The organism is Bacillus sp. MYb209 (genome assembly GCF_002975175.1).
In the GTDB taxonomy this organism is placed as follows: domain Bacteria; phylum Bacillota; class Bacilli; order Bacillales; family Bacillaceae_G; genus Bacillus_A.
Genome location: NZ_PCNZ01000002.1, coordinates 390,893 through 505,434 on the forward strand (window position 1 = coordinate 390,893; position 114,542 = coordinate 505,434).

The 114,542-nt window shown below is 35.1% G+C and carries 128 protein-coding genes, 3 pseudogenes and 3 riboswitches (2 of these 134 running past the window's edge); of the genes and pseudogenes, 84 read left to right on the plus strand and 47 right to left on the minus strand.

Going from position 1 to position 114,542, the window contains the following annotated elements; translation table 11 throughout:
- On the minus strand, window positions 1–182 hold the 5' portion of the coding sequence (locus CQZ94_RS30840) for a CDGSH iron-sulfur domain-containing protein (RefSeq protein WP_001151582.1). 25 nt of this gene lie to the left of the window's left edge; only the first 182 of its 207 coding nucleotides appear in the window; the start codon lies at window positions 180–182; its stop codon lies off the left edge, out of view.
- Between the two features lie 139 nt (window positions 183–321).
- Between CQZ94_RS30840 and CQZ94_RS05705 the strand changes: the two genes are divergently transcribed.
- On the plus strand, window positions 322–567 hold the full coding sequence (locus CQZ94_RS05705; RefSeq protein ID WP_098776611.1) for a DUF2552 family protein: 246 nt from the start codon (window positions 322–324) through the stop codon (window positions 565–567).
- Between the two features lie 10 nt (window positions 568–577).
- Here CQZ94_RS05705 and CQZ94_RS05710 read toward each other — a convergent pair whose 3' ends face one another.
- Window positions 578–1,501, minus strand: coding sequence for an alpha/beta hydrolase (locus CQZ94_RS05710; protein ID WP_105584605.1), 924 nt, complete (start codon window positions 1,499–1,501; stop codon window positions 578–580).
- 82 nt (window positions 1,502–1,583) lie between these two features.
- On the opposite strand from CQZ94_RS05710, the gene CQZ94_RS05715 reads away from it, so the two are divergent.
- Window positions 1,584–2,060: a GNAT family N-acetyltransferase gene (locus CQZ94_RS05715; protein ID WP_105584606.1), complete on the plus strand. Its 477-nt coding sequence runs from the start codon at window positions 1,584–1,586 to the stop codon at window positions 2,058–2,060.
- 114 nt (window positions 2,061–2,174) lie between these two features.
- Complete coding sequence (locus tag CQZ94_RS05720; protein WP_105584607.1) at window positions 2,175–3,101, plus strand: LacI family DNA-binding transcriptional regulator; 927 nt, start codon at window positions 2,175–2,177, stop codon at window positions 3,099–3,101.
- Window positions 3,102–3,126: 25 nt separating this feature from the next.
- Here CQZ94_RS05720 and CQZ94_RS05725 read toward each other — a convergent pair whose 3' ends face one another.
- Both CQZ94_RS05725 and CQZ94_RS05730 read right to left on the minus strand, forming a co-directional pair.
- A complete protein-coding gene (locus tag CQZ94_RS05725; RefSeq protein WP_105584608.1) occupies window positions 3,127–4,446 on the minus strand; it encodes a Na+/H+ antiporter family protein in 1,320 nt (439 codons plus the stop codon).
- Window positions 4,447–4,565: 119 nt separating this feature from the next.
- Complete coding sequence (locus tag CQZ94_RS05730) at window positions 4,566–5,564, minus strand: alpha/beta fold hydrolase (protein ID WP_105584609.1); 999 nt, start codon at window positions 5,562–5,564, stop codon at window positions 4,566–4,568.
- A 131-nt stretch (window positions 5,565–5,695) separates the two neighbouring features.
- On the opposite strand from CQZ94_RS05730, the gene CQZ94_RS05735 reads away from it, so the two are divergent.
- Window positions 5,696–6,172, plus strand: coding sequence for a ribbon-helix-helix domain-containing protein (locus CQZ94_RS05735; protein ID WP_105584610.1), 477 nt, complete (start codon window positions 5,696–5,698; stop codon window positions 6,170–6,172).
- A gap of 54 nt (window positions 6,173–6,226) precedes the next feature.
- Here CQZ94_RS05735 and CQZ94_RS05740 read toward each other — a convergent pair whose 3' ends face one another.
- Window positions 6,227–6,673 (minus strand): ferritin-like domain-containing protein, encoded by a 447-nt coding sequence (locus CQZ94_RS05740; RefSeq protein ID WP_105584611.1) that lies wholly within the window; start codon window positions 6,671–6,673, stop codon window positions 6,227–6,229.
- A 169-nt stretch (window positions 6,674–6,842) separates the two neighbouring features.
- Window positions 6,843–8,432 (minus strand): bifunctional metallophosphatase/5'-nucleotidase, encoded by a 1,590-nt coding sequence (locus CQZ94_RS05745; protein ID WP_105584612.1) that lies wholly within the window; start codon window positions 8,430–8,432, stop codon window positions 6,843–6,845.
- A 211-nt stretch (window positions 8,433–8,643) separates the two neighbouring features.
- On the opposite strand from CQZ94_RS05745, the gene CQZ94_RS05750 reads away from it, so the two are divergent.
- The 3 genes from CQZ94_RS05750 to CQZ94_RS05760 all read left to right on the plus strand — a co-directional run bounded on the left by CQZ94_RS05750 (window position 8,644) and on the right by CQZ94_RS05760 (window position 10,460).
- Window positions 8,644–8,907, plus strand: a complete 264-nt coding sequence (locus tag CQZ94_RS05750) for a YqkE family protein (RefSeq protein ID WP_105584613.1) — start codon at window positions 8,644–8,646, stop codon at window positions 8,905–8,907.
- A 68-nt stretch (window positions 8,908–8,975) separates the two neighbouring features.
- A complete protein-coding gene (locus CQZ94_RS05755; RefSeq protein ID WP_105584614.1) occupies window positions 8,976–9,500 on the plus strand; it encodes a GrpB family protein in 525 nt (174 codons plus the stop codon).
- A gap of 132 nt (window positions 9,501–9,632) precedes the next feature.
- Window positions 9,633–10,460, plus strand: coding sequence for an aldo/keto reductase (locus CQZ94_RS05760; protein WP_105584615.1), 828 nt, complete (start codon window positions 9,633–9,635; stop codon window positions 10,458–10,460).
- A gap of 260 nt (window positions 10,461–10,720) precedes the next feature.
- On the opposite strand, the gene CQZ94_RS05765 is transcribed toward CQZ94_RS05760, so the two are convergent.
- Together CQZ94_RS05765 and mciZ are read right to left on the minus strand one after the other, a co-directional pair.
- Entirely contained in the window at window positions 10,721–11,635 is a 915-nt protein-coding gene (locus tag CQZ94_RS05765) for an aldo/keto reductase (RefSeq protein ID WP_105584616.1), read from the minus strand.
- Between the two features lie 82 nt (window positions 11,636–11,717).
- Window positions 11,718–11,852, minus strand: a complete 135-nt coding sequence (gene mciZ, locus CQZ94_RS05770; protein ID WP_000870297.1) for a Z-ring formation inhibitor MciZ — start codon at window positions 11,850–11,852, stop codon at window positions 11,718–11,720.
- A 74-nt stretch (window positions 11,853–11,926) separates the two neighbouring features.
- Here mciZ and CQZ94_RS05775 point away from each other — a divergent pair, with 74 nt between their 5' ends.
- On the plus strand, window positions 11,927–12,466 hold the full coding sequence (locus CQZ94_RS05775; RefSeq protein WP_002014941.1) for an NUDIX domain-containing protein: 540 nt from the start codon (window positions 11,927–11,929) through the stop codon (window positions 12,464–12,466).
- Window positions 12,467–12,489: 23 nt separating this feature from the next.
- On the opposite strand, the gene CQZ94_RS05780 is transcribed toward CQZ94_RS05775, so the two are convergent.
- Complete coding sequence (locus CQZ94_RS05780; RefSeq protein ID WP_105584617.1) at window positions 12,490–13,041, minus strand: GNAT family N-acetyltransferase; 552 nt, start codon at window positions 13,039–13,041, stop codon at window positions 12,490–12,492.
- Window positions 13,042–13,167: 126 nt separating this feature from the next.
- Here CQZ94_RS05780 and spoIIM point away from each other — a divergent pair, with 126 nt between their 5' ends.
- The 9 genes from spoIIM to corA all read left to right on the plus strand — a co-directional run bounded on the left by spoIIM (window position 13,168) and on the right by corA (window position 21,342).
- Window positions 13,168–13,815: a stage II sporulation protein M gene (gene spoIIM, locus CQZ94_RS05785; protein ID WP_002111637.1), complete on the plus strand. Its 648-nt coding sequence runs from the start codon at window positions 13,168–13,170 to the stop codon at window positions 13,813–13,815.
- Window positions 13,816–13,921: 106 nt separating this feature from the next.
- A complete protein-coding gene (gene fur / locus CQZ94_RS05790) occupies window positions 13,922–14,377 on the plus strand; it encodes a ferric iron uptake transcriptional regulator (RefSeq protein WP_000392654.1) in 456 nt (151 codons plus the stop codon).
- Between the two features lie 103 nt (window positions 14,378–14,480).
- On the plus strand, window positions 14,481–14,711 hold the full coding sequence (locus CQZ94_RS05795; RefSeq protein WP_002088473.1) for a YqzK family protein: 231 nt from the start codon (window positions 14,481–14,483) through the stop codon (window positions 14,709–14,711).
- 6 nt (window positions 14,712–14,717) lie between these two features.
- Window positions 14,718–15,608: a site-specific tyrosine recombinase XerD gene (xerD, locus tag CQZ94_RS05800; protein ID WP_105584618.1), complete on the plus strand. Its 891-nt coding sequence runs from the start codon at window positions 14,718–14,720 to the stop codon at window positions 15,606–15,608.
- Window positions 15,609–15,751: 143 nt separating this feature from the next.
- On the plus strand, window positions 15,752–16,480 hold the full coding sequence (locus CQZ94_RS05805; RefSeq protein WP_142395758.1) for a FixH family protein: 729 nt from the start codon (window positions 15,752–15,754) through the stop codon (window positions 16,478–16,480).
- Window positions 16,481–16,838: 358 nt separating this feature from the next.
- Complete coding sequence (gene deoB, locus CQZ94_RS05810) at window positions 16,839–18,023, plus strand: phosphopentomutase (RefSeq protein WP_105584620.1); 1,185 nt, start codon at window positions 16,839–16,841, stop codon at window positions 18,021–18,023.
- 12 nt (window positions 18,024–18,035) lie between these two features.
- A complete protein-coding gene (locus CQZ94_RS05815; RefSeq protein ID WP_001078443.1) occupies window positions 18,036–18,857 on the plus strand; it encodes a purine-nucleoside phosphorylase in 822 nt (273 codons plus the stop codon).
- 7 nt (window positions 18,858–18,864) lie between these two features.
- The gene (locus tag CQZ94_RS05820) at window positions 18,865–20,169 is read left to right on the plus strand and encodes a pyrimidine-nucleoside phosphorylase (RefSeq protein WP_105584621.1); all 1,305 of its coding nucleotides are present in this window, start codon (window positions 18,865–18,867) and stop codon (window positions 20,167–20,169) included.
- A 210-nt stretch (window positions 20,170–20,379) separates the two neighbouring features.
- On the plus strand, window positions 20,380–21,342 hold the full coding sequence (gene corA / locus CQZ94_RS05830) for a magnesium/cobalt transporter CorA (RefSeq protein WP_142395759.1): 963 nt from the start codon (window positions 20,380–20,382) through the stop codon (window positions 21,340–21,342).
- Window positions 21,343–21,374: 32 nt separating this feature from the next.
- Here the strand turns inward: corA and CQZ94_RS05835 are convergent, their stop codons facing one another.
- Window positions 21,375–22,664, minus strand: coding sequence for an NCS2 family permease (locus CQZ94_RS05835; protein WP_105584624.1), 1,290 nt, complete (start codon window positions 22,662–22,664; stop codon window positions 21,375–21,377).
- Between the two features lie 134 nt (window positions 22,665–22,798).
- Window positions 22,799–23,470, minus strand: a complete 672-nt coding sequence (locus CQZ94_RS05840; protein WP_071746969.1) for an SIMPL domain-containing protein — start codon at window positions 23,468–23,470, stop codon at window positions 22,799–22,801.
- 160 nt (window positions 23,471–23,630) lie between these two features.
- Here CQZ94_RS05840 and CQZ94_RS05845 point away from each other — a divergent pair, with 160 nt between their 5' ends.
- Together CQZ94_RS05845 and CQZ94_RS05850 are read left to right on the plus strand one after the other, a co-directional pair.
- Window positions 23,631–24,050 (plus strand): MarR family winged helix-turn-helix transcriptional regulator, encoded by a 420-nt coding sequence (locus CQZ94_RS05845; RefSeq protein ID WP_002088468.1) that lies wholly within the window; start codon window positions 23,631–23,633, stop codon window positions 24,048–24,050.
- A 100-nt stretch (window positions 24,051–24,150) separates the two neighbouring features.
- Window positions 24,151–24,696, plus strand: coding sequence for a hypothetical protein (locus CQZ94_RS05850; RefSeq protein ID WP_105584625.1), 546 nt, complete (start codon window positions 24,151–24,153; stop codon window positions 24,694–24,696).
- Window positions 24,697–24,714: 18 nt separating this feature from the next.
- On the opposite strand, the gene CQZ94_RS05855 is transcribed toward CQZ94_RS05850, so the two are convergent.
- From CQZ94_RS05855 to CQZ94_RS05875, 5 genes are read right to left on the minus strand one after another with little or no spacing between them, the layout of a single operon-like run.
- Complete coding sequence (locus CQZ94_RS05855; RefSeq protein ID WP_105584626.1) at window positions 24,715–25,764, minus strand: ABC transporter permease; 1,050 nt, start codon at window positions 25,762–25,764, stop codon at window positions 24,715–24,717.
- A gap of 38 nt (window positions 25,765–25,802) precedes the next feature.
- Window positions 25,803–26,867, minus strand: coding sequence for an ABC transporter permease subunit (locus tag CQZ94_RS05860; RefSeq protein WP_105584627.1), 1,065 nt, complete (start codon window positions 26,865–26,867; stop codon window positions 25,803–25,805).
- Between the two features lie 12 nt (window positions 26,868–26,879).
- The gene (locus CQZ94_RS05865; RefSeq protein ID WP_105584628.1) at window positions 26,880–27,941 is read right to left on the minus strand and encodes an ABC-2 transporter permease; all 1,062 of its coding nucleotides are present in this window, start codon (window positions 27,939–27,941) and stop codon (window positions 26,880–26,882) included.
- Window positions 27,931–28,812, minus strand: a complete 882-nt coding sequence (locus tag CQZ94_RS05870) for an ABC transporter ATP-binding protein (RefSeq protein ID WP_105584629.1) — start codon at window positions 28,810–28,812, stop codon at window positions 27,931–27,933. The genes CQZ94_RS05865 and CQZ94_RS05870 overlap by 11 nt, the downstream gene beginning before the upstream one ends.
- Window positions 28,778–29,197 carry a GntR family transcriptional regulator gene (locus tag CQZ94_RS05875; RefSeq protein ID WP_002145907.1) on the minus strand — a complete coding sequence of 140 codons (420 nt, stop codon included), beginning with the start codon at window positions 29,195–29,197 and terminating at the stop codon, window positions 28,778–28,780. Before CQZ94_RS05875 ends, CQZ94_RS05870 begins: the two co-directional genes overlap by 35 nt.
- Window positions 29,198–29,363: 166 nt before the next feature.
- On the opposite strand from CQZ94_RS05875, the gene dacF reads away from it, so the two are divergent.
- From dacF to CQZ94_RS05950, 14 genes are all read left to right on the plus strand, one after another.
- The gene (gene dacF, locus CQZ94_RS05885) at window positions 29,364–30,554 is read left to right on the plus strand and encodes a serine-type D-Ala-D-Ala carboxypeptidase DacF (protein ID WP_105584630.1); all 1,191 of its coding nucleotides are present in this window, start codon (window positions 29,364–29,366) and stop codon (window positions 30,552–30,554) included.
- Window positions 30,555–30,719: 165 nt separating this feature from the next.
- On the plus strand, window positions 30,720–31,070 hold the full coding sequence (gene spoIIAA, locus CQZ94_RS05890; protein ID WP_105584631.1) for an anti-sigma F factor antagonist: 351 nt from the start codon (window positions 30,720–30,722) through the stop codon (window positions 31,068–31,070).
- Window positions 31,071–31,511 (plus strand): anti-sigma F factor, encoded by a 441-nt coding sequence (spoIIAB, locus tag CQZ94_RS05895; RefSeq protein WP_001243400.1) that lies wholly within the window; start codon window positions 31,071–31,073, stop codon window positions 31,509–31,511. It begins immediately after the preceding gene.
- Window positions 31,512–31,523: 12 nt separating this feature from the next.
- Complete coding sequence (sigF, locus tag CQZ94_RS05900; protein ID WP_002111619.1) at window positions 31,524–32,282, plus strand: RNA polymerase sporulation sigma factor SigF; 759 nt, start codon at window positions 31,524–31,526, stop codon at window positions 32,280–32,282.
- 137 nt (window positions 32,283–32,419) lie between these two features.
- A complete protein-coding gene (locus tag CQZ94_RS05905) occupies window positions 32,420–33,946 on the plus strand; it encodes a sodium-dependent transporter (protein ID WP_105584632.1) in 1,527 nt (508 codons plus the stop codon).
- A complete protein-coding gene (locus CQZ94_RS05910) occupies window positions 33,946–34,044 on the plus strand; it encodes a methionine/alanine import family NSS transporter small subunit (RefSeq protein WP_105584633.1) in 99 nt (32 codons plus the stop codon). Before CQZ94_RS05905 ends, CQZ94_RS05910 begins: the two co-directional genes overlap by 1 nt.
- Window positions 34,045–34,160: 116 nt before the next feature.
- Window positions 34,161–34,781, plus strand: a complete 621-nt coding sequence (locus tag CQZ94_RS05915; RefSeq protein ID WP_105584634.1) for a stage V sporulation protein AA — start codon at window positions 34,161–34,163, stop codon at window positions 34,779–34,781.
- Window positions 34,774–35,190: a stage V sporulation protein AB gene (locus CQZ94_RS05920; RefSeq protein WP_105584635.1), complete on the plus strand. Its 417-nt coding sequence runs from the start codon at window positions 34,774–34,776 to the stop codon at window positions 35,188–35,190. Before CQZ94_RS05915 ends, CQZ94_RS05920 begins: the two co-directional genes overlap by 8 nt.
- 12 nt (window positions 35,191–35,202) lie before the next feature.
- Window positions 35,203–35,661 (plus strand): stage V sporulation protein AC, encoded by a 459-nt coding sequence (spoVAC, locus tag CQZ94_RS05925; RefSeq protein WP_002067042.1) that lies wholly within the window; start codon window positions 35,203–35,205, stop codon window positions 35,659–35,661.
- Window positions 35,662–35,674: 13 nt separating this feature from the next.
- The gene (spoVAD, locus tag CQZ94_RS05930; protein WP_105584636.1) at window positions 35,675–36,691 is read left to right on the plus strand and encodes a stage V sporulation protein AD; all 1,017 of its coding nucleotides are present in this window, start codon (window positions 35,675–35,677) and stop codon (window positions 36,689–36,691) included.
- Between the two features lie 3 nt (window positions 36,692–36,694).
- Entirely contained in the window at window positions 36,695–37,045 is a 351-nt protein-coding gene (spoVAE, locus tag CQZ94_RS05935) for a stage V sporulation protein AE (RefSeq protein WP_002192610.1), read from the plus strand.
- Window positions 37,046–37,050: 5 nt separating this feature from the next.
- A complete protein-coding gene (gene spoVAEA / locus CQZ94_RS05940) occupies window positions 37,051–37,620 on the plus strand; it encodes a stage V sporulation protein SpoVABEA (RefSeq protein WP_105584637.1) in 570 nt (189 codons plus the stop codon).
- On the plus strand, window positions 37,607–39,079 hold the full coding sequence (spoVAF, locus tag CQZ94_RS05945) for a spore germination protein SpoVAF (protein WP_105584638.1): 1,473 nt from the start codon (window positions 37,607–37,609) through the stop codon (window positions 39,077–39,079). The genes spoVAEA and spoVAF overlap by 14 nt, the downstream gene beginning before the upstream one ends.
- Before the next feature lie 96 nt (window positions 39,080–39,175).
- Entirely contained in the window at window positions 39,176–39,979 is an 804-nt protein-coding gene (locus tag CQZ94_RS05950) for a Cof-type HAD-IIB family hydrolase (RefSeq protein ID WP_142395760.1), read from the plus strand.
- Between the two features lie 31 nt (window positions 39,980–40,010).
- Here CQZ94_RS05950 and CQZ94_RS05955 read toward each other — a convergent pair whose 3' ends face one another.
- A complete protein-coding gene (locus CQZ94_RS05955) occupies window positions 40,011–40,877 on the minus strand; it encodes a DUF1002 domain-containing protein (protein ID WP_002111608.1) in 867 nt (288 codons plus the stop codon).
- A 187-nt stretch (window positions 40,878–41,064) separates the two neighbouring features.
- Here CQZ94_RS05955 and CQZ94_RS05960 point away from each other — a divergent pair, with 187 nt between their 5' ends.
- Together CQZ94_RS05960 and ribT are read left to right on the plus strand one after the other, a co-directional pair.
- Window positions 41,065–41,502 carry a peptidylprolyl isomerase gene (locus tag CQZ94_RS05960; protein WP_000853785.1) on the plus strand — a complete coding sequence of 146 codons (438 nt, stop codon included), beginning with the start codon at window positions 41,065–41,067 and terminating at the stop codon, window positions 41,500–41,502.
- A 484-nt stretch (window positions 41,503–41,986) separates the two neighbouring features.
- Window positions 41,987–42,355, plus strand: a complete 369-nt coding sequence (gene ribT, locus CQZ94_RS05965) for a GNAT family N-acetyltransferase RibT (protein ID WP_000908403.1) — start codon at window positions 41,987–41,989, stop codon at window positions 42,353–42,355.
- A 20-nt stretch (window positions 42,356–42,375) separates the two neighbouring features.
- Here ribT and CQZ94_RS05970 read toward each other — a convergent pair whose 3' ends face one another.
- Window positions 42,376–42,894, minus strand: a complete 519-nt coding sequence (locus tag CQZ94_RS05970; protein ID WP_105584640.1) for a DUF309 domain-containing protein — start codon at window positions 42,892–42,894, stop codon at window positions 42,376–42,378.
- Window positions 42,895–42,993: 99 nt separating this feature from the next.
- Window positions 42,994–43,089: a YjcZ family sporulation protein gene (locus tag CQZ94_RS05975; protein WP_000510194.1), complete on the minus strand. Its 96-nt coding sequence runs from the start codon at window positions 43,087–43,089 to the stop codon at window positions 42,994–42,996.
- Window positions 43,090–43,258: 169 nt separating this feature from the next.
- On the opposite strand from CQZ94_RS05975, the gene CQZ94_RS05980 reads away from it, so the two are divergent.
- The 6 genes from CQZ94_RS05980 to phnF all read left to right on the plus strand — a co-directional run bounded on the left by CQZ94_RS05980 (window position 43,259) and on the right by phnF (window position 48,513).
- Window positions 43,259–44,002, plus strand: coding sequence for a segregation/condensation protein A (locus CQZ94_RS05980; RefSeq protein WP_002088436.1), 744 nt, complete (start codon window positions 43,259–43,261; stop codon window positions 44,000–44,002).
- A gap of 157 nt (window positions 44,003–44,159) precedes the next feature.
- Window positions 44,160–44,732: an SMC-Scp complex subunit ScpB gene (gene scpB, locus CQZ94_RS05990; RefSeq protein ID WP_105584641.1), complete on the plus strand. Its 573-nt coding sequence runs from the start codon at window positions 44,160–44,162 to the stop codon at window positions 44,730–44,732.
- A gap of 78 nt (window positions 44,733–44,810) precedes the next feature.
- Window positions 44,811–45,713 (plus strand): ComEC/Rec2 family competence protein, encoded by a 903-nt coding sequence (locus tag CQZ94_RS05995; RefSeq protein WP_105584642.1) that lies wholly within the window; start codon window positions 44,811–44,813, stop codon window positions 45,711–45,713.
- 203 nt (window positions 45,714–45,916) lie between these two features.
- Window positions 45,917–47,059 (plus strand): N-acetylglucosamine-6-phosphate deacetylase, encoded by a 1,143-nt coding sequence (nagA, locus tag CQZ94_RS06000; RefSeq protein WP_105584765.1) that lies wholly within the window; start codon window positions 45,917–45,919, stop codon window positions 47,057–47,059.
- Window positions 47,060–47,063: 4 nt separating this feature from the next.
- Window positions 47,064–47,852 carry a glucosamine-6-phosphate deaminase gene (nagB, locus tag CQZ94_RS06005; protein WP_002033913.1) on the plus strand — a complete coding sequence of 263 codons (789 nt, stop codon included), beginning with the start codon at window positions 47,064–47,066 and terminating at the stop codon, window positions 47,850–47,852.
- Entirely contained in the window at window positions 47,782–48,513 is a 732-nt protein-coding gene (phnF, locus tag CQZ94_RS06010) for a phosphonate metabolism transcriptional regulator PhnF (RefSeq protein ID WP_078172874.1), read from the plus strand. Before nagB ends, phnF begins: the two co-directional genes overlap by 71 nt.
- A 73-nt stretch (window positions 48,514–48,586) precedes the next feature.
- Here phnF and CQZ94_RS06015 read toward each other — a convergent pair whose 3' ends face one another.
- Entirely contained in the window at window positions 48,587–49,405 is an 819-nt protein-coding gene (locus tag CQZ94_RS06015) for an HAD family hydrolase (RefSeq protein WP_105584643.1), read from the minus strand.
- A gap of 165 nt (window positions 49,406–49,570) precedes the next feature.
- On the opposite strand from CQZ94_RS06015, the gene glcT reads away from it, so the two are divergent.
- The 4 genes from glcT to ptsP all read left to right on the plus strand — a co-directional run bounded on the left by glcT (window position 49,571) and on the right by ptsP (window position 54,934).
- Window positions 49,571–50,419 carry a glucose PTS transporter transcription antiterminator GlcT gene (gene glcT / locus CQZ94_RS06020; protein WP_105584644.1) on the plus strand — a complete coding sequence of 283 codons (849 nt, stop codon included), beginning with the start codon at window positions 49,571–49,573 and terminating at the stop codon, window positions 50,417–50,419.
- A gap of 340 nt (window positions 50,420–50,759) precedes the next feature.
- Entirely contained in the window at window positions 50,760–52,823 is a 2,064-nt protein-coding gene (gene ptsG / locus CQZ94_RS06025) for a PTS glucose transporter subunit IIABC (RefSeq protein WP_105584645.1), read from the plus strand.
- A 135-nt stretch (window positions 52,824–52,958) separates the two neighbouring features.
- Entirely contained in the window at window positions 52,959–53,222 is a 264-nt protein-coding gene (ptsH, locus tag CQZ94_RS06030) for a phosphocarrier protein HPr (RefSeq protein ID WP_002033915.1), read from the plus strand.
- Window positions 53,222–54,934 (plus strand): phosphoenolpyruvate--protein phosphotransferase, encoded by a 1,713-nt coding sequence (ptsP, locus tag CQZ94_RS06035; RefSeq protein WP_105584646.1) that lies wholly within the window; start codon window positions 53,222–53,224, stop codon window positions 54,932–54,934. Before ptsH ends, ptsP begins: the two co-directional genes overlap by 1 nt.
- A gap of 102 nt (window positions 54,935–55,036) precedes the next feature.
- Here ptsP and CQZ94_RS06040 read toward each other — a convergent pair whose 3' ends face one another.
- The 3 genes from CQZ94_RS06040 to CQZ94_RS06050 form a co-directional block, all read right to left on the minus strand.
- Window positions 55,037–55,348, minus strand: coding sequence for a DUF3915 family protein (locus CQZ94_RS06040; protein WP_105584647.1), 312 nt, complete (start codon window positions 55,346–55,348; stop codon window positions 55,037–55,039).
- A 196-nt stretch (window positions 55,349–55,544) separates the two neighbouring features.
- Window positions 55,545–55,763, minus strand: coding sequence for a hypothetical protein (locus CQZ94_RS06045; protein ID WP_002088422.1), 219 nt, complete (start codon window positions 55,761–55,763; stop codon window positions 55,545–55,547).
- Window positions 55,764–55,999: 236 nt separating this feature from the next.
- Complete coding sequence (locus CQZ94_RS06050; protein ID WP_105584648.1) at window positions 56,000–56,617, minus strand: nitroreductase family protein; 618 nt, start codon at window positions 56,615–56,617, stop codon at window positions 56,000–56,002.
- A gap of 330 nt (window positions 56,618–56,947) precedes the next feature.
- On the opposite strand from CQZ94_RS06050, the gene CQZ94_RS06055 reads away from it, so the two are divergent.
- The 4 genes from CQZ94_RS06055 (at window position 56,948) to CQZ94_RS06070 (ending at window position 60,689) form a co-directional block, all read left to right on the plus strand.
- Window positions 56,948–58,240: a sensor domain-containing diguanylate cyclase gene (locus CQZ94_RS06055; protein WP_142395761.1), complete on the plus strand. Its 1,293-nt coding sequence runs from the start codon at window positions 56,948–56,950 to the stop codon at window positions 58,238–58,240.
- Between the two features lie 91 nt (window positions 58,241–58,331).
- Window positions 58,332–59,468, plus strand: a complete 1,137-nt coding sequence (locus CQZ94_RS06060; protein ID WP_105584650.1) for a serine hydrolase — start codon at window positions 58,332–58,334, stop codon at window positions 59,466–59,468.
- Between the two features lie 4 nt (window positions 59,469–59,472).
- On the plus strand, window positions 59,473–60,351 hold the full coding sequence (locus CQZ94_RS06065) for an NAD(P)-dependent oxidoreductase (protein WP_105584651.1): 879 nt from the start codon (window positions 59,473–59,475) through the stop codon (window positions 60,349–60,351).
- 5 nt (window positions 60,352–60,356) lie between these two features.
- On the plus strand, window positions 60,357–60,689 hold the full coding sequence (locus CQZ94_RS06070) for a DUF3909 family protein (protein WP_105584652.1): 333 nt from the start codon (window positions 60,357–60,359) through the stop codon (window positions 60,687–60,689).
- A 56-nt stretch (window positions 60,690–60,745) separates the two neighbouring features.
- Here CQZ94_RS06070 and CQZ94_RS06075 read toward each other — a convergent pair whose 3' ends face one another.
- The 6 genes from CQZ94_RS06075 to CQZ94_RS06100 all read right to left on the minus strand — a co-directional run bounded on the left by CQZ94_RS06075 (window position 60,746) and on the right by CQZ94_RS06100 (window position 65,778).
- Window positions 60,746–61,021: a hypothetical protein gene (locus CQZ94_RS06075; RefSeq protein WP_105584653.1), complete on the minus strand. Its 276-nt coding sequence runs from the start codon at window positions 61,019–61,021 to the stop codon at window positions 60,746–60,748.
- Window positions 61,022–61,339: 318 nt separating this feature from the next.
- Complete coding sequence (locus CQZ94_RS06080; protein WP_105584654.1) at window positions 61,340–61,852, minus strand: 1,2-dihydroxy-3-keto-5-methylthiopentene dioxygenase; 513 nt, start codon at window positions 61,850–61,852, stop codon at window positions 61,340–61,342.
- Window positions 61,830–62,468, minus strand: coding sequence for a methylthioribulose 1-phosphate dehydratase (locus CQZ94_RS06085; RefSeq protein ID WP_002111581.1), 639 nt, complete (start codon window positions 62,466–62,468; stop codon window positions 61,830–61,832). Before CQZ94_RS06085 ends, CQZ94_RS06080 begins: the two co-directional genes overlap by 23 nt.
- On the minus strand, window positions 62,465–63,124 hold the full coding sequence (locus CQZ94_RS06090) for a 2-hydroxy-3-keto-5-methylthiopentenyl-1-phosphate phosphatase (RefSeq protein WP_105584655.1): 660 nt from the start codon (window positions 63,122–63,124) through the stop codon (window positions 62,465–62,467). Before CQZ94_RS06090 ends, CQZ94_RS06085 begins: the two co-directional genes overlap by 4 nt.
- Complete coding sequence (gene mtnW, locus CQZ94_RS06095; RefSeq protein WP_105584656.1) at window positions 63,121–64,365, minus strand: 2,3-diketo-5-methylthiopentyl-1-phosphate enolase; 1,245 nt, start codon at window positions 64,363–64,365, stop codon at window positions 63,121–63,123. Before mtnW ends, CQZ94_RS06090 begins: the two co-directional genes overlap by 4 nt.
- 64 nt (window positions 64,366–64,429) lie before the next feature.
- A riboswitch (SAM riboswitch) is annotated at window positions 64,430–64,535 on the minus strand.
- 52 nt (window positions 64,536–64,587) lie between these two features.
- Window positions 64,588–65,778 carry a pyridoxal phosphate-dependent aminotransferase gene (locus CQZ94_RS06100; RefSeq protein ID WP_105584657.1) on the minus strand — a complete coding sequence of 397 codons (1,191 nt, stop codon included), beginning with the start codon at window positions 65,776–65,778 and terminating at the stop codon, window positions 64,588–64,590.
- A 14-nt stretch (window positions 65,779–65,792) separates the two neighbouring features.
- Here CQZ94_RS06100 and CQZ94_RS06105 point away from each other — a divergent pair, with 14 nt between their 5' ends.
- From CQZ94_RS06105 to CQZ94_RS32345, 4 genes and pseudogenes are all read left to right on the plus strand, one after another.
- Entirely contained in the window at window positions 65,793–66,656 is an 864-nt protein-coding gene (locus CQZ94_RS06105) for a carbon-nitrogen family hydrolase (protein WP_142395769.1), read from the plus strand.
- A 72-nt stretch (window positions 66,657–66,728) separates the two neighbouring features.
- Window positions 66,729–66,869, plus strand: a riboswitch (SAM riboswitch).
- Between the two features lie 88 nt (window positions 66,870–66,957).
- A complete protein-coding gene (gene mtnK / locus CQZ94_RS06110) occupies window positions 66,958–68,139 on the plus strand; it encodes an S-methyl-5-thioribose kinase (protein ID WP_105584658.1) in 1,182 nt (393 codons plus the stop codon).
- On the plus strand, window positions 68,136–69,191 hold the full coding sequence (gene mtnA / locus CQZ94_RS06115; protein WP_105584659.1) for an S-methyl-5-thioribose-1-phosphate isomerase: 1,056 nt from the start codon (window positions 68,136–68,138) through the stop codon (window positions 69,189–69,191). The genes mtnK and mtnA overlap by 4 nt, the downstream gene beginning before the upstream one ends.
- A gap of 43 nt (window positions 69,192–69,234) precedes the next feature.
- Window positions 69,235–69,327: pseudogene (locus tag CQZ94_RS32345) on the plus strand (YvrJ family protein); the annotation flags it as partial.
- Window positions 69,328–69,362: 35 nt separating this feature from the next.
- Here CQZ94_RS32345 and CQZ94_RS06120 read toward each other — a convergent pair.
- Window positions 69,363–70,139: a 3-hydroxybutyrate dehydrogenase gene (locus CQZ94_RS06120; protein ID WP_105584660.1), complete on the minus strand. Its 777-nt coding sequence runs from the start codon at window positions 70,137–70,139 to the stop codon at window positions 69,363–69,365.
- Between the two features lie 196 nt (window positions 70,140–70,335).
- Here CQZ94_RS06120 and CQZ94_RS06125 point away from each other — a divergent pair, with 196 nt between their 5' ends.
- From CQZ94_RS06125 to CQZ94_RS06140, 4 genes and pseudogenes are all read left to right on the plus strand, one after another.
- Window positions 70,336–70,668: a PadR family transcriptional regulator gene (locus CQZ94_RS06125; RefSeq protein WP_105584661.1), complete on the plus strand. Its 333-nt coding sequence runs from the start codon at window positions 70,336–70,338 to the stop codon at window positions 70,666–70,668.
- Window positions 70,668–71,435 (plus strand): annotated as a pseudogene (locus tag CQZ94_RS06130) (DUF1129 domain-containing protein). The gene CQZ94_RS06125 and the pseudogene CQZ94_RS06130 overlap by 1 nt, the downstream one beginning before the upstream one ends.
- Window positions 71,436–71,448: 13 nt before the next feature.
- A pseudogene (locus tag CQZ94_RS06135) lies at window positions 71,449–72,214 on the plus strand (DUF1129 domain-containing protein).
- Window positions 72,215–72,218: 4 nt separating this feature from the next.
- Entirely contained in the window at window positions 72,219–72,434 is a 216-nt protein-coding gene (locus CQZ94_RS06140) for a DNA-binding protein (protein WP_105584662.1), read from the plus strand.
- A gap of 15 nt (window positions 72,435–72,449) precedes the next feature.
- On the opposite strand, the gene CQZ94_RS06145 is transcribed toward CQZ94_RS06140, so the two are convergent.
- Complete coding sequence (locus CQZ94_RS06145) at window positions 72,450–73,067, minus strand: ImmA/IrrE family metallo-endopeptidase (protein ID WP_105584663.1); 618 nt, start codon at window positions 73,065–73,067, stop codon at window positions 72,450–72,452.
- Window positions 73,068–73,243: 176 nt separating this feature from the next.
- Between CQZ94_RS06145 and CQZ94_RS06150 the strand changes: the two genes are divergently transcribed.
- The 3 genes from CQZ94_RS06150 to CQZ94_RS06165 all read left to right on the plus strand — a co-directional run bounded on the left by CQZ94_RS06150 (window position 73,244) and on the right by CQZ94_RS06165 (window position 75,562).
- On the plus strand, window positions 73,244–73,537 hold the full coding sequence (locus CQZ94_RS06150) for a DUF3928 family protein (RefSeq protein WP_105584664.1): 294 nt from the start codon (window positions 73,244–73,246) through the stop codon (window positions 73,535–73,537).
- Window positions 73,538–73,797: 260 nt separating this feature from the next.
- Window positions 73,798–74,247 carry an NUDIX hydrolase gene (locus CQZ94_RS06160; protein ID WP_002145954.1) on the plus strand — a complete coding sequence of 150 codons (450 nt, stop codon included), beginning with the start codon at window positions 73,798–73,800 and terminating at the stop codon, window positions 74,245–74,247.
- 139 nt (window positions 74,248–74,386) lie between these two features.
- Window positions 74,387–75,562 (plus strand): acetyl-CoA C-acetyltransferase, encoded by a 1,176-nt coding sequence (locus CQZ94_RS06165; RefSeq protein ID WP_105584666.1) that lies wholly within the window; start codon window positions 74,387–74,389, stop codon window positions 75,560–75,562.
- A gap of 29 nt (window positions 75,563–75,591) precedes the next feature.
- Here the strand turns inward: CQZ94_RS06165 and CQZ94_RS06170 are convergent, their stop codons facing one another.
- Both CQZ94_RS06170 and CQZ94_RS06175 read right to left on the minus strand, forming a co-directional pair.
- Window positions 75,592–76,344 (minus strand): AAA family ATPase, encoded by a 753-nt coding sequence (locus CQZ94_RS06170; RefSeq protein WP_105584667.1) that lies wholly within the window; start codon window positions 76,342–76,344, stop codon window positions 75,592–75,594.
- A 155-nt stretch (window positions 76,345–76,499) separates the two neighbouring features.
- Window positions 76,500–76,727 (minus strand): hypothetical protein, encoded by a 228-nt coding sequence (locus CQZ94_RS06175; protein WP_105584767.1) that lies wholly within the window; start codon window positions 76,725–76,727, stop codon window positions 76,500–76,502.
- Between the two features lie 147 nt (window positions 76,728–76,874).
- On the opposite strand from CQZ94_RS06175, the gene CQZ94_RS06180 reads away from it, so the two are divergent.
- Together CQZ94_RS06180 and CQZ94_RS06185 are read left to right on the plus strand one after the other, a co-directional pair.
- Window positions 76,875–77,603 (plus strand): DUF4184 family protein, encoded by a 729-nt coding sequence (locus CQZ94_RS06180; RefSeq protein WP_105584668.1) that lies wholly within the window; start codon window positions 76,875–76,877, stop codon window positions 77,601–77,603.
- A gap of 37 nt (window positions 77,604–77,640) precedes the next feature.
- On the plus strand, window positions 77,641–78,399 hold the full coding sequence (locus CQZ94_RS06185; RefSeq protein ID WP_105584669.1) for a hypothetical protein: 759 nt from the start codon (window positions 77,641–77,643) through the stop codon (window positions 78,397–78,399).
- 36 nt (window positions 78,400–78,435) lie between these two features.
- On the opposite strand, the gene CQZ94_RS06190 is transcribed toward CQZ94_RS06185, so the two are convergent.
- Window positions 78,436–78,867 carry a DUF3997 domain-containing protein gene (locus tag CQZ94_RS06190; RefSeq protein WP_105584670.1) on the minus strand — a complete coding sequence of 144 codons (432 nt, stop codon included), beginning with the start codon at window positions 78,865–78,867 and terminating at the stop codon, window positions 78,436–78,438.
- Between the two features lie 131 nt (window positions 78,868–78,998).
- Here CQZ94_RS06190 and CQZ94_RS06195 point away from each other — a divergent pair, with 131 nt between their 5' ends.
- The 3 genes from CQZ94_RS06195 to CQZ94_RS06205 all read left to right on the plus strand — a co-directional run bounded on the left by CQZ94_RS06195 (window position 78,999) and on the right by CQZ94_RS06205 (window position 80,430).
- Complete coding sequence (locus tag CQZ94_RS06195; RefSeq protein ID WP_105584671.1) at window positions 78,999–79,454, plus strand: RDD family protein; 456 nt, start codon at window positions 78,999–79,001, stop codon at window positions 79,452–79,454.
- 299 nt (window positions 79,455–79,753) lie between these two features.
- A complete protein-coding gene (locus CQZ94_RS06200) occupies window positions 79,754–79,855 on the plus strand; it encodes a flagellar motor protein (protein ID WP_105584672.1) in 102 nt (33 codons plus the stop codon).
- Between the two features lie 65 nt (window positions 79,856–79,920).
- Window positions 79,921–80,430: an SDR family NAD(P)-dependent oxidoreductase gene (locus tag CQZ94_RS06205; protein ID WP_105584673.1), complete on the plus strand. Its 510-nt coding sequence runs from the start codon at window positions 79,921–79,923 to the stop codon at window positions 80,428–80,430.
- Window positions 80,431–80,660: 230 nt separating this feature from the next.
- Here the strand turns inward: CQZ94_RS06205 and CQZ94_RS06210 are convergent, their stop codons facing one another.
- On the minus strand, window positions 80,661–81,761 hold the full coding sequence (locus CQZ94_RS06210) for an ABC transporter ATP-binding protein (RefSeq protein WP_105584674.1): 1,101 nt from the start codon (window positions 81,759–81,761) through the stop codon (window positions 80,661–80,663).
- A 270-nt stretch (window positions 81,762–82,031) separates the two neighbouring features.
- On the opposite strand from CQZ94_RS06210, the gene CQZ94_RS06215 reads away from it, so the two are divergent.
- The gene (locus CQZ94_RS06215; protein WP_105584675.1) at window positions 82,032–83,711 is read left to right on the plus strand and encodes a glycoside hydrolase family 13 protein; all 1,680 of its coding nucleotides are present in this window, start codon (window positions 82,032–82,034) and stop codon (window positions 83,709–83,711) included.
- Window positions 83,712–83,891: 180 nt separating this feature from the next.
- On the opposite strand, the gene CQZ94_RS06225 is transcribed toward CQZ94_RS06215, so the two are convergent.
- Complete coding sequence (locus tag CQZ94_RS06225) at window positions 83,892–85,652, minus strand: alpha-glycosidase (protein WP_105584676.1); 1,761 nt, start codon at window positions 85,650–85,652, stop codon at window positions 83,892–83,894.
- 324 nt (window positions 85,653–85,976) lie between these two features.
- On the opposite strand from CQZ94_RS06225, the gene CQZ94_RS06230 reads away from it, so the two are divergent.
- The 4 genes from CQZ94_RS06230 (at window position 85,977) to malR (ending at window position 90,774) form a co-directional block, all read left to right on the plus strand.
- Entirely contained in the window at window positions 85,977–87,236 is a 1,260-nt protein-coding gene (locus CQZ94_RS06230) for an extracellular solute-binding protein (protein WP_105584677.1), read from the plus strand.
- A gap of 77 nt (window positions 87,237–87,313) precedes the next feature.
- Complete coding sequence (malC, locus tag CQZ94_RS06235; RefSeq protein WP_105584678.1) at window positions 87,314–88,615, plus strand: maltosaccharide ABC transporter permease MalC; 1,302 nt, start codon at window positions 87,314–87,316, stop codon at window positions 88,613–88,615.
- Window positions 88,616–89,458, plus strand: coding sequence for a maltosaccharide ABC transporter permease MalD (malD, locus tag CQZ94_RS06240; protein WP_105584679.1), 843 nt, complete (start codon window positions 88,616–88,618; stop codon window positions 89,456–89,458).
- 284 nt (window positions 89,459–89,742) lie between these two features.
- Window positions 89,743–90,774, plus strand: a complete 1,032-nt coding sequence (gene malR, locus CQZ94_RS06245) for a maltose operon transcriptional repressor MalR (protein WP_105584680.1) — start codon at window positions 89,743–89,745, stop codon at window positions 90,772–90,774.
- A gap of 4 nt (window positions 90,775–90,778) precedes the next feature.
- On the opposite strand, the gene CQZ94_RS06250 is transcribed toward malR, so the two are convergent.
- Both CQZ94_RS06250 and CQZ94_RS06255 read right to left on the minus strand, forming a co-directional pair.
- The gene (locus CQZ94_RS06250) at window positions 90,779–91,942 is read right to left on the minus strand and encodes an aminotransferase A (RefSeq protein WP_105584681.1); all 1,164 of its coding nucleotides are present in this window, start codon (window positions 91,940–91,942) and stop codon (window positions 90,779–90,781) included.
- A 148-nt stretch (window positions 91,943–92,090) separates the two neighbouring features.
- The gene (locus tag CQZ94_RS06255) at window positions 92,091–92,291 is read right to left on the minus strand and encodes a hypothetical protein (RefSeq protein WP_105584768.1); all 201 of its coding nucleotides are present in this window, start codon (window positions 92,289–92,291) and stop codon (window positions 92,091–92,093) included.
- A 309-nt stretch (window positions 92,292–92,600) separates the two neighbouring features.
- Here CQZ94_RS06255 and kinB point away from each other — a divergent pair, with 309 nt between their 5' ends.
- Window positions 92,601–93,875 carry a sporulation sensor histidine kinase KinB gene (gene kinB, locus CQZ94_RS06260; RefSeq protein WP_105584682.1) on the plus strand — a complete coding sequence of 425 codons (1,275 nt, stop codon included), beginning with the start codon at window positions 92,601–92,603 and terminating at the stop codon, window positions 93,873–93,875.
- Between the two features lie 59 nt (window positions 93,876–93,934).
- Here kinB and CQZ94_RS06265 read toward each other — a convergent pair whose 3' ends face one another.
- Complete coding sequence (locus CQZ94_RS06265) at window positions 93,935–94,678, minus strand: DUF3967 domain-containing protein (RefSeq protein ID WP_105584683.1); 744 nt, start codon at window positions 94,676–94,678, stop codon at window positions 93,935–93,937.
- A gap of 236 nt (window positions 94,679–94,914) precedes the next feature.
- Here CQZ94_RS06265 and nucA point away from each other — a divergent pair, with 236 nt between their 5' ends.
- Together nucA and comJ are read left to right on the plus strand one after the other, a co-directional pair.
- Window positions 94,915–95,349, plus strand: a complete 435-nt coding sequence (nucA, locus tag CQZ94_RS06275) for a DNA-entry nuclease (RefSeq protein ID WP_105584684.1) — start codon at window positions 94,915–94,917, stop codon at window positions 95,347–95,349.
- A 39-nt stretch (window positions 95,350–95,388) separates the two neighbouring features.
- On the plus strand, window positions 95,389–95,778 hold the full coding sequence (gene comJ / locus CQZ94_RS06280; protein WP_105584685.1) for a competence protein ComJ: 390 nt from the start codon (window positions 95,389–95,391) through the stop codon (window positions 95,776–95,778).
- A gap of 40 nt (window positions 95,779–95,818) precedes the next feature.
- On the opposite strand, the gene metE is transcribed toward comJ, so the two are convergent.
- From metE to CQZ94_RS06295, 3 genes are all read right to left on the minus strand, one after another.
- Complete coding sequence (metE, locus tag CQZ94_RS06285; protein ID WP_105584686.1) at window positions 95,819–98,107, minus strand: 5-methyltetrahydropteroyltriglutamate--homocysteine S-methyltransferase; 2,289 nt, start codon at window positions 98,105–98,107, stop codon at window positions 95,819–95,821.
- 130 nt (window positions 98,108–98,237) lie between these two features.
- Window positions 98,238–98,425: riboswitch (cobalamin riboswitch) on the minus strand.
- Between the two features lie 224 nt (window positions 98,426–98,649).
- A complete protein-coding gene (locus CQZ94_RS06290; protein ID WP_142395762.1) occupies window positions 98,650–99,207 on the minus strand; it encodes a PadR family transcriptional regulator in 558 nt (185 codons plus the stop codon).
- A gap of 91 nt (window positions 99,208–99,298) precedes the next feature.
- A complete protein-coding gene (locus CQZ94_RS06295) occupies window positions 99,299–100,840 on the minus strand; it encodes an MDR family MFS transporter (RefSeq protein ID WP_105584687.1) in 1,542 nt (513 codons plus the stop codon).
- A 459-nt stretch (window positions 100,841–101,299) separates the two neighbouring features.
- On the opposite strand from CQZ94_RS06295, the gene CQZ94_RS06300 reads away from it, so the two are divergent.
- Window positions 101,300–101,800, plus strand: coding sequence for a hypothetical protein (locus CQZ94_RS06300; RefSeq protein WP_105584688.1), 501 nt, complete (start codon window positions 101,300–101,302; stop codon window positions 101,798–101,800).
- Between the two features lie 31 nt (window positions 101,801–101,831).
- Here CQZ94_RS06300 and CQZ94_RS06305 read toward each other — a convergent pair whose 3' ends face one another.
- A complete protein-coding gene (locus CQZ94_RS06305) occupies window positions 101,832–102,065 on the minus strand; it encodes an SPP1 phage holin family protein (RefSeq protein WP_105584689.1) in 234 nt (77 codons plus the stop codon).
- Window positions 102,066–102,228: 163 nt separating this feature from the next.
- On the opposite strand from CQZ94_RS06305, the gene CQZ94_RS06310 reads away from it, so the two are divergent.
- Complete coding sequence (locus CQZ94_RS06310) at window positions 102,229–102,882, plus strand: diguanylate cyclase domain-containing protein (RefSeq protein ID WP_105584690.1); 654 nt, start codon at window positions 102,229–102,231, stop codon at window positions 102,880–102,882.
- 552 nt (window positions 102,883–103,434) lie between these two features.
- Window positions 103,435–104,097, plus strand: coding sequence for a YkyA family protein (locus CQZ94_RS06315; RefSeq protein WP_105584691.1), 663 nt, complete (start codon window positions 103,435–103,437; stop codon window positions 104,095–104,097).
- A gap of 31 nt (window positions 104,098–104,128) precedes the next feature.
- Here the strand turns inward: CQZ94_RS06315 and CQZ94_RS06320 are convergent, their stop codons facing one another.
- A complete protein-coding gene (locus CQZ94_RS06320; protein ID WP_000804854.1) occupies window positions 104,129–104,587 on the minus strand; it encodes a YkyB family protein in 459 nt (152 codons plus the stop codon).
- Between the two features lie 141 nt (window positions 104,588–104,728).
- Between CQZ94_RS06320 and CQZ94_RS06325 the strand changes: the two genes are divergently transcribed.
- Both CQZ94_RS06325 and CQZ94_RS06330 read left to right on the plus strand, forming a co-directional pair.
- On the plus strand, window positions 104,729–106,303 hold the full coding sequence (locus CQZ94_RS06325; RefSeq protein ID WP_105584692.1) for a Ppx/GppA family phosphatase: 1,575 nt from the start codon (window positions 104,729–104,731) through the stop codon (window positions 106,301–106,303).
- Between the two features lie 108 nt (window positions 106,304–106,411).
- The gene (locus CQZ94_RS06330; RefSeq protein ID WP_105584693.1) at window positions 106,412–108,520 is read left to right on the plus strand and encodes a polyphosphate kinase; all 2,109 of its coding nucleotides are present in this window, start codon (window positions 106,412–106,414) and stop codon (window positions 108,518–108,520) included.
- Window positions 108,521–108,685: 165 nt separating this feature from the next.
- Here the strand turns inward: CQZ94_RS06330 and CQZ94_RS06335 are convergent, their stop codons facing one another.
- Window positions 108,686–108,910, minus strand: coding sequence for a hypothetical protein (locus CQZ94_RS06335; RefSeq protein ID WP_142395763.1), 225 nt, complete (start codon window positions 108,908–108,910; stop codon window positions 108,686–108,688).
- Between the two features lie 100 nt (window positions 108,911–109,010).
- Window positions 109,011–109,868 carry a metallophosphoesterase gene (locus CQZ94_RS06340; RefSeq protein ID WP_105584695.1) on the minus strand — a complete coding sequence of 286 codons (858 nt, stop codon included), beginning with the start codon at window positions 109,866–109,868 and terminating at the stop codon, window positions 109,011–109,013.
- Between the two features lie 244 nt (window positions 109,869–110,112).
- Between CQZ94_RS06340 and fadH the strand changes: the two genes are divergently transcribed.
- The 3 genes from fadH to CQZ94_RS06360 all read left to right on the plus strand — a co-directional run bounded on the left by fadH (window position 110,113) and on the right by CQZ94_RS06360 (window position 113,022).
- A complete protein-coding gene (fadH, locus tag CQZ94_RS06345) occupies window positions 110,113–110,877 on the plus strand; it encodes a 2,4-dienoyl-CoA reductase (protein WP_105584696.1) in 765 nt (254 codons plus the stop codon).
- 254 nt (window positions 110,878–111,131) lie between these two features.
- Window positions 111,132–112,349 carry an EAL domain-containing protein gene (locus CQZ94_RS06350; RefSeq protein ID WP_002111513.1) on the plus strand — a complete coding sequence of 406 codons (1,218 nt, stop codon included), beginning with the start codon at window positions 111,132–111,134 and terminating at the stop codon, window positions 112,347–112,349.
- Window positions 112,350–112,533: 184 nt separating this feature from the next.
- Window positions 112,534–113,022 carry a DUF3993 domain-containing protein gene (locus CQZ94_RS06360; protein WP_105584697.1) on the plus strand — a complete coding sequence of 163 codons (489 nt, stop codon included), beginning with the start codon at window positions 112,534–112,536 and terminating at the stop codon, window positions 113,020–113,022.
- Window positions 113,023–113,047: 25 nt separating this feature from the next.
- On the opposite strand, the gene CQZ94_RS06365 is transcribed toward CQZ94_RS06360, so the two are convergent.
- Window positions 113,048–113,284 (minus strand): glutaredoxin family protein, encoded by a 237-nt coding sequence (locus CQZ94_RS06365; RefSeq protein WP_105584698.1) that lies wholly within the window; start codon window positions 113,282–113,284, stop codon window positions 113,048–113,050.
- Between the two features lie 232 nt (window positions 113,285–113,516).
- Between CQZ94_RS06365 and CQZ94_RS06370 the strand changes: the two genes are divergently transcribed.
- From CQZ94_RS06370 to CQZ94_RS06380, 3 genes are all read left to right on the plus strand, one after another.
- Window positions 113,517–113,753, plus strand: coding sequence for a YkuJ family protein (locus tag CQZ94_RS06370; protein WP_000055151.1), 237 nt, complete (start codon window positions 113,517–113,519; stop codon window positions 113,751–113,753).
- Between the two features lie 185 nt (window positions 113,754–113,938).
- Window positions 113,939–114,088, plus strand: a complete 150-nt coding sequence (locus tag CQZ94_RS31125; protein WP_002160670.1) for a hypothetical protein — start codon at window positions 113,939–113,941, stop codon at window positions 114,086–114,088.
- Between the two features lie 74 nt (window positions 114,089–114,162).
- Window positions 114,163–114,542, plus strand: the 5' portion of a protein-coding gene (locus CQZ94_RS06380) for a ribonuclease H-like YkuK family protein (RefSeq protein ID WP_002088343.1). The gene runs 139 nt beyond the window's last position; 380 of the gene's 519 nt are visible here — the first part of the coding sequence; the start codon lies at window positions 114,163–114,165; its stop codon lies beyond the right edge, outside the window.

A 114,542-nucleotide genomic window follows, 5' to 3' on the forward strand; every position in this document is an offset into this window, starting at 1 on the left:
ACAGATTCGAATTTTCCCTTATGCGAAGCATCGCAATAAGGCATATTTTTTGATAGACCACAACGACATAAAGAAAATGCCGGTTTTGCTGGGAATACATTCCCTTGTGAATCGACTAATTCCACGTCCCCTGTAACGCGAAAAGAGCCATTATCATTTACTTTAATTTGTACTTTTGCCAACGTTATCCCTCCTTTCTAAACGCTTAATCTCATCATATAATTAGGGAGAGTACTTGACAATATAAAAAGAGCACTTTGTTTGAGAGAGAAGAGAGTGTTATAATAGTTTTTATAACTGACTAGAGTAAGGTGACGAAAGATGGATAAAAAATTACGAACACTACAAAATATTGCAAATGAGCGCACATGGGCATCATTTTTGAATGATAATCATCCATATAGTTTACTTCATTGGTCAATCGCAGGTGTAGGACAAGAACCGAAAGATGTTTGGTTACTTCAAGATGAGGTGACTTTTCAAACGACGGAATTCCCAACGCTAGATGAGGCAGTAAAGTGGATTTCTGAAAATATGGAACAAGTTACAGACGTTTTAGCGCAGTAAAAAAACAGGCTTATGCAAGCCTGTTTTTTGTTTCTTTTACATATGTGTTTAAAAATTGATCGATGGCATCTTCGTACTCTTCTTTATTTTCATTATAAGAGCAAGCGTGTGCACCATGTTCTGCAATATAAAGCTGTTTATTATTTTCTTTCGCTTCATAAAGTGATTTCGTCATATCAGATAAAATATAGTCATCATCTTTACTATGAATAAAGAGAACAGGATTGTTAATATTTTTTATACAATCAATTGGTGAAACTTCACGAAGTGTATAGCCATCACGAACTTTTAAAAAGGCATTTGCTAAAGGTAATAAAGGCCATTTTGGTAAATGAAACTCAACTTTCAAACGATGTTGTAACTGTCCATAAAAATCAGAGAAAGGACAATCAGCAATATAAAAATCAGCACCATCTTCTACAAGTCCTGCATATTGAAGAAGAGTTGCAGCACCCATAGATTCACCATGAATTCCGAGTGTAATATTCGTTCCGAAACGATCTTTTAGCCAGTCAACTACTGACTTTAAATCATGTTTTTCATAATAGCCATAGCTTGTTGTTTTACCACCGGTTTTACCATGGCGGCGATGATCATAAATAAATACGTTATATCCTCTATTTAAAAATAAGTTTGCATATTTAACGGAATTCATTTTATTTACGGTCACACCGTGGCAAAAAATCATAAATTTATTGGAATGACCAGCTGGCATGTAATATCCGTGAAGTTCGTATCCGAATTGAGAAGGGATGTGAACCTCTTCTTTTTGAATAGCCTTAAAATCGTCCAAATGAAAATGCTTTTTCGTTTCGCGTTCTAAAACTTCTTCCTCTGTTTTTTTCTTCAAGTACATAACTTTATTTGTAAAGAAAATCCCAATCGCAGTTAGTGCACCTAGTATAGTAAACAATGCTGTAAAAAAACGTTTCATACTTTACCTCATCCTCCAAATACCTCTACATGTGATACACTAACATTGTATCACAATGATGTGAAAAGGGGAGAAATCGTATATGGTTCATATACAAAAAATTACACCAGAAATGAAAGAAGCAATTCAGGATTTTATGTGTGAAAACTGGGGAAGCTCAATGATGGTCTCTCGAGGCAGAGTATATCAATTAGAAGAATTACCCGGTTTTGTTGCACTTAGAAATAACAGAATAGTGGGAATTCTGACATATAAAGTGATAGAAAACATGTGTGAAATTGTATCGTTAAATAGTTTTGAGGAAGGGAAGGGGATTGGTACAAAACTGGTGGATTGTGTGTTGCAAGTGGCAAAAGAGAACGAATGTAAAAAAGTGTGGCTCATTACGACGAATGATAATATGAACGCACTTCGTTTTTATCAAAAACGTAACTTCATGATGACGAACTTATATATTGATGCGGTAAAGGAAGCACGAAAAATAAAGAAAGAAATTCCGTTTATTGGTTATGATAATATCGCGATTTCACATGAAATTCAGCTGGAGTATATTTTATGAGTAGAGTGGAAGTTGTGTAACAATTTTCAGAAATATAAAACAATAACCTTGACGAATGTTATATTTTGGTTTAGTTTAAAATTGTAATCTATTACCATATTAAGGGGTGACGATGTGGCAACTATACGTGATGTTGCAAAATTGGCCGGTGTTTCAGTCGCAACCGTTTCAAGAGTCATTAACGAAAAAGGATATGTCCATGAAGATACGGTGAAACAAGTAAAAAAAGCAATTGAAGAATTACATTATAGACCGAATGCTACAGCAAAGCCTTTATTTAAACAGCCTTCAACGATGATTGCATTACTTGTAGATAATTTGCATAATCCATCATACATCACTTTGCTCCGTTTCGTTGAGGAAATAGCATATAAAGAAGGGTATCAAGTAATAGTTTGTAATATAGAAAATAAGAATAGATACATAGATATGTTGGAGCAAAATAACATTGCAGGCGTTATAATGACGAAATCTGTTTTTCGAAGTATAGGAGAAATCTCACTTCCTTTCACTGTGCTTGAAGAACGACAATCTCTTATGAGCTATTATGAAAGTGGACAGAAAGCTGTTTCTTTATTAAAAGAGAAAGGCTGCCAGTTTCTTGCTTATATCGGTGAGGGAGTAGAGAGTGAAGAAATGGAAGAGCATGTGGCAGGATTTCTAGATACTGCTTGGAAAGAAGGACTTTCTTATCGAGAGGAAATTGTACAAGGGTATACGAATCAACAGTTTCTTGAATTGTTACAAAAGCATCCATACATAGATGGGGTTGTAGCTTCAAGTGACAAGGTCGCTATTGAGCTAATCAGGGCGGCGAAAACTCTTAATATTCATATACCAGGTAAGTTGCAAATCATTGGATTTAACGGGAGTGTAGAGGGTGAATGGATAAGTCCAGCATTAACGACGATTGGAAGTTATATCGAAGAAAATGGGGAAATAGCTTTTCAGCAGTTAATAGGAAAAATAAAGAAGAAACAAGTGGGACAAGAAGAAGTGGAAACAGAATTTAGATGCATTGAGAGAGAAACAACAAAGTAAAAGGTGCGTTTTTAAAACGCACCTTTTATAGTGTAATTGCGGCAATAAAGCCGAATATAAGTAACGGTATATTATAGTGAAGAAAAGTTGGAACGCACGTATCCCATATATGATGGTGCTGACCATCAGCATTTAAACCGGACGTTGGTCCAAGTGTACTATCGGATGCTGGAGAACCTGCATCACCTAGTGCACCAGCTGTACCGATAATTGCGATTGTAGCCATGGGACTAAATCCGAGCTGGACGCATAACGGTACGAAAATTGTTGTTAAGATTGGGATGGTTGAAAAGGAAGAACCAATTCCCATCGTAACGAGAAGTCCAATAATGAGCATAAGAAATGCAGCAAGCGGTTTATTATTTCCGATTATATGTGCACTCGTTTGCACAAGAGATTCAACATGTCCAGTTTTTCGAAGAACAGCGCCAAATCCAGCGGCAGAAATCATAACAAATCCGATAAAGGACATCATACGCATTCCACTCGTTAAAATAGCATCGGCTTCTTTAAGAGGGAGACTACCGCTAACTGATAAGAAGATAATACCTGCTAAAGCACCAAAAATCATTGATTCTGTTGCTAATTGCACAGTTAATGTAGCAATTATTGATAATAAACCAAAAGTAATGCTTCTTTTCGTATAGGGAACGATTTCATTCTGTGCAGCATGAATTTGTTCTGTTTCATATGTACGTGGTTTTCGGTATGTAATGAAAACCGCTACACATAATCCGATAATCATACCGATTGCTGGAATAGTCATCGCTTTTGGAATAAGTGCGACATCAAATGTAAGACCGCTTTGCGCAGCATTTGTTTGCAATACGTCATGATAAATTTTTCCGAATCCTGCTGGGACCCACATGTAAGGGGTAATTAACCCAAATGTAATAAGACATGTTACAAGCCTACGATCCACCCTCAGCTCATTTAATACTTTTAAAAGTGCGGGAATTAAGATGGGGATGAAGGCGATATGAACAGGGATAATATTTTGTGAGAAACAAGCCATTGTTAAAATGATAAATAATATAAGTATTTTAGAATAGACTTGTTTTTTCGTGTCTTGTTCGTTGCCAATCCATTTTAAAGCTGATTGGATCATTGCATCAGGAAGTCCTGTTTTTGAAAGGGAAATAGCAAATCCACCGAGCATTGCGTAGCTTAATGCGATAGGAGCACTGTTCCCAAGACCAGCTGTAAAAGTACTAATTGTTTCTGAAATACCGAGTCCGCCGATAAGTCCGCCTGTTAAAGCTCCAACGATAATGGCGACAATGACTTGGACACGTAACAAACTAAGCAGTAGCATGACTGCTACTGCGATGAGTACAGCGTTCATAATAAATGTAATCTCCCTAATTTTTATTCTGTTAAGGCAAGCAAGTGTTTGCAGTGACATATACTTGCGACATATCATTATAAAATGTTTTCTATGAAATGTAAAAGCGCCTTTTGTTATTAATGTTGAAAAGATAGTTCTTGTTTAATTGATTGTAAAGATTTAGCGAATAACTCAGGCTCTTCTAAATCTGGAGAATGTGCCGAGTTTGGAAACCAAATCATCTTTTTAATAGGAGCTTGAATGATATCGCAATATTGTTGAACGAGTGCATAAGGAGTTTGATAATCATAGCGACCAGAACAAAAATAAACAGGAACAGATAAACTTGAAATAGATGAAAAGAAATCGATTGTCAGCATCTCTTCCCATAAAACTCCGGATTTTAAATTTCCTGCGAGAAATTTGAACCAATCTAATAGCGTATATTCAGGAGAAAAGAAGCCTTTTCGTATGAAAGAAAAGGAAGATCCATTTTGGATTGCTCCTCCGAATGTACCAAGCCACTTTCTTTGAATAATGAGGCGTCTCGTATCTAAAAAGGGTGGTTTCCCTAATTTTAAAAGAGAAGCTAATGCCTTTTTATGGTCATGTTTTTTGGCAGAGCTAATTAAATGTTGATATAGTAATTCTTCATTTTGCTTCATATGTACGATTTGACCGATGCCGATGTATGCTTCTATATATTCGGGACATTGATTAGCGATTTGTAGTCCGATAATACTCCCCCAAGAATGACCAGCAAGAAATAATTTTTGCTTATTAAAGCGTTTGAGAAGATATTGAATAACCTCTTTTGCATCTGAAACAAATTGATCAATCGTAAAGTTTGTTTGGATATCCCGCCATAAAAAGGATTTACCTGCCCCTCGCTGATCCCAATTAATAACGATAAAGTGCTTTTCTAACTCTTTTTGAAAATGGCGAATAAAGCCGATTTGTGCCATACCAGGACCGCCATGACAGCATAATAAAATAGGCTGTTCCACGTTTTGTCCGCGTATAAGGAGAGATTGTTTCCGGTCATTAATCATAACGCTTTCTATCGTAGCGATACTGTTAGGGATTAATTGCTTCTTTTCGTTATAAAACCGAGGGGTATGGCTACGAAAAAGCATATGTAAACCTCCTTTTCTTAAATGGTATGAATCGCACAGGCTCTTTCTTTTGCATATACTACTAGAAAATCATTGTATCATAACATACTGGTTAGATTTCAAGCTTAGGCGATTAAGAGAGGAGGGAGAATGTGACGATTGGAGAAATTATTGATTCTTTAAATAGACGCGAATCAATCGCTATTATAGCGAAACGGCTCGAAATGAGCCCATATACATTATCAAAGAAATTAAGGGTGATTGGATATGAATATGATGGAGAGCAGAAAAAACGTATCTTTATAGGTGATGGTGAAGAGCCACGTCATTTGCAAATCCAAGAAGCTACTGCCCTTCAATATGCAAAAACAGACTATCAATTATTAATTTATGAACAATTACAAAGCATTTATGAATTGCTAAGAAAAAGAGAAGAAGTAAGCGTTCCAATTATAAGTAGGAGCACAGAGAAAAAGAAACGAACCTTTTCGATTAATACAGAAGTATTAGCAAGACTAGATGTTATATCGGAATCGAAAGGGATTCAAAAGTCTAAAATTGTAGAAGAAGCCCTACAGGAATTTTTGCAACGGTATGATGTTAATCATGAAACGTATCCAGAGAAATAAAAGAAAGGATACTATGTTCCATATAAGAGCGTGTATCCTTTATTTCATTTCATTTCATTTTTTGTTTTGTTTCGAAAAGTAATATAGGAACCAAACGGCATGATTTTGTTCATCAGCTGCTGCGCGCCGAAATGTTTCTTTCACTTGTTGATTTGTCGCTTCGTCTGCAATTTCTAAGTAAAAATCAACTGTTCGTTGCTCATCTTGTATAGCGAATTCTAATCCGTTCAAATAAAGAGTTGGACATTCTTCAGTGATTTGTGGCTGAGGGTTTTTACCAGTTAAAAGGGTGTAGATTTGTACAAATTGGTGAAAATGTTTTATTTCATCTTGCCGAATTTCAAGGATTTGATTTCGTTCATTTATGTCTGGAGCTAAATTAGCTAATTTAGCATAACAATGAATGGCGTTATATTCTCCGTTAATTGCTTTCTCAATACTACGAATGAGTTTGTCGTTTTGTCGAGATAATGTATCGTCATTGTTTGGATAGAAATACATACAAACCCTCCTATTATAGTTTTCTATATACTACGAGGAAACAAGGGGCTATGTGCTTATCCTTTACTGCACTAGAAGAATGTCAATACGTATGACTCTAAAAGAAGAAGCTCCTTGCATATAAAAGGAGCTTCTTCTTTCGAGTGTCACGCACTAGTTTGAATAGTATTTAGTTGATTTTTTGAATACGGCCATCAATAATCGGCTGAATTGGTTCTTTCACTTGTTTTACATAATCGACTAATGCTTCAAAATCGTTTGGACCAGTTTCAGCATTTTTTCCATTTTTAAAGGATACGAATCCATCACCGCCAGAAGCTAGGAAAGCATTTGCAACTACGCTATACGTTTTAGAGGAAACTAATTCTTCACCATTTGTTAAACGGATATTAGTAACCTTTTCGCCATTCGGTTTATTTGCATCCCAAGTGTATTGAATACCTGAAATTTGAAGCATTCTCGTTGCGCCTTTTTGCCATTGTTGATTTAATATATCACTAATATCTTGACCTGTTAAATCTACTTTAATTAATTGGTTTCCGAAAGGCTGAATGCCGTATAATTCGCCCCAAGTAATATCTCCAGCGTCTAGATCATTACGAATTCCACCAGGATTCATAAGAGCGATTTGTGCCTGCATTGTTTGGCGCTGTGCATCGGCAATTAAATTTCCAAGAGTAGACTCACCAGCATCGTTTTGTTTACGGTCGATAGGTGCTGTAGATTTTCCGACAACTTCATTTACAAGCGGTGCAATTTTTTCTTTATATTGATCTAACTTTTGTTTTACTTGTTTATCAGGTTCTACACCTTCATGGTACGTTGTAATAACTTCAGCTTTTTTCTTCACAATATCTTTTGTTTTTCTATCAATTGTTACATCTACGTCTGAGAAAGCCATTCCGTAAGAGTTCGCTTGTACGATGAGTTTATTATTTACAGTACCGTTTACGTACGTATGACTATGCCCGCCGAAAATAACATCAACTTCGGGATCTGTTGCATTTGCAATGCGGGTAAGGTCACCGTTTGTTACACCAGTGTCATCAGTTGTACCTCCGACATGCGCGAGGACTACGATAGATTTAACACCGAGACGTTTTAATTGCTGAGTAGATTTATTAATAGCCTCTACTTCATCAGTAATTTGTACATTCTTTAGCATAGTTGGCATAACGACATTCGGTGTATCCGTTGTAACAACTCCAATGAACCCTACAGGAACTCCATCTACCATTTTTACAGTAAATGGTGGTAAAAATAAGCGGCCAGTTGATTTGTTATAGAAGTTTGCAGCGACATAAGGGAAGTTTGCTCCTTTGAAATTCCCTGTTTTTTCATGATATCCACCGTAAATGAGGCGTTGCATTTCATCGATGCCTTCATCAAATTCATGATTTCCAATTGTACCAACATCAAACTTTAAGTCATTTAAAAATTCAATAGTCGGTTCGTCCTGTAATAAAGCAGAAACTGGTGGGCTAGCTCCGACAATATCTCCAGCATGTACAAGAAGTGTATTAGGATTTTGTTTTTTACGTTCTTTTAAATAAGTAGCTAAGTAATCAGCTCCCCCAGCTTCTTTATTGTTAATTTTTTTTACAGTATCTAGTTGTCCATGGAAATCATTAATACCAAGCATTTGTACGTCTATGTATCGGTTTTGTTCAGCAGGAGTCTGAGATGGAGGAGCGGCGAATACGCTTGAAAAAGTAAGGGTGCTTAAAACAGCAACAGCAGGAATGATTTTTTTCCACATAATTAATTTCTCCTTTTTTTATAATCTGACATCATACGACATAATTTTAATAGATTAATAGGATTATAGCTACAATAAAATTTAGTTTTTTCGAAAAATTTACATATTTATAAAAGTTAAATGATAGAAATGATGAAAGTAATGTGCCTTTTTTATTGTCGATTTCATTGTGTATCCTCTATAATGGAGGAAAAAGAAAAAGGTGGGCAGCATGAAGAAAAAGAAGCAAAGACAAACACAAAGACAATCTCAAATGAACCAACCAGAGAAAGAATCGCTTACACTAGGTGATCAATTGAATGATTCGCTCATGCAACAATTAAAGAATAAGAAAAAAGAGTTGCAAGTGAGAGAAGAGAAAAAAGAGGCAGCAGAGCAAGAAAGAAAGCGTAAGGAACAAAAAGAACGTGAAAAGAATAAATCATTTGAAGAACTCTTAAGTGAAAGTAGCCTTACTTGGAAAGACTTTAAATAATAAAAAGATGATCAGTGAAATGCCGCTGATCATTTTTTTGACGAGTTTGTAAGAAAAGGGGAGTTAGAATGAGGAAAATTGTAGTCGTTTCGTACGAAAATCATTGGAGTGAGAAATTCCAAATGGAAGCCGAAAGATTAAAAGTGGCGATGCCAGAAACGGTGGAAATTCATCATATTGGTAGTACATCAGTGCCAGGACTTGCGGCTAAGCCTATCATTGATATGATAATGGAAGTAGATAGTATTGAAAGAGTTGATCATTGGAACAAACACTTTGACGAGCTTGGTTATATTGTGAAAGGTGAAAATGGTATTTCAGGTCGTCGTTTTTTTATTCATGGAACTGAGGAGAAACGCTCGTATCACTTGCACGTATTTGAAAAAGGGAATCCTGAGATTACAAGGCATTTATCGTTTCGTGATTACATGATGGCTCATTGTGAAGAAGCAGAGGCGTATGCGACTTTAAAGAAAGAACTAGCGGAAAAATATACATATGATGGCACGATGTATACGGAAGGAAAAAATGAGTTTGTACGTAATGTTGATGAAAAGGCGAAAGAATGGATAGAAAATAACGTGAATGGCTGAGTTCACGTTATTTTTTTAAAAGGTGTATAAAATTATTATGTAAACTGTACGTATGTTTTGACTTTTTGGATGAATCTTGTTGAAATAAAGTGGTGGTTTATAAAAAATGTAAGGATGAAAGGGAGAACGACTGTGTATATTCCAACAACTACACTTCATAACGGCGTGAAAATGCCGATGATTGGTTTAGGCGTTTATAAAGCGAAAGAAGGCGACGAAGTAAAACAAGCAGTAAAAACAGCGTTAGAAGTTGGATACCGTTCGATTGATACAGCGACTGTATATGAAAATGAAAGCGGTGTCGGAGAGGCGATTCGTGAATCAGGAATCTCGCGAGAAGACTTGTTTATTACAACGAAAGTTTGGAACGATGACCAAGGGTACGAGGAGACTCTTCGGGCGTTTGAAAAAAGTTTAAAGAAATTACAAATGGACTATGTAGATTTATATTTAATCCATTGGCCGATCAGAGGGAAGTATGTTGATACATACCGTGCTCTAGAAAAGCTATATGAAGAAGGTAAAGTGCGTGCCATTGGTGTTTCTAATTTTCATAAACATCACTTAGAACTGTTATTACCAAATTGCAAAGTGAAGCCGATGGTAAACCAAGTTGAACTTCATCCAATGTTAGCGCAATTTGAATTGCGTGATTTCTGTCAAGGTGAGCAAATTCAAATGGAAGCGTGGAGTCCTTTAATGAGAGGCGGCGAAGTATTCCAGCATCCAATTATTCAGGCTATTTCTAAAAAATATGAAAAGTCACCTGCACAAGTTATATTAAGGTGGGATATTCAAAGTGGGATTGTGACTATTCCTAAATCTGTTACGCCATCTCGTATTAAAGAGAACTTTACTATTTTTGATTTCTCATTAACTGAAGAAGAGATGGATCAAATTAATACGTTAAATCGTAATTTACATGTAGGAACGAATCCTGATAAATATGATACGTTATAAAAACGCTATCTGTACGGTTATAGAAAGTGGTGGGAAAGTTGCCCGAACGCTACAAATCAATTAATTTTAGTTCGAAATAAGAAAAATAATAATCGTTTATTCTCAGTAGATAAACATAACGTTAAATCAGTTCATAAAACAACTTCTCATCTATATAAAGATCAATACAAAGAAGGTGTCTCCAAAAGGTCATTTTTAATGAGCTTTTGGGACACCTTCTTTTTTAACTTGATGGCTATGACCTGTACGATAACGTTTTTTTAACGATGTAATGTATATGTATCAAATTTAACAATTTGCTGAAGTTGTGTATATTCTTCTTTTGTTAAAGACGTTTGTTCCCCAGCATGTATATTTGCTTGCAACTGTTGAATAGAGCTTGCACCAGGTATAACAGATGCAACAGCTTCATTATGTAAGCAGTATTGAATGGCCGATCCAGTTAAAGATTTTTCTCCTATAATTTCTTTTACACTCGCGAGTGTTGTATGTAATTCATCATAAGAATAGGAGAGGTAATCTTTTTCCTTTACTCTTTCTATCTTGCTTGCATTGTTGTTAGTTAAAATGCCTTTCGCAAGTGGTCCGCGTGCGATGACACTAATTTGATGTTCATTAAGCGCCTGGAACCATTCTTCAGGACGACGATTTAAAAGGCTGTACTCCATTAATACACTAACGATATTTGAACGTTTTGCATACTCACGAATGACATTTGGACGTATAGAAGAGATACCATAATGACGAATAATACCTTCTTTTTTCAATTCTTCAAAGGCTTCAATTGTTTCATCTATAGCATCTTCAGTCGTCCCGCCATGCAGTTGATATAAATCGATATAATCTGTTTGAAGTCTTCGTAAACTCTCTTTTACTTCGGCCTTTATATAAGTTTTAGAAGGATCCCAAGACCAACCGTTTTTTTCTTCTGTCCATCGATTTCCAACCTTTGTTGTAAGAACAATTTGGTCGCGTTTTCCTTTCAGGGCTTTTCCAACAAATTCTTCATTTAATCCATAATCGTATAAGTCCGCTGTATCAAAAAAGTTAATTCCTAAATCGATTGCCTCATCGATAATACGCATAGCTTCAGCCTCAGATGTACCGAGAGACATACAGCCAAATCCGATTTCCGTAACATATAAATCTGAGTTTCCTAATTGACGTTTTTTCATAGGTCAACCTCCTTATCTTTATTGTACGAAAGGGGAAGGAGGTTGACAAACGTTTACTTTTTGTTCCGCAAACCCCCTCTGATTAAAGTTTCACTTTATTTGCTGTAATCCACTCTTGTACAGTTGTATACTCTTTGCCATATTGTTTTAGCTTATGACGAATTTGCCATGCTTTGCCGACTAAAGTGACGCGATTTGGTAAAATGTAAACTTTCATTTCTATCACGCTCCTTTCAATGTGGTAAAATGTATGAAGAACGATTAGGAAATAGAACAGGGAGATGAAGTAGTATGAGTAATCTTGCAGAAAGAACAGTAAAAACTGAACCGATTTTTGATGGTAGAGTTATAAAAGTTCGTGTTGATGATGTAGTATTACCAAATGGAGAAATGAGTAAACGTGAAATCGTAAATCACCCTGGGGCAGTTGCTATTATTGCTATTACTGATGAGGGGAAAATTGTACTCGTTGAGCAGTATCGTAAAGCTCTCGAAAAGGCAATTGTGGAAATTCCTGCTGGGAAGTTAGAACCTGGGGAAAAGCCAGAGGTAACAGCAGTTCGTGAATTAGAAGAAGAAACAGGATATGTATGTGAAAATATGGAGCTTATTACATCTTTCTATACATCACCTGGTTTTGCAGATGAGATTTTATATGTATATAAAGCGACAGGATTAAAACAAAAAGAAAATAAAGCAGCTTTAGATGAAGATGAATTTGTGGAATTAATGGAAGTGTCATTAGAAGAAGCGATTGATCTTATGAAAGACCTTCGCATACATGATGCTAAGACGATGTTTGCAGTACAATATTTACAATTACAAAAATAAACACTCGCCTAAGGCGAGTGTTTTTAGTTGATTTTTGCATATACACGTGCATCGCGTAAGTTGCCATCGGGTGCTAGGAAATCATTTTCCATTGTACCTTCTAAAATAAATTCTAGACGTTCTGCTAAGTTACATGCGTTTATATTTGTTGCATCAGTACGAATTTCAATTCTTCTAGCACCTAGTTTATCAAATGCAAATTGAATCGCACCTTTAATGGCTTCTGTCATATAGCCATGCTTTGTATAAGCGCTATGTAGCCAGAAGTGAAGTGAAAACTTTGGAATATCCCAGTTTTCAGGCTTGAGAGTAATAGCTCCGATGAATGTACCAGATACTTTATCGTATAAGTGGAAATCAAGTGTTTCACGAAGTAAAAACTGTCCGTGAGCTTCGCGAACAATTTCTTCAGCACGCTCTTCTGTTTCAGCTGTAATTGGCATCCATGGTAATAAGTCTTCTAGAGAAGCTTGGATTGCTTCATATACTTCTGTGCCATCACCTGGAAACGGCTTACGTACTTGCAAGCGCTCAGTTTGAAATAATGTTGGAAAATCTAATAATAATGGTTTCAAGAGAAATCCCTCCTATTCTCTACTTTTTAGTTTAGCAAAGTAGAGCGGAATTTCAATGTTAATTCGTCATACTTTTTTTCTTTCTTTCATACATTTTTAGTAAGAGTGTGAACGGAGGGAAGGGAAATGTGGCGAAAAACGTGGCAAGACCGTGTAATGTCTCACATACAGGAAAATTCTTCACTATATATATTTAATGCGGTTTTATTACTGATGGGAGTAATATTTGGAGCGATTCTTGTGAATAGTTTACAAATAAACCAAAAGCAAGATTTATCATTTTATTTACAGCGTTTTTTTGGACAAGTTTCTAAAGGAGAATTTGCTGTCGCAGGCGAAATGTTTCGAGAAAGTTACTTTTCGCAATTAAAATATATCGGCTTTATTTGGATTTTGGGGATTTCAATTATTGGGTTGCCGCTCATTTTTATCTTACTATTTTTAAAAGGGGTAGTTGTTGGATTTACAGTAGGTTTTTTAGTAAGTCAGCACGGATGGAATGGACTATTATTAGCATTTGTATCTGTATTGCCACAAAATTTAATTATAATTCCTGTATTTCTCGTAATGACAACAATTGCTGCAAGCTTTTCCTTGAGAATGATTAGGCATCAATTTATCCGGAAAATAACTGAGCCACTATTACCGTTATTAATTCGCTATACATGCTTTTTTCTCGTGATTGGAGCGGTATTAGCTATTGCTTCCAGTGTCGAAGCGTATGCATCACCAGTTTTAATGAAAGAAGTTGTGGAGGCTATTAACAAACAATAAATACTTTTTGAGAATAATTATCAATTTGTTTTTATTGTTTTTCTTTTGACAGGAGCCCTTCTTCTGATATAATGGTATAAGAGTGGCGAGGAGGGAGTAGTACCGAATGGAAGAAAGAATTGAACGAATTAAGAAGCAATTACATGCAGCGAGCTATAAATTGACACCACAACGTGAAGCAACAGTTCGTGTGCTGCTAGAAAATGAAGAAGATCATTTAAGCGCAGAAGATGTATACCTCCTTGTAAAAGAAAAGTCGCCAGAGATCGGATTAGCAACCGTTTATCGAACTTTAGAGTTATTGTCTGAGTTGAAAGTTGTCGATAAGATTAACTTTGGAGACGGTGTTTCGCGTTATGACTTACGCCAAGAAGGTGCACAGCGTTTCCATCATCATTTAATCTGTACACAATGCGGTGCTGTACAAGAAATACAAGAAGATTTACTTGGTGAAGTGGAGAATAAAGTGGAACGAGACTGGAGCTTTAAGGTGAAAGATCATCGTTTAACATTCCATGGGATTTGTAAAAATTGTCAAGAAAATGAAACGGATGAAAAATAACCTTTTCCTATTTAACTAGGAAGAGGTTTTTTATTTGAATAAGGTATAAATTGGTGAAAGCTTGGCATATGTTGTAATAACTTATATTTTGGAGGAATTTACAATGCGCCGAGCTTTAAAATTAACTTTTGATGGGATGAAAGTATTTTTATTATTTACAAGTTGTACGATTTTGTTTTATTTCGCTATACTATGGATAAATGAAGAATATGAAAGTTACCATCGTTATGAAAAGCCAAAAGAAGAGACTGTAGAAAAAGTATCAGGGAATGAGGAGCCGGAAAAGGATGCTTTCGTAAATAGAATGATGTTTTTCTATGAAAATGGGGAGTAGTGTAGATTGGAAGATCAATTAAAAGATTTTATTCATTATATGATTGTTGAAAAAGGTTTAGCGAAAAATACAGTTATATCTTATGAACGCGATTTGAAGAGCTATGTGAAGTATTTGCAAAATGTAGAACAAACGAAGACGTTTCATGAAGTGACACGCTTGCATATTGTTAACTTTTTGCAGCATTTAAAAGAAAACGGGAAATCTTCAAAAACATTGGCGCGTCATATTGCATCGATTCGTTCGTTTCATCAATTTTTACTTCGTGAACGAGCAGTGGAGCATGATCCATCGGTACATATTGAAACGCCACAAGGGGAACGGAAATTACCAAAAGTATTATCAATCGACGAAGTGGAAGCATTGCTTCAAACACCGAAAACGGCAAGTACTTTTGGGATTCGTGATAAGGCAATGTTAGAGTTGTTGTATGCAACAGGACTTCGTGTTTCAGAATTAATTGCATTAAATTTAGAAGATGTACACTTAACGATGGGGTTTGTTCGCTGCGTTGGGAAAGGGAATAAAGAAAGAATTATTCCATTAGGAAGCTTAGCAACAGAAGCGATTCAAAAGTATATTGAAAAAGGAAGAAGAGAATTGATGGGTAAAAAAGCAGTAGATGCACTCTTTTTAAACCATCATGGTAACCGATTATCGAGACAAGGATTTTGGAAAATTTTAAAACGATTAGCGAAAGAAGCGAATATTGAAAAAGAGCTTACACCGCATACGTTACGCCATTCTTTTGCTACGCATTTATTAGAAAACGGGGCAGACTTGCGTGCTGTACAAGAAATGCTTGGACATGCAGATATTTCGACGACACAAATTTATACGCACGTTTCAAAAACTAGATTAAAAGATGTATATAAACAGTTTCACCCGAGAGCATAGTCACTATGCTCTTTTTTCATAGATTAAGAAGAGTGAACCATTTCACAGAAACTTCACAAATATTTCGTACATTGTTTTCAGCAGAGGACTGGAATATTACAATGTATTTCCTCTATACTAAATAAAGTATGAAGGAGGAAATGATGATGAAAAAACTTATTATTACGTTGTTTATCGCGATGCTAGCATTGGCTGGCTGTAATACAAACAAAGAAGAACCGAAAAAAGAACAAAAACTTGAAGCTGTAAAAGTAGCAGTTCAAACGAATCCGAAAGAAATTAAACCAGGTGAAAAAACAGAAGTACAAGCACTTGTTACACAAGGAAAAGAAAAAGTAACAGATGCTGATGATGTAAAGTTTGAAATTTGGAAAGCAGGCGACGAAAAGCACGAGATGTTAAATGGTAAGCATAAAGGAAAAGGTGTTTATGCTGTAGAAAAAACATTCGAAACGGATGGAGTATATCATGTTATTGCTCATACAAATGCACGTGAAATGCATGTTATGCCAGAAGTAAAAGTGGCTGTGGGAAATGCAAAAGTTGAAGATGCGAAAAAAGAAGAAGGTCATGGGGATCATAAAAGTGATACGATGATACATCTTATGGCTGGTGATATTAAAGCAAATGCTGAGTCAACAATGAAAGTTCATTTAAAACAAAAAGAAGAAGCGTTAACTGGTGCTGAAGTACAACTTGAGATTTGGAAAGACGGCGTTGAAAAACACGAATTTATTCCGGCGAAAGAGGGGGATAAAGGGGAGTATGAAAGTAAACATACTTTCAAAGAGAATGGTGCTTATAAAGTGAAAGTTCATGTAAGAAAAGGTGAACTACATGAACATAAAGAAGAAACAGTAGAAGTAAAATAAAAAGTAGCTCTTTAGAGCTGCTTTTTATTTTAGGAAATAAGTCATGAAATGATTAGCACTTCTTTGCAGAATGGATTACAATAGAAGGGTAAAGAAAATGAGAAATTCTACGAAAATGTATTAAAAAGAAAGCGTAAACATGTTATGATATCAATATCAGATGTCTGACATCTGACTTGGAAAAAACTAGATTTTTTTTTGATTCGTTTGAAAGTAAAACGAAAAAGTTAGAGAATGATTTAAAGCAGTACTGTTTAATAATGAGGACGAAAGATAATTCCCATTGATAACAGTTTCACTTTATAGCGTTTTGAACATACTACAAGAAGTAGAACTGAACATATAGGAGGTTGCAGTTATGAATAAATATAAACGTATTTTCCTAGTCGTAATGGACTCTGTGGGAATCGGTGAAGCACCAGATGCTGAGCAGTTTGGTGATTTAGGTTCTGATACAATTGGTCATATCGCTGAACATATGAATGGATTACACATGCCAAACATGGTGAAATTAGGCCTTGGTAATATTCGTGAAATGAAAGGAATCTCTAAAGTAGAGAAACCGCTTGGATATTATACAAAAATGCAAGAGAAATCTACAGGTAAAGATACAATGACAGGTCACTGGGAAATCATGGGCCTTTACATTGATACACCATTCCAAGTGTTTCCTGAAGGATTCCCGAAAGAATTACTTGATGAATTAGAAGAAAAGACAGGTCGTAAAATTATCGGTAATAAACCAGCTTCTGGAACTGAGATTCTTGATGAGCTTGGTCAAGAACAAATGGAAACAGGTTCTTTAATTGTTTACACTTCTGCTGATAGTGTATTACAGATCGCAGCTCATGAAGAAGTAGTACCACTTGAAGAGCTATATAAAATTTGTAAAATCGCACGTGAATTAACATTAGATGAGAAGTACATGGTAGGACGTGTTATCGCTCGTCCGTTCGTTGGAGAGCCAGGAAACTTCACACGTACACCAAATCGTCATGACTATGCGTTAAAACCATTTGGCCGCACAGTAATGAATGAACTAAAAGATAGCGATTATGATGTAATTGCTATTGGTAAAATTGCTGATATTTATGATGGAGAAGGTGTAACTGAATCACTTCGTACGAAATCAAATATGGATGGAATGGACAAGCTTGTAGATACATTAAATATGGACTTTACAGGTATTAGCTTCTTAAACTTAGTTGACTTTGATGCCTTATTTGGTCATCGCCGTGACCCACAAGGGTACGGAGAAGCTCTGCAAGAATATGACGCACGTCTTCCAGAAGTATTCGAAAAACTAAAAGAAGATGATTTATTATTAATTACAGCAGACCACGGTAATGATCCAGTTCACTACGGTACTGATCATACACGTGAATATGTACCGTTATTAGCATATAGCCCAAGCATGAAAGAAGGCGGACAAGAGTTATCACTTCGTCAAACATTTGCTGATATTGGGGCAACTGTAGCAGAAAACTTTAATGTTAAAATGCCAGAACATGGAACAAGCTTCTTAAACGAGCTAAAGAAATAGGGGGATAAACAGATGAATCGTGAACTAATTACAAAATCAGCTTCATACTTAAAAGAGAAATTTCAAGAGACACCACAAGTAGGACTAATCCTTGGATCTGGGCTAGGTGTATTAGCAGATGAAATCGAGAATGCAGTAACAGTCCCATACAGTGAAATCCCTGAATTCCCAGTTTCAACTGTAGAAGGACATGCAGGTCAACTTGTATTCGGTACACTTCAAGGTGTAACAGTAGTAGCAATGCAAGGACGTTTCCATTTCTACGAAGGATACGATATGCAAAAAGTAACATTCCCAGTTCGTGTTATGAAAGAACTAGGTGTAGAAACAGTTGTTGTAACGAACGCAGCTGGTGGTGTAAATACATCATTTGAACCAGGCGATCTTATGTTAATTTCAGACCACATTAACTTCATGGGTACGAACCCATTAATCGGACCAAATGATTCTGAAATGGGTGTACGTTTCCCTGATATGTCTACATCATATACGCCAGAACTTCGCGAAATGGCGAAACAAGTTGCAGCAGATTTAAATATTAAAGTACAAGAAGGTGTATATGTTGGAATGACAGGTCCTGTATATGAAACACCTGCTGAAATTCGTATGCTTCGTACACTTGGCGGAGATGCAGTTGGTATGTCAACTGTACCTGAAGTAATTGTAGCGCGTCATGCGGGTATGAAAGTACTGGGTATTTCTTGTATTTCAAATATGGCAGCTGGTATTTTAGATCAACCACTTCACCACGATGAAGTAATTGAAACGACAGAACGTGTTAAAGCTAACTTCTTAGCATTAGTTAAAGCAATTGTAAAACAAATGAAGGGGTGACTTCACAATGAGAATGGTGGACCTAATTGCAAAAAAACGTGATGGACATGCATTAACGACAGAAGAAATTAACTTTATCGTTGAAGGATACACAAATGGTAATATTCCAGATTATCAAATGAGTTCACTTGCAATGGCAATTTTCTTCCAAGATATGAATGATCAAGAACGTGCAGATTTAACGATGGCAATGGTAAATAGCGGTGATACAATTGACTTATCAGCCATTGAAGGGGTAAAAGTAGATAAGCATTCAACAGGTGGAGTTGGTGATACAACGACGCTTGTATTAGGTCCATTAGTAGCTGCTTTAGATGTACCAGTTGCGAAAATGTCTGGACGTGGTCTAGGACATACGGGTGGTACAATCGATAAATTAGAAGCAGTACCAGGATTCCATGTTGAAATTGAAAATAATGAATTCATGCGTCTTGTAAATGAAAATAAAATTGCTGTTATCGGACAAAGTGGAAACTTAACACCTGCTGATAAAAAGTTATATGCACTTCGTGATGTAACGGCAACAGTAAACTCAATTCCGCTTATTGCAAGCTCGATTATGAGTAAAAAAATTGCTGCTGGTGCAGATGCAATTGTTCTTGATGTAAAAACTGGAGCAGGAGCATTTATGAAAACAGACGAAGATGCAAAACGTTTAGCAGAAGCAATGGTACGAATCGGTAATAACGTTGGTCGTAATACGATGGCAGTTATTTCTGATATGAGCCAGCCGCTTGGTGAGGCTATTGGTAACGCATTAGAAGTACAAGAAGCAATTGATACATTACAAGGTAAAGGACCAAAAGATTTAGAAGAGTTATGTTTAACGCTTGGAAGTCAAATGGTATACCTTGCTGGACAAGCTTCATCTTTAGAAGATGCTCGTGAAAAGTTAATTGAAGTAATGAACAACGGCAAAGCGCTAGAATCATTTAAAACGTTCTTATCAGCGCAAGGCGGCGATGCATCTGTTGTTGATGATCCTTCTAAATTGCCACAAGCACAATTTAAAATTGAAGTGGAAGCAAAAGAAGACGGTTACGTATCGGAAATCGTTGCAGATGAAATCGGAACAGCAGCAATGCTTTTAGGAGCAGGGCGTGCAACGAAAGAGTCTGAAATTGATTTAGCAGTTGGTCTAATGCTTCGCAAAAAAGTAGGCGATAGCGTGAAAAAAGGTGACTCTCTTGTTACAATTTACGCAAACCGCGAAAATGTTGAAGACGTAAAAGCGAAAATTTATGAGAACATGAAAATCGCTAAAGACCACGTAGATGCACCGACTTTAGTACACGGAATTGTAACGAAGTAATAAAGTGAAACTTTAATCAGTGGGGGGCTTCATTACCCACTGATTATTAGTTGAACCAATCGGGCTTTTACGGGCAGTTGATCCCACACCTAACTTCTTTGCTTTCGCTGAATTTTGAGGTAGGGGTCTTACTGCCCGCAAATAGCGGGATAAAAAAAGCTGAGGAGATTTCTCCTTGGCTTTTTTTACTATTTTTTGTTTATAATAGTAATGGGTGAAATTATGATTAGAATTTGTGCAATAACGAAAAAAAATGAAGTTTTATATGATGTTTCGCTAGAAGAAACGAAAAAAGAAAACATCGTATGGTATTGGCTTGATTTATATAAGCCGACGAAAGAAGAGTATATATATATTTTACAAGATCATTTCAAATTCCATCCTCTTGCAATTGAAGATTGTGTAGAGTATGTACAGAGGCCAAAGGTAGATTTTTATGATGGATATAACTTTTTAGTTCTTCATGCATTCGGAGAAGACGGATTAGAACCGCATGAAATCGATTTATTTATTAGTGATCGATATATAGTCTCTTTCCATTTCTCTCATAACAATGCGATTGAAAGAGTATGGAAAACGCTCGGTGAAAAGAAACGTATTAAGAAGAGTCCTTTGCATGTAGCACATACAATTATTGACCAAATTGTAGATGATTATTTCGCACCTGTTTATTACATCGAAGACCATTTAAATGCAATTGATGATAATTTAACGGGTGAGACAGCAGGAAGTGTGCTAGAAGAAGTATTTGATATTCGTGCGGATTTATCTAAGCTAAGGCGTACGATTATTCCGATGCGTGATTTATTGTATCGTATATTAAATTCAACACGTTTTTACGGTATAAGCGATCATGAAATTTATTTTAAAGATATACATGATCATTTGCTTAAACTGACAGAGATGATTGAAGCGAGCCGTGAATTAACAGCAGATATTCGAGATAGTTACTTTTCATTGAATTCCCACCATATGAACAATATTATGAAAACATTAACTGTTTTCTCAACTATTTTCATGCCGTTAACATTTATTGCAGGGGTATACGGCATGAACTTCGCACATATGCCAGAGCTTGGCGGGAAGTATAGTTACTTTATTTGTCTATTAATTATGGCGTTAATTGGCGGCGGAATGATGGCTTGGTTTTATAAAAAAGGTTGGTTTAAGTAAAAAAACACCGAGGATTTCCTCGGTGTTTTTTACTAGCCAATAGCGTGTAATACGAACATGGCTAAGAATAAGCATGTAATGATATACATGGACGGTGCGACTTCTTTACGCTTTCCAAGAGCAACTTTCAAGATAGGATAAGCAATAAATCCGAACGCAATGCCATCAGCGATACTATATGTGAGCGGGATCATAACGATAATTAAAAACGCTGGAAATCCTTCTGAAAAGTCGTTCAGAGGAATTTGTTGAATGCTTGTAATCATCAGGCCGCCAATAATAATTAAGATTGGTGCAATGGCACTATCAGGAATTAGTTTGACAAACGGAAGCGCAAACAGTGATGCGAAGAATAACAACCCAGTAACGATAGACGTCAGACCTGTTTTTCCGCCTGCAGTAATACCTGCGGCACTCTCTACTGTTGAAACGGTAGGGCTTGTGCCAAATAGACCACATGTCATTGCTGAAATTGCATTTGCTTGGTAAGCACGTGGGAATTTACGGTCATCTTCTAATAAACCGTGTAAAAGTCCCATGTTCTCAAAAATAAGCACCATGCTTAAGGAGAATGTTGCAATCCAAAATGGTAAGGAAGAAAGTTTCCCAAATGACATAGCTCCAAACACGTCGCCATAATTAGCGAATGAAAACGAACTATTTCCCATTTGACTCGTATCAACAAGACCAAACAGCCATGCAATACCAGTGCCAATTGCAATCGTCCATAAAAAGCTTCCACGTACGTTACGCACAAATAGCACAAGTGCGATAATAAGAGTAAGTAGTGTGGCAAGAACGACAGGACTACTTAATTTCCCCATTGCAACAGCAGTATTAGGATGCGAAACGACTAAACCACCTTTTTGCAAGCCGATGAAAGCTAAAAACAACCCGATACCGACAGTGATCGCTTCCTTTAATGACTTTGGAATCGATACCGAAAGCACGCGAGCAATCGGTGTAAAAGCAGCAATTGCAAAAATAATACCGGCGATAAAAACAGCTGCCAATGCTTCTTGCCAAGTTAAACCGAGCGTATGCACAGCAGTGTACGTGAAGAATGCATTTACACCCATACCAGGGACAAGAATAGCAGGTGCATTTGCCCAAAATGCCATGAGTAGACATCCGACAAATGAACTGAAAACAGTTGCCAAAATTCCTGCCTCAAGAGGAATGCCGGCATCTGATAAGATTGACGCATTTACAATCATAATATAAACAATTGTGAAAAATGACGTGACTCCAGCTAAAACTTCTTGTTTTGGTGATGTTTGGTGTAAGTCTAATTTAAATGTTCTTTCAAGTATTCCTTTCATGTTAAACCTTCTTTTTCATATCCCTCTCCCACCCGTGATATCTCTTATGTAAGAGCTCACCGTCCTTTATTATATCAGAACATCATGTTTTTACAACAACGAAAATGATAACGTTTACTTATAAACGAAATTATTTATAAATACGTAAAAATGGCTCGTATGGTTGAAATGATTTCTAGTTCTCCAGATTGAATGGGCGGGGCTGCTTGTGCATGTAAAGTAGCATAGGATGCAACCTCCCGTGGTAATTGGGCAGATTCTTCAACGAGTGAGAGGGGAACAGGATTAATGTTTAAATTGTATGTACTCGCAATAGCACGAGCTTTTTCTACTGCTTGGTGCAGAGCTTGAATGAGAGCTTGCTCATAATATTTATTTGGATGAGATATTCGAAAACGTAATCCTTTTGCTACGTTTGCACCATTCGTAACGGCTATATCATATACTTCCCCTGCTTTTTGCACATTTAAAACGGTAATTTCATACAAATGCTCCACACGGTAGCCTTGTAGTAATGCTTTATCATTTACATATTCGTATTGAGGAGTAATCGTATAAGAAATGGTTTCTATATCTTTATCGGCAATACCGAGCTGTTTGAGTGCATCCAGCAATTGTTTCGATTGCACTGCATTTTCTTCTTGTGCTTGTTTTACATTTTTACTATCTGTTCGAATGCCCAGTGTTAATATGACAACATTTGGTTTTGCCTTTATAATGCCTTCTCCTTGTACAGTAATAGTAGCTTCTTTACCAGTATTTGTCGTACGGATATTATGTAAATACGGATTCATTCCACTTTGCATTTATGCTCACCATCCTTTTTTACATGTATATGTGTGAACAAAAAAGAAAATCGTATGAAAAAAGTTACATAAATGAGAATGTTGAGGGAAGAAAGCATATACAACATAGGTATTTATAGATTATAATATGTGTAAATATGATAAAAAAGGGACGAGGCTAGTGAACGAAAATAGAGAAACACTGATTTTAGATTTATCTGCATCATTTCGAAAGATGATACGTTTATTACAAAATGATATTAATACACGTTTTTCAGAGCATATGCCATATAACGAATTCTCTGTATTACGTGCGTTATTTTTAAAAAGTCCACAGATGGCTTCGCAAATTGCGAGTGAAGTAAACGTAACCTCCAGTCATATTACAGCTGTAACAGATCGTCTCGTGCGAAAAGGATTTGTTGAAAGAAAACGTTCAAATTCAGACCGTCGTATCGTATACTTAGAAATTACAGAAAACGGACGAGAAGTAACTGAAAAACTTGAAGCTGTGCGTAAAGAATATTATAAAGAGAAATTTAAAGGTTGGAGCGACCAAGAGATAGAAATGGTTTTAGAGCTATTTGGCCGCGTATTATAATAAATGAGGATAGGAAGCGAGAGCTTTCCTATCCTTTTTCTTTTGAATAAAAATATTTTGAAACTCCGATACTTTAATTAAACAGATCGGAGGAAAGATTATGAAATATATTGCTGCACTTACCATTTTACTTGGAAGTTTTTTCTGCTTACATACATTCATGTACGCCGATACCCCTATCCAAGTGGTGCAAAAAGAAGTGAAGTACATTGAAAACGATAATACTGTCTTATATTCGAAATTATGGGTTCGTTCTATGCAAAACGCAGTGTTATTTCATCATAGCGATAATGTTCGTAATCAGGACACTCTGCGTAATGTAACAAGTTCATCGCTCGTTAAAGCGAAGCAATTGCCTTTTCAGAAAGCATCTATGTATATTCCAAGATTATCACAATACGTATCAAAAGTAGGAAAAGAAAATATTCAAGTGTACTACATTGCGGTGCGCTATAACGTGAAAAAAGAAAATGCATATCAGCTAAATGGCATGAACTATTTTCTGCAAGTATTTGTGAAAGAGCACGGGGAATGGAAAATTGCTGAAAGTGTAGTCGCACCGACAGAGCAAATTGTGCAAAATGGCGATGGATTTGGGATGAAAGAAGAGATGGTGTATGGGGATAGGAGAGAGAATGTGAAATAACCTCCTTTTGAGAGGAGGCTATTTCGTATGAAGTAAAAATTTTTTATTTATCAAATAGTGAAGTATTACATAGCTAAATAGTCCTATTATTATGAACCCAGCGTAATAACTTAATAGCGGATCGTTTTTTCCACCTGTTATCCAGCCTCCTAATAGAGCAAAACATATTGTAACACACGGTATAAATAAACCATTTAGTTTAGTGAATAATAATATTTTACCGTTATTTTCATTTGGGGTCCGATCATATAAAAATACTCCTAATGGTAAAAGGATGAGAATATATAGAATCGGAGTGATAAGCTTCCAGATAGGCTGAAATTGATGGCGCTCCTTAACGGATTCTTTTAAATTATTTATGTCTACTTCCTTTACTTTTGGATTGAATGTATAAGATATATAAGTATTATTAGTAGGTACAAAAACTTCAACGTTCTCTATATATGATGTATAATTCGCTTTCTTAAGGAAAAATTCAGTTGTAGATACATTTGTGTGAATCCAAGCAAAATGAAACAGTAACATGCCTAGTCCAGATGGTAATATAATGAAAACTAAGCTTAATATACTATGTGAAATAACATTCCCAGCAATTGTTCCGATAAAAATAGCTATTGTAAAAATCGCAATCCATGTAATGGTAACATACCATAATAATGTACGCATTGGCCCAAAAGAGTGATATTGGTTAAAAAGATTAATCTTTAGGATGAAATACATTAAGATGGCATTAAGACTCATTATGAATATAATTGTGATTGTCCCGAATAGCCACTTAGAAAGAAAAAGCTCTTTTCTTGTGAATGGCATTGCAAATAACAGATAGTCTGTTTGATTTTGTCTTTCCCAACTTATTAATGAACAGGCAAGTAATATGAAAATTGGGATGAAGGGAATGATAAGAGTATCTCCATTTAAACTATAGCTGAAATAACCATCTTCGTTTGGTTGAACCTGTAAATCATTAAAGTAGCTAATAGGTAAAAACCAAAAACTACTACAAGCAAAGAGTAAAAGAATGTACTTGCTTTGCTTATAATGATATAGCCATAAAGCTGTATGAAACATGTAATCCCTCCTGTAGCAAAATTACGATAATGTTGAATTTATTTAGTGTTCCAAGAGACCTTCAATTTCAATATTTTAGATAGAAGAAAATAGCTAATTATGCTTGCGCCAAAAAATCCAATATAAAAATTAAGTAATGATTTGTCTCTCCCTAAGACTAAACCACCAACTATTCCTATAAAGAAAATAGCAAAGTACATAACTATTTTTTGTAACTTCGGATATAGTAAGAAGCTACCGTTTCGCTCATTGACTGAACGAGCATATAAATACAGACCGAGTGGTAATAAAATAATGATATGTGTAATAGGTGCAATCAATAATTTTGCTGTAGGAACATATGTAAAGTTTGGCTCATTATGACGTACTCCATCTGGATCGGTATAGGCACTATGTGGATCATAATCAAATCTAATACGAAAATCTTCTGCTGGACCAGAAATACGTATGTTTTCTAAGAAATGGTTCATATCATTGCTGTTCTCATGAAAGTCAATATTTGAGTGAACAGCGATGACTCCTGAGATAAGTGGTGGAAGTAATAATGGGAACATGAATATAGCTGCAGTGAGAAGTCCCTGCGAGATAATATTCCCTGTAATTGTTCCTATACACAAGGCAAGCGTATAAATAGCGATTAATACAATTAACATGTATATAAAATAAGAATGAAATGGGGAAAACACTTGATATTTATTATGAAAAGTCATCTTTTTCATAATAGCAAATAGTCCCCAGTTTATACTAACAGCTGCTACAATGTTACAAATACCAAACAACCATTTTGTCATAAAAAGGTGTGAACGTTTAAAAGGCAGAGACCAAAGAAAATCAATGGAGTTATTTTGCCTTTCCCAACCGATTAACGTACAGGCCAGAATGATAAGTGCACCACCTTGAAAGATGACAGGGTCCATAAGTGATAAACCAAAATTGTAATGATATATATAGTCCCCTTCTTTTTGCATCTTTAGAAGGTGTTGTTGTTCAATCGATGCTATATAGTATTTGTATGACAAATTGTAGAAGCTAACGAACCAAAACAGCCATACAACATATTTACTTTGTTGATACGTTCTTAGCCATAGAGCTTTTTGAAACATAGGATCTCTCCTTTAAAAAACTTTGTAATTTGTTAGGCGTGATAATACAACATAAGTAATGATTCCAGCGAGAAACAAACCGATATAGTAGTTAAATAAGAAACTAAATTGAGTTATTTTATAGCCACCTAGTAATGCAAAGTAAATGGTTGTCCCCCATATCCATATTCGTAAATGTTTTTGGAAAATAAATATCTTTTGAGTGTTTTCATTTGGCGATCGTGTATATAAATATGCACCAAGTAGTAAGTAAAATATTGTATAAAAAATAGGGACTAACATCGATTTAGCAGAATAATACGTATAAGATGCTGGATCTCTTAAAGTAGTTGGATTATTTTCTTTTTTTCGTGATTCTGGATTATATTGGTGATAAATCGTGAAATTATATATCGGTGCAACTATATTTGTTTTTTGATTGATTTCATCAAGCTGTTGATACAAGTTTTCATTTCTAGTATCTGTAGCATGTAAATAGTTTATTGTAAAATTGTACAATAATGAAGTAAATGTAAGTCCCATTAGTAGCCATGGAATACAAAAAACAACTTGTGAAACAACGCTCCCAGTAAAAGTACCGATACATAATGCAGCTGTATAGACTGCAACATAAGAAACAATGGCATAAAGAAAGTATCGATGAAATGGACTAAATGATTGATACTCAAAATGAATTGTTGTTCTATAAATAACGTACATAAGGATCCAGTTTACAAGGAGAGACCCTGTAATCCAGAATGAACCGAAAGCCCATTTAGAGAAGAAAATATCTTTTCTTGTAAATGGCATTGTCATAAGTAGGGTATTAGACTGGTTGCTACGTTCCCATCCTATTAATAGACAAGCTAAGGAAATAATAAGAATGGTTAGCCAAAAACTATTACCTGTATTTGACCAAAAAGCATAATAGTAATAGAACGTTCCCTTTTCTTGCAATTTATAATAATTAGCAAGTTGTTGCTGAGCTGCTTTATAGTATCCGAAAGATAAAAGATAAAGTGTACTCAAGAAAAATAGTAACGCAGCATATTTCCCGCGCTTCCAATTCCACATCCACAGCGCCTTATGAAACATACCCATCCCCCTCAAGTGTCGTAACGAAGACATCTTCAAGTGACATTGATAATTCTTCAATGAGTATTGGTTGCTCTTTATAGAACTTCTCCAGTGTTGTAGCCACATTTCCCTTAATTAAGATTGTATATACTTTTCCTGTTTGATTTAATATTTTAATATTGCTTAAGTTTTCTAGTTTTTGAGGTAGTGATCGTTCGTAAGCAACTTGGACTTTAGCAAATCGTGATTTTGCATCATCTAGTGATGTAATAGAATCTATTGTATGTCTTTTTAAAATAATGATTGTATCGGCAATTTTTTCAACTTCGTCTAAATGGTGAGTGGAGATGAAAATTGTAATTTCTTTCTCTGCTACTTCTTCAACGAGAAATTGTAGAATCTGTCTTTTAACGATAGGATCAAGTCCGTTTGTCGGTTCATCTAAAATGATATATTCTGCTTTTGCAGCGAAAGCTAAAATGATCGCAAGCAGTGCTTTCATTCCTTTTGAGTAACTACGAATACGTTTGTTTGGTAAATTAAAACGTTCTAACAGTTCATAGAAATATGGTTCATCAAATGCAGTATAAACTGCTTTATAAAACTTCACGATTTCCTTCACTGTATATCCGTTTAATATATTAGTAGAATCTGGAACGTATACAACTTTTTGTTTAATTTCAGGATGCTTATGAACATCTATATCCTCATATGTAACAGTTCCTTCATCGGGGTCTAAAATGCCGACCATCGTTCGTAATAAAGTTGTTTTCCCTGCGCCATTTCTTCCGAGCAATCCGACGATACTACCTTTTTGTAATGTGAAAGAAACATCGTCTAAAATCGTTTGGTTATCAATTGTTTTCTTCAAGTTTGTCACTTTCAGCATCTGTATTTCCTCCAATCTCTTTATAGTATGAATCTATCCAATCGTGAATTTTATCTTTCGTAATCCCTAGATAAGAGGCTTCTAGTAATAATTGATGAAATTGCTTTTCAACCATAGCGATTTTCCTTTCGTCTAATGTTGGGGTAATCGATTGGGCTACAAATGTTCCTTTTCCTCGTAATGTTTCAATAATCCCTTGTCGCTCTAATTCTTGATAAGCTTTACTTACTGTATTTGGATTTATAACGAGCAAAGAAGCGAGCTCGCGTACAGAAGGTAGCTTATCACTTGGAGCTAACATATTTTTTAGTACGAGCTCTTTTATATTTTGAACAATTTGTTCCCATATCGGAGTGTTGCTTCTTGGATCAAGTTGAATATGCAAGAGCAATGTCTCCTTCCTGATGAGTATTAAGTGTACTACTACGTGTAATACACTTAATACAATATCGGCAATTACTTTATTTGTCAAATGAAATTAATAGAAAAATATGGTATTAAAAATGAGTAAATTGGAAAAAATAGGTTTGATATAGAATGGAGGGTTAGTCATGAAGCGAGTTTTTGGAATACTTGTTTGTTTCATGTTATTGCTTTCTGGTACTTCAGTTAGTTTTGCGCAATCTGAGAAAACGAAGCCGGAGAAAACAGAAGAAGCCGCGCCGAAGTTAGCGGAACAAGCGTCGTCAGCGATCGTAATTGAGCAAGATACAGGTAAAGTTTTGTTTGATAAAAATCCGAATGAAAAGTTACCACCTGCTAGTATGACAAAGATTATGACAATGCTATTAATTATGGAACAAGTTGAAAAAGGAAAACTAAAACTAAACGATAAAGTTAGAGCGAGTGAACACGCAGCTTCAATGGGCGGATCACAAATTTTTCTAGAACCTGGGGAAGAGATGACTGTAAATGAAATGTTAAAGGGCATTGCAATTGCATCTGGAAATGATGCATCTGTTGCAGTAGCCGAGCATATCGCTGGTTCAGAAGAAGGATTCGTAAATATGATGAACAAAAAAGCGAAAGATTTAGGACTGAAAAATACACATTTTCAAAACCCAACAGGTCTCCCGGCGAAAGATCATTATTCCACAGCAAATGATATGGCTATTATGGCGAAAGAATTGATGAAGTATCCACTTATTCGAAAATATACAGGTAAATATGAAGACTATTTACGTGAAAATACGGATAAGAAATTTTGGCTCGTTAATACGAATAAGCTAGTACGTTTTTATCCTGGAGTAGATGGAGTGAAAACGGGCTTTACGACAGAAGCGAAATATTGTTTAACAGCATCGGCTGAGAAAAATGGTATGCGTGTTATTTCAGTTGTTATGGGCGCACCTACATCAAAAGAGCGGAACAATCAAGTAACGAAGCTTCTTGATTATGCATTTGGACAATACATGACAAAGAAATTGTATACACGTGGTGAGAAAATTAAGACTGTACAAGTAGGAAAAGGTAAGGAAGAAAAAGTAGATTTAGTTGCGTCAGACAATGTGTCTCTTCTTATGAAGAAGGGCGAAAATATGGACAAAGTAAAACAAGAAGTGATTGCTGAAAAGAAAGTGAAGGCACCGATTAAAAAAGGTGATGCACTTGGCACACTTGTTATTAAAAGAGATAAAGATGTTTTATTAAAACAAACAATTGTAGCGAAAGAAGATGTTGAGGCAGCGAGCTGGTGGGAGTTATTTAAAAGAAGTTTTGGGATGTTTTCAACATCAAAATAGCGGCAAAAATTTTGACGTTTTTCTGTTCGTATTTACTGAAATAATTGCTGAAAGGTTTCACTTTATGACGAAATAGTTCTTCTTTTGTCAGTAGGAAGGATTCTGATTTTATATCACGAAAATCTTATGTTAATGAGTAAAGTTTGAGCATAAGGAGGAAATCGTGTGAGTCTTTCCATGCATTTAGAAGTAAAACGTGACATCTTATGTGTGAGGCTAGAGGGCGAGTTAGATCATCATACTGCTGAAGAGTTGCGAACGAAAGTCACAGATATGATTGAGACACATGGTGTTCATCATATTATTTTGAGCCTAGAGAACTTAACATTTATGGATAGTTCTGGTTTAGGCGTTATATTAGGCCGATATAAACATGTAAAGGGATTAGGTGGAGAAATGGTTGTCTGTGCAATTTCACCTCCTGTTAAGCGTTTATTCGAAATGTCAGGCCTATTCAAAATTGTTCGTTTAGAAGAAAGTGAAGCGCATGCGCTCGCGACGTTGGGGGTGGCATAAATGAGAAATGAAATGAACCTTCAATTTTCAGCGTTAAGTCAGAATGAATCATTCGCTCGTGTTACGGTAGCTGCTTTTATTGCGCAATTAGACCCGACGATGGAAGAACTAACAGAGATTAAAACAGTTGTGTCAGAAGCGGTTACAAATGCAATTATTCATGGGTATGAAGGAAATGCAGAAGGTGTTGTTTATATTTCAGTGATTTTGGAAGAAGCAATGGTGAAACTCACGATTCGAGATGAAGGGATTGGTATCTTTAACTTAGATGAGGCAAGACAACCCCTTTTTACAACTAAACCTGAATTAGAGCGTTCCGGAATGGGATTTACTATCATGGAAAATTTTATGGATGAAGTAGAAGTTATTTCAAACGAATCTTTCGGGACAACAATCCATTTGACAAAATACTTATCAAATAGTAACGCTCTATGCAATTAAGGAGAATAGCCAATGGACATAGAGGTCAGAAATGAGAAGAAGAAACCTCAGTTAAAGGACCACGAGCTAAAAGCGTTAATTCAAAAAAGTCAAGATGGAGATCAACAAGCGAGAGATACAATCGTTCAAAGTAATATGCGTCTCGTATGGTCGGTTGTGCAGCGATTTCTTAATCGAGGATACGAACCAGACGATTTATTTCAAATTGGATGTATTGGACTCTTAAAATCGGTAGATAAATTTGATTTATCTTTCGACGTGAAATTTTCAACATATGCAGTTCCAATGATTATCGGTGAAATACAACGATTTTTACGTGACGATGGATCAGTGAAAGTAAGTAGATCTTTAAAAGAAACAGGAAACAAAGTCCGAAAGATGAGAGACGAGCTTTCGAAAGAATTTGGAAGGGCTCCAACGATTAATGAGGTAGCAGAGGCTCTTGAACTAACGCCGGAAGAAGTTGTTCTGGCGCAAGAAGCGAGTCGTGCTCCTTCGTCGATACATGAAACTGTGTATGAAAACGATGGAGATCCAATTACTATTTTAGATCAAATTGCAGATCAATCGGAAACGAAATGGTTTGATAAAATTGCTTTAAAAGAAGCAATTAGAGAATTGGATGAACGAGAAAGGCTAATTGTGTATTTGCGCTATTATAAAGACCAAACCCAATCAGAAGTAGCGGAGCGCATAGGCATTTCGCAAGTACAAGTTTCAAGACTTGAAAAGAAAATATTAAAACAGATGAAAGATCGAATAGATGAATAGCTATCTATTCGATTTTTTTATTGTCACGAAAAGGAGAAGATTCCAACTATTGCTAAAAAAATTACAGAATTTATTGATAATTCAGTTAATTTAAACTATAATCCAAGTATGAACTTGTCACAAAGGGGGAAGGAAACATGGAAACGAGGCAACAATGGGGAACGAGGGCTGGATTTATTTTTGCAGCAATCGGTTCCGCTGTTGGACTAGGGAATATATGGCGTTTTCCTTATACAGCGTATGAAAACGGGGGAGGCGCATTCTTTTTACCGTACTTATTTGCATTATTAACAACTGGTATTTCATTGTTAGCTTTCGAGTTTGCTCTTGGGCATCGTCATCGTGGTTCGGCGCCACTTACATTCGTCCGTATTCATCCACGTGCTGAATTTATTGGGTGGTGGCAAATGTGTGTGACATTTATTGTTTCAACATATTACGCTGTAATCATTGCTTGGTCTATTTCATATACGTACTTTGCAATTACTGGAGCATGGGGGAAAGACACGCAATCATTTTTATTTAAAGAATATTTACATGTTGCAGATAAGCCAGGACAATTCGGTGGGCTCGTACCAGAAGTATTAATTCCATTGGCTCTCGTTTGGATTATTGTGCTTGGTGTTGCATTTAAAGGAGTTAGAAAAGGAATCGAAGTTGTTAACCGCATTTTTATTCCTTTACTAGTTGTTATGTTCCTTATTATCGTTGTTCGTGCAGTGACGATGGAAGGTGCGATGCAGGGGCTAGATGCATTCTTTAAACCAGATTGGAGTCGTATTTTTGATGGGAAAGTATGGCTTGCTGCTTACGGTCAAATTTTCTTTAGTTTATCTTTAGCATTCGGAATTATGATTACGTATTCTAGTTATTTACCGAAAAACTCAGATACAACAAATAATGCTTTTATTACAGGATTTGCAAATTCAGGATTTGAATTATTGGCAGGTATTGGTGTCTTTGCAGCTCTTGGATTTATGGCGAATAACATGGGGGTACCGGTTGATAAAGTAGCTAGTGCTGGTGTAGGACTTGCATTTGTAGTATTCCCGCAAATTATTAATGAGTTACCGATGTCGCCGTTATTTGGTGTATTATTCTTCTTATCTCTAACTGTTGCTGGAATTACATCACTCATTTCACTTGCAGAAGTATGCTTTGCCGCTGTATCTGAAAAATTCGGTTTGAGTCGTCAAAAGACGATTGGAATTATGGGAACGCTATTAGTATTAGTTTCTCTTGTTTTTGCAACGCGTGGTGGACTTATGTTCCTAGATGTTGTTGATTACTTCGCTAACAATTTTGGATTGATTACAATTGCACTCGTTGAAGTAGTTACAATAGGACTAATTCTACGCCGTTTACCAGTTTATCAAAATCATGCAAACTTTGTATCTGATATAAAGTTAGGAACGTTTTGGAGAGTGAGTTTACTCGTTATTACTCCACTTATGTTAGGGTATATGTTAATTGATGGTACAATCCAAAACATTAAAAAGAACTACGGAGGTTATCCAACAGAGTTTGTTGTAACGTATGGTTGGTCGATAGCGGCAGCGTTTCTTATAGTTGCACTAGTCATTAGTCTGAAGAAATGGAATGCACAAATACATTCAGACTCTGCCCAGCTTGAAAAAGAATGGAAGGACCGAGGTGTTTCATGATGAGCGGATCAGCGATTATGATGATGGTTATAGGTATGGTAGTCATTTGGGGAGGACTTGCATTAAGTATTGCAAATTTATTTAAGAAAAAGACATAAGCTAAAAACATCTGTACCGAAATGGTACAGATGTTTTTTTTATGAAAAAATTGTATTAGAAAAAATTCCAATAACCATACTACAACTACGAGGAAGAGTGAAGGGGTGAATGAAAATTGGAACAAACGATTTATATTAAAATGCGCAATCGCTTAAAAGTGTCTCCTACGTATGAAGTAAAGCTGAGCGATGTTGCGCAACTTGCCGGAGATTCTTTGGTAGTTGAGTCGTTACAAAATGAGATAGTCTACAAAATAACAGCGCATGATAAAACACATGTTGTAATTGATGTTATGAAAGTGATTGAGATTATTCAACAAAAAGCGGCTCACATACAAATTAATTTACTTGGTTCTGGACAAACTCTTGTTGAAATTATATATGAAAAAAAGAAAGTGCATCCGGTTTTCTTCGGACTTGTATGGTTGTTACTTTTCATTGGAGCGGCCCTTGCGATCATTTATTTCCATGAAGATGTAAGTATGCAACAAGTACACCAACGGTTATATTACATGATTACTGGAGAATTTAAGGCGCAACCACTTTTATTTCAAATTCCTTATTCATTAGGTCTTGGATTAGGTATGGTCTTATTTTTTAATCATGTATTTCAAAAGAGAATTAATGAAGAGCCGAGCCCATTAGAAGTTGAGATGTTTCAATATCAGCAGTCGCTTGATCAATATGTAATTGTTCATGAAAACAAGGATAATATGAAAAAGATTGCTGATGATTGAATGTGCATTTGTTGTATTAATTGGTTTAGCTGGAGGGATTGCAGTAGGTAGCGGATATGTCGCGTTTTTAGCTGTACTAGGTATAATCCCTCGTTTAGCTCAATTAACGAGAAGTGGAAAGCATATTCAATATTTTGAGTGGGCGGTCATTGCAGGTACTTTAGCAGGGTCTTGGTGTAGTTTGAAAAATATTACATTTCAAGCGTCACAATATTGGCTTGTTATATTAGGGATATTTTGTGGCACATTCATTGGAATGCTCGCTGCGGCGTTAACGGAAGTGTTAAACGTTTTACCTATTTTAGCGAAACGAGTAAGGGTAGAGGGGAAAATTGTTGTTTTACTCGTTGCTCTTGTACTTGGGAAAGTAATAGGCTCGTTGTTTCACTGGATTTATTTCGTAAAGTAGGAGGCAATATATATGGCAGGGCGAAAATTGAAGGACGATTACATAAATAAAGTGAAGGAGTACCATCCAAAACCGAACTATTTCATAAATTGTGTGAAGGCATTTCTTGTTGGTGGACTCATTTGTACGGCGGGAGAAGTGTTGATGAAATTTTATATACATTACTTTCACTTTAGTGAGAAAGAGGCAGGAAATCCTACAGTTGCAACTCTTGTTTTACTATCAGCAATTTTAACAGGGTGTGGTGTATATGATAAAATCGGGCAGTTTTCTGGAGCGGGATCAGCAGTACCAGTTACTGGATTTGCGAATTCTATGGCGAGTGCCGCACTAGAACATAGGAGTGAAGGGATTGTTCTAGGAATCGCTACTAACATGTTTAAGCTTGCAGGAAGTGTCATTGTATTTGGAGTCGTCGGTGCATACATTATCGGGTTAATAAGATATACATTTCAAATTTTAATGTCTTAAAGGAGGGGTGGGTATGAGATTGACAGGAAAACAAACGTGGGTATTTCAAAATGATATCTTCGTGAATGCAACTGGTACTGCTGTCGGTCCGAAAGAAGCTGAAGGCCCTCTTGGAAAGGATTTTGATATTTCATATTCTGACTTACATTGCGGAGAGGAAAACTGGGAACTTGCTGAACGAAGGTTAATGTCAGACTCAATTCAACAAGCGATGCAAAAAGGGAATATAAAAAAATCGCAAATTGATTTCTTTTTAGCGGGAGATTTATTAAACCAAACAGTGACAGCAAATTATGTTGCTCGTGAGTATGGTATTCCTTTTTTAGGGATGTTCAGCGCTTGTGCGACGTCAATGGAAACTTTGGCGGTTGGATCAGCTTTTATAGATGGTGGATTTGCGAATCGTATTTTAGCTACAGTAAGTAGTCATAATGCGACGGCTGAAAGACAATTTCGTTACCCAACAGAATACGGAGGGCAAAAGCCAGAGACAGCAAACTCAACTGTTACTGGAGCAGGGTCAATATTGATTAGCAATGAGGAGAGTGAAATTAAAATAACAGCAGCAACAATCGGCAAAGTACAGGATTTAGGAATTGCTAATCCTTTAGATATGGGATCAGCAATGGCACCAGCTGCTGCTCATACAATTCAACAGCATTTTGAAGATTTGAGAAGAAGTGCAGCTGATTATGATCTTATTGTTACTGGTGATTTATCAGCTGTTGGGACACCAATTGCGAAACAACTTTTACTTGAGGAAGGGTATGATTTGGGGAATGTATACAACGATTGTGGATTAATGATTTACAATTCGAATCAAGAAGAAGTGTTTGCAGGGGGCAGTGGTTGTGCTTGTTCAGCTGTTGTAACATACGGCCATTTATTGCGTGAAATGCAAAAAGGGAATTTACAAAGAATTTTTGTCGTTGCAACTGGAGCTCTATTAAGCCCCATGATGATGCAACAGAAGGAAACGATTCCAACGATTGCGCATGGTGTTGTGTTTGAAAGCGTTAAAGGAGAGTGAATTGTGGATTTTGTATATGCATTTCTTGTAGGAGGAGCTATTTGTGTAATTGGACAAGTGCTGCTAGATTTCGCAAAGTTAACACCGGCACATTTAATGGCAACTTTTGTAGTCGCCGGAGCTATTTTAGACGGATTCGGATTGTACGATAAGCTTATAAAATTTGCAGGTGCTGGGGCAACAGTCCCTATTACAAGTTTTGGACACTCACTATTGCACGGGGCAATGCATGCGGCAGAAAAACATGGATATTTAGGAATTGGAATCGGTATGTTTAGCTTAACGTCTGCGGGGATTTCAGCAGCGATATTATTTTCATTTTTTGTTGCACTTATATGTAAACCGAAAGGATAAATCAAATGAGACGAAGGGTTGTTTTGGTCACAGATGGAGATGAATATGCAAAGCGGACAATTGAGCTGTTAACAAAGGAATTTGGGGGAAGGTGTATTTCAGCATCGCAAAGTAATCCGACCAAATTGACAGGGAAGAAAGTTGTTGAGCTTATTATGCAAACGCCATATGACCCTGTATTTGTCATGTTTGATGACAGCGGATTTATAGGAGAAGGATCTGGTGAAAGGGCGTTAAAGTATGTCGCAACACATAAACAAGTTGATGTACTGGGTATTTTAGCGGTAGCATCTAATACACATCATTGGGAATGGGCGCGTGTAGATGTAAGTGTAGATCGGAATGGGAATTTGACAGAATATGGCGTTGATAAATTTGGACTCCCAGATGGTGAAATTGGCAGGATTAGTGGGGATACGATTTATTGTTTAGATGGTCTGAATGTTCCTCTCATAGTGGGGGTCGGTGATATTGGCAAGATGTGCGGAAATGATGAATGGGAAAGAGGGTCACCTATTACTAGAAAAGCGATTCAATTAATTTTGGAAAGGAGTGGGTTTTATGACGAAGCCTAAAAAAGTGAATATCCCGATTTCATCTTTTTTAAGTGATAATGAAAACTACTTAAAGCAAACAGTCGGACTCGGTGTTACATACGATGTTGGTATTCGTAAATTTCAAATTTTAAATAAAGAAATTGGTGTGTTATTTGTAAATGGACTTTGTGATACGAATTATATTATCCCTATTTTAGAAGAAGCGGTGGATACAAATGAAATAAGGGATGTAGAAGAAGATACAGTGAAGCTTTTAGAGAATCGTTTAATCCATCAACAAGTAAGTAAAGTGAAAACGATGGATGAGGTAATGCTCCAAGTATTATCAGGACTCATTATTATATTTGTGGAAGGCGAAACGGAAGCGTTCGCAATAGATGTTCGTAGTTATCCGGGCCGGACACCGACAGAACCAGATACAGAAAAGGTAGTACGCGGTGCAAGGGATGGTTTTGTTGAAAATATCGTTGTAAATACAGCATTAATTCGTAGAAGGATACGCGATCCACGTCTTCGAAATGAAATGATTCGAGTCGGAGATAGATCGCAAACGGATATTTGTATTACATACGTTCAAGATGTTGCAAATCCAGATTTAGTAAAGATTATAAAACAAGAATTAAATAACATTGATGTAGACGGGATTACGATGGCGGATAAAACAGTAGAAGAATTTGTAGTTAAACAAGGTTATAATCCATTCCCGCTTATTCGATACACAGAAAGACCAGATGTAGCAGCAAATCATCTATTAGAAGGACATGTGTTAGTACTCGTTGACACATCACCAAGTGTTATGATCACTCCAACAACATATTTCCACCATTTACAGCATGCAGAAGAGTTTAGACAAAATCCAGCTGTAGGTACATTTTTACGTTGGGTACGTTTTTTAGGTGTTATATTTTCGCTGTTCTTACTGCCATTTTGGTTAGTTTTTGTTTTTAATCCAACTCTTTTACCGGAAAGTCTTGCTTTCATTGGACCAAACAAGATGACGCACTTACCGATTTTATTACAAATTTTGATGGCGGAAATCGGGCTCGAGTTTTTAAGGATGGCTGCCATTCATACACCGACATCATTGTCGTCTGCAGCAGGATTAATTTCTGCCATATTAATTGGTCAAATTGCAATTGATGTAGGTTTATTTGTACCAGAAGTTATTTTGTATGTAGCGGTTTCTATGATTGGATCATTTGCAACGCCGAGTTATGAACTTGGACTTGGAAATAAGGTTGGAAAATTGTTTGTCATTATTTTAACAGGCATATTTCATGAGATGGGATTTGTAATCGGAATGACGATATTGATTCTATTTTTAACTTCTATTAAAAGTTTACAAACACCGTATTTATGGCCGTTTTTACCGTTTGATTGGGGCGCGTTAACAAAAATTTTGCTCCGTCCAACTATGTCTAGTTTAAAGGTTCGTCCAAGTATTGTAAGACCTCAAAATGTGCGAAGACAAAAATAAGCGGGATTATGCTTCCGCTTATTTTTTATTGAAAATTTATTGTTTTTTTAACAAAAATCAAACATTTTTTTTGTACAATTAGAGTAGATATTGTGTATGAAAGGGGAAGAGGACATGATTAAACTATTTGTAAGTGATTTAGATGATACGCTCGTTTACAATGTGAATCATATGCAAAAAGAAGATGAACGAGCGCTTTGTTGGCTAGCTGAAAAAGGGACAAATATTTGTTTTGCCTCTGGCCGTTTTACTCACCGAATTGATGAGGCGGTAAAAAGGTTTTCGTTCCCGTATTACACAACTAGTTTAAATGGAGCGACAATGATGCTACCGGATGGAAAAGTATTTCATGAATCGAGTTTTGAAGATGGGGTTGCCCAGGAAATATATCGATATATACATAAAAAGGGACTAGCAGATATTGTTTGTGCAAATGAGCAGCGATATACAAAAAGGAAGAATGAACATCATCATACTTTTGAAGAGTATATGGGAGTGCATATTGCTGAAATCGAAGAATTAGAAGAGGAATTTGGGAAGACTGTACATCCTTCGAAATTATTTGTTTTTGGAGAAGAAGAAATAATTGTAGCATTAGATCAAGAGTTGCGAGATACATTTCATAGCGAAGCGGAAGTTTTTATATCGGGTAAGCGATATGTTGACATTATGCCAAGAGGTGTAAGTAAAGGAAGCGCTCTGAAGCGATTAATGGAACATTTACAAATTGAAGCAAATGAAGTTGCATGTATTGGAGATTCTTTCAATGATATTTCTATGTTTGAAGTAACCCCGCACTCCTTCACCCTCCATCATGCTCATCCGTATGTGAAGGAGAAAGCAAATCATGTTGTTCGTTCGGTTGAAGAGGCTATTATGAAATTACCGTTACTTGTATAAAAAAGAAGCTCGTCACTGGCGAGCTTCTTTTTTACTTGAATAAAGATTTAACGAAATCAATGATACTAGAGAAGAAATCTTTTACTTTATCTAGGAAACTTTGTCCTTCTTCAGATCCTAAGAAGGCAGACACATGGTCTTTTGCTTTATCTAATTGGCTACCAACTTGGTTCCAATCGATATTAAGATTTTTCATTTTATCAAATAACGATACTAAGTTATCCAACTGTTCATCTGTTAATGTAATGCCAAGTTGATCAGCAATTTTTTTAATTAATGAACGTAAATCTTCAGTTGTTTTTGGCTGTTCTTTTGCAATCTCTTCTTTAATTTTTGCAACAAGTTGAACTGCTTTTTCTTCACCGATTTTATCACCAAGTTTTGCTGTTTGTACCATTTCTTCATTGGCTACTTTTTTAACATCTTCTGGAATTTCTTTGTTCGATGTTGTTTCATAGGCCTTCATTAAACCTGTTAAAGCAGCAGTTCCGGAAACTTTAAATGGTGCAGTAATTTGAATCTCTGCATCTTTCACACCTGCTGTAATAAGTGCATTTGTGTACATTGCATCTGTTATCGAATTAATGTTTTTTGAGCGTACAATGAGACCTGACCCTGGTTTTGTGTATGTAATCATAGAAGAGGAAATTGCTCTTGTACCAATTTGTGCTTTTGGAACAATTCCTTCTAGAAATTTATGTTCTTCCGCATTAGACACAGTGATGATTGTAGCGTCTTTTGGTGCTTTCATTTCTTTTAACAGCTCTTGTTTTTGTTGTTCAGATAAGTTTTCTCCTAGTGTAACAATTGATTCTCCCTCAATGATGTCTGCAAATGAAGCTGTTGGCATAATAAATACGGCTACAGCTAATAGCAGAGCTAGTAATTTCGCTTTCACGAAAAATCGCTCCCTTTCTCTTTCTGAAATTTTCGGGCAACACAGTTATTATAGTATATTTTTAAAATTTGTCACCTAGCTTTTTCCACATTTCGAAAAAGAAGTATGCAGATTGTCGGATTCTTTTTGTTTCTCGTCATGAATATGGTAATATAGTGCTGAGATAGTTGAAAGGAGACATATACATATGAAAACTTTAGGATACATATTAATGGAAAATGGCGAAAAAATCGATTTAGAATTTTTCCCAGAAGAGGCACCAAAAACAGTAGAAAACTTTAAAAAATTAGCAGAGCAAGGATTTTATGATGGTGTGACATTCCACCGAGTTATTCCTGGCTTCGTAAGCCAAGGTGGAGACCCAACAGGCACAGGTGCAGGTGGCCCAGGTTACTCTATTCCATGTGAGACTGATGGAAATCCTCATAGACACCTTGTTGGATCACTTTCTATGGCACATGCTGGTCGTAATACAGGTGGTAGCCAATTCTTTGTTGTTCATGAGCCACAACCGCATTTAGATGGCGTACATACTGTATTCGGTAAAGCAACAAGCGGTATTGAAACGGTATTAAACATGCGTCAAGGCGATGTAATGAAAGAAGTTAAAGTTTGGGAAGAATAAGTTGTGAGAAAAAGAGAGCGATTTTGCTCTCTTTTTTATTTCCTATAAACAGGAATTGGTATATATTTTAAAGTATATGACACAAATAGGACGGCTACTAACTTTAAATTATATTGTTCATGAGAACACACTTTTAACAAAATACATAGGATGGAGTACGAATTATATGCTTCAATAAATGTATTTCTCTTAACATATTGCTTTTGGTAGAACTACTTTGTTCAAAAGTGGTTAATAAGTGAAATGTGATGAGAAAGGGATTTTCCTTTTAGTTCCTATACAGTATTGTCTCTTTTTTGAGCGGTGTAATAGAAAGAAATAGCGTGGAAACATATATTTGACTTTCTTCCTAACGCTTTGTATGATTATCAAGTTGTTTCAGCCTCTTCTCACTCTGGTAAAAATATTGTAGAATGAATGTGATATGAAAAGAGTGATTGATGGGATAAATAGTTTGTAACTTTTGTAAGAAGGGATAAGGGTTATGTTAATTCGTTTTAAAAAAAGTTATGAAAAGATTGCAATGGGGCTTCTTTCATTTATGCCAACTGAAAAAGATGTAAAAACATTACAATTGACAATGAAAGAGTATGAAGCGAAAGAGGATTGGCAATTGTATTTGTGGAAACAAAATGAAGATTTTGTTGGGATAATGGGGATTATAAAAAAAGAAGATCAGGTATTGGAAATTCAGCATTTGAGCGTGAATCCGTCTCACCGTCATATGGGGATTGGGACGAAGATGGTTCAAGAGCTTAAGAGTAAATTTCTTGAGTTTACAATTTGCGGAAATGAGCAAACGGCAAGTTTTTGCAAAAAGTGTAAAGAGCTTGAACAAAATATACATTCATGAAAGCAGGGATAAGTAGTTTATTATCTCTGCTTTCTTTTTTGTAGTTGTTCGTGTCGTTCAGAAATGACTTCTGTTCGATCACGCAATGTGTGCTTATTTATGATGTATTCACCAGGAATGACGTTCACATCTTTCCAAGAGAGGTTTTGTTTCTTACATAACTGTATGCATTGTTTTTCTAACGATGCGTCTAATAAGGGTAAAAATAACGGCGCGAAAATTTCCTTTTTGTGGATAGATTGTAACCTTTCATTTAATAAGAATATAAGTTGTTTATGATCTATTCCTAATTGATATAACGGTATACTGTTCTTTTCTAAAAGTGCTATTGCGCTTTTTATCATCTTCTCTGCACCATTCCAGTTGGATCGTCTGTGATGGTATAAGGAAACAGCAACTTGAATGAGACCGACTAAGTAATTGTCGCGTTCTCCTCTAGGTTTTAATTTCCAATACTCTTCTAATATTTCATGACATTCAAAATAATCATAGTCTCCGTGAAAATGAATTAAAAATTGTATGTACTCGGTAGGATACATTTTTTTCGCTCCTGTCTAACGGTTATATGTACAGTTTATCATAGAAATATTAACAATAAGCGACTAGGGAAATATCCCTAGTCGCTTTATTGCTTCATATTAGCAGAAGCAAGCTGCTCCTACAATGATTAGTAAAATGAACAGTACAACAAGTAATGCGAACCCACCGCTAAAACCGCAATCAACGTGACCCATAGTTTTTTGACCTCCTACATTGTTCTTACTACATTGTTATCATATGAAGCGGTGGGCATTATGACATGGGCATAGGTCTATTTTTAATTAAATTTCTTAAAAAGGTTGGATAGAACATGAGTATGCTCTATACTTATGTTGTTATAGAAAAAATGTGGTGGGATGCTTTGTGCAGTATAATTTTAAAGTAGAGGCTTTTGAAGGGCCTTTAGATCTATTGTTACACTTAATACATCGTTACGAAATTGATATATATAATATTCCTGTAGCGGAAATTACAGAGCAATATCTATCTTATGTCCATACGATGAAAGAATTACAATTAGATGTTGCCAGTGAGTATTTAGTAATGGCTGCAACGTTATTACAAATTAAAAGTAAAATGTTGTTACCGAAACAAGAAGAAGATGTACCTGATAACGGTGAAGACTTTATAGATGACCCTCGTCAAGAATTGATGGAGAGGTTAATTGAATATAAGAAATATAAGCAAGTTGCTACTGAGTTAAAAGAAAGAGAACAAGAAAGAGCACAGCTATATACACGTCCGCCAATTGATTTTACATCATTTCAACAAGAAGAGGAGACAAGCTTACCTCTTGATGTTACGTTATATGATATGTTAGCGGCATTTCAAAAGCTAATGCGTCGTAAAAAAGCAAAGACCCCCGTAACAACGCGAATTACTCGCCAAGAAATACCAATTGCACAGCGAATGACTGATATTCTACAACAGTTAGAAGTAAAAGGCGGTCGTCAAAGCTTTTATGATTTGTTTGCTGATGAAGAACGCGAAATAATGGTTGTAACATTTTTAGCGGTTCTTGAGCTAATGAAAAATCAACAAATCATAATTGAGCAAGAACATAATTTTGATGAAATTTTCGTGTTAAGCTCTAATAAATCCGTATAGAGCCAGCAAGTGAAGATGGGATAGAAATATTTTATCTTATGTTAGGTTTTAATGTATCGTTTGGAACGAGAGAAGAAATATTGAACCGAACGCATTTACTGTGATTCGGTTTTTTTATGTGTATTTTTATGGAAAATAGGAGGAAGGAGTTCGTAAAATGGATAGAAAAGAACAAAAAGCGATTATTGAAGGGCTTTTATTTGTTGCAGGTGACGAAGGGATTTATCCGGAACAGATAGCTAAGGTTCTGGAAGTTGAAGTGGAAGAAGTAATAAACAGTATAGAGGAAATGCAAAAAGAATGTGAAGGATTGAATCGAGGGCTGCAAATTGTACAATATGCAAAAGTGTATCGTTTTGCAACAAAGAAAGAACATGCTGCATACTATCAAAAATTAATAAATACCCCAACAACGGCTTCACTGTCTCAAGCAGCTCTTGAAACGTTGGCAATCGTTGCGTACCGTCAACCGATCACAAGGACAGAAATGGAAGAGATTCGAGGAGTGAAAACAGACAAGGCATTACAAACGTTAGTTTCACACTTACTTATAAAAGAAGCGGGAAGAGCGGAAGGGCCAGGGCGCCCTATTTTATACGGAACGACGAAAGAATTTTTAGATACGTTTGGATTGAAAACATTAGATGATTTACCACCTCTTTCGGAAGAAAATGAACAAATGAATGAAGCAGATTTATTCTTTGGTTCTTTACAGGAATTATCAAAATAAAAGCTTAGCATTTTGCTAAGCTTTTTTTGTATATCAATTACAGAGCGTGCCATACTAAATGAAAAAAGGAGACGAGTTATGAAAGGTGTACGGAGTATTCTATTGTTGGTTTCTGTTTTATTATGTTTTTCGTTAAACAGCGCATCGGCTAAAAGATATATGATGTCTATTCATACTACGTCTCCTATACATATGCAGCGGCAACATTTTGGTAAAATGAAAGTGAGTTTTTTAAAAGTTGGACAAGGTGATGCGACACTTATTACATTGCCAAATGGTCAAACGATGTTAATAGATGGAGGTCCTTATGAAGCGGGAGAGGTTATTATTCAAAAACTAATTGAAAAAGGAATTAATCATTTAGATGTGATTGTAAGTACTCATCCTGATATGGACCATATAGGGGGGCTTATTCCAATTATAGAACAAATCCCGGTTTCACTCGTATTAGATAGTGGAAAAACATATAGTTCATTTACTTATCATACGTATCGGAATAATATTAAAAAAAGGGGCATACCTTTCATTTCAGTGAAGGAAGGACAATATATACCGCTAGATCCACATGTTTCTATACAAGTATTGAACAATGGTAAATCGAAAGACGAGAATAATGAGTCCTCAATTGTGTTAAAAATCCGATATGGTAAAGCTGACTTTTTATTAATGGGTGATGCTGATATACGGACGGAAAATGAAATATTAAAGCAATTTGATGTACATGCAGATGTATTAAAAGTTGGGCATCATGGCTCATATACTTCAACGAGTGAAACGTTCTTAAAAAAAGTAGATCCACAATTCGCTATTCTTTCGTACGGGAGTAGAAATCCGTATGGGCATCCTCATCAAAGTGTAGTAAGACGATTAAAACAGCGTGGTATAATGATATACGGAACAAACAAGCGTACTGTAGAAATAGAAACAGATGGTGAACATATTACTATGGGGGCTAGCGGTCTTATGCCATTACTTAAGTAACTAATTATATAAGAGGGTATTTTCCATTTTGGAAAAAATGAATAATATATATTATAATGAAAAAGAAATCAATTTCCTTTTTTCGCTGAACGAAGAGGAAATTTCATTAGAATGTATAGACAACTACTTGTGTGTATATTAAGATGGAATTAGGCGAATAAGGTAATAATAAGTAGGTATTTCATGGGAAAGGATCGATGAAAATGAAAACGCAAGTTGTCATCAATGCCAAAATTTATACAGGTAAAGAAGTAGTGGAAAACGGATTTATTCGTTACGCAGAAACAGTTAAAGAAATTGGTTTGATGGCTCAATATGTATCACAAGAAAATGAAACTGTGTTAGATGCGGCAGGAAAGATTGTGATTCCAGGTATGATTGATGTTCATATTCATGGTGGATACGATATTGATGCGATGGATGCAAATAGCGATGGATTAGTAACTCTTGGTAAAAAAATGTTAAAAGAAGGAGTTACAACTTACTTCCCAACAACAATGACACAAGCTCCAGAAGCGATTGAAGCGGCGCTAAGTGCTGCGAAGAAAGCGAAAGATAAAGGAGCACATTTCGAATATATTCACTTAGAAGGACCATATGTTTCAAAAAAACGTGCGGGTGCACAACCACTTAAACATATTGTTCCTGCGAGTATCGAGCAATTTAAACAATGGCAGGAAGCAAGCGGTAATCTAATTAAATTAGTAACATATGCACCGGAAGAAGAAGGTGCGTTAGAGTTTGAACAGTATCTTGCTGAAACAGGTGTTGTTGGCACAATGGGGCATACAGATGCGATTGATGCACAACTGAAAAATAGAAAAATTACACATGCAACACATTTATACAATCAAATGCGTGGATTACATCATCGTGAACCAGGAGTTGTTGGTCATGTGTTATTAAATCCAGATGTAATGGTTGAAGTAATTACAGATGGTATTCACATTCACCCTGATATGGTGAAATTAGCATATAAATTAAAAGGACCGAAAAAAGTAAGTGTCATTACAGATGCAATGCGTGCAAAAGGTCTTGAAGAAGGATTATATGAGCTTGGCGGACAGCCAGTACATGTAAAAGATGGCAGTGCCCGATTAGAAGATGGAACGTTAGCTGGTAGTATTTTGAAAATGGATCAAGCTTTCCGAAATGTAATTGAATTTACAGGATGCTCAATCGAGGAGGCAGTGTTAATGACATCAGTTAACCAAGCAGAAGAGTTTGGATTAAATAATAAAGGCGCGTTAGCGGCAGGCAAAGATGCAGACTTTGTTGTTATGACTGAAGAATTACATGTATATGATACGGTTCGTTTAGGAATTCATATGAAGGAAGGGAAGTAATTAGATGAATATTCTTGTTGTAAAAACTCCAGAAGAATTAGCAGAAGCAGGTTATAAGTTAATTAAAGAGGTTGTAAAATCAAAAGAAAATCCAACTTTAGGAATGGCTACAGGAAGCTCTCCATTAGGTATTTATGCAGAAATGCGAAAAAATAAACTTGATACAAGTCATGCAACCACTGTAAACTTAGATGAGTACGTAAATTTACCACACGAAGATAAAAACAGCTATCACTATTTCATGCAAGAACAGTTGTTTGATCATCTTCCATTTAAACAAACTTATGTACCGAATGGGATGGCAAGTGATTTAGAGGAAGAGTGCAAGCGTTATGAAGGCATTCTAGTAGCTAACCCAGTTGACTTACAGATTCTTGGAATCGGTGAAAACGGTCACATCGGATTTAATGAGCCAGGAACACCATTTAATTCTCCAACTAACATTGTAGAATTAACAGAATCTACGCGCCAAGCAAACCTTCGCTTCTTTGAAAATGAAGAAGATGTGCCAACTCATGCGATTACAATGGGAATTGGAAGTATTATGAAAGCGAAACAAATTCTACTTGTTGCTATGGGATCTAAAAAGGCAGAAGCTATTAAAGAATTATTGCAAGGTGAATATAGTGAGGCGTGTCCTGCGACAGTTTTACAACGTCATCCGAATGTAACCGTAATCGCAGATCCAGAAGCTCTATCTTTATGCAGTGAGGCGATTGCTGATGAACATCGACAAGTATTCACCATTTCCGATCTATTATCAGATTCAAGAGTGGGTGAAACAGCTAATTGAGGAAGGCGAATGGAAGCCGGGAGATAAAATTCCATCTGAGAATGAACTTTGTGATAAGTTCGAAGTGAGTCGTATGACAATCAGACAGGCGATTAATAACTTAGTGGAACAAGGTTATTTATACCGGAAACGTGGGATTGGAACGTTCGTCCAACTTCCGAAAGTGGAGCAAAAGTTGCAAGGAATGACGGGATTCACAGAAGATATGATTTCTCGTGGTATGAAACCGAGCAGCCAGTTATTAAGTTTCCGCCTAGTTCCAGCTACTGCTAAAATAGCAGACCGGCTGAGAATACAAGAGGGAGAATCGGTTTATGAAGTGAGGCGTACGCGCTTAGCTGATGACGAACCGATTGCATTTGAGACGACATATTTGTCGCCAACTCTTGTGAAAGATATTAACGAAGAAATATTGCAACAATCTTTATATGAACATTTAGAGAAAAAACTGGGCTTTAAGCTTGTTCGCGCTACTCAATCAATTGAAGCTTCAATTGCAACGGATAATGAAGCTGAACATCTGCATATTCCTAAAAAGGCGCCTGTACTTGTAATGCGTCAATGGTCATATTCAGAAGGTGAGTTACCGTTAGAGTATGTGAAATGTATTTATCGTGGGGATCGTTACAAGTTTATTACGAACATCGCACGTAACAAGTAATATATTTCAGTTTGTGAAGTACAGTGAACTTTGATGTTTTCAACATGTAAAGAAATAAAAATACGACTCATCCTTATAAGGATCGAGTCGTGTTTTTATTTGCTTCTTCATTATAAACAAGTACTTGGTTAACGGCATCTTTGACAGCATCTACTACATAGTGAGCGTGCTCTTTTACCGCGTCATCAGCTTGAGACATAGCAAAACTATGCGGAGTTAAAGAAAACATTGGAATATCATTGTAAGAATCCCCTATGCACGCAACCTCCTCTGGTTGTATTTGAAACTCTTGTAATAAAACAGAAATAGCAGAACCTTTACTAATATTTGGTGGCATTACATCTAAACATTGTTCAGCTGAAATGAAAGTACTAACTTTTCCACGGAATTTTTCATCAATCTTTTTTTGAAGGAGTTGTAAGTTTTCCTTTGTTCCACCGATAGAAATTTTATTTGGAAAAATTGTATCATCGATTTTCTGTAATAAATTTGGTTCTTCAACAGAAGTCATTGTTATTTGTTTTTCGAGTTCATGAATAAAAGGTGTCTTTTCTTCAATATAGTAATTATGCTCATCACTTACATAACGGAAATAAGGGTCTTCATTTGTCATTGCTAACAAATCAGGTAGAATACTGGAATCGAATGTTGCAGATAATAGTTGTTTATTTTCTTGTGTATATACGAAAACACCGTTCACACTAATGCGATGGAAATTTGTATTTACAGCCTTCATTAAGTCTGCGATTTCATTATCAAGTCGCCCGGAAGCGAAACAAAGAATAACATTTTGCTCAGCAAGACTGCGAAGTGCTACAATATCTTGTTCATCAATTAGACCTCCATGTTGCATCATTGTACCGTCAATATCACTTACAAACATTTTAATCATGTTGCTATCTCCTTTCTATGTACAGTCGCTCTTACATTATACGCATCATATATAAACATGTCTAAAAAATGAATTTTTATCAAATGGTAGATGTTTTACATTGACGACAAAGAAGAATGTTCTGTAACATAAAAGTAGGCTATTTAAGTACGAGGGTGGTGTTATATGAGTAATTATCTAGAAATTAAAAAAGTTTTAAATAATAATGTCATCATTGCTAGCCATCCTGAACACGAGGAAGTAGTAGTGATCGGTAAAGGAATTGGATTTGGAAAAAAGGCTGAAGATGTGTTGGAGCAAGAACAAATTGAGAAAATGTTTGTTTTAAAAAATGAACGTGATCGAGAACAATACAAACTTTTAGTGCCACATGTGAGTGAAAAGCTAATTGAATTGATGAATGATATTATGTTATACATTCAAGAAAAAGCGGAGTCTCCATTAAATGAACATATTCATATCGCTTTAACAGATCATATTTCTTTTGCAATTAAAAGACTGAAACAAGGACTTACAATAGATAATCCTTTTTTAGTTGAAACGAAAATGCTATATCCAGAGGAATATGAAATTGCTGAAGGAGTTGTGCAACTTTTAAATTCTCGTTTGCAAATTATATTGCCAGAAGGAGAAGTAGGCTTTATCGCACTCCATATTTACAGCTCGCTTACAAACTCTGATTTATCTTCTGTTAATCAAAATTCCCGTCTTATTGCACAACTTGTGTCTTTAATTGAGATAAACCTACAAATTACATTAGACCAAGAAAGCATTCATTATTTACGCCTTATTCGTCATTTGCAATATGCTATTGAACGGGTGAAAAAAGGAGAAAAAGTAGAAGAAGCACAAAGTTTTGCTGATTTATTAAAATTAGAATATCCAGTTTGTTACAATTTGGCATGGAAGCTAGTCAAAGTAATGCAGAAAGAATTACAACTTCCTGTTTATGAAGCGGAGAGTATTTATTTAACGATGCATTTACAACGATTAGTGAAAGCAGAACATGTGTAAAAAGACATATATTTTTGTCTAAAATGAAAACGTTAAAAAAAATGATTGAATCGCTTACAATAGTTATGTATAATAACTATTGCAAAGTTATACAAAATTCGACAAACACATTAAGGTAAATAACGAAAACGTTTGCTTTAATTATAGTGAACTTATACGTAATCCTATTTTTGACACGTGTTACTGATTCGATCAGGCATGAGTGGAGAAAAGTTGGGAATGTAAGCTAAAGAAAGGGACATACTACCCTTTGTATAGCTATCGTTCTATCTTTTTTTTCCTCATGCCTTTTTGGCGTTTGTCGAAAAGTATCAATATAGATAAGAGAGGAAGGGTTTCCATGTTTAAGAAGATCTTTGGTGTTCTTCAAAAAGTCGGAAAAGCGCTTATGCTTCCAGTAGCGATTTTACCGGCAGCAGGTATTTTACTTGGATTTGGTAATGCATTTCAAAATCCACAACTAACAAATGTTATCCCTGCTTTAAAAGCAGATTGGTTCGTAATGGTTGCAAAAATTATGGAACAATCGGGTGATATTATTTTCGCTAACCTTGCGCTATTATTCGCAGTTGGGGTAGCAATCGGTTTAGCTGGTGGAGACGGAGTAGCTGGTTTAGCAGCGTTCGTCGGCTACTTAATTATGAACAAAACGATGAGTGTGTTCTTAGAAGTAGATAAACTAGTGAAAGTAACAAGCACTGGAACAGATCCAGTGAAAATTGGATTTTCAGATCCAGCATATGCAAACGTATTAGGAATCCCAACGCTGCAAACAGGAGTGTTTGGTGGTATTATCGTCGGGATAGTAGCGGCATATTGCTATAATAAATACTTCAACATTGAATTACCATCATACTTAGGTTTCTTTGCAGGTAAGCGTTTCGTACCGATCGCAACTGCAACATTCTCTTTAGTAGTAGGTATTATCATGTGCTTCGTTTGGCCATACATTCAGGGTGGCTTAAATACGTTCTCACATCAAATGATTGATGCAAATAGAACGATAGCAGCATTTATATTCGGTTTAATCGAACGTTCATTAATTCCATTTGGATTACATCATATTTTCTATTCACCGTTCTGGTTCGAATTCGGTCAGTATACAAATGCAGCTGGCGAATTAATCCGTGGTGACCAAAAAATCTTTATGGCACAGTTAAAAGACGGCGTAGAATTAACAGCTGGTACATTTACAACTGGTAAGTATCCGTTCATGATGTTCGGTCTTCCAGCAGCAGCTTTAGCAATGTACCATGAAGCACGTCCAGAAAATAAAAAATTAGCAGCTGGGATTTTAGGATCTGCTGCATTAACATCTTTCTTAACAGGTATTACAGAACCGCTTGAATTTTCATTCTTATTCGTAGCACCAGTATTATTTGGAATCCATGCAGTATTCGCTGGTCTATCATTTATGACAATGCAAATTTTAGGTGTTAAAATTGGTATGACATTCTCTGGTGGTTTAATTGACTTCATATTATTTGGTGTACTACCAGGTCGTACGGCATGGTGGTGGGTAATTATTGTTGGTCTTGTACTAGCAGTTATTTACTACTTCGGATTCCGTTTCGCAATCCGTAAATGGAACTTAAAAACACCTGGTCGTGAAGTAGCGAATGCTAATGAAGGCGCAGGGAAAACAGAAGCAGGAGAACTTCCACGTGAAGTATTAGTAGCACTTGGTGGTAAAGAAAACATTGCTTCATTAGATGCTTGTATTACTCGTTTACGCGTTCAAGTTAACGAACAAAAAAATGTAAATAAAGACCGCTTAAAAGAGCTTGGAGCAGCTGGTGTACTTGAAGTTGGAAATAACATTCAAGCTATTTTCGGACCGAAATCTGACACATTAAAATCACAAATTCATGATATTATGTCAGGTCGTACACCTCATGTTGAAAAAGAAGAGCCTGTAAAAGCGGAAGAAGCTCCTCAACAGGTTGATGGAAATGAAACAATCGTTTCACCAATTGAAGGGAAAATCTTACCGATTACAGAAGTACCTGACCAAGTATTCTCAGGGAAAATGATGGGAGATGGATTTGCGATTGAGCCAACAGAAGGAACAGTAGTTTCTCCGGTTAATGGTGAGATTGTAAATGTATTCCCTACAAAACATGCGATTGGTATTCAGTCTGAAGGAGGAAAAGAAATTTTAATCCACTTCGGTATTGATACTGTAAAATTAAATGGTGAAGGCTTTGAAGCGCTTGTAGCACAAGGTGATAAAGTGAAGCAAGGACAACCATTATTAAAAGTAGATCTTGCATTTGTAAAAGAAAATGCACCATCTATTATTACACCAATCGTCTTTACGAATTTACAACAAGGGCAACAAGTCGAATTGAAAAAAGATGGAAATGTTAAGAAGGGCGAAAACGCTATTATTGACATTCAGTAGGAATTTGACGCAAAATGTTTATAATTATAATAGGCGATGTGGTTGACCGAACATCGCCTATTATATACAATAGATGATGTAGTACTCACGTCTATACAACTAAAAAAATACTGTATTTAAAGGAGATAAATTATCATGGAAAAAATCTTTAAAGTAACTAGCGACTCAGGAATTCATGCTCGTCCAGCAACTCTACTTGTAAACACTGCAAGCAAATTCGGTTCTGACATTAACTTAGAGTATAACGGGAAAAACGTTAACTTAAAATCAATCATGGGTGTTATGTCTTTAGGAATTCAACAAGGCGCGGAAATTAAGGTCACTGCAAATGGTGATGATGCAGCTCAAGCACTAGCAGCTATCGAAGAAACTATGAAAAACGAAGGATTAGGAGAATAATGACTCTTAACATCCAAGGGATCGCTGCATCAAGTGGGATTGCTATTGCAAAGGCTTTCAGACTTGAGAATCCTGAATTTAACATTGAAAAGAAATCAATTACAAACGAAGCTGCTGAAATTGCACGCTTAGACGCTGCGCTTGAGAAAGCAAAATCTGAACTAGAAGCTATTAAGGACCACGCTTTTGCTGAGCTAGGTGCTGATAAAGCTGCTATCTTTGAAGCACATTTATTAGTATTAAATGATCCAGAATTAGTAAATCCAGTAAAAGATAAAGTAAATAGCGAAAAAGTAAATGCTGAATTTGCAATGGATGAAGTTGCATCAATGTTTATTTCTATGTTTGAAAACATGGATAACGAATATATGAAAGAACGTGCTGCGGATATTCGCGACGTAACAAAACGTGTTCTTGCACATTTACTAGGAATTAACTTCTCAAACCCTGGTACAATTTCTGAAGAAGTAATCATTATTGCTGAAGATTTAACACCATCTGATACAGCTCAGTTAAACCGTAAGTATGCAAAAGGTTTCACAACTGATATCGGTGGACGTACATCTCACTCTGCAATTATGGCTCGTTCTATGGAAATTCCAGCTGTTGTTGGTACGAAAGTTGTTATGGAGAAAATCCAAAACGGCGATATCGTAATCATTGACGGTTTAGATGGAGAAGTAATTGTAAACCCATCTGAAGAAACTCTTCGTTCTTTTGAAGAAAAGAAAGCGAAATTTGAAGAGCAAAAAGCTGTATGGGCAAAATTAAAAGACCAAGCAACTGTAACAAGTGATGGACATCACGTTGAGCTTGTTGCTAATATCGGAACACCAAATGATGTACAAGGTATTATCGATAATGGCGGAGAAGGCGTTGGTTTATACCGTACAGAATTCTTATACATGGGCCGTGACAATCTTCCAACAGAAGAAGAGCAGTTCGAAGCGTATAAAGCAGTTCTTGAAGGTGTAAAAGAAGATCAACCAGTCGTTGTTCGTACACTTGACATCGGTGGAGATAAAGAGCTTCCATACTTACATTTACCAAAAGAAATGAACCCATTCTTAGGATACCGTGCAATTCGCTTATGTCTTGATGAGCAAGATGTGTTCCGTACACAACTTCGTGCATTACTTCGTGCTAGCGTATACGGTAACTTAAAAATTATGTTCCCAATGATTGCAACTCTTGATGAGTTCCGTCAAGCGAAAGCAATCTTATTAGAAGAGAAAGAAAGACTTGTTCAAGCGGGTACAACTGTTTCTGATTCTATTGAAATTGGTATGATGGTTGAAATTCCAGCTTCAGCAGTATTAGCAGATCAGTTCGCAAAAGAGGTTGATTTCTTCTCTATCGGAACAAATGACTTAATCCAATACACAATGGCTGCAGACCGTATGAACGAACGTGTAGCTTACTTATACCAACCATATAACCCATCTATTTTACGTCTTGTAAAAATGGTTATCGATGCTGCTCATAAAGAAGGCAAGTGGGCTGGTATGTGTGGTGAGATGGCGGGAGATTCACTTGCTATCCCATTATTATTAGGCTTAGGTTTAGATGAGTTCAGTATGAGTGCAACATCTATTCTTCCTGCAAGAACACAACTAAGTAAGTTGTCAAAAGCAGAAATGGAAACTTTAGCAGAAAAGGCATTAATGATGTCAACTGCTGAAGAAGTTGTTGAACTAGTTAAAAGCATATAATAATAAAAAACCCTGAGTCGATTTGAAATCGGTCTCAGGTTTTTTCTATGAGAAAAGTAAATCATTGTTCTACCTTTATTTTATAGAGGATTAAAAGAAGAGTTAGATAGCGATCGCAATGACATCAGTTGGGCAAACACGTAAAATACCTGTAAAAGTATCTCTATTTCCTTGATTATCTTTTCCACCTTGACCTTGACCTTGTTGCATTGCTAAAGCAACGCCGTTAGCAAATCCCTCAAATACAACATTGTGAAAAGTTCCATTTCCTCTAATCTTTAAGAAAGAAATTTCTGTTCCAACTGAAATGTTTCTAAGGACGTTACATACAGCAGGTCGTTGCTCTCTAACTTCTTCTCTTTCACGATTATGACACTCTCTAAAATCATCTCGACATCCAAAAGTTCCAAACATAATCCTCATCACCCCCTTCACACTTATAATCTATGTAAGTTCGGCAGTCGGTGACTGGACAGATAATGGAAATTTTTCTAGGGTATTTTCTCATTTTAAATGACTAGATGGGTATTTAGTATGGAATGATGTTTAAAATAGGGGAAATATCACAAAAAAATGTAAAGACCACCGAAATGAATGAAATAGGTAGCCTTTACACTTTTTTACTTTTATATAAAACGATGATATATACAGGAAGAGCTAAGAGTAGTGGTGCAATGGATCGTGCAGTATGTTTTTCTGCTTCTAATTGTAACGCTTCTTCTTTAGGGAATTGTAACACTGATATGTTTGCAGCATCGCCAATAAAATATAGCAGCAGTACAGTTACTATGTAACTTAAAAGTGCGATAAAGCTTCCGTATGAACTCAATGAAAATCCCTCTCTTGTTATCTATTTGTTATCATTGTATCACAATTGTAACAAAAATACACGGTTATATTTCGATACTTTAACAAAATTCGACACAAAACGCCATATTTGTTTATAGGGATAGCATGAAAATTACGATTTCTCTATGTGTAGATGTCGAATAATACATTTTAATATTACGGATGTGTGACAGAGTATAAAAAAACGAAGGTAATGAAATTACCTTCGTTTTTTTATTATTTCGCCCATTCGCTCACTTGTTCTACGCTCATGCGCGGTGCAGGGTGACCTTTTAAAGTTGATTCACCAATTGTAATAAGCATAATTGGCACGTAACGAGATGAAACATTAAATTCTTCCATTAGTGCTTGTGGGTTGAAACCACCAATTGCGCAAGTATCCCAGCCAGTTGCTTTAGCAGCAAGCATAAGTTGCATTGCTGCTAAAGCAGCATTTGAAAAGGCAGCATCTCGTGGGTATTGCTCACGAGTATATGCAGATTCAATGTTTTTAGCTAAGCGCTCTTTTGCTTCTTCTTTCATAAATCCTTGTTCTACAATTGGACCGTAAACAGGTTCAACATTTTTATATGCTTCTAAATCACCTAAAATAGCGACTACGGCAGAAGCATCAAGAATTTGTTGTTGGTTATAAGCAATTGGGTGTAATCGTTTTTGTACGTCTTCGCCTTGGAAAACAAAGAATTTCCAATGTTGCAAGTTCCAAGCAGAAGGTGCTTGAGCAGCTGCTTTTAAAATTTCGTGTAATTCTGCACTGGAAATTTCTTTTTCAGGGTTGAATGCACGTGTAGATGTGCGTTCATATAAAACGTTAAAAAAGTCACTGTTTGTCATTATATATCCTCCAAATTACATATCAGCTTAATTTAAAATACATGTAATATATTCTACTTACATTTTGTAAGTTATTGAATTTAAGAATATAATAACTTTATTTTAATTGTCAAGTTTTAAGTAATAAGGAGGGCATTCATACAAACGATACAATTCATATAATCATACACTAAAAAAGGAATTTCTAGAGTAGATAAGCGAAGATAACATTCTCAATTAGCTTGTTAATATGTATCCCTCACTAATCGGATTTTTTTGAGTACAATCTTTTATAAAATGATTGTGAGGAATTCAGCAAAACAAGATATATGAAGTGAGTGAAGACTAGTGATGAACATACTACATTTTTTATTAGAGAATACTGTTTTCCAAAATGTATTACAAGATCTTCAGTTGAATGTCCTTTATATAGAAGATGGATGTACACATCAACAAACGATAGAAAATGTCCATCCAAAATGTATGTTTATAGCAAATAGTTTTGAAGAAGGAGAAATATTGTTTCATAGAACTAGACCGCATATTGTAATTATGTATGTAACAGATGTTACTCAAATAAAATATATAAAGAATATATATGATTCACGGAGTACATTCATTATCATTTGGGATCAACAGATAAACAATGAGTTTGCAGATTTACTTATGTTAGGAATACGTAATATTGTTATAGCGCCAGTAACCCCACAAGTGGTACTAGAGGAAGTGAATAAGAGTTTATATCAGCTTTCTTTAGTGCGGCAAGTAAGTTTACAACAAGAATTACTTCAAACGATGTTTGATTTTCAAAATGATTTATTATTTATAGTAGAAGATGATGAGATTGTTGATTGTAATACAAATTTCTTGGAATTTTTCGGGTATGAAAATTTATTTGAATATCGTGAACAGCATTTAGTATTTGCAGAACATCTTATTAGAGAGAATGGCTATTATTCGACGACTCACGATATAACATGGCTGGATGATACTTTATCAAATGGAAGAAGAATTAAGATGTACAATTATGAAGGAGAAGCGTATACCTTTTTATTACGTGCGACACCATTACCAGAAGACTTATCACGATTTATAGTAAAGTGCACAGAGATTACAGAATTAGATGAAATCTATCAAGAGCAAGAAAGACTGGCTATGATAGACTCATTGACAGAAATATATAATCGCTTGAAATTCCAACAAATATTGGAGACAGAGTGGGAGAATGTATTGCGTAATGATGAAAAAGTTGCACTTATTTTGTTTGATATAGATAATTTTAAATCAGTAAATGACACATATGGTCATGATTTTGGCGATTTAGCATTAATACAACTTGCAGATCTTATGAAATCTAAAGTTGAAGATCAACATGTATTTGCAAGATGGGGAGGAGAGGAATTTATAATATTAGTGACAAATACGGTAGAAAAAGAAGCGTTTCAAGTTGCGGAATCATTGCGATTTTTCATTGAAACAAAGCATTTCTCTGGAATTTCGAAATTAACAGCAAGTTTTGGAGTTGCGTTATATGAGCAAGGAATTACAAGAGAAGAGTTAATGCAAAGAGCGGATATTGCATTATATGAAGCGAAAAAAAATGGGAAAAATCAAGTATGTATATATAGAAAAGAAAAAATGTGATTTTTCGCAACAAAATGTTGCGATTTTTTTTTATTACCCGATAATAGAATGTGGGGGACCATTTTAAATGAAGTAATTACGGAGGAACAACATGATAAAAAAAATAATGACTATGGCTTCACTGTCTGCTGTTGTTTGCGGAGGAGTATACTATTTTCTCTATAGTCCCAATCTAAAGGAGCAAACAGTATTAACAACAAAGGTAACGCCCGCTATTGAGTCAGAAGTACAGGATAATATAGAAGAAAAAGAAGAACAACAAATTGATTATGCTAGTATATCTCAAAAGTTAGATCAATATTTAATAGGAAAGCAATTTAATGGGACAGTTTTGGTGACAGATAAAGAACATGTTATATTGAATAAAGGGTATGGATATGCTGACGTTCAAAATAAAATAGAAAATACGCCTCAAACAAAATATCGTATCGGTTCTATTACGAAAACAGTTGTTGCTACATCTATTTTACAGTTACAAGAACAAGGGAAGTTAAATATTCAAGACAATGTAAATAAATACATTCCTTCATTTCCAGCAGATAAAAATGTCACTTTATATCATCTATTAACGCATACATCAGGTTTACCGGAAAATGGAAAAGGGAAGGTTAATGTAGCTTCACGTATACATTTAATAAATTGGATTGGAAGTCAGAAATTAGAGTTTCCACCAGGATCAGGTTGGAAGTATACGGATTATAATTATATGGTGCTTGCTTATATTATAGAAAATATAACGAAAAAGCCTTTAGGAGATTATATAAAAGAAAATATATTTACAAAAGCAGAGATGCATGAATCAGGTATGGGAAATATGGTGCCTGGAGACACGAATTTCACGAAGGGTTATGTGAAGAAAGATCAAGTACTTGTACCTGCACAAGAAGTAAAGATGGACTGGTTATATGGTTGTGGTGAGATGTATACGACAGTTGGGGATATGAAAAAATTAGACGAAGCGATAATAAATGGCAAGCTTCTATCAGAACAAAGTATACAAGTGATGTTTACACCTTCACAAGAAAGAAAATATGCATTTAGTTTTTACATATATCCAGATTATTTTCACAACCATGGTGTACTCTCTGGTTGGAATACGTTTAATAATTTTAATAAAGATAAAGGAACATTTGTTATACTATTTTCAAATGTGAAAAATAGTTTGGATGATGATTTTAATAAAGAGTTTCGAAAGATGGTAAATGATTTATTAGAACAAAGGGGATGAGAATATGGAACGTAAAAATTTATCAATTGGTTTCATTGGTATTGGTGTGATGGGAAAAAGTATGGTTCATCATTTAATGCAAAACGGTTATAAAGTATATGTATATAACAGAACGAAGGAAAAAGCGGATTCTTTAGTACAAGAGGGTGCAAGTTGGTGTAATACACCGAAGGCGTTAGTAAAGCAAGTTGATGTTGTTATGACGATGGTTGGATATCCTCATGATGTAGAAGAAGTGTACTTCGGGATAGATGGAATTTTAGAACATGGAAATGAAGGTACGATAGCAATTGACTTTACAACATCTACACCAACATTGGCAAAACGTATTAATGAAGTTGCGAAAAGAAAGAACATATATACACTAGATGCACCTGTATCTGGGGGAGATGTTGGGGCTAAAGAAGCAAAACTAGCAATTATGGTAGGTGGAGAGAAAGAAATATATGATAGATGCTTGCCTCTATTTGAAAAACTAGGAACAAATATCCAGTTGCAAGGACCAGCTGGGAGTGGACAGCATACAAAAATGTGTAATCAAATTGCAATTGCTTCTAACATGGTAGGGGTATGTGAAGCGGTAGCATATGCGAAAAAGGCCGGACTTAATGCAGATAAAGTATTAGAGAGTATTTCAACTGGTGCAGCAGGTAGCTGGTCATTAAGTAATTTAGCTCCTCGAATGTTAAAGGGAGATTTTGAACCTGGTTTTTATGTAAAGCATTTTATGAAGGATATGAAGATTGCTTTAGATGAGGCTGGAAAATTACAATTACCAGTACCAGGTTTAAGTTTAGCGAAGAAATTGTATGAAGAGTTAATCGAAGATGGAGAAGAGAATAGCGGGACACAAGTATTATATAAAAAGTATATAAGGGGGTAAATGAGATGGATCTTCAAAAGTTTGATGAGATGATTGATGCTGTACAGCGAGCAACTTGTGTACAGATTAATGATAAGCAAAAAGAGGCTTTTAAACAAAAATATGATTTTGAGCCAAAGTTCGAATATGGACGAGATGAGAAAGGACATTATGTTATCCGAACCTCGAAAAAGATGTTAGAGGAAATGGATTTTTATTTGGCATTGAAATATGATCGGGATGGAATTGCCCTTTATATGCATGCTGAGATTGAAGGGACATGTCATGTATCCGTTAGCTATAGTGAAGATGCACTTCATTTGCAAGAATTGTTTCAATTTCTAGAAGAAAATAAATAAAAAGTCCTCATTTGAGGACTTTTTATTTAGGCAGGCATAATATTTAAGTTGTATAATTATAGGCTCGAAGCGCGACGGCATCGTTCAATTGGGAATGGAATAACTTGAGCAATGTGATTAGGGCCGAGCTGTTTTGCGCGAGCATGGCGTAATATATAAAATGCGTACAGAATAGCGATAGGAATAGCACCATATAAACCGAAAAATAAAGCGCTTACACAAGAAGCGACAAAACCTAAAACACCAACTTCTAATTCTTCCATAATAGCTCCTAAAATAACAGGAATAGCTCCGCATGAAACTCCTAGTATAAGTGCGATAAGTAAACTCATGATTATCCCCCTCTGTTTGCAATATTCTTTTCCTTCTTATTAGTTGTAGTATATCATACGCAAAACAGAATTTTCAGAAAAAATTCAAAAAAGTTCAATAAATGTTCAAAGAATATTGGAAAATACACTTGATAAAGTGGAATTGTGATTGGAGAGGTTATTTATATACAAACGAAAGCAATAAATCATTTTAGTAGATAAAAAACCAGGCTTACTTCATTTTAATGAAATAAGCCTGTTCCATAGGAGGATGTATATATGTAGAGTGAATAAAAGGTTGGAAAAGGGGGTCCAAGCCCTTTTATTCAACTAACTACCTTAATAAATTGGAACCCAGCCTTCTGTTGTAACAAAAATGCGAATAGCTACAACTTGGCGATCATCTTGCAAGGTAAAATAGTGTCTTGCATTTTCAGGTACAGATATAAGATCACCAGGCTCAAGTTCAACGTCAAAGAATCGACCATCTTTTCCTTCAATAGCGAAGATGCCATGACCGCTGACAATAAAGCGAACTTCATCGTCAGTATGATGGTGTTCTTTTTGAAAATTAATTAATAATTCGTCAAGGTTAGGTGTGCTATTTGAAAGTGAAATCACATCATATGCTTTATAACCACGACGATCTGAAACATCAGCAATTTCTTTTGAAAACAACGTTAATATTTCAGCTTTGTTTTCATCTGTTAAGGAGTAATTTTCTTTTAAATGAGTAGGAAGTTTAGAAATATTCCATTTCTCATATAAAACATCTTCTCCCTGCAAAAAGCTTGATACTTCTACTTCATTTTCAATACGAGTATTTTCCTCATGAATACGAATTTGCGCCATTAGAAACGCCTCCTTGAATTGATAATAATTTTATATGAAATTGGAATAAAAACTCATAAGCTTCTAATCTTTTTTTTGCATCAAAGCTATCACGGCCCCATACGGTAATGCCATGGTTTCGAATTAATACTGCTCCTGAATCTCCTTGTATATGCTTTCGAAATTTCTCTCCAAGCGTTGGGATATGAGCATCATTTTCGATAATAGGAATGTTAATCGTTGCACCTTCTTCCCAAATATCAAGAGCTTTAATAATCTCTTGATTTTGAAGGGTGACTTTATCACTATACAAATTTGTGATGACATTATTATCAGTTGTATGAACATGAAGTACGCACCCGGCATTCGTACTGTTATAAATATGTGTATGCAATATTGTTTCTGCTGAAGGGCGTAACTCAGTTTCTAAAACGGGAACTCCTTGATGATTTACTAATAGAAAATCATCTGGAGTGGTTTTTGTTTTATCTTTGCCACTTGCTGTAATAAGAAAAGTAAGGGGATCATGACTGACTTTTATAGAAATATTTCCACTCGTTGCTGGAAACCAATTCCGAGTTGTTAATTCTTTTTTTATTTCACTTAAGTCATACCATTGACGAAAAAGTTGTTTCATGATTTCACCTCCAACAAATGTTGTAATTCGACTTGAATATCGTGAAATGTGTTAAAGGATGTATAAGCAATATGATTTTCTTCACATTTTGTAATAAGGAAGTCACGGGCGAATACTTTATCTGCTTGTTTTGCTGCTTGTAAATCAGTAATGGAATCTCCTATCACAATATGAAAATCATCTTTAGAGCTTAGTTTACGAATTAATGATGATTTACAGAGACCGCAACTATGCTGACATTGCTCGTCACAAGGGTGCGGCCATTTAACTTCAACAAATTCTCCTGAAAAGTCAGTTGCATTACAATAAATTTGTTCTTTAGGGATTATTTCTTGTAAGAGTGGATAGACGAAGAAATCCATTCCACCTGATATAACGTAAAAGGAAATGTTATTTTCATTAATAAATTGTATGAATTCATGAAAACCTGTACGTATTTCAGCAGTTTCTTGTAAAAACTGAATAATATCATCGTGTAGATTAATAGGTATTAATCGGAATAATTGAGAAACACCTTCTTGAATAGAAAGTTCTTGCGATAAAATTTTTTGCTTAATTTCCTCTGCTTCTGGTGGTGCGAATTTTTTCATAATGGACATGATATTATCGTTATTTGTAATCGTACCATCGAAATCACAAAATACTTGAATACTCATAATTTCACCTCATGAGAAGGATTTCCCCATATTTGTAGTGCGCTATGCAAATTTATTTCATCCACTTCATGGAGTGGTTTACCTTGTAAAGTAGCTTCAATTGCAGCGCGGAAAGCTTTGCCACCACCTTGAGCTCCATTTGGATGCCCATGAATCCCGCCGCCGGCATTAATAACGACATCCTTACCAAAATCTCGTAGAATAAAGGGAACGAAACCAGGATGAATTCCAGCAGATGGAACAGAAAAACTTTTCTTGAAATAGTGGTCTTCCTCAGTTAATGCTTCTGTAATGAGAAGAGCTTCCTCTTTCTCTAATGCAACGTTGCCGTATGGTGATGGGAATAAAGAGAAATCAGCACCAGCGTAACGTAGTAATTTTCCAAGTAGTAATAGAGAAGAGAACCCGTATAGTTTCGATGACGAATAAGCGCCACTTACAGCTGGGTGTGCCATAATAGGAATTGGAATTTCATCGTCTTCTACAAGTGATTGCAGTACATCTAATCCATAAGAAAATACATTAAATAAAAGAATGTCTGCTCCAGCTACCACCGCACGTTTCGCGTTCTCTTTTAAATCATAAGTTCGCCCTGTTAAATTTACTGCGTATAAAGTTTTATGTCCGTAAGTTTCGTATACAGATTGTAAAACTTCTTTCCCAGATTCAATTCTTTTTGTAAGTGGTGTTAATGAGTTTTCAAATAAAATTTCATCATCTTTTACAATATCTACGCCTCCAATTGCCTGATCGCGTAGTTGAGTTTTTAAATATCCAATATTCCGTCCTATCATCCCTTTGAAAATACTCATTAGAAGAGGGCGATCTTGAACTTGTAAAAGGTTTCGGATGCCTTCAATTCCAAATTTCGGTCCAGGGAACTGTTTCTTTAATTCGTCTGAGAATGTTAAATCAATTAGTTTAATTTCCCCATCTAACGAAAGTTTTCCAAATGTTGTTGTCAAAATGGCTGGTAAGTCTGGGCTGAAGTTCAGCGATGGATAATGAATTTTAATGATTCCACGTGATACTTTTTTGCCAAGATAAGAGTTAATATGTTCTTGTTCGTCTAACTCTTCAATATGAATGACATTGCCTTTATGTTGTTTTAATTGTTCTTGTAATAAGTGTGGTAAATGAGTCCATGAACCAATTGTTAAACCAATTGCAATTTGTTCCGCTTTCTTTTCTAAGTTGTGAGAATCATCGTGGATTAAATATGTCGCTATAATTCCGCTCATTGTTATAACCTCCTAGTTAAATAAAAAAACCTCTCAGCTAAGGAGAGGTTTTTTTACAACCAGCTCCTTATCTGTCAGCGTAACGCTGCGAGAATTAGCACCGTGTCTACAATTGTAGATCGGTTGCCGGGTTTCGTCGGGCTCGTCCCTCCACCTGCTCTTGATAAGAAGTATTTAGAAATGTTTAAATTTTTAAGATAACTGAATTTTGTCAGATATTTTTTATGTTGTCAATGACTTTTTGAAAAAATTTAATTTATCAATTCGATTAATTGCTTCTCGTAATCTATCTTCTGTATGCAAGAGACCAACACGGACATACCCTTCGCCGTGCTCACCAAATCCAACACCAGGAGCAACTGCAACGTGTGCTTTTTCTAGTAAAATATCAGAAAATTCCTCAGATGTATATCCTTCTGGTACAGGAAGCCATGCAAAGAATGATCCTGTTGGAATGTTTACATTCCAACCAATTGAGTGACAAGCTGAAATAAGAGCGTTTCTCCGAGATTCATAACTATTAACAAGTTCTACCACACAGGACTGCGAGCCTAATAGTGCTTCGCGGGCAGCATCTTGAACTGCACCAAAAATACTAACATACATATGATCTTGTAATAGGTTAATTGTTTCGATGACATTTTCATTCCCCACTGCAAAAGCAATACGCCATCCAGCCATATTGAAAGTTTTCGATAAAGTGTAAATTTCAATTCCTGTATCTTTGGCACCGTCTGCTTGCAAGAAACTAACAGGCTTTTGACCATCAAATCCGATAGCACCGTAAGCAAAATCATGAACAACTAATATGTTATGTTTATTAGCAAAATGAATGGTTTTATCAAAGAATTCTTTTGATGCTGTAGCACCGGTAGGGTTATTTGGATAGTTTAAAAACATTAACTTCGCTCGCTGGGCAACAGAGTCATCAATTTTTGTATAATCCGGTAAAAAATTATTTTCTGCAATAAGCGGCATTGTTTCAAAGTGCGCTTTTGCTAAAGAAACTCCGGATAAATAATCTGGATAGCCTGGATCAGGAACCAGAATGGTATCACCAGGGTTTGTAAAACAAATTGGTAATTCTACTAATCCAGCTTTTCCACCAAACAAAATAGCAACTTCAGTTTTTGGATTTACTACTACATCATATTCACGCTGATAGAAGGCTGCTACGGCCTCTTTTAGGCTTTCGTGTCCGCGAAATGGCGGATATTTATGATGAATGCTCTTTTCGGCAGCATCTTGTAAAGCTTTTACGATATGCTGCGGTGTTGGTTGATCTGGATTACCTTGACCTAGATTAATAACATCGTGACCAGCTGCAACGACTTTGTTAACTTTTGCAACAAGTGAAGCGAAAAATTGTGTTGGCAATGATGTTACTACTTTGGAAGGTTGAAATAATTTCATACTTTCCACCTCTTTTGAAAGTTGTTACAATTCTAGTGACAAATGATATAATCTTTCCAGTATTTTGTAAAGAAAAAATTAAGAATGGGGCGGACAAAATGAAAGTCGCATGTATTCAAATGGATATTATCTTTGGAGATGTAGAAAAAAATATTGAGAATGCTAAAAGTAAAATAAACGAGGCGATGAAGGAAAGACCAGATATTATCGTCTTACCAGAATTATGGACAACAGGATATGATTTAACAAGGCTTTCTGAGATTGCAGATAGGGATGGATTGAAAACGAAAGAAATGTTGAAAGAATGGTCGAAACAATATGGTGTACATATTGTTGGTGGTTCCATAGCAAAGCAAACAGAGCAAGGTGTTACAAATACGATGTATGTTGTAAGCCGCGAAGGACAGCTAGTAAATGAATATAGTAAAGTGCATTTATTTCAGCTTATGGATGAACATAAATATTTAGTAGCGGGTAATGGTACGGGTGAATTTACGCTAGATGATGTAGAGTGCGCTGGCACAATTTGTTATGATATTCGTTTTCCGGAGTGGATGCGTGTTCATACTGCTAAAGGTGCAAAAGTTTTATTTGTTGTAGCAGAATGGCCATTAGTACGTTTAGCGCATTGGCGTTTGCTTTTACAGGCGAGAGCAGTTGAAAACCAGTGTTATGTTGTAGCATGTAATAGAGCCGGAAAGGATCCGAATAATGAGTTTGCAGGTCATTCTTTAATTGTGGATCCTTGGGGAGAAGTTGTAGTAGAGGCAGATGAAGAGGAATCTATTTTATTTGGGGAGCTGAAATTAGAAAAGATTAAAGAAGTTCGTAAAGGAATTCCAGTTTTTGCAGATCGCCGCCCAGAATTATATAAATAAAATATTGACAAGTGATTTTTATTCTTGGTATATTCTTCATCATAAAGTTAAAAATTCGAAAAAATTATACAACTCTTATCAAGAGCAGGTGGAGGGATTTGGCCCGATGAAGCCCAGCAACCGACCGTAATACCATTGTGAAATGGGGCGTTTATTACGCCAAAAGGCACGGTGCTAATTCCAGCAGAAAGTAAACTTTCTGGCAGATAAGAGGGGAGAAGATAAACTTCAAACCTCTTTCTTCGTGGAAAGAGGTTTTTCTGTGCTAGAAAAACCTCTGAATTAAAAGGGGGAGAAGACGATGGGATATTATTCATTAACAGAAGAAACAGCTGTACACTACGCAAAAGAACATGGATACTTTGAAAAGAAAGCGAATGTAATCTGCCATGAAATTGGAGATGGCAATTTAAATTATGTATTCAAATTAGATGATGGAGAGAAGACAATTATAATAAAACAAGCACTTCCATATGCGAAAGTAGTTGGCGAGAGCTGGCCATTGTCAATAAAAAGAGCAACGATTGAAAGTAAAGCACTGCAAATTTTTGCGAAGTATGTACCGGAATACGTTCCAGAAGTATACAGTCATGATGAGGAGTTGGCAGTGACAGTAATAGAAGATTTATCAAGACTAACGATTACAAGAAAAGGATTAATAGATGGAGAAGAGTATCCTCTTCTATCCCAGCATATTGGTCGCTTTCTAGCACATGTTTTATTTTATACTTCAGATTTCGGCGTACGTTCAGAAGAGAAAAGAGTGTTAGATAGTGAATTTGTTAATCCAGATCTTAGTAAAATAACAGAAGATTTAGTGTTTACAGATCCGTTTGGTCATTATGATACGAATGATTATGAGCCAGAGTTACAACTAACGGTTGATGAACTGTGGAGTGACAAAACTTTAAAATTAAAAGTAGCACAGTATAAGTATAAGTTTTTAACGAGAAAAGAAGCGCTCATTCATGGGGATTTACATACTGGTAGTATATTTTCATCGCCTTCTGAAACGAAAGTAATTGATCCAGAATTTGCAACGTACGGTCCATTTGGATTTGATCTTGGTCAATTTATTGCAAATTTATTATTAAATGCGTTATCGCGTGAAGAGGAAAAAAGAATTGTGCTATTTTTCCATATCGAGAAAACATGGAGTTATTTTGTAGAAGCTTTTACAAAGCTATGGATTGGAGAAGGTGTAGAAGTATATACGAAAGAGAAACAATGGTTACCAATTATTTTGCGAAATATTTTTAGTGATATTGTTGGATTTGCTGGATGTGAACTTATTCGTAGAACAATTGGTCTAGCACACGTAGCAGATTTAGATGAAATATCAGATAAAGAAAGAAGAATTCAAGCTAAAAAACAAGCACTTTATTTAGGAAGAGAACTATTAAAATATGAATCAAAGAGCGCAGATATACAACTGTTCCGAACATTATTTCAACATACAATTTCAGGAGGCGTAAAGGCATGAGTACAATCATTACTGTTCCGAGATCAGTAAGTTGGAAAGGAGATGCCATTGCGGTATTAAACCAAACAAAGTTGCCACATGTCACTGAATACAAAACATTAACGAATGTTGAAGATGTATGGAAAAGTATCATTATGTTAGAAGTACGCGGAGCACCTGCAATTGGAATTGTAGCTGCGTTTGGTTTGGCGCTTGCGGCAAAGAAATACGATGCTACAAATATCGATGAATTTCAAAAGAAGTTTAATAGAGATTGTAACTATTTAGGGACATCACGCCCGACGGCAGTCAATTTATTTTGGGCAATTGATCGCATGAGAGAAGCTATACGAGGGATTGCTACAATAAAAGAAGCACAAAAAATATTAGAAGAAGAAGCACTTCGTATTCAGCAAGAGGATGAAAAGGTATGCCGAAGTATTGGAGAACATGCTTTAACATGTTTTAAAGACGGTGATAAAATTTTAACAATTTGTAACGCTGGAAGTATTGCAACTGCTAGATATGGAACAGCATTAGCCCCATTTTATATTGGGAAAGAGAAGGGCGTGCGTTTACATGCGTATGCGTGTGAAACGAGACCGGTTTTACAAGGTGGTCGTTTAACGACATGGGAATTGAAGCAAGCAGACATTGATGTAACGCTTATTACGGATAATACTGCAGCACATGCAATTCGAACGAAAGAAATTAATGCGATTATCGTAGGGGCAGATCGAATCGTTGAAAACGGTGATACTGCTAATAAAATAGGAACATTAAATTTAGCTATATTAGCAAAGTATTTCGGTATCCCATTTTACGTTGCAGCTCCGTTATCTACGTTTGATATTACGAAACAAACAGGTGCTGAAATTGTTATTGAAGAAAGAGATGAAACAGAAGTTACGAAAATTTTTGGGAAACAAGTGGCGCCAATTGGAACGCCTGTATTTAACCCTGCATTTGATGTAACACCGCATGAATTAATTACAGGAATTATAACTGAGAAAGGTATTTTACGTGGAGATTATAAGCAAGAAATTACATCATTATTTGAAAAAACAAGCTAATCACAAATAGCTTGTTTTTTTATGCCTAAGATTCTCTGTTCCTCGTATTGAAAGCAAATTAGACGGAGTAATTGTTGCAATTGAGAAACTCCCTCAACAATTACTAAAGTATGAAGATCCTCGCGATAGAAAGTAAAATAAAGTTTGCTCTTTGTGAGCAAACTTTATTTTTTATTGAGCAGTATATCCACCATCAATAACGACAGCTTGACCAGTAATGCCTTTTGTTTTTTCACTCGCTAAAAACATAGCATAATCAGCAATTTCTTGTACTTGTAATAAGCGCTTTTGTGGTACAAGTGGATAAATAACATCTTCTAAAACATTTTCAAGTGGTACATTTCGTGTAGTAGCTAAATCCTCTAGTTGATTACGTACAAGAGGGGTATCGACATAACCAGGACAAAGGGCATTTACAGTAATACCATGGGTAGCACCTTCTAAGGCCGCAACTTTTGTTAATCCAATTACGCCATGTTTTGCACTATTGTAGGCAGCTTTTCCAGCGAATCCGACAAGACCGTTAATAGAAGCGACGTTAATAATCCGGCCATATTTTTGTTTTTTCATAATGGGAAAAGCATGTTTGATGGCGATAAATGGAGCGATTTGCATAATTTTAATAAGAAGCTCGAATTTCTCAGTTGGAAAATCTTCAATCGGTGAAACATGTTGCATTCCTGCATTGTTAATTAATACATCTAATGAACCGAAATGACTAACTGTTTGAGAAAGTGCTGTTGTAATTTCTTCTTCGGATGTAACGTCACATTTTAAACCGATAGCTTGAAATCCTTCCTTTTGTAATTGTTCAGCAGCTTCTTTTGCACGATCTTCAAGGCGATCACTAATGACAACTTTCGCACCTTCTTTTGCAAAAGCACTACCCATTTCATAACCAATACCGCTCGCAGCACCTGTTAAAAAGACAACTCGATTTGTAACCATGATGAAAAACACTCCTTCATAATAAAAGTTCTCTTATTGCTCTATTTAGAGAGGTGATAATGAAATTCCTGCAAACATTTGGAAAAATATATTTAGCTATCTTGTTTTGCAAAATAGTCTCTGCTATACTATTTTGTAAAGCAAGATACTTATGTTTATCTATCTTGTAAAACAAGATAGTGAGAGGATTTGAATTATGTCGACAAGTCAAATGCTAAAAGGGATTTTAGAAGGTTGCCTCCTTGCTATTATTTCTGAAGGTGAAATATATGGTTATGAAATGAGTGAAAAACTAGCGAAATATGGTTTCACAATGGCAAGTGAGGGGAGTATTTATCCGTTATTAATACGAATGCAAAAGGAAGGATTAATAACAAGTGTAATGAAGGAATCTCCATCTGGCCCAAAGCGAAAATACTATACATTAACAGAAAAAGGCGAAGAAGCACTAGTTGAATTTATGGATCGCTGGGAAGCGATGCAAAGTAGTGTAGAGCGTTTACTTGAAGGGAAGGGGAGAAAAAAATAATGCTATCAAATGAATCGCGAAATTTTTTATTGGATATGAGATTGTTTTTGACGGCAAAGAGTGTGAAAGAAAGTGATATTGAAAGCTTTTTAGAAGATGCAGAGTTGCATTTAATAGAAGGTGAGAGTGAAGGGAAAAGTGTAGAAGATATTTTCGGAAGCTCACCGAAAGAATATGCAAATGAACTTGTAAAAGTAATGGGAAGGGATAGACAGGAAACGTGAAAGCAAATTGGGTTTACGGTAATGAATATCGTTTCGTTTTGGATTATTGCTTCTATTCTAGTAGTCAATAATGGCCTTCTACAGATTTCTCTGATTCAATGTGTTGGATATAGTTTTACTTTGATTCTAGCTATTATTGGTCCGAATGTTTTAATTCGTAAAATGACCTTTTTAACGAGTTTTACAAAAACATGGTTTTCTATGTGGTTTTTAGTCATGATAGCGCCAATGTTTCTGTTAGGAGCAGTTACGATATTAGATGTGATATATCCTACAATGATGTTTACGTTCACTCTAGTTCAAAGTTGTATAATGGCTGGGATAATTTTTGTCATTACTGTAGTTATAAATCTGTATTTTGAAGGATGGTTTAAAAACTTATATTTAATTATTCCGCTTTCTATTATGTTAGTGTTTAAAACATTTACATCGGAAGATCTCGTGCCAATGTTATTTCAAGTTATATGTTTATACGGAAGTTTATTTATTTTAATTTTCGTTGAAATTATGATGAAGACGAATAGAAGAGAAACGGTTAAATAAGGGAGGGGTTATAATGAAGGTTTCTAAAGAAGGGGAAAAGTTTTTAATCGATACGAAAGTGTATTTAATAACGAAGGGGATTAAAGAAGAAGACGTGGACGCTTTTCTCGAAGATGCAGAACTTCATTTAATAGAAGGTAAGAAAAAGGGGAAGACGGTAAGTGATATATTTGGTGACTCACCAAAAGAGTATGCAGAAGAATTAGCGAATGAGATGGAGAAGGATAAAAGCGGGGGTATAAAAAGTATTTTAGGAATGATTATTGGTATTGGTGGATATTGGTTACTTACAAATATTTTATTTGAAAGCCCAAATCATGAATTTATATTAACGAATGTGCAGTTGATTGGATATCCTATCGTCTTAATAATTACGATTATTGGAACAATTATTGCGTTTAGAATGTCTTCTTTTAAAAGTAAGTTAGTTAGTAGAGTTTGGTATTATTTACATAATAGTAATGGTTCCTATTCTATTACTAGTGTTATTAATGTTTATGAATAAATGGTATGGGACACCTGTATTGCAATTAACTACTATGCAAAGTTATATACTAGCTGGAATTGTCTTATTAGTATTGTTAATTGGGGAAGCGTACATACTTGGCTGGATTGGAATATTAGCTGTCATTATACCGCTAATAATTATGTTTGTATTTAAAGAGTTAGGAAAGAAAAACCTGTATTGGGGAATGTTAGAGCCTTTACTTCTGTACGGTAGTTTATACGTATTAATGAGATGGTCTTTAAAAAATGAAGAGAGAAAAAGTGTAAACTAGAAGAATACATGATGAATATTTTAATACTTTATTAGATGATACATCAGGATATGTTTTGTTTTTCGGTTTAATAGGAAAAGGGCTGCTCTGGATATGCAAAAAAGTATTTCCAAAGAAATATTATATAGGGATTTTTAGGGGGATTACGCTTATCTTTAGTTGTATGTTTTTATTTCTCGCAGCCGGTATTTGGTTTGTTGATTGGAATATGTTGTTTTAAACAGTAACAATATCGTTACTGTTTTTTTCTTTGTAATAAAGTGCTTTGTAAAGAGAGCGCTTTTTGTTCATTTGTTAATAATGAATTGATGTGAACTTGATCAGGACGAGGGACTATAGGGTACATAAGGTTTGAGGGAGAAGGGTGGTGTTCAGAACCAGTTGGAGAGTGGGGATCTGCGTGCGTAAGTTTTCCATGAATTCGTCTTGTAAATAAAATATGACCAATTTCGTGAGCGAGGGTGTATATATTTTTCATTGGAGCAGCTGAGTTTGTTAGAACGATGTAACCAGTAAGTTGTTGTTGTTTCGCTAGAGAGTAAGCGCAAGCGATTACTGCGGTTTCTTTGAAATAATCACTGCCAATATAACAAATATAAAGGTCACATTCAGGAGATTCGTTAACACAAGTTTGAAAAAAGGATGATAATTTTTCCTGACTTTGAATGGAGTTTTTATAACTAATTTCCCGATTAGAAAAACGGAAAAGTTCGTTTAGTACAATTACTTCTTTAATTTGAAATGTAATGGGATGCCAAATTGATTCTGCAACTGCTAAATCTTTTGCAATACGGTCGTCAGAAATATCGGCGCCTGGAGTAATGCAAACACATATATTAACGTATGAATCCATAAGGAACACCTCAAATGAAAAAATTCTTTCTATAATATATGTGGGGAAAGATTCTATGTATGGATAAACGCCTTGTTTATCGCACGAATATATATAATACAAGTCGAAAAAATTTCATAGTTCTATAACGTAGTATGGTCATCTTTTTGATATAGTAAAGAAAAGGGGGAGAATATATGTATACATTAAAAATCGTTTCAGACAGAGAAGCTCTTTATCAATTTGCGAGCTATGTAAGAGTTGTGCAAGGGGTTGAAGATGTATATGTAGAGGTGGGAGAACCTTTATATGAACATCCAATAATGAAGTTTTATGTACATATTACAATTGAAGAAACATATGATCAGCATAAAGCGTTACAAGAAATAGCTAGATTAGTAGAATTAGGGCGTTTTACGTATGTCCATTATCGCAATGAGGAAATTGAAGAAGCTTTTGAAGCTGTAAAATACGAAAGTTTTAAGAAATAAAGTGAAACTTTAATCAGTGGGGGTTTTGTCCATCCCGCACTGATTATTAGTTGAACCAATCGGGCTTTTACGGGCAGCCCGACCTCCGCCTAACTTCTTTGCTTTCGCTGAATTTTGAGGTAGGGGTCTTACTGCCCGCAAATAGCGGGATAACGGTAAAAAAAGGAAGCGGAAGCTTCCTTTTTTATTGAAAATTACAGCAACAAAAGGAAGAGAATTTTGTTATGATAAGGAAGGGTGAGGAAAGGAGAGTTTACATATTGGGGTATATTGAAGAGTTACGCAAAGTAGTTGGTACGAGACCACTTATTTTAGTAGGATCAGCAATTATTATATTAAATGATAATCAAGAAGTATTGCTTCAATATCGTTCAGATACATATGATTGGGGTGTGCCTGGCGGGGCAATGGAACTGGGAGAAACGACAGAAGAAACTGCTCGTAGAGAATTATTCGAGGAGACGGGGTTAAGTGCAAAAATAATGCAATTTCTTGGTGTTCTTTCAGGAAAGGAAGTTTATTTCCGTTATCCAAATGGAGATGAAATTTTTAATGTGATTCATCTGTATCAGGCACATCATGTAAGCGGAGAATTAAAGCTCGATCATGAAGGGTTACAACTTCAATATTTTCCAGTAGATAAGTTACCGAAATTGAATGAAACGACAGAGAAGATATTACAAAAATTCCTATACGCGTTGACAGAATAGAAGGTGAATTCCTTCTATTTTTATTATATTAAATATTTTGATTTTTTGGTATGTTTATAGTATGATAACTGTAGACATACATCTTATGGAATTCCATCTAAAAATTTACTAGGGTACATAAGAGAGGGGCAAGTACAAAATGCATAATGTTGTCATTACAGCTGCAGTTCGTTCACCAATTGGAACTTTCGGAGGAGCACTAAAAAATATAACACCAGTAGAATTAGCTGTTCCTGTACTTCAGGAAGCTGTAAAAAGAGGCGGAGTAGAGCCACATGAAGTTGATGAAGTAATTTTAGGTCATTGTATTCAAAGAACTGATGAAGCAAATACGGCAAGAACAGCTGCATTAGCGGCAGGATTTCCTGACACAGTTACTGGTTATACAATTCAACGTCAATGTTCTTCAGGTATGCAAGCAATTATGTCTGCTGCAATGCAAATCCAATTAGGTGTAAGTGATATTGTTGTTGCAGGTGGAGTAGAAGCAATGAGCTCGAGCCCTTATGCATTAAAACAACACCGCTGGGGACAACGTCTACAGCACGGAGAAATTCGTGATACGGTGTGGGAAGTTTTAGAAGATCCGATTCACCATATTATGATGGGTGAAACAGCGGAAAATTTAGTTGAACAATATGAAATTACAAGAGAGGAACAAGATGAAGTTGCGCTTCGTAGTCATACATTAGCGCTGCAAGCGATTGAGTCTGGATACTTTGACGACCAAATTGTTCCTATTACAATAAAAGAACGTAGAAAAGAAGTTGTATTTGCAAAGGATGAACATCCACGTGCAGATATTACAGCTGAAAAATTAGCAGGATTAAAACCAGCTTTCCGTAAAGACGGATCAGTAACTGCAGGGAATTCATCTGGTCTTAATGACGGAAGTGCAGTTTTAGTATTAATGAGTGAGGAAAAAGCGAAAGAAAAAGGTTTACAACCGTTAGCTCGAATTGTTGGATATTCAGTAGCGGGAGTAGATCCGAAAATTATGGGTATTGGACCAGCACCAGCAATTCGCAAAGGATTAGAAAAAGTAGATTGGTCATTAGAAGATGCAGATTTACTTGAAATTAATGAAGCTTTCGCTGCACAATACCTAGCTGTAGAGAAAGAGTTAGGGTTAGACCGTGAGAAAGTGAATGTAAACGGTAGTGGTGTAGGACTTGGACATCCAATTGGTTGTACGGGAGCTCGTATTACGGTAAGTTTAATTCACGAATTAAAAAGACGTGGATTAGAGAAAGGTATTGCCTCTCTATGCGTTGGAGGCGGTATTGGAGTAGCTTTATTTATAGAAGCATTATAAAAAAGAGGCAGCGATTGCTGCCTCTTTTTTTATGACTCAAATAAGTGATGAAATAATCGATCGCGATTTTCAAAGAAAAGTTTCGTCGTTTGGTAATGCTCTGTTTCTTCTAATGTCGATTCGTGAATTCCTTCTTGAGTTAAAGAGTATATAGTAGATTCAGGATAAGCCATTAGAATGGGAGAATGGGTTGCGATAACAAATTGTGAACCTTGTTCAGCTAGCTCGTGCATGCGAATGAGCATTGAAAGTTGCCTCATCGGTGATAAAGCTGCCTCAGGCTCATCTAAAATATATAAACCTTGTCCTGAAAAGCGGTTCATAAATAATGAGAAGAATGATTCTCCATGGGATTGTTTGTGTAGTGAGATACCACCATAGGAATTAATAATTTTTTCCCCAAGTCCTTCTCGATCGTTATCCATTTCATCAATGTAAGAAGCAACATTATAAAATGATTCAGCACGTAGAAAAAAGCCGTCTTTTGGGGTATTAAAACTTTTTGAAATACGAAGGCATTCATGTAAAGATGAATGTGAATCGTACGTGTTAAAACGGAAGTTCTTCGTTCCACCTTCTGCATTAAAACCTAAAGCAACTGCAATAGCTTCGAGTAATGTTGATTTACCTGTTCCGTTTTCTCCAATAATGAATGTTACATTCGGGTGGAAAACGAGTGATTGTAATGTTCGAATGGCGGGTAAACAGTATGGATATGCGGAAAAGCTAGGGATATTTTCTTTTTGTAATGAGACGCTTTTTAAAAAGGGTGTTTCAATCAATATATAAACCTCAATTCATAAAGGATTTTGTTTCTAAAAAAGCAGCGAATACAAGTGTAAGACAGCTTGCTAATAAAGTGAAACTTTAATCAGTGGGGGTTTTGTTCATCTCCCACCTAACTTCTTTGTTCTAGCCAAATTTTGAGGTGGGAGTCTTACTGCCCGTTAATGCGGGATAAAGTTATATATTGAAGTGCACAAAAACCAAGGCCTTCCCAGCCGAAAGACATTCTCTTCCATATAAAAATGAAAAGAACACTTATAAAGCCAACGAGAGCAGGCATATATTTTATAATTTTTAAGTGCTTCCATAGAAAGAAGCCGATGTATGTACTTAAAAACAAGATAAACAGAACAAGAAAAAAGACTAGTGTTAACGACACAGGAACTCCTCCTTATTTTCTGAATATTTCATGTGGATTATAACATTTAAACTATCATATTCCAATGTGAAAATAAATATTGCATAGAGATTGTTCATATCGTTATGATAATATGTATTCTATTGGAAATATGAAAAGGAGTTAAATATGCCATTTACATTCGCGCATCCAGCAGCTGTTCTCCCTTTTGCTAAGAAACATTCTAGTTATATTTCAGTGACGGCTCTTATATTAGGTAGTATGGCACCTGATTTTGAATATTTTTTATATTTTAGGCCATACGGTATTATTGGCCATACATGGGCTGGTTTCTTATATTTGAATTTACCACTCGTTTTTTTATTAGCATATGCATATCATCGTATTTTAAAAGGACCGTTTATAACACATCTACCTAAGCCGTTTGCTACGTACTATAAATATATAGCTGATGAAAAGTGGGGGCTTTATACATGGAAAGATATTTTTGTATTTTGCTATTCTGCTTTATTCGGTATGGTGACGCATGTAGTTTGGGATGCTTTTACCCATAAGACAGGCTATTTTGTTATGAAATTACCGCTGTTACAGCAAGAAGTATATAGTATTCCAATTTATAAATTTTTACAGCATGGGAGTACTTGTTTTGGTCTACTATTACTAGTATATATACTATGGAAATATAGAAGAAGAATGGATAGAGATACTAGTTTAACTTCGGAAAAAAAGAAATATTGGGCTTCATCCATCGTTGTGGCAGCCACTATATTTATCGTTCACGCGTTATTAGACCCCTATTTTCATATTTTCCAAATAGGAGGTATAATAGTATCTGGACTGACAAGTTCGTTTTGTGGACTTCTCATTGTTTCTATAGTTTACAAAACAAGGGACTAATATAATTTTAATGAATGATAGTGTTAGGAGAAATTAAATGATGAAAGCATGGAAAAGTATTTTTGTTTTATGTAGTTTTCTTCTTATGTTAAGTGGTTGCTTCCATCAAGAAGAAAAGAAGGCAGAACCTAAAAAGAAAGAATCTATTCCTGAAACAAAAGAGTATGGTGGGCGTGAGCTTAAAAAAGTAGGGCAAAAGGTGAAAGAAAAAGGATGGGGGACTTTTGAATTAGAACAGATTCATTCTGTGAATCAGACATTTGAAGTAGCCCCAATGAAAATTCACGTACAAGACGTTAAAGTTATCTCATTATCACAAATGAGCAAAGATGCAAAAAATACATTGAAAGTGTATACTGCATTAACTCCTGAAGAAGTAAAGCGTAGATTGGGAGATAAAGTGAGTCAAGAAGATGCTGAATTATATGCATCGTTAAGTGGAACAGAGATTAGCGATACGATTCGGTATGTTGAAATTACATATAAGGTAGAAAATAGTGGGAATAAGAACATGCAATTTTTCTCTATGAATGATGTTATTATTAATGACAAACAGCATTTTAATGTAGCGACTCAAAACTTTTTATATGAAGAAGACACACTTGTAGGCACAAAGAGTGCATCAAGGGAAGATTATAAGCCTGGTGAGACACGAGAAGGAATTATCGGTTTAATACTCGATGATGGAAAAGAGAAGGTAAAGGATATTAAGTTTACAACAGATGATTTAGCAGCGGGAGATACTCATGAAGCTGTTAAAGAGCCACAAACTTTCAATATCTCATTTTCTAAGTAAGGTGTGTATTTAAACGAAAACAGTCAGCATAAAAAGTTATGCTGACTGTTTTTTTAGCTCTTTCACATATGAATCTACACTTTGAAAAGGAACTGTAATTTTAAAAGCATCTTTTTGCTCGTTAAATTGTTTTTCATTATAAGGACCAAATCGTTTATTATGCTTTACATCGATAATCCAATAATGTTCACTTTTTTTATTTGTAATTGCTGCGTCAGGATTATTTGGATCTGATTTTTCCTCAATTTGTTTTGTGATAATGTATTTATCGTCCCAAGCAATTTCTGTAATTTTTGCAGGGATGTATTGTGTAGCATATACAGCATCCTGCGATGGGAAAAGTTCAAATGCATCCCCAGAAGTATGGATGAGTTCGTATTCATCGTTAATTGTATAGGTTAAATGGTTTGTATTGCCTGTGCAACCTGCTAATAAGAGTGCGGCAAATAGGATTATCCATCTTTTCAATATGGGAACCTCCTTTACAATGCTGTTGTAACACATTGTACAAGAAAAGTAAGCGAAACGCCAGTTTACAATGTTTTTTAGAAGTGGTACGATGAAACGGGTAAAGAAGGATATGAAGGAGTCGACACAAAATGAAGTTAAAGATGCATCGTCCAGCGCTTGTAATGAATCGCATAGGTGCTTCCCTTATTGACATGTTTTTAATCTCGGTTACGTACGGTGCAGTAGTAGCTATTATTACCGGAAACTATAGTGCTATTTTCAATCGTTTTAATATAAGTTTAGGTGACTATAGATATGACCTTACACTTGTTTTCGTATTAATGGCTATAAATTTTATTGTGTTCCCTTTTCTTTGGAACGGTTCTACACTTGGTAAAAAGGTAACAAGAACAAAAATAATCTCGTTAACAAGTGAAAAACTAACGTTACAAACATTAATAATACGATTTTTTGTATTACTATTACCAAGCATATTATTACTTGGAGTTCCATTAATATGCAATGTATATATGATGTTATTCCGCAAAGATAATTGTGGCTTCCATGATTTAATTGCAAAGACGAAAGTGATGAGTCTTGTATAAGTAATATTTAGATTATACGTGTTACTAATGAAATAAGACTTTTTATTGTTTGTATATAAAAAGTCTTATTTTTAATTTCGTGAAAAATGTCATCATTCTCTTGTTTTTTTGAAAAATTCGATAAATGGAATTGATATAGGGCGGATATCTCCTATATAGTACCCTCCATATTATTGATGGATGTTTAAAGAAGCGGTAGCTAATTCAAACATCCTATTTTCGTTTTAAATAGATTGAAAATTAAGAGAATGATATAATGGATATAAATAATATCGTTATATAACAAAGGGGGATTTAGAATGACGGGAGGTAGCTTAATTTTTTGGGGAATTCTTATTTTTATCGGTTTAACCTTTGATCAATATAATAATAGTAAGAAAAAAGAAGGAGTAAAAAAGTAATCGGTTACAATTTGTAACGTTAACTTTTCCTGCTTGCAGACTAATCTAATAAAGGAGTATACTGAATGACGGTAAGACTTATAGAAGGGGTAATGAAAATGAAGCTTGCAGGAAAAGTTGCCATTGTAACTGGCGGTGGCATCGGTATTGGACGTAGTACAGCTCTTTTGTTGGCTCAGCAAGGCGCAAAAGTAATTGTGACGGACATTGATCAAGAAAGTGGACAAGCAACAGTGGAGGAAATTACGGATCTAGGCGGAGAGGCACTTTTTGTATCCTATGATATGGGAAAGCAAGGAGAGTGGCAACGCGTTATCAGTTTTGCGATGGAAGCATACAGTCGTATTGATATGCTTTTTCAAAATGCTGGTTTATATAAAATAGATTCTATATTTTCTCACCAACAAGAGAACGATTCCAATGCACTTTGTATTAATGACGTTTGGATAGAGATAAAACAATTAACGTCATCTTTTATGAAACAGCAAGAAGAAGTGGTGCTCAGTGACTTACCGATTTTCGGTATTATTAGCACGAAAGGACAATCATTTCATACAATAGAAGCCCTAGTATAATAATGAAAAACCGCCCTCAATATATATGTGGACGGTTTTTTTGTGCTTGTTTTAATTCATCCTAATTTCTTATTGTATAAGTAGTAACTATACAGAATACAAGGGATTTCGAACTCGCTTTTTTCTTTTTTTAATTTAGTATGGGGCAGGAAGAGGGTTTGACCATTATTATGCATGGCTGGATGCTCTCTGCTACTAAAAAAAGAAGGTTTTGTATTTTGCATTCATATTTAGCGAATGCGTTGTTCAGTTTGGCTATCAAAGAAATGTACTTTATTAATATCAAATGCAAGGTTAATTTGGTCACCATGCGCAAAAGTATGTCTTGCATCAACTCGTGCTGCAAAATCTTGATTTCCAAGTTTCATATATAAAATAGATTCAGCACCTAACAATTCTGCAACTTCGATTTTTGTTGTGAAAGTAGTAGATTGTGAAGCTTCTAAAAATAATAGTTCATCATGAATATCTTCAGGACGAATACCTAAAACGATTTCTTTATTTACATAGCCTTGTTCACGTAATAATTTCATTTTTCCTTCAGATACTTTAATCTTTATTGCATTGTCTATAACGAAATCAGTTTCAGTTAATTTACCACGGAAGAAATTCATTGCTGGTGAGCCGATAAATCCACCAACGAAAATGTTTTCGGGTGTTTCATATACTTCTTTTGGAGTTCCAATTTGTTGAATCTTTCCGTCTTTCATAACAACAAGACGTGAAGCCATTGTCATTGCCTCTGTTTGATCATGTGTTACATAAATTGTTGTCGTTCCAAGGCGGTGGTGTAATTTAGAGATTTCTGAGCGCATTGCAACACGTAGTTTTGCATCTAAGTTTGATAATGGTTCATCCATTAAGAAAACTTTTGCGTCTCGAACGATGGCTCTACCTAATGCAACACGTTGGCGTTGTCCACCTGATAATGCTTTCGGTTTTCGATTTAAATATTCTTCAAGCCCTAAAATTCGAGCTGCATCTTGCACACGGCGATCGATTTCATCTTTTGGTATTTTACGAAGTTTTAATCCAAATGCCATATTATCGTACACACTCATATGAGGATAAAGAGCGTAGTTTTGGAAGACCATTGCGATATCTCGATCTTTTGGAGGAACATCGTTCATTGGCTTACCATCAATTGAAAATTCTCCTTTTGAAATATCTTCAAGTCCAGCTACCATTCGTAATGTTGTAGATTTTCCGCAGCCAGAAGGACCAACGAATACGATAAATTCTTTATCTTGAATGTGTAAATTAAAATCTGTTACGGCTGTTACGTTATTATCATATATTTTATAAATGTTTTCTAATTTTAGTTCTGCCATGATATTTCCCCCTAGAAAAATTATGCAAACGTTTTCTTTGAGTTCATTATAAACGAATAGATTCAAAAAAGAAATAAAAAACACTATAAAAATAAAACGTTTTCATTTTTACTATGGATATATAGTAAGTTCCGTATGTTTTCTTAGAAAAAGAAGAATAAATATTGTAAGCGCTATTTTAAATTAGGATAGAATCTGTTATCATTCATTAATGAAAACGTTTGCGCCTTAAAAAAGAAGAATTAATTATAGATGAAATGGGGTAGCATAATGGAAAAACAATGGTGGAAAGAAAGTGTAGTATATCAAATTTATCCTCGTAGCTTTATGGATAGTAACGGTGATGGTATAGGTGATCTTCGTGGTATTATTTCAAAGCTAGATTATTTAAAAGAATTAGGTATTGATGTAATTTGGTTATCGCCAGTCTATGAATCTCCAAATGATGATAATGGTTACGATATAAGTGATTATTGTAAAATTATGAGTGAGTTCGGAACAATGGAAGATTGGGATAAACTATTACATGAAATGCATGAACGTAATATGAAACTTATGATGGACTTAGTTGTTAATCATACTTCCGATGAACATAATTGGTTTATTGAATCACGTAAATCGCAAGATAATAAATATAGAGACTATTATATATGGCGTCCTGGAAAAGAAGGAAAAGAGCCGAATAACTGGGGAGCCGCTTTTAGTGGATCTGCATGGCAGTATGATGAAATGACAGATGAATATTATTTACATCTATTTTCTAAAAAACAGCCAGATTTAAACTGGGATAATGAAAAGGTAAGACAAGATGTTTATGGAATGATGAAGTTTTGGTTAGAAAAAGGAATTGATGGGTTCCGTATGGATGTTATTAATTTTATTTCTAAAGAAGAAGGCTTACCAGCTGTTGAAACGGATGAAGAGGGATACGTTTCAGGTCATAAACATTTTATGAACGGCCCAAACATTCATAAATATCTGCATGAAATGAATGAAGAAGTATTATCTCATTATGACGTTATGACGGTTGGTGAAATGCCAGGTGTAACGACAGAAGAGGCTAAATTGTATACAGGAGAAGCTAGAAAAGAATTACAAATGGTATTCCAATTTGAACATATGGATTTAGATTCAGGAGAAGGTGGAAAATGGGATGTAAAACCATGCTCACTCCTTACTTTGAAACAAAATTTAACAAAATGGCAAAAGGCATTAGAACAAACAGGATGGAATAGTCTTTATTGGAATAACCATGATCAGCCTCGTGTTGTATCTCGTTTTGGTAATGATGGAACCTATCATACTGAATCAGCGAAAATGTTAGCGACAGTACTTCATATGATGAAGGGAACACCGTATATTTATCAAGGAGAAGAAATCGGAATGACTAATGTTCGATTTGAATCAATTGATGAATATCGAGATATTGAAACACTAAATATGTATAAAGAAAAAGTTATAGACCGTGGCGAAGATAAAGATAAAGTGATGCAATCTATTTATATAAAGGGTCGAGATAATGCTAGAACGCCGATGCAGTGGGATGATAAAGAGCATGCTGGATTCACAACGGGCGAGCCTTGGATTGCGGTAAATCCTAACTACAAAGAGATTAACGTGAAACAAGCAATCCAAGACGAGGAATCAATTTTTTATTACTATAAAAAATTGATTGAGTTACGCAAAAACAATGAAATAGTTGTGTATGGATCATATGATTTAATATTAGAAAATAACCCTTCTATTTTTGCTTATGTAAGAACATATGGAGAAGAAAAGCTTCTTGTGATTGCAAACTTCACTGCAGATGAATGTGTATTTGAATTGCCTGAAGATATTGTTTATAGCAAATCAGAGTTATTAATACACAATTATGACGTGGCAAATGGATCGATAGAAAACATGACACTACGTCCATATGAAGCGATGGTATATAAAGTGAAACTTTAATCTGTGGTGCATTTTCACTGATTATTAGCCCTCACCAATCGGGCTTTTACGGGCAGTCGATCTCCCGCTTACCCTCTTTGCTTTTGCGGACTTTTAAAGTGGGAGTCTTGCTGCCCGTTAAAGCGGGCTAAATTGAAATAAGAAAAAACCTTATGCCTAGGCGGCATAAGGTTTTTTCTATTACCACTTTAATATCGAGAATCCATATGGAGGGAGTGTAACTTGTAATACACTTGCTTCCGCGGAAAATTCTTCATTTGTATATATATTGATTATTTTCTTCCCCGTAATATGAAGCGGGAGTGGAGCTGTAACTTCATTGTTTGTGGGATTTAAAACAAAAAAGATAGTTTCATCTTCATATGTTTTTGTATAAGAAATATAATTATGTTCATCATTTGCTTCAATAAATTGAAAAGTACCATGTCCTCCAAATGCTTTAAATTGTTTCCGTAATGAAATTAATGTTTGTATATGTGTGAATAACAGAGTGTCTTGTTCTTTTTCGTCCCATACCATACATTTACGACAACCAGGGTCCATGTCACCATCCATGCCGATTTCATCACCGTAATAAATACAAGGAGAACCAATGAAAGAAAGGTGGAATACATAGAGTAACTTTAACTTATTTTTATCCCCGTTACATGTCGCTAAAATTCTTGGTGTGTCATGACTGTCTAATAAATGAAATGCCGCTTCATTTACATTCATAGAGTAGGAATGTAAAGAATCTGTAATTTGTTTCATGAATTCACTTGCTTTAATGGAATCGTTAGCAAAGTAAGAAAGTAGAGCATTTGTAACAGGATAGCTCATTACAGCATCAAATTGGTCACCTTGTAGCCATGGGAGTGCATCGTGCCAAATTTCGCCTAAAATATATACTTCAGGATTTAATACTTTTATTTCACTTCGGAATTCTCTCCAAAAACTGTGATCAACTTCATTTGCTACATCAAGGCGCCAACCATCTATATGGAATTCCCTTACCCAATAACGACCTACTTCAAGTAAATATTCTTTTACATCTGGATGTGCCGTATTTAATTTAGGCATATATGGTGTAAACGCGAAAGTATCGTAATTAGGAAGTGGCTCAGTAATAATCGGAAATTCATGAATATGGAACCACTCTTTATAAGCTGACTGCTCGCCATTTTCTAGTACGTTTTGAAATTTATCAAAGAAGTATCCGCTATGATTAAAAACAGCGTCGAGCATTACTTTTATACCATGTTCATGACACGCCTGAACGAGTTCTTTGAAAGTTTCTTTCGTCCCGAATTGTGGATCAATTTCCATGTAATCGATTGTGTCATATTTATGATTCGAATGAGCTTTGAAAATAGGAGTGAAATATATTCCGGAAATTCCAAGTTTAACAAGGTAATCAAGGTTTTGAATAATACCAGCAAAATCTCCGCCGAAAAAATTAGTTGGAGTTGGTTCAGTACTTCCCCAAGGAAGGGTGTTTTCTGGATTCAGTGTGCGATCCCCATTAGCGAATCGTTCTGGGAAAATTTGATACCAAACTGTGTCTTTAACCCAGGACGGTGCTTTGAATACATCGTTTGCATGAATAAATGGAAAACAGAAAAAGTTACCAACATCATCATTTGGAATGTTAGAAAAAAATCCTCGTTCTGTATAAATAAGAGTTTCTGCATCATTTATTAATTCAAATCCATAACGTAAGCGTTTAAATTGTGGTTCGATGGAAATTGACCAATAATCAAATAACTCAGTAGAACCAGTTTTTTTCATCGGTGTACTCGCTGTAATCCATTTCCCATCTTGCCATTCATAAGGATCACCGTAGATGAGAGCGGCGGTGTGAATATCGTCTCTTCTTGTACGCATCCGGATGTGAATCGTTTTTTCGTCGTAAGCGTATGCATAATTATCTTTTGGCCTATGATAGATCGCTTCTTTAAGCATATAGAAAATCCCCCTTTAATATCTCTATACATATAGTTCCCGTAAACGAAATAATAAAGATTATGTTGCAAACGATTGCCTTCCACATAACTTTAATATTGCTTATAAGAGTAGTATTCATTTTATGTAAAGTCAATGAATAAAGAGTATGATAAGATTATTTTGAAAATTAATATTTGCAAAATGAATAAAAGGATGTATAATGATAGACAAATAGTGCAAACGTTTTCATAGATTTAAATATTGTTTGCGCTTCTATTAAACTGTTAAATGCAAACGTTTTCAATTAAAGAGGTACATAGACAATTTAGGGAGGTTTTTGGGATGAAGAAAGCATTATCACTATTAACGATTTCAGCATTGTCAATCGGTATGTTATCTGCATGTGGACCGAAAGATTCAGGGAAAAAAGAAGCAAGTAAAGAGAAGAAAGATTATGATCTTCTCGTTTGGGAAGATGAGAAAAAAGGTGTTGGTCTAGAGCCGGCAGTGAAAAGTTTTGAAAAGAAATATAATGTGAAAGTAAAAGTTGTAGAGGTTCAGATGACGAAACAAATAGAAAAACTTCGTCTCGACGGTCCAGCTGGTACAGGACCAGATGTTGTAACATTACCGCATGATCATATTGGTAATGCGGTAACAGAAGGGCTACTTTCAGAGGTGAAAGTGGATGATACGGTAAAAAATAAATTTACAGATTTATCAATAAAGGCACAAACATACGACGGAAAACTATACGGTTTACCAAAAGCAATTGAAACACCAATCTTTATTTATAATAAAAAATTAATGCCAAAAGCACCAGAAACGATGGATGAGCTGTATAATTTCTCAAAAGACTTTACGAAAGATGACAAGTACGGATTTTTAACATTAGGAGATAACTTCTATTTTGCTAACGCATTTATGGCGGGTATGGGCGGTTATGTATTTGGTGAAAAAGATGGAAAACTGACTCCGACAGATATTGGATTAAATAATAGTGGTGCAGTACAAGGTGCTGAATATATTCAAAAATGGTATAAAGAAAAATTATTACCAAAAGGAATTATTGGTGAATCTGGCGGTTCAGCTGCAGATGGATTATTTAATGAAGGAAAAGCAGCATCTATTATGAATGGTCCATGGGCATTCCAAGCGATGGAAAAGGCTGGAATTGATTATGGTGTTGCTCCAATGCCGAAATTACCAAATGGTCAACCGATGAAAACATTTGTTGGGGTAAAAGGATGGCATGTAACAAGCTTCTCTAAACAAAATGATTTAGCTACAAAATTCACTGAGTGGGTAACAAATGAAGAAAACGCAAAAATTCGATTTGAGAAGACAAAAGAAATTCCTCCAGTAAAATCAGTAATGGAAGATCCAATTATTAAAGATAATGAGGCTGCAAAAGCAGTTGCGACTCAATCAGAAAATGGAATCCCAATGCCGAATATTCCAGAAATGCAAGAAGTTTGGAAACCAGCTGGAGATGCGCTTCAATTAGTTGTATCAAATAAACAAGAGCCAAAAGCAGCACTTGATAATGCAGTGAAACAAATTAAAGGTAATATTGAGGCAAACCACAGCAATAAAAAATAAGGTGAAATTCGTGCCTCTAAATATGAGAGGCACGAATTCTCTCCCTTCCAAGTAGGAAGAAAAAAGGGGGAAGGAACATGCAAACATCTATAGAACCAACGAAAGATGTGAACGGTTCAAAGCATAGGAAAATGGCGACCATGTTATCAATCATTCCAGGCATTGGTCAACTATATAATAAACAATACGTAAAAGGTCTTATTTTTCTAGTATTAACAGGCTCATTTATTGTAGCATTTGCTGATTTGTTAAATATAGGATTATGGGGAATTGTAACGCTCGGTACAGAAGTTCCACGTGACCATTCTGTCTTTCTATTAGTAGAAGGGATTTTGGCACTTATTGTTGTCGTGTTTGGACTAGGGGTATATGCATTTAACTTATATGATGCATACCAAAATGGGAAAAAACGCGATATAGGGACACCATTAAACTCAGTAAAAGAGCAATATCGCAATTTATTAGATCAAGGTTTTCCGTATTTAATGGTTTCACCAGGGTTTCTATTACTTATCTTTGTTGTCGTATTTCCAATCATTTTTGTTATCTTAATTGGATTTACAAACTATGACTTATATCACTCTCCTCCAGCTAAATTAGTAGATTGGGTGGGCTTTAAAAACTTTATTGATATTTTCACATTACCAATGTGGAGAGATACATTTTTAAGTGTATTCTCTTGGACTGTCATTTGGACATTCGTTGCAACGACATTACAAGTTGCACTGGGTATTTTTTTAGCGATTATCGTAAACCAGCCTGGGATTAAAGGGAAGGCTGTTATTAGAACAATCTTCATTTTACCGTGGGCTGTTCCAGCATTCGTATCTATTCTTGTATTTGCTGGTATGTTTAATGAAACGTTCGGAGCGATTAACAATCAAGTATTAGCTTTATTCGGGATTGAAAAGGTTGCTTGGATGACTGATCCATTTTGGTCGAAAATCGCTTTAATTATGATTCAAACGTGGCTTGGCTTCCCGTTTGTTTTTGCAATGACAACAGGTATATTGCAATCGATTCCAGGAGAACTGTATGAAGCAGCTACAGTAGATGGTGCAACAGCTTGGCAACAGTTCCGCAAAATTACATTGCCGCTCGTTCTATATGCAACAGCTCCAATTTTAATTACACAATATACGTTTAACTTTAATAATTTTAGTATTATTTATCTATTTAATAGCGGGGGACCTGCTGTGTCTGGACAAAATGCAGGTGGAACAGATATTTTAATTTCATGGATCTATAAGTTAACGATGACTTCGGCTCAGTACGGAAAAGCAGCAGCTCTTACAATGATTTTATCGTTAATCGTTATTACAGTTGCGTTATGGCAATTTAAGAGAACAAAATCATTCCAAGAAGAGGATATGATGTAAATGAATATTAAACGACAAAAGATGTTACGTCTTTCATTAAGTTATTTAGTTATCTTCATAATGTGTGCGATTATTTTCTATCCATTACTATGGATAATTGGCTCATCGTTTAATCCAGGAGATAGTTTGTCTGGTTCTAGCATTATTCCGAAAAATGCCACGTTAGATCATTATCGCAAGCTACTTGATCTCGATTCAAGTAATTACTTACTTTGGTATAAAAATACTTTAAAAGTTAGCGTAATGACGATGATTTTTTCTGTGTTAGCCATTAGCTTTACTGCTTATGCATTTTCGAGATATCGTTTTGTTGGAAGAAAGAATGGTTTATTAACATTTTTAATTCTCCAAATGATCCCGAATTTTGCAGCGTTAATCGCGCTATATATATTAGCGCAGTTAACAGGATTAATTGATACACATCTTGCATTAATTTTAATTTATGTGGGCGGAGCAATTCCGATGAATACATGGCTTATGAAAGGGTATTTTGATACGATTCCGAAAGAGTTGGATGAATCAGCTCGAATGGATGGAGCGGGGCATTTCCGTATTTTTTGGCAAATTATTATGCCACTTGCAAAACCAATCGTAGCGGTTGTAGCGTTATTTACTTTCATCGGTCCATTTACAGACTTTATTTTAGCAAGTATTATTTTACGCACACCGGAAAATTATACTTTAGCAGTTGGGTTATATGAAATGGTAGCGAAAAAATTTGGTAATGAATTTACGACGTTTGCAGCGGGTTCAGTATTAATTGCAATACCGATTTCGATTTTATTCCTATCACTACAAAAATATTTTGTTTCCGGTTTAACAGCTGGAGGTACAAAAGGATGAAAAATGGGACATTACGTCCCATTTTTCTTTTCATCTCTCTATAAAAAAATTTATAGAGAGATGAAAAGAGATTTGACATCGCATATGAAAAGAAGTGAAATAAATAGTATATTATAGTATAGGAAAAAAGAGCTATATCCCTTACAATACATGGAGAGGGAGAATATGATAAGTTTTGCAAGATAGAATAAATAAATGAAAGTTTATGACTTCTCCTATTACTTGCACCGATTGCAAGATAATAATATATGAAATATGGCAGAGAAGTGAGAGGGGGGATTTTTATGACAGTTACAATTAAAGATGTGGCGAAGAAGGCGAACGTAGCACCATCAACAGTTTCCCGTGTAATTGCTGATAATCCAAGTATAAGTGAAAAGACAAAGCGCCGTGTTCGAAAAGTAATGAGTGAATTAGGATATCATCCAAATTTAAATGCAAGAAACCTTGCGAACCAAACGACGAAGACACTTGGTCTTGTTATGCCGAGTTCTGCAAGTAAAGCTTTTCAAAATCCGTTTTTCCCAGAAGTTATAAGAGGAATTAGTTCATTTGCACATGTGGAAGGGTATGCGCTTTATATGTCGACTGGTGAAACGGAAGATGAAATTTTTAATGGTGTTGTAAAAATGGTACAAGGGCGTCAAATTGGTGGTATTATTCTTTTATATTCAAGAGAGAACGATCGGATTATTCAATACTTGCATGACCAAAACTTCCCGTTTGTTTTAATTGGAAAACCATATGATCGAAAAGATGAAATTACATATGTAGATAATGACAATTATACAGCTGCAAGAGAAGTGGCAGAATATTTAATTTCACTAGGCCATAAACAAATCGCGTTCATTGGTGGTGGATCAGATTTACTTGTAACGAGAGATCGTTTAGGAGGTATGAGTGATGCTTTAAAATTAGCAGACATCGTATTACCGAAAGAGTACATTTTACATTTTGATTTTTCAAGGGAAAGTGGTCAACAAGCCGTTGAGGAGTTAATGGGACTGAAGCAACCACCGACGGCAATTATGGCAACGGATGATTTAATTGGACTGGGTGTGTTAAGTGCGCTTTCTAAAAAAGGATTCGTTGTACCGAAGGATGTTTCGATTGTAAGCTTTAATAATGCTTTATTATCAGAAATTGCGAGTCCACCGCTTTCGACAGTTGATGTGAATATATATCAGTTAGGATATGAAGCAGCAAAAGCTTTAGTTGATAAGGTGGAGCATTCTGAGTCTACTGCAAAATGTATTATCATTCCACATAAATTATTGAAGCGTCAAACTTGTGATCAGTATGCAACAAAAAGCTAAGAGTTTAACTCTTAGCTTTTTGTTGTAGAAAGGCTTCTAAACGGTCACAGCCTTCTTTTAAAGTTTCGATACTATAAGCATAGGAAAGACGAAGATAACCTTCACCATATTCAGAAAATGCGGTTCCAGGAACAACGGCTAGCCCAGCTTCTTTTACAAGATCAAGTGCAAAATCAAATGATGAAGATGTTAAATGTCCAACATATGGGAATAAATAAAATGCACCTGTTGGCTTCTCAACCGTTAAACCCATTTGAATGAGTCTATTATACACGTAATCACGGCGTTTTTTGTATTGATAGCGCATCATCTTCGGTGCATCTTTAGCAGCTGTTAAAGCTTCGATTGCAGCATATTGAGCAATTGAAGTAGCGCATGTAACATTGTATTGATGAACTTTTAAAATGTGTTTTGCTAAATAACTTGGGGCAAATAAAAGTCCGATACGCCAGCCAGTCATAGAATGTGATTTTGATAAGCCGTTAATGACAATAGTCTTATCACGCATTTCTGGGAAATGAGCGATAGATGTGTGTTTGTCTTCATATACAAGTTCGCTATAAATTTCATCGGAAAGAACGAAAATATTCTTATCTTTTAAGATAGATACAATATCTTCTAATTCTTCTTTTGATAAGGTAACACCAGTTGGATTAGAAGGATACGGTAAAACGACGCATCTTGTTCGTTCTGTAATTGCATTTTGCAGAGCTTCAGCTGTTAAACGAAATCCAGTTTCACGAACATCTATAAAAATAGGAGTTGCACCGCATAGTCGAATAATCGGCTCGTAACCAGGATAAATAGGAGCAGGTAAAATTACTTCCGTTCCTGGTTCTAAAATAGTTCGGAATGCAACATCAATCGCTTCACTAGCGCCGATTGTAACAATGGTTTCGTTTTCAGGTGAATAGTGTAAATCGTAATTATTTTTTACAAAGTTACAAGCCGCCTCGCGTAATTCTAATAAACCAGCGTTGTGTGTATAGCTTGTATAATTTTCTGTAATGGCCCGTTTAGCAGCTTCTTTTACTAAAGAAGGTGTAGGGAAGTCGGGTTGCCCAATTGTTAAAGAGATGAGATTATCATAGTTTTGAATCATGTTAGAGAACTGACGGATTCCAGAAATTTGGATGTCCTTCACTCTAGGGTTAATGAATTGTTCCATTGTATCTCCCTTTCTTCCGTTTGAAAATTAAGTTCATTTTATCATATTTTTCATTATTACGCAGGGAAATCCTACTGATATAAGTTTCACTTTATTTAAGAAGAAAGGTGGTATGTAGTGCATAAAAAAAGCCGCTGAAAGCGACTTTTTAATAACCGTATTCCCAATCTATTTCATCTTCGTTCCAAAGTACGGAAGATACTTTGCCAAGATGGACAACTGATTCATTTACAGCACATGTACAGTCTTCGTCCCCTGCTGTATGTTGCAATTCTTCGTATACTGATTTTTCAACGTTTTCTAGCACAACCAAATTTTCTTCTTTTAAAACAAGCGTAGTACCCGCCATATTTATCTTCCTCCTACTAAAGTAATGATCACTTATTTGTAAACATAGATAGTATGGATTATATGCTATATTTTGCGATAGTTGTCCGTCTAGTGAAGTGTTTTTTATTTTTCTTGTAATCCGTATTCATTGTATACTGCACGAAGGAAATTTGGTACAGGGTTTACAATCATTTCGGAAATTTGTAACATTTATTATTAGTTGTTAACAAATAATTAACAAAAGTGTTAAGAAAAATCAAAATTTTAAAACAAATAGACTTATAAAATGATATAATCATATCAAAATACATATAGGGGATGAGAGGCTATGGAGCTGATTCGTGATTTAATGATCCAAATTGCCATCATTATTTTACCACTATTTTTATATGAAGCGATTCGTTTAAATCGTTATCAAGAAATGCTTCCGAAGCCTAATCGCTACTTTATTATGTTTTTATCTAGCGTTACACTCGTTCTCTCCATGACATACTCTATTTGTTTTGGTACCGTTTGCGGATACAATTTTCATCCAATCCCAATTGTTAGTGGTTTTTTATATGGTGGGATTGTTGGGCTCATCCCTGCCATTATTTTTGTTGCATATGAATGGATTTTTAAGGGTCTCAGTTGGTTGCCTATCGTAGAAGTTATATTTCTTTCGATAATTCCATTGTTTTTGTCAAAGAAATGGTCTCTTTTTTCAAGAGATAAGAAGCTAATATTAGCTTTTATGATTGCATCATTTTATGTTCTTGTTTCATTAGTATTCGGGATGTTGAATGTCCTTTTAGAAACAGGTTTTACACCGTACATATCTAATCTATATAGTGGGTATATATTTGCATCACTTATTATGGTTATGACAATGGTATTTCAAGTGTATTTGACTGAGTATTTAAATGAAAATGCATTATTGCGTACAGAAATGCAAAAATCAGAAAAACTTAATATTGTAAGTGAGTTAGCTGCAAGTGTTGCACATGAAGTTCGAAACCCTCTCACTGTTGTACGAGGGTTTATTCAATTGCTAGAGAGTACGGAAGACGTAAAAAACAAAGATTATATGCGTCTCGTATTAGCTGAACTGGATCGTGCTGAACAGATTATTTCAGATTATTTAAATTTAGCAAGGCCTCAAATTGAAAAAAAAGAACATATTTGTTTATCAGCACAATTAATTGAAATGACAACTCTTATGTCATCATTTGCAGCGATGCAGGGCGTTTATTTGCAAGTTGAGATTTCTGAGAGCCTTTATACTATCGGCGATAAGACGAAATTGAAGCAAGCTATTATGAATGTTGTTAAAAACGGTATTGAAGCAATTCAAGGAAACAAAGGGTATTTAAAAGTAACAGCTATTCAAAAAGATGAAATGATAATAATAAGAGTTAAAGATAGTGGTGTTGGAATGACAAAAGAACAGTTAGTAAGGCTTGGACAACCGTATTATTCTTTAAAAGAAAAAGGAACAGGATTAGGTCTTATGGTAACATTTAGTATTTTACAAGCGCATAATGGTACATTGGAATATAAAAGTGAAAGCGGAAAAGGAACTGAAGCTATTATTATATTGCCAGCTGTACGATATAAGGAATAAAAGTTACCGGTAGAAGGTAACTTTTTATTTTATCGTGAATTAGAAAAATATACAAAATTTCATTCATTTATTTTTTCTTGTTTTGTTCGAACGAATAAACTTTTAAATGATTGAAAGAAGCTTTGCTCTTTTGAGGCGGCGACTAATCTTTTTGTTTCTTGAATTTCGCGAATAACTTGCATAAGTTGTGCATCACGGTTGCTGTCTTTATTGTAAATTTGATTGAAAAGTTTATTCATTTTTTCTTCTTGTTTGGATTCTCGCTTATACATATGATTCATTAATAAGTCCATCTTTTCTTTTTGGAGTGCATCTGTTTCGGCGGCATGAACAACTAGCTCTTGTAACATTTTTTCCTGGGAGCCTTCTTTTACATAAACTTGTTGCATTAGTTCATCTAATTTCTCGTCTTTTAAACGATTTTGTGTAATGAGAGTAGAGTTTTGATGAATAATTGCTTCATTTAATTGAGCAAGCATTTCAAGTTTTAACATGAACTCCTCAAAGTTACGCCCATCATCTTTTGGTTGTATCTCTTGTTTATCTTGAATAACAGGTACAGGTGGGGCCTCTTTTTCTTTTAAAATAATAGGTATTGTTTCTGAAATATCTTCTTGTAATGTAGCAGCTCTTTCATGTATAGATTTCAATAGTTTTAAATCATCCAATTTATAAATACGAGCATCAGCTGTTTTTGAAATGATATAACCGTGTTCCTCTAAGAGTTGGCTATATTTTCGGACTATATGTTTTGGGATACCTGTTTTATTTGTAACATCTTTCGTTTTATAAATAGCTTCCATGATAGTTCCTCCCCAAAAAGTATCGTATATATCATTTCAACCTTTTATGAGGACTTCCTTTGAAAAAGAATGTCGGAAGGTTATTAGTTTTCTACAGCATTAGTGAAAAGATGAGGAAAAATGAATGTTTTTGGCGGAATGGAGAGGAAGAGCTAAAATAATGTCTGAAAACATACATAGAAGAAGTTTGTTATAATAACTGAGGAAAAGAAATTGGTAGGAACACGGAGGTACACATGAAGCAATTTAAAGGTATTATCATTTCAATTATTGCAATTCTTTCTCTTTTGGTAGCGGTATATGAAGTACTTGTGCCAGAGGAGACAAGTACTAAAAAAACAACTACGTATGATCAAATTCTAGAGTTCCCGAAAGAACGATATCCAGAGACCGGGAAACATATAACGAATGCTATAAAAGAAGGGCATTCAGAAATGTGTACAATTGATCGTAATGGTGCAGCGGATAGAAGGAAATTATCGTTAGCGCCATATCCGACGAAGAAAGGTTATGATCGTGATGAATGGCCGATGGCGATGTGTAAGGAAGGCGGAAAAGGAGCTCATATTGAATATATAAGTCCAGCAGATAACCGCGGTGCAGGTTCTTGGGTAGGGAATAAGCTAGACAAATATCCAGATGGTACGCGTGTGAAATTTGAAGTGAAATAGTAATTGGCATACATTTCATAGTGGAGGAGAGGGATAGTTATGGAATTAACAATTTCATATTCGCAATTAATGATAATGAACTATGATGGTCAGCAGCCTTATGTAGATTGGACTCCTGAAGATTTTGAAAGAGGCTATGCTGAGGTGGATGGAGCTATTATTTTTGAGGCAATCTCTGACTATACTTGTGAAGTGGAAGTTACTTGTGGAAATCATATTGAGAAAGAAGAAGTGGTTAGAACGATATCAGTTCCTTTCACAGTGAAGAATGAAGAAGTATATATAACAAGTATTCTTTCTAATAAATTTCATATTCCTATTCCGAACGGGGAATATATGATAGTCTTGCAGACAACTCCTCTTGAAGAGCCAACAGACGATGAATTGTATAAAGTACAATACGACTTCTATTTTGAGAGTGTAGAATAAAAAAACGTGTTATCCTTTTTGAAGGATAACACGTTTTTTATTATGCGTTTGTTTTTAGGAGAGAACGAGCGTCTTTTGCTGCCTGAACCATGTGCTCTAAAGCAGGTATAACTTCCTCAGTTCTTCGTGTTTTTAAACCACAGTCTGGATTAATCCAGAAATATTTAGGATCACATACTTGTAAAGATTGTTCTACGATTGTGAACATTTCATCTTTACTTGGGACACGTGGGCTATGAATATCATATACACCTAGACCAATTCCTTTTTCATATGTTGTATGTTTTAATGTATTAATAAATTCTCCATGACTTCTTGATGTTTCGATAGAAATAACATCTGCGTCTAACGCTCGAATTGCATCTACAATGTCTTCGAAGTTACTGTAACACATATGAGTATGAATTTGTGTTTCATTTTCTACAGAAGATGTTGCTAAAAGGAAAGATTGAACTGCCCATGTAATGTATGCATCCCAATCTTTTTCTTTTAACGGCATTCCTTCACGAAGTGCAGGCTCATCGACTTGGATTACTCTAATTCCGGAAGATTCAAGTAATTCAATTTCATGACGAAGTGCTAATGCAATTTGATATGAAACTTCTTTTCTTGAAATATCATTTCGAACGAATGACCAATTTAAAATAGTGACAGGTCCAGTGAGCATACCTTTTACTACTTTCTCTGTTAAGCTTTGTGCATATACAGTTTCTTTAATAGTCATTCCACTTATAAAGGCAACATCACCATAAATAACAGGTGGTTTTACGCAGCGAGAACCGTATGATTGTACCCATCCGTTTTTAGTAAAGGAGAAACCAGCAAGTCTTTCTCCAAAATATTCCACCATGTCAGTTCTTTCGAATTCACCATGTACTAGTACATCAAGACCAATATCTTCTTGGTAACGAATCCACTTTGCAGTTTCTTTTTCAATGAATTGATTATATTGTTCATTTGTAATATCGCCGTTACGCCACTGTTTACGTGTTTGACGAACTTCAGATGTTTGCGGGAAGCTACCGATAGTTGTTGTTGGTAACAACGGTAATTGTAAAGCTACTTGCTGTAGTTCATATCGTTTTTCAAATGGAAGAGGACGTGAAAAATCATCTTCTTTAAGTGATGTACGTGCCCCTTTTACATCTTCACGATTACGTGCAGCTGATGAGCGGATTGCATGATGTGCATTACGATATGTTGTCAAATCGCTACTGATGCTTTCTACACCTTTAGTAAGAGCAGAATGGATAAGGACTAGTTCTTCTAATTTTTGATTAGCAAATGCAAGTGCATCAAATAATTCAGTTGCTAAGTGCGTTTCTTCCGTTTTATCAATTGGAGTATGCAATAAGCTACAAGAAGGTTGAACAATTAAACCTTTTGCTGTGATTTGATTTTGTAATGTTGTAAATAAAGAAAGTACATCATCAAGATCAGCTCTCCAAATGTTACGGCCATCTATACAACCGATAGCTAAAATTTTATCAGCTGGGAATCCGTATTTTGAAATAGCATTTACATTACCTTCTTTGCCATGAACAAAGTCTAATCCAATACCAGAAACAGGGAATGTAATAATTTCTTCATAGTTCTCTTCTACACTATCAAAATATGTTTGTAGAAGAAGATTAGCATTTGGAACCTCTTTATGAATAGCTTCGTAAAGTTCTTTCGCTTGATTAATTTCATCTTTTGTTAAAGATGCGAAGATTGGTTCGTCAACTTGAATAATTTGTGCTCCAGCTGCGTGTAATTCAGAGAATAATTGTACATAAGGTGCAACTAGCTCTTTTAAAATAGTGGCAAATTGCTCTTCGTTATAACCTTTTGCTAGTTTTAGGAATGTATAAGGGCCTAAAATAACTGGTTTTCCATCAACGCCTAACTCTTTTTTCGCTTCTTCATATAAACGAAGAGGACGATTTTCTTTTAAAGAGATTTGTAATCCTTCTTCATATTCAGGAACAATGTAATGATAGTTTGTGTTAAACCATTTTGTCATTTCAGAAGCAACGTGATCTTTAGAGCCGCGTGCCATTGCAAAATATACATCAAGGTAAGAGGTAAACTCTGAAAAACGTGACGGGATGAATCCTAACATGTAGGCCGTATCCAGAACGTGGTCATAATATGTAAAATCGCCAACTGGAATTAATTCAATTCCTTTTTCTTGCTGTACTTTGACGTGTTGAAGGCGAATTTCTTTCATTGTCGTTAAAAATTGTTCTTCATCAATTTTATTGGACCAAAAAGCTTCCAATGTTTTTTTCCACTTTCGTTGTAGTCCGATACGTGGATAACCTAAGTTACTTGTTTGAATTGCCATTTTAAATTCCTCCCTAATTGAAAGTAAGCATTTCCGTTTACTCGGAAATACCTATAACAAAAAGCATAAAGGCATAGAAAAATAAGCCTTCCTTTTTGTTCTTAACACCTCATCATCATCCGTGAGTCTATCAGTGTTGTTAAAATAGGCAGGTCTCCTGACTTATACTTCATATAATTTCTTCCACCTTCCCGTTTTCACAGTGGCACAAAAAAGAAATCTCAGCATTTACAGTGGCGGGACCGTGTTGGAGTTTCACCAAACTTCCCTTTTAAACACGAAGTGAAATATTCGTGTACCTATTTTCCTTTTGAAAGGAATTTAACAAGCGATATGATATTGAAATAAATTCTAACACAATTTTCGGAATTTTGTCCACTGTTTTAAAATAAGAAAATTCCAAAGTTTTTTTATTTATTTTTATTCAGAAAATAAAGAGTTTTTAACGGTTATTTATTATTAAAATGAGGGTGTTTTGAGTTGCGAAGAATAATTATAGTGTTAAGTTTTTCTAAAAGAGGAGGCACCTCTTTTAGAAAAACTTAATCATTATCTACACCTATTTCTGAAAGACGACCTGCAGTTGCATCTTGTAAGAGTGTGTTTAGCCAACGTAATTCAACATTAATATGCTCAATGACGCTTTGTAGAATATATAGTTGAGCACGAGGAACTAGTTGTTTATTATGATCGTATATCGTTTGCATTGTATGTAAATATAGCATTGTATCATCTCTCTTTTTTTCCAAAATAGGAACTAGTGCTTGTTCGTCGCTAAAGTGAGCGAAAGAGAGCGCTGAATAAATAGGTTTATATATTTGATTTTTCGCTTCAAATTGTTTTAATAATAAGGTGTGGAAAAGGGCTTTTCCTTCCTCTGTTATATGGAAGATTGTTTTATCTGGTCTATTCGTATCTCGGACAATATTGGTAACGCTAATCGCACCTTGTTTTTCTAATTGCTCGAAGGCGTAGTATAGCGATCCCTTGGCATATTTAATATAACAATCCATTTGTCTTTCTTTCATTATGTGCTGCACTTCATATGGATGTTTATCTCCTTCGAGTAACAAGCCGAGAATGACTAACTTCATGCTCATGCTGTCTCAACTCCTGTATATAGAAACTTTATATATATTATAAACGGTATATCCTCTTTCATAAAGGGATATACCGTTTCGTTTTTCTATATTAGCTTACTTGTTTTTGTTTTTGCTTTGTTTTTGGTCCTGTTAAAAGACGTTCATTTCCCATAAGTAAAATACAAATTATACTTAGCGTAGCTGGGATAAGTGCCCAGAAAAATGTATTCGCAATAGATGTTGCAAGAGCCTCTTTAATTCCGCTCAGTACTTCAGGAGGTAGCTTTTCAGTAGCATTTGGTGATAATAAAAAGCTTGTGTCTCCACCTTTAGGAGCCATTTTTTCTAGTTCAGGAGGGAAGACTGCTTTTAATTTATCAGTGAAAACATGATTTTGAATCGTACCGAAAATCGTGACGCCAAGAGTCATTCCAAGTGAACGGAAGAATGAGTTCGTGGATGTAGCAGAACCGCGATCTCTCATTTCTAGTTTGTGGATAGATGCCATACTTAAAACTGAGAAGGAGAATCCAACTCCAAGTCCAGCAAGCACCATAAACATTGTTACGAGTGTACGAGGTGTTTCCATAGTTAAAGTACTTAGTAAATAAATACCAAGAACGAAGAAAACTCCAGATACTATCATGATGTTACGATAACTTGTTCGTGAAGCTAATTGTCCACCAGTTTGACTTCCAATTACAGATCCTACCATCATAGGTGTCAAAATTAATCCAGCATTTGAGGCGGAACCACCGAGAACACCTTGAACGAAGATTGGAATATAAACTGTACAGATGATAAAAGCTGCGCCATAGAAAAAGGCAACACCTTGGCTAGCTGCAAATAAAGGTTTTTTAAATAAATGGAAAGAAATAATAGGCTCGGTTGCGTTTCTTTCTACGAAGAAGAAAATAATAAGCATAATAATAACAGTTGAAAATAAACCAATAATCACATTAGAGTCCCATGCATATTCCTTACCGCCAAGTTCTAGGGCAAACATTAAGCAAATGATACTAATGACAAGTGTAATGGCACCAGCCCAGTCAATTTTTTGTTTTCGATATTCTAGAGACTCGTTATAGTATTTAGTAATGAAGAAGAAGGAAATAAGTCCTAATGGAATATTAATATAGAAGACCCAGTGCCAACTTATATAATCTGTAATGTAAGCACCTAATAAAGGTCCAAAAACACTAGATGTTCCGAAAACAGCACCAAATAGTCCGGTCATTTTTCCGCGTTTTTCAGGCGGGAATATATCATACATAATTGTAAATGCGATAGGCATAAGAGCGCCGCCACCAATTCCTTGAATGGCTCTATAAATACTTAGTTGTTCAATACTTGATGCTGTCCCGCAAAGTGCAGAACCAAATAAGAAGAGAATTAATCCGCCAATATAAAAGCGTTTCCGTCCGTACATATCAGACAGCTTACCGAAAATAGGCATTCCGGCCATTGTTGCTACCATGTAGGCAGATGTGACCCAAACGAACTTGTCGAACCCTCCTAAGTCTCCGACAATCGTTGCCATCGCAGTTGCGACGATTGTGTTATCCATTGCTGCCATTAGAATACCAAGTAGTAAACCGGCAACAACAAATTTTGTTTTACTTGAGTCGTTTTTTGATAGTTGTGCTTCCAAGAGTAGCCCTCCTTTAATAAAAATTAAACTAACTTAAGTTTTTAGATGTAGTGCATAAAAACCTTTGTGTACAGTTTGTTTCGTTCCCTCTTTATTTACAAAAATTAATCCTACATGATATAAAGATTGGAAATCATAGAATATATTATAGTCAAATTTGACTAAAAGGTAAATGTTTTCTTACGCCAAAGTATTTTATTATATTAACCAAAAGAGAGAGTAAGAATTTATTTTTTATGTAATCAAGGAAGGAAATTGTAAAAAAATATTTAATAAAGAATAACCTGTGTCAACCTATTAAAAATGGTTTTTTCTTTATATTGTCGAATAGGATAAAAGGAAAAGAAAAATTTAAGATGGTTTGTAACAAGCTCAATATTTTTTCTAAGTGTAGTTTATTGCATCGAGAGGCAGAATACAGTTGTATAGATGATACATCTGGAATGAGGTGAATATATTATGAAAATATGGAAACGAATTTCGGATCAAGGAAGGTATTCTATACCGTTACAGCCGGTTTTGTGGATTGATGGTTCTAAAAAGGCTACGGAAGCATCCAATGTAGCAGTCACATTGCAAATCCGTAGTATGTATAAAGAAAAATTTTTATATGAGATGATCTATGATGTTAATGACATACTAATTATTCGACTTGAAGTTGAAAATAAAGGCGTTGAAATGATTTCGCGAGTAGTTGTAAGTCATATGATTCGTGATTATTTCGCATATATCCCAAACTCTTTAAAAGCAGATAAGGGAATAAGTGAGTTTTTATTTCAGCTTGTAAGGTGGCGAATCGATAATTTATCGCCGAGTGAAAAGGTAGAATTAATTTGTCAAATAAAAGCAAATAAAGATAAAGCCCCTCCCAATTCATTATTTCAGGCTACATATACATTTCAATATAAAGGAGTATCATATGGACCGCTACAAACAAATGAAGTGGTTGTCAGAAAATGATAAGAAGGAACCTGTGCGAAAGGTTCCTTCTTTAATGAAGATTGTGCTTCTTGAGTAATTTCTTTTGTTCCACTCCCTTTTTTCCAACATAGTTATTTTTGTATCCAAAATATAGAATGAATAGAAATGAAATAACATTTACTATAGCGTCAATTTGATCGTTTGTAATGAAGTTTATTCCGAAAGAGTTAAATAGTAATTTTAATGATAACAAAAAGCCAGCTAGTAAGCGCATAATATCTGATAGATTTTCTTTTTGAGGCATATAGGTCACTCCTTCCTAAAAACGATATATAATATATATATGAAATAGAATAGAAAAGGTATACAAGCTTAAGTAGAAATGTACATTAAATATGTACATTTTTTATTTTGTAGAAAAGCATTATTGTTATAGAAACATATATTGGTATAAAAAGGGGGAGAGTATGAAACATAAAGGGAAAATTAGTGGATTATTACTTGGGAACACAGTTGCGGTTACAGAATGGATTGCACTTCAGGATGTAATTGCTAAGCTAGATTCGCGATCATTTTTTACCGTCTTTATTATTTATATATTGCAAATGATACTAAGCTATTATTTTGGACATTGGTACGATAAAAGAGCGAATACGCGTGTAAATATTGAAGTAGGAGGAATGAAGAATAACGATTTTGTCGTTGATTTTTTTGGGAAAGTAGCTGCTTTATCAGAAAGAGATTCTTGTAATATTACAGTGTATATTCTTTCCGTAAAAGAATGGGATGTATTAAAAGACACAGTGCAAGAAAAAAAGTTAGATGATCTAGTCCAAAGAGTAGAAGGTACAATTGTAAAGACAGTTCGAAAAGGCGATGTAGTTACGAGGTGGGATGAAAATAAATATGTTATCGTAGCTGTTGATAATGGCTATGAAAAGTCAACAATAACAAATCGATTAATCAAAAATATTCAAAATGAAATAGCGAATGATTTATTAAGTGTCACACTATTATTTGGGGCTGCAAGTTATCCGATAGAAGGGAAAACTTTTGAAGAGTTGTTTAGAAAGGCACAAAATCAATTGTATAATTATAGAAACTTGAAAAGTCATGAATGAAACTTTGATTTGAAGAAGTATGATATAAAGAATTTTTTGTAACATTTTTTTGTCTTTTGTTACAAGAAAACTTTTTTTTGTAACAAAAGTCTTTAAAAATATATGAAATCAGCATATAATTGTGTGTGGATGTGTCAATGCATTTTGCACAATGTTTTCAGTTTAAAAGTGTAGAGGAAAACATGCTCTACACTTTTCCTTTTTAAGAAATTAAAAGAATCTTTGTAAGAGTTGCGAGGTCACCTTTGCACTATGTAAAATGGACAAAGAGGTTATTTGATAGAAAGTGAGAAAGGGAATGATAGACGTGAAAGGTCAACGATCATCTTTTATCAGGTGAAACATTATAGTGTTTCTTGCAGTAGGTAAGATTAAGGTAAATACCTTTATGTTTTAAGACATTACATAATTTCAAGTGCGAAAATTGTACAAGCAGTATAAATAATTATTGATGATCTTCGTAAAAAAGATGCGAGCGTGAAATAGATAAAGAAGTTACATGTTTTTCATGGAATTTTTGGCACGATGGTCGTTTATTAATAGGAGGAAAAGATGTTGAAATATAATAAATTAGCAATTGTAACTGCATTATCAATGACTTTACTAGCTGGTTGTTTCGGCCCAAAACCAGAAGAGGAGCTATATGTTGCATTTGAAAATGCTGCCAAGCAAGAAAAAACAATGTTTGAAGATGCGAAAAAATTAGAGTCATTAGAGAAAGAGGGGCAAGTATTATATAATCAAATTGTCCAAGAAGGAAAAGATAATAATCAGGCTGTTAAGGATAAGCTTGATCAAGCGGTGAAAAATACAGCTGAACGAGAAAAAGTTCTTATTAAAGAAAAAGAGGCGTTAAATAAAGCGCAAGAAGAAGTGAAGTCAGCTGATAAGCATGTGAAGAAAATTGAAGATAATAAATTAAAAGACCAGGCGGATAAAGTAAAGAGTACTTATGAGAAACGACATGATTCATTCCAAAAGATGTACGATAGCTATAATAAATCTTTAAAGCAAGAAAAAGAATTATATACAATGCTACAAGATAAAGGTACAAAATTAAAAGATATTAGCGAGAAAGTAAAGTTAGTAAACCAAGCATATAAAGATATTGAGACAGAAAAAGATAAGTTTAATGAATATACGAAATCATATAATGCAGAAAAAGTTGAATTCTATAAACAAGCGAATATTAAAATTAAGGAAGATAAAAAATAAAACAGTTTGGCCTAATATGGGCCAAACTGTTTTATTTTTTTGTATAGGTACGGCTATACCATGGAACTGGTTCGCTTAATTTTTTTTCTTGTTTTAATGCTTCAGGACCAATATAATCTTGAAGTGTTTTTTTTGCTATTGTTAAAGATAAGGTTGTTTTCGGATTTCGATAGGAGGATTCAAGGTGACCAAGATGTGGTAGGGTGCGAAAATCATCTTTCGTAGGAGGGATATGGAAAAAATAATCACCTAAACGTATAAGAACATCGGATTGTTGTTGACTAAAACGTGGATTTCTAGAAAAATGTAATCCTTCTTTGATAGCCTTTTTTTCAGTAATTAAGCGTTCTAAAGCAGTCTTTTTTAACCAATATAAGTACTTAGGATTAGTTGCAGCTTTAGCATGACGATTCACAACGAAAATAGATTGAGCTAGTCTATTAATAGAATGTTGATTATGTAATTGAGATTGTGGTTGTGAAGGTTTCATATTGAATCTCCTTTCAAGTTTTCCTTATTATAGCATAAATAAAATGGGTTTTTATTATATGCAAAAAGTAATTGTATATATTTTCAATATTAAAGCAATATTGTTATAAAAAACAACTATTTTGTATAATAGTGATAGAATATGTTTCAGAAATTTGATAATGAAAGAGTGAGAAGTTTGAAAGAAATATTAAAACTACAATATGCCATTATAGACATTGGTTCTAATACAATGCGTTTAGTTATTTATGAAAAACAAAGCGGGGGTTTTTATAAAGAGATTGAAAATACGAAAGTGGTCGCTAGGTTAAGAAATTATTTAGTAAATGGTGTATTAAGTGAAGAAGGAATAGAAGTATTATTACAAACATTATTTCAATTTCAAGAAAGTACACGATTCCATAAGTTACATCATGTACTTTGTGTTGCAACGGCAACAATTAGACAGGCTGAGAATCAAGATGAAATTAAAAAACTTGTTGAAGGGCAAACAGATTTTACTCTTAGAGTCTTATCAGAATATGAAGAAGCGCGTTACGGTTATTTAGCAGTTATGAATTCTACCTCGTTTTCAGAAGGAATTACAGTTGATATTGGTGGGGGGAGTACAGAAGTTACATATTTCCGAAATAGAGAAATTTTAGAATACCATAGCTTTCCTTTTGGAGCACTTTCTTTAAAGCAACAATTTATTCAAGGTGATATTCCTACTATAGAGGAGTTAGATGAGATTAAAAGGTATTTATGGTATCAATTTCGAACATTACCATGGTTAATCGATAAAAAATTGCCTCTTATCGCAATTGGAGGTAGTGCGAGGAACATGGTGAAAATCCATCAAAATTTAATTTGTTATCCTATAGCTGGATTACATTTATACAAAATGAAAGAAGAAGATATTAAAAATGTAAAAGATGAATTAAAAGAATTGTCGTTCATAGAACTGCAAAAATTGGAAGGGTTAGCAAAAGATCGAGCAGATACAATTATTCCAGCAGTCGAAGTATTTCATATGCTTGTGAACGTGATAGGGGCACCAGCATTTGTGTTGAGTAAAAAAGGATTAAGAGAAGGTGTTTTCTATGAAGAATTAACGAAAGATTTGGGGATTTCATACTATCCGAACGTAATAGAAGAAAATTTACATTTGTTAGCACATGAATACGAAATGGATATGGAATTTGTTATTCAACTTATTAAACAAGGAACATTAATTTGCAAACAACTTGAAGGAGCTGGACTCATTTCTATGCCAGAAAAAGACTGGGAAATATTCCATCAAGCAGCAAAAGTATTTAATATTGGGAAATATATAGATGAAGAAGCAAGCCGATTACATACATTTTATTTACTAGCAAATAAAACAATTGATGGTATGATGCATAAAGATCGAATTAGATTGGCACTTATCGCTTCTTATAAATCAAAAATGTTATTTAAGCAACATTCGTCCCCATTTGAAGGTTGGTTTGATAAAAATGAACAAAAGAACATTCGGTTATTAGGGGCTGTTTTACAATTTTCAGCCGCTTTAAATGTGAGACAAAGATCGCTTATTGAAACGATATATATTACGGAAAGCAAAGAAGGCTTAACGTTTAAAATTTTATGTGAACAATCGGCATTAGCTGAAAAAGTCCAAGCGGAAAAACAAAAAAAACAACTAGAAAGAGTATTAAAAACGAATATTAACTTAGTATTTGAATTAAAACAATAAGTGGTACGGATGTCTTTACGGAAAATTAACACTTTGGAATATTGTAATTTGATAAAATAAAAGCAACTAAATTATATTAAAAAAGTTTCAAGGGGAAGTGTGAAGAGAATGGAATTGCTAAAGGGGAATTTAGTAAATTTAAATGATACAGCTTATTATAATAATCGTGAATTAAGCTGGCTAGCGTTTAACGAACGTGTACTACAAGAAGCACAAGATGAAAATAATCCACTTTTAGAAAGACTAAAGTTTATTAGTATTTTTAGTTCAAATTTAGATGAATTTTTCATGGTGCGCGTAGCAGGTTTGAAAGATCAAGTAAGTGCCGGATTTAACCAACCAGAAAATAAAGCCGGTTTAACACCCAAAAAGCAGTTAAATAATATTGCGATAAAATCCCATGAGCTAATGACTGTACAATATGAGACGTTTAATAATTATGTATTGCCAGCACTTGAGCTAGAGGGGATTGAGCGTTTAACATTCCATGATTTGACGAAAGAGCAGCGGGAGTTTATCGAAGAGTATTTCGATGAAAAAATTTTTCCAGTTTTAACTCCTGTAGCAATCGATGCGTATCGTCCATTTCCGATGTTATTAAATAAAAGTTTGAACTTAGCTACTATTTTATATGATGAGAAGCAAGCTGAGGAAGAAAATCGTACGAAGTTAGGAATTGTACAAGTACCTTCTTTACTAGAGCGTTTCATATTTTTACCGAGTGAAGGACAAAGGCATAAATTTATTTTATTAGAAGATGTAATTAGTGGCTTTACCCATAAATTATTCACAGGATATAAAGTATCATCTGTTACTCGTTTCCGTATTACACGTAATGCAGATTTAACAATTCATGAAGAAGGTGCACGCGATTTATTAAAAGTAATTGAAAAAGAATTGAAAAAGCGTAAGTGGGGTGCTGCCGTTCGTTTAGAAATTGGTAAAGAACACATCGATGAAAGAGTATTGGCTTTATTGTATGAGGTGTTGGAAGTAAAAGATGAAGATGTGTACATGATGGATGGACCGTTAGATTTAACATGTTTATTCTCTTTATATAAAAAATTAGCACCTTTATATGAGCACCTTGTATATCCGGCGCTTATTCCTCAGCCTCCTCAAGATTTAGGAGATGAGGAAGATGTATTTGAAAAAGCGATAGAACATGATATTTTATTACACCATCCCTTTGAGTCATTTCAGCCAGTTGTTGATTTTGTTCGTGATGCGGCAGATGACTCGAATGTACTTGCGATCAAACAAACGTTATATCGTGTAAGTGGGGATTCTCCAATAATTCAGGCGTTGAAGGTAGCAGCTGAAAAAGGAAAACAAGTGACGGTATTGGTTGAGTTAAAGGCGAGGTTTGATGAAGAGAATAATGTTCATTGGGCTAAAGAATTGGAACAGGCCGGATGTCACGTTATTTACGGAGTAAGTCACTTGAAAACGCATAGTAAAATTACGTTAGTTGTAAGAAGAAGAAACGGAAAAATTGAAAGGTTTGTACATCTTGGAACCGGAAATTATAATGATGCAACAGCGAAGTTATATACCGATTTTGGATATATTACATCGCGAAAAGACTTTGGTATAGATGCAACAAATTTCTTTAATTATTTGAGTGGCTATACAACGAAACCGCATTTTCATCATTTATCTGTTGCACCATTTGATATAAGAGAGCAATTTATGGATTTAATAGATGAGGAAATCCGTTACCATAGACAATATGGAAATGGATATATTATCGCTAAGATGAATTCGTTAACAGATAAACCGTTAATAAAAAAAATGTATGAAGCATCGCAAGCTGGGGTAAGGGTAGAGCTCATCGTTAGAGGGACATGTTGTTTAAGACCTGGGATTCCAAATGTAAGTGAAAATATTCGTGTAGTTAGTGTTGTGGGAAGATATTTAGAACATAGTCGGATTTATTATTTCCATCATAATGGAGATGAGAAAATATACTTATCTTCAGCTGATTTGATGACGCGAAATATGGAAAAACGAGTAGAAATATCCTTCCCAATTTTAGATATTGAAATGAAAGCGAGAATAAATTCAATTTTACAGCTTATTTTAGCTGATAATGTGAAAACACGTGAACAAAATAAAGATGGTGACTATTATTATATAATTAATAGTAGTACACAAGAAATTGATAGCCAATTGAATTTATTTAAGATGGCGTATCAAAATACAGACGCTGAATAATGGAAATATAGTAAAAACCTCTTATTGAAATTAAGAGGTTTTTACATTTTTCTCTAAATCATATGTTCCGCAAATGGAAGAATGAATAGAGAGAATAGTTTTTATCATAGGCGTGTGATGATTCGGTTAATTGCGAGAATAATATTGGAAGAATCGTTGTTTTAATTAGTAATAGAATGGTTGTTGACAAGGTCCTCCGTAACAAGGATAAGGTGCTGGTGGTGGATAAGGTGGATAGAAGGGTCTAGGACCGAAAGCTAATGCTCCACCGAGCAATCCTCCAGCAATTCCAGCTAGAAATGGAACGCCGAAAAATGGAAAGAAGCGTGAGTCGCCTACTGGGCCAATAGGTACTGAACGAACTGGGATTGGTTGATAATATGGATACATGAACAAACCTCCTTTATTGGACTCACTTTTATCATATGGTGGACCAAGTGTGGATGAGCGCGTACAAGAAAGGATATGTACGAAAATAGGCAAATACATGTTACGAATTTTGTAGGGTAAAAAGCGTAATTTCAGGTTTAGCCATAAAGCGGAATGGGACGCGTGTTCTTCCAAGACCTCGATTGACATAGAGAGTCAAATCTCGAATAGTATAGAACCCCTCAATGTAGTGTTTTGCAAGAGCTGGGGTAATAATGGCACCTAAAAAAGGAAGTTGTACTTGTCCGCCGTGGCTATGACCAGAAAGCTGGAGATTGATTGGGTATTTAGCAATTTGTGGTGCGATATCTGGTTCGTGAACAAGGACAATTGTATAAATATTTTGCTGTGCACGTCGTAACGTTTCCTCTATTTTTGGTTTGCCGAGTAATATATCATCGATTCCAAAAATGGAAATTTCGCTATTATCTAGTAAACGAATTCGTTTTTCTTTATTTTTTAAAAGTTGAAATCCAGATTCAAGCATGATGTGATCGTAGTATTCAGTTCCATATCCACCATGGTCATGGTTTCCATAAATGGAGAATTTCCCGAAAGGCGCTTCTATATTTCGTAAAATGGATGCGACAAAAGGGGTCTCAGTATATGTTTGGTAATTATCAATGAGGTCACCAGTAAAAAGGACAATATCTGGTTTTTCGGCATTGATTTTGAAAACAATTTGAGATAAGTGTTGAAGAGAAAAATAGTAACCTAGATGTAAGTCGCTAAATTGAATGATTTTCATACCATGAAAACTTTTTGGTATGAGTGGTGATTTGAGTGTGTGTTGCACAACAGAGAGACAATGTGGCTCTATATATTTCGCGTAATAGTAGCCGATGCTAGTGGTTATAAGTGTATAGAGACAAGTGCGTATTCCAGTCTTTAAAAAATTTCTTCTTGTCATTTGCTTCATAGAAATGTGAGTACACCTATTAGACCTATATCAAATATATTTGTCCTATATACAGGTTACTCGAATCTCCTTTCAGTATATTTTTAAAAATATATTTTAGAGTATAAAAAAGTAGTATAGATTACGAAAAATATGAGAAAAAAATTTCTTCACACTAAAATATCAGAAAAGTTTAAAAATATAAAGATTTCTATCAAATAAAATGATAAAATGAACGTGTATTCATTTTTAGGAGGGGATGTATTTGAAAGAAAAGGTAGTTATTATAACAGGTGGATCGAGTGGAATGGGAAAAGGAATGGCGACTCGTTTTGCAAAAGAAGGGGCACGTGTTGTCATTACAGGGCGTACTAAAGAAAAGCTAGAAGAAACAAAGCTAGAGATCGAGCAGTTTCCAGGGCAAGTATTACCTGTGCAAATGGATGTGCGAAATACTGATGATATTCAGAGAATGATTGAACATATTGATGAGAAGTTTGGACGAATTGATATTTTAATAAATAATGCAGCTGGAAATTTTATTTGTCCAGCAGAGGATTTATCTGTGAATGGCTGGAATTCGGTCATTAATATTGTATTAAATGGGACGTTTTATTGTAGCCACGCTGTAGGGAAATATTGGATTGAGAAAGGTATAAAAGGAAATATCATTAATATGGTAGCAACGTATGCATGGGATGCAGGCCCAGGGGTTATCCATTCAGCTGCAGCGAAAGCTGGTGTATTAGCGATGACGAAAACTCTTGCTGTTGAGTGGGGACGTAAATATGGGATACGAGTTAACGCTATCGCACCAGGACCAATTGAACGTACAGGTGGTGCCGATAAATTATGGATTTCAGAAGAAATGGCTAAGCGTACAATACAAAGTGTCCCACTTGGTAGGCTAGGGACACCAGAAGAAATTGCGGGTCTAGCTTATTATTTATGTTCAGATGAAGCTGCATACATAAATGGAACTTGTATGACAATGGATGGTGGCCAGCATTTGCACCAATATCCATTTTAAAAGGGATGAAAAATGAATGATTTATTAATTTTTCTTTGGTTAAATGTGACGAAGCTGTGACATGTGATAGAAATGTGTTTACAAAGGGGAATATATACGTTATATTTAAGACCTCTTTTTTCTTCATAGTAGAATTGCTAATTCCCCTTAGCATTTTACCCCTCTAATCCCTTCAGGAAAACTGAAGGGATTTTTTATTATTTTTCCGTAAATATCGTGTTATAATTTTTGAAAAGTAAAGGGAGGGAAGCACGTTGATAGATGCATTAGATGTAATGAGTAACTTGGATAAAGTCCTTCCTTATTATCAAGCTATTTTTAGTGCTGATGAGCATACAGTAATTGGATATGAAGTTGTAGGACGTATTCAAACAGAAGAGGGCATACAAAGTTTAGCATCTTTCTTCCATGATGATTCTATTCCGAGTGAGTTCCAACTTGAAGCGGATAACATCATTGTAGAAAAAGCGTTAAATAGGTATTTAGAAACGGATCAAAAATTATTATTATTTATACATCGGAATGCTAATGTATTAATGAATGATGAAGATGAAAGTTTACTTCAACTTTTGCTGATGTATGAAGAACAAGGTTTGAACTTACAACGCATTGTTCTGGAAATAACAGAACATGAATGTAAAGAAGATATAGAACAATTTAATCATTTACTTATGTATTATCGTACATATGGTATTCAAATTTCGATTAATAAAGTCGGAACGGGTACAAGTAATTTAGAGCGTATTAGCGTGTTAGCACCGGATATTTTAAAAGTAGATTTAACAAATTTAAGGCAAACTGCACTTTTACAATCTTATCAAGATATTTTATATTCCTTATCTTTACTTGCTAGAAGAATTGGTGCGACATTGTTATATGAAGAAATTGATGCTTTTTATCAACTACAATATGCTTGGAAAAACGGTGGTAGATATTATCAAGGTAATTATTTGAAAGAATGTTTACCTGATTTTATTGAAACGAATGTTTTAAAAGAGCGACTTGGTAATGAATGTCATCAATTTATTCTGCATGAGAAGAAGAAGTTGCAAAAAATTTATAATTTAACAGAGATGTTACGTGATCGAATTGGTGATGTTCTGTCAAAACAAAAAAAGAATGAAGATATAAATGATTGGTTATTACAATTTAGCCAAAGCATATCACAATATAGTTTTCGGATATTTATTTGTAATGAAGATGGTTTTCAACAATCTGGTAATATTATGAAAAAAGATGGTGAATGGATCATTATGCCAGAGTATTATATGAAGAACTGGAGCTGGCGCCCGTATTTTCTAGAAAATATAATGAAAATGCGTTTTGAGAATAAGGCAAGACTTTCAGATTTATATGCTGATATCGAAACTGGTGAAATGGTACGAACATTTTCATTCCCGATTGATGATGAAAACTTTTTATTTATAGATTTATCGTACGAATATTTATATGAAGAAGATGTTTTATTTTAATGCACGAAGAGATTCGTGCATTTTTTTTGTTTGTTTTTATCATAAATTGGTAATAGTGAAAATGATGATGAAAATGCTGTCTATCGTTGTAAAGATTTTACGAACGAAATCATCCCTTTCTTTGCATAATCATTGTTACAATGAATACTACAAAGACAAGCTCTTTTAAAAGGAAGGTGAAAAAATGAAGAAATATGGAATATGGTTTGTTCTATTTATATGTGTTGCCTTTCTAGTTAGCTATAGTGTCACAACTGTTTTAGGAAAAGAAGAAGTGAAAGTGGATCGGAAAGAAGTGTTTACAACGATACAAAAAGGTTATGAGACGCAATTTTCAATTCGCGGGAAGCAAATATCTATGAATAAGATGATAGAGACGTTATCACCATATTTTACAAATAATTTCCTTCAAGTTTTTACAGATGAAAACAGTAGAAATGAAAAACAAAGTGGTGAATATTTACTTCCAGCAAAAGAAGCCCCGTTTTCTTTTAATTCAGAAACAAAAATGTCTTATGATGAAGAACATAAAAATTTATATGTCTACGAGCGGGCAAAGAGTGGACAATATCAAATTGTGACATTGCAAAAGGATAATGGAAAATGGAAATTAGCAGGGTATCATGAAAGTCAGGAACTATTGACTGAAATAAAAAGGTTACAACAATTATGAGAATAGGAATAGGTGTCCCCTATTCCTATTCTATACCGAGTAGCTGTTGTAATTTTTCAATTTGAAAACCTGCGACAACTTCTCCGTCAATTACAACTGTTGGAGTTGAATAGGATTCATAGTCATATAAAAGACGATTGCGTGCAGCAGCGTCTTTTTTTATGTCAAATTCTTCATATACAACGTTATTATGTTTCAAAAATTCTTTTACAATGGTACAAGGTGGACAATCGGGTTGTGTATAAACCTCAATTTTTTTCATTGTAATTCCTCCCTTTTTCTGTTTTTTATTATATTCTGCTAGTATAAAAAGCGCAATAAAGAAGTAAAAAGATGCTCTTTCATCTTTTTACTTCGTATTTCGACAAATTTTAGTTGAGTTTCTGGCCAAGAACCTTTATCCTAGATTGTGGAACGTTTTTTCTGTTATGACGGATAGAATGAGTATAGCTGTAAAACCTATTGGTAGGAAGATCAGAGAAAGGAGAGATTTCATGTCTCTACTCCAAGGAATTTTAACTCGACTTGTTAGTCTACAAGAACAAGCTGAAAGCGGTGAAGTAGCACAACGCTATTTTGAAGTGAACGGTGAGCGCAAATGTAGCGTGAAATTTTTCGATAAAAGTGAAATGTATGAGTTAGAAGTGTATCAACAAGGTGAAAAACCTCAAGTGTATCAATTCGATAACATCGATATGGTTGCAATTGAGATTTACGATATCATTTCTTGATACATATAAAAAAGGTACTGCCAAATGGCGGTACCTTTTTTAGTTATATTAATTAATGGGCTATATAGGTAGTAGAAGTTGTAATTTAAGTCGCGATTAAATAAAAGAGTTTTTACAAATGTATATGTATAGGAATTTTTCATTTTTCCTACAATGATAGTAAATATTAATAGGAGGTGCAAAGGATGGAACGCTTACCGATTGTTATTTGTCCTAATTGTCACAGTCATGCTGAAATTAATCATGTATTAACCGCCCAGTCTAATCAAAATGTAATTTATACATGTAAGTTTTGTAATTATGTAATTCGAAATATTGAAACGAATAAAGGGTAGTAAGTTATAATTTTTGTTTTTGTCCCATACAATGAGAATACGAAAAGTCTGTCTAATTGAAAGGACGTGACTATGTGGACGGTGAGTATACATTTTATAATGTTTCAGAGAGACATTTGAATTTTGATATGGTATTTAACCGTATTTGTAGTTTCATTGAAAAGGATCCACGAAATTTATATCGATTATCTATTGGGACAGACTCACAAGCGCATCAAAAGGATACGAGGTTTATTACAGCGATACATATTCATCGGGTTGGAAAAGGAGCATGGGGATGTTTGCATCATAAATCAGTGAAAAATAAGCCAGCAACGTTGCGAGAGAAAATATATTTAGAAACACAGTTTAGTCAAGAAATCGCCTATCTATTTACTCCCAATCATATACAAGCAATATGGGATTTATTGCACCCATACGCTCAAGATGGAGCAGGATTCATAATGGAAATTCA

Coding starts and splice junctions, on each gene's coding strand:
- CQZ94_RS06145 (WP_105584663.1), bottom strand. CDS start 73,067: ATGGATTCATACGTTAATATATGTGTTTGCATTACTCCAGGCGCCGAT.
- CQZ94_RS06310 (WP_105584690.1), top strand. CDS start 102,229: ATGAAACATAAAGGGAAAATTAGTGGATTATTACTTGGGAACACAGTT.
- CQZ94_RS05740 (WP_105584611.1), bottom strand. CDS start 6,673: ATGTATTTCTATCCAAACAATGACGATACATTATCTCGACAAAACGAC.
- malR (WP_105584680.1), top strand. CDS start 89,743: ATGACAGTTACAATTAAAGATGTGGCGAAGAAGGCGAACGTAGCACCA.
- spoVAD (WP_105584636.1), top strand. CDS start 35,675: ATGAGATTGACAGGAAAACAAACGTGGGTATTTCAAAATGATATCTTC.
- CQZ94_RS06165 (WP_105584666.1), top strand. CDS start 74,387: ATGCATAATGTTGTCATTACAGCTGCAGTTCGTTCACCAATTGGAACT.
- CQZ94_RS05775 (WP_002014941.1), top strand. CDS start 11,927: ATGAGTAATCTTGCAGAAAGAACAGTAAAAACTGAACCGATTTTTGAT.
- CQZ94_RS05835 (WP_105584624.1), bottom strand. CDS start 22,664: ATGAAAGGAATACTTGAAAGAACATTTAAATTAGACTTACACCAAACA.
- CQZ94_RS05975 (WP_000510194.1), bottom strand. CDS start 43,089: ATGGGTCACGTTGATTGCGGTTTTAGCGGTGGGTTCGCATTACTTGTT.
- CQZ94_RS06080 (WP_105584654.1), bottom strand. CDS start 61,852: ATGGCGCAAATTCGTATTCATGAGGAAAATACTCGTATTGAAAATGAA.
- dacF (WP_105584630.1), top strand. CDS start 29,364: ATGAAGCGAGTTTTTGGAATACTTGTTTGTTTCATGTTATTGCTTTCT.
- CQZ94_RS05905 (WP_105584632.1), top strand. CDS start 32,420: ATGGAAACGAGGCAACAATGGGGAACGAGGGCTGGATTTATTTTTGCA.
- fur (WP_000392654.1), top strand. CDS start 13,922: ATGGAAGAAAGAATTGAACGAATTAAGAAGCAATTACATGCAGCGAGC.
- CQZ94_RS05865 (WP_105584628.1), bottom strand. CDS start 27,941: ATGTTTCATAAGGCGCTGTGGATGTGGAATTGGAAGCGCGGGAAATAT.
- glcT (WP_105584644.1), top strand. CDS start 49,571: ATGAGTAATTATCTAGAAATTAAAAAAGTTTTAAATAATAATGTCATC.
- kinB (WP_105584682.1), top strand. CDS start 92,601: ATGGAGCTGATTCGTGATTTAATGATCCAAATTGCCATCATTATTTTA.
- CQZ94_RS05705 (WP_098776611.1), top strand. CDS start 322: ATGGATAAAAAATTACGAACACTACAAAATATTGCAAATGAGCGCACA.
- CQZ94_RS05795 (WP_002088473.1), top strand. CDS start 14,481: ATGCGCCGAGCTTTAAAATTAACTTTTGATGGGATGAAAGTATTTTTA.
- CQZ94_RS05820 (WP_105584621.1), top strand. CDS start 18,865: ATGAGAATGGTGGACCTAATTGCAAAAAAACGTGATGGACATGCATTA.
- CQZ94_RS06085 (WP_002111581.1), bottom strand. CDS start 62,468: ATGAAACAACTTTTTCGTCAATGGTATGACTTAAGTGAAATAAAAAAA.
- CQZ94_RS06300 (WP_105584688.1), top strand. CDS start 101,300: ATGAAAATATGGAAACGAATTTCGGATCAAGGAAGGTATTCTATACCG.
- CQZ94_RS05745 (WP_105584612.1), bottom strand. CDS start 8,432: ATGTGGAAAAAAATCATTCCTGCTGTTGCTGTTTTAAGCACCCTTACT.
- CQZ94_RS06360 (WP_105584697.1), top strand. CDS start 112,534: ATGAAGAAATATGGAATATGGTTTGTTCTATTTATATGTGTTGCCTTT.
- CQZ94_RS06205 (WP_105584673.1), top strand. CDS start 79,921: ATGACGGTAAGACTTATAGAAGGGGTAATGAAAATGAAGCTTGCAGGA.
- ptsG (WP_105584645.1), top strand. CDS start 50,760: ATGTTTAAGAAGATCTTTGGTGTTCTTCAAAAAGTCGGAAAAGCGCTT.
- CQZ94_RS06195 (WP_105584671.1), top strand. CDS start 78,999: ATGAAGTTAAAGATGCATCGTCCAGCGCTTGTAATGAATCGCATAGGT.
- CQZ94_RS06305 (WP_105584689.1), bottom strand. CDS start 102,065: ATGCCTCAAAAAGAAAATCTATCAGATATTATGCGCTTACTAGCTGGC.
- CQZ94_RS06015 (WP_105584643.1), bottom strand. CDS start 49,405: ATGATTAAAATGTTTGTAAGTGATATTGACGGTACAATGATGCAACAT.
- CQZ94_RS05860 (WP_105584627.1), bottom strand. CDS start 26,867: ATGTTTCAAAAAGCTCTATGGCTAAGAACGTATCAACAAAGTAAATAT.
- deoB (WP_105584620.1), top strand. CDS start 16,839: ATGAATAAATATAAACGTATTTTCCTAGTCGTAATGGACTCTGTGGGA.
- CQZ94_RS06090 (WP_105584655.1), bottom strand. CDS start 63,124: ATGAGTATTCAAGTATTTTGTGATTTCGATGGTACGATTACAAATAAC.
- malC (WP_105584678.1), top strand. CDS start 87,314: ATGCAAACATCTATAGAACCAACGAAAGATGTGAACGGTTCAAAGCAT.
- ribT (WP_000908403.1), top strand. CDS start 41,987: ATGTTAATTCGTTTTAAAAAAAGTTATGAAAAGATTGCAATGGGGCTT.
- CQZ94_RS06210 (WP_105584674.1), bottom strand. CDS start 81,761: ATGGCAGAACTAAAATTAGAAAACATTTATAAAATATATGATAATAAC.
- CQZ94_RS06255 (WP_105584768.1), bottom strand. CDS start 92,291: ATGGCGGGTACTACGCTTGTTTTAAAAGAAGAAAATTTGGTTGTGCTA.
- CQZ94_RS06290 (WP_142395762.1), bottom strand. CDS start 99,207: ATGAGCATGAAGTTAGTCATTCTCGGCTTGTTACTCGAAGGAGATAAA.
- mciZ (WP_000870297.1), bottom strand. CDS start 11,852: ATGAAAGTTTACATTTTACCAAATCGCGTCACTTTAGTCGGCAAAGCA.
- CQZ94_RS05870 (WP_105584629.1), bottom strand. CDS start 28,812: ATGCTGAAAGTGACAAACTTGAAGAAAACAATTGATAACCAAACGATT.
- CQZ94_RS06055 (WP_142395761.1), top strand. CDS start 56,948: ATGAACATACTACATTTTTTATTAGAGAATACTGTTTTCCAAAATGTA.
- CQZ94_RS06125 (WP_105584661.1), top strand. CDS start 70,336: ATGTCGACAAGTCAAATGCTAAAAGGGATTTTAGAAGGTTGCCTCCTT.
- CQZ94_RS05750 (WP_105584613.1), top strand. CDS start 8,644: ATGAAGAAAAAGAAGCAAAGACAAACACAAAGACAATCTCAAATGAAC.
- phnF (WP_078172874.1), top strand. CDS start 47,782: ATGAACATCGACAAGTATTCACCATTTCCGATCTATTATCAGATTCAA.
- CQZ94_RS06250 (WP_105584681.1), bottom strand. CDS start 91,942: ATGGAACAATTCATTAACCCTAGAGTGAAGGACATCCAAATTTCTGGA.
- CQZ94_RS06150 (WP_105584664.1), top strand. CDS start 73,244: ATGTATACATTAAAAATCGTTTCAGACAGAGAAGCTCTTTATCAATTT.
- CQZ94_RS06120 (WP_105584660.1), bottom strand. CDS start 70,139: ATGGTTACAAATCGAGTTGTCTTTTTAACAGGTGCTGCGAGCGGTATT.
- CQZ94_RS05855 (WP_105584626.1), bottom strand. CDS start 25,764: ATGTTTCATACAGCTTTATGGCTATATCATTATAAGCAAAGCAAGTAC.
- CQZ94_RS05950 (WP_142395760.1), top strand. CDS start 39,176: ATGAAAGGGGAAGAGGACATGATTAAACTATTTGTAAGTGATTTAGAT.
- CQZ94_RS06315 (WP_105584691.1), top strand. CDS start 103,435: ATGTTGAAATATAATAAATTAGCAATTGTAACTGCATTATCAATGACT.
- sigF (WP_002111619.1), top strand. CDS start 31,524: ATGGACATAGAGGTCAGAAATGAGAAGAAGAAACCTCAGTTAAAGGAC.
- corA (WP_142395759.1), top strand. CDS start 20,380: ATGGGTGAAATTATGATTAGAATTTGTGCAATAACGAAAAAAAATGAA.
- CQZ94_RS06215 (WP_105584675.1), top strand. CDS start 82,032: ATGGAAAAACAATGGTGGAAAGAAAGTGTAGTATATCAAATTTATCCT.
- CQZ94_RS06050 (WP_105584648.1), bottom strand. CDS start 56,617: ATGACAAACAGTGACTTTTTTAACGTTTTATATGAACGCACATCTACA.
- CQZ94_RS05995 (WP_105584642.1), top strand. CDS start 44,811: ATGAAAGGTGTACGGAGTATTCTATTGTTGGTTTCTGTTTTATTATGT.
- spoVAF (WP_105584638.1), top strand. CDS start 37,607: ATGACGAAGCCTAAAAAAGTGAATATCCCGATTTCATCTTTTTTAAGT.
- CQZ94_RS05960 (WP_000853785.1), top strand. CDS start 41,065: ATGAAAACTTTAGGATACATATTAATGGAAAATGGCGAAAAAATCGAT.
- CQZ94_RS05805 (WP_142395758.1), top strand. CDS start 15,752: ATGATGAAAAAACTTATTATTACGTTGTTTATCGCGATGCTAGCATTG.
- CQZ94_RS05755 (WP_105584614.1), top strand. CDS start 8,976: ATGAGGAAAATTGTAGTCGTTTCGTACGAAAATCATTGGAGTGAGAAA.
- malD (WP_105584679.1), top strand. CDS start 88,616: ATGAATATTAAACGACAAAAGATGTTACGTCTTTCATTAAGTTATTTA.
- CQZ94_RS06330 (WP_105584693.1), top strand. CDS start 106,412: ATGGAATTGCTAAAGGGGAATTTAGTAAATTTAAATGATACAGCTTAT.
- nucA (WP_105584684.1), top strand. CDS start 94,915: ATGAAGCAATTTAAAGGTATTATCATTTCAATTATTGCAATTCTTTCT.
- CQZ94_RS06075 (WP_105584653.1), bottom strand. CDS start 61,021: ATGAGTTTACTTATCGCACTTATACTAGGAGTTTCATGCGGAGCTATT.
- mtnW (WP_105584656.1), bottom strand. CDS start 64,365: ATGAGCGGAATTATAGCGACATATTTAATCCACGATGATTCTCACAAC.
- spoIIM (WP_002111637.1), top strand. CDS start 13,168: ATGTGGCGAAAAACGTGGCAAGACCGTGTAATGTCTCACATACAGGAA.
- CQZ94_RS06365 (WP_105584698.1), bottom strand. CDS start 113,284: ATGAAAAAAATTGAGGTTTATACACAACCCGATTGTCCACCTTGTACC.
- nagB (WP_002033913.1), top strand. CDS start 47,064: ATGAATATTCTTGTTGTAAAAACTCCAGAAGAATTAGCAGAAGCAGGT.
- mtnK (WP_105584658.1), top strand. CDS start 66,958: ATGGGATATTATTCATTAACAGAAGAAACAGCTGTACACTACGCAAAA.
- spoVAC (WP_002067042.1), top strand. CDS start 35,203: ATGGCAGGGCGAAAATTGAAGGACGATTACATAAATAAAGTGAAGGAG.
- CQZ94_RS05725 (WP_105584608.1), bottom strand. CDS start 4,446: ATGAACGCTGTACTCATCGCAGTAGCAGTCATGCTACTGCTTAGTTTG.
- CQZ94_RS06185 (WP_105584669.1), top strand. CDS start 77,641: ATGATGAAAGCATGGAAAAGTATTTTTGTTTTATGTAGTTTTCTTCTT.
- CQZ94_RS06340 (WP_105584695.1), bottom strand. CDS start 109,868: ATGAAGCAAATGACAAGAAGAAATTTTTTAAAGACTGGAATACGCACT.
- spoIIAB (WP_001243400.1), top strand. CDS start 31,071: ATGAGAAATGAAATGAACCTTCAATTTTCAGCGTTAAGTCAGAATGAA.
- nagA (WP_105584765.1), top strand. CDS start 45,917: ATGAAAACGCAAGTTGTCATCAATGCCAAAATTTATACAGGTAAAGAA.
- CQZ94_RS06180 (WP_105584668.1), top strand. CDS start 76,875: ATGCCATTTACATTCGCGCATCCAGCAGCTGTTCTCCCTTTTGCTAAG.
- CQZ94_RS06065 (WP_105584651.1), top strand. CDS start 59,473: ATGGAACGTAAAAATTTATCAATTGGTTTCATTGGTATTGGTGTGATG.
- CQZ94_RS06200 (WP_105584672.1), top strand. CDS start 79,754: ATGACGGGAGGTAGCTTAATTTTTTGGGGAATTCTTATTTTTATCGGT.
- CQZ94_RS05920 (WP_105584635.1), top strand. CDS start 34,774: ATGATTGAATGTGCATTTGTTGTATTAATTGGTTTAGCTGGAGGGATT.
- CQZ94_RS06040 (WP_105584647.1), bottom strand. CDS start 55,348: ATGTTTGGAACTTTTGGATGTCGAGATGATTTTAGAGAGTGTCATAAT.
- CQZ94_RS06370 (WP_000055151.1), top strand. CDS start 113,517: ATGTCTCTACTCCAAGGAATTTTAACTCGACTTGTTAGTCTACAAGAA.
- CQZ94_RS05850 (WP_105584625.1), top strand. CDS start 24,151: ATGAAATATATTGCTGCACTTACCATTTTACTTGGAAGTTTTTTCTGC.
- ptsH (WP_002033915.1), top strand. CDS start 52,959: ATGGAAAAAATCTTTAAAGTAACTAGCGACTCAGGAATTCATGCTCGT.
- spoVAEA (WP_105584637.1), top strand. CDS start 37,051: ATGAGACGAAGGGTTGTTTTGGTCACAGATGGAGATGAATATGCAAAG.
- CQZ94_RS31125 (WP_002160670.1), top strand. CDS start 113,939: ATGGAACGCTTACCGATTGTTATTTGTCCTAATTGTCACAGTCATGCT.
- CQZ94_RS06230 (WP_105584677.1), top strand. CDS start 85,977: ATGAAGAAAGCATTATCACTATTAACGATTTCAGCATTGTCAATCGGT.
- CQZ94_RS06265 (WP_105584683.1), bottom strand. CDS start 94,678: ATGGAAGCTATTTATAAAACGAAAGATGTTACAAATAAAACAGGTATC.
- CQZ94_RS06225 (WP_105584676.1), bottom strand. CDS start 85,652: ATGCTTAAAGAAGCGATCTATCATAGGCCAAAAGATAATTATGCATAC.
- mtnA (WP_105584659.1), top strand. CDS start 68,136: ATGAGTACAATCATTACTGTTCCGAGATCAGTAAGTTGGAAAGGAGAT.
- ptsP (WP_105584646.1), top strand. CDS start 53,222: ATGACTCTTAACATCCAAGGGATCGCTGCATCAAGTGGGATTGCTATT.
- CQZ94_RS05765 (WP_105584616.1), bottom strand. CDS start 11,635: ATGAAAAAACGTCAATTAGGAAACTCAGATTTATATGTTACGGAAATC.
- CQZ94_RS05710 (WP_105584605.1), bottom strand. CDS start 1,501: ATGAAACGTTTTTTTACAGCATTGTTTACTATACTAGGTGCACTAACT.
- CQZ94_RS05730 (WP_105584609.1), bottom strand. CDS start 5,564: ATGCTTTTTCGTAGCCATACCCCTCGGTTTTATAACGAAAAGAAGCAA.
- CQZ94_RS06070 (WP_105584652.1), top strand. CDS start 60,357: ATGGATCTTCAAAAGTTTGATGAGATGATTGATGCTGTACAGCGAGCA.
- metE (WP_105584686.1), bottom strand. CDS start 98,107: ATGGCAATTCAAACAAGTAACTTAGGTTATCCACGTATCGGACTACAA.
- CQZ94_RS05715 (WP_105584606.1), top strand. CDS start 1,584: ATGGTTCATATACAAAAAATTACACCAGAAATGAAAGAAGCAATTCAG.
- CQZ94_RS06320 (WP_000804854.1), bottom strand. CDS start 104,587: ATGAAACCTTCACAACCACAATCTCAATTACATAATCAACATTCTATT.
- CQZ94_RS06100 (WP_105584657.1), bottom strand. CDS start 65,778: ATGAAATTATTTCAACCTTCCAAAGTAGTAACATCATTGCCAACACAA.
- CQZ94_RS05815 (WP_001078443.1), top strand. CDS start 18,036: ATGAATCGTGAACTAATTACAAAATCAGCTTCATACTTAAAAGAGAAA.
- scpB (WP_105584641.1), top strand. CDS start 44,160: ATGGATAGAAAAGAACAAAAAGCGATTATTGAAGGGCTTTTATTTGTT.
- CQZ94_RS05840 (WP_071746969.1), bottom strand. CDS start 23,470: ATGCAAAGTGGAATGAATCCGTATTTACATAATATCCGTACGACAAAT.
- CQZ94_RS06060 (WP_105584650.1), top strand. CDS start 58,332: ATGATAAAAAAAATAATGACTATGGCTTCACTGTCTGCTGTTGTTTGC.
- CQZ94_RS05910 (WP_105584633.1), top strand. CDS start 33,946: ATGAGCGGATCAGCGATTATGATGATGGTTATAGGTATGGTAGTCATT.
- comJ (WP_105584685.1), top strand. CDS start 95,389: ATGGAATTAACAATTTCATATTCGCAATTAATGATAATGAACTATGAT.
- CQZ94_RS05970 (WP_105584640.1), bottom strand. CDS start 42,894: ATGTATCCTACCGAGTACATACAATTTTTAATTCATTTTCACGGAGAC.
- CQZ94_RS06325 (WP_105584692.1), top strand. CDS start 104,729: ATGTTTCAGAAATTTGATAATGAAAGAGTGAGAAGTTTGAAAGAAATA.
- CQZ94_RS06335 (WP_142395763.1), bottom strand. CDS start 108,910: ATGTATCCATATTATCAACCAATCCCAGTTCGTTCAGTACCTATTGGC.